General features: G+C 55.8%; 99 protein-coding genes, 2 CRISPR repeat arrays and 1 riboswitch (2 of these 102 cut by a window edge). Of the genes, 44 read left to right on the forward strand and 55 right to left on the reverse strand.

Going from position 1 to position 115,343, the window contains the following annotated elements:
- The 8 genes from sfsA to panD form a co-directional block, all read left to right on the forward strand.
- Positions 1 to 702: the 3' portion of a DNA/RNA nuclease SfsA gene (gene sfsA / locus WFK59_RS11335; RefSeq protein WP_336755817.1), read on the forward strand. Its footprint begins 3 nt before the window's first position; only the last 702 of its 705 coding nucleotides appear in the window; the start codon falls outside the window, past its left edge; its stop codon occupies positions 700 to 702.
- A gap of 248 nt (positions 703 to 950) precedes the next feature.
- A complete protein-coding gene (dksA, locus tag WFK59_RS11340) occupies positions 951 to 1,406 on the forward strand; it encodes an RNA polymerase-binding protein DksA (protein WP_031375735.1) in 456 nt (151 codons plus the stop codon).
- A gap of 73 nt (positions 1,407 to 1,479) precedes the next feature.
- On the forward strand, positions 1,480 to 2,406 hold the full coding sequence (gene gluQRS / locus WFK59_RS11345) for a tRNA glutamyl-Q(34) synthetase GluQRS (RefSeq protein WP_336755818.1): 927 nt from the start codon (positions 1,480 to 1,482) through the stop codon (positions 2,404 to 2,406).
- Positions 2,407 to 2,445: 39 nt separating this feature from the next.
- Positions 2,446 to 3,864: a polynucleotide adenylyltransferase PcnB gene (gene pcnB / locus WFK59_RS11350; RefSeq protein ID WP_233988221.1), complete on the forward strand. Its 1,419-nt coding sequence runs from the start codon at positions 2,446 to 2,448 to the stop codon at positions 3,862 to 3,864.
- Entirely contained in the window at positions 3,861 to 4,346 is a 486-nt protein-coding gene (folK, locus tag WFK59_RS11355) for a 2-amino-4-hydroxy-6-hydroxymethyldihydropteridine diphosphokinase (RefSeq protein ID WP_336755819.1), read from the forward strand. The genes pcnB and folK overlap by 4 nt, the downstream gene beginning before the upstream one ends.
- Before the next feature lie 83 nt (positions 4,347 to 4,429).
- A complete protein-coding gene (panB, locus tag WFK59_RS11360) occupies positions 4,430 to 5,224 on the forward strand; it encodes a 3-methyl-2-oxobutanoate hydroxymethyltransferase (protein ID WP_336755820.1) in 795 nt (264 codons plus the stop codon).
- Between the two features lie 15 nt (positions 5,225 to 5,239).
- Positions 5,240 to 6,094 (forward strand): pantoate--beta-alanine ligase, encoded by an 855-nt coding sequence (gene panC, locus WFK59_RS11365; protein ID WP_233985267.1) that lies wholly within the window; start codon positions 5,240 to 5,242, stop codon positions 6,092 to 6,094.
- 42 nt (positions 6,095 to 6,136) lie between these two features.
- The gene (gene panD, locus WFK59_RS11370; protein WP_031375740.1) at positions 6,137 to 6,517 is read left to right on the forward strand and encodes an aspartate 1-decarboxylase; all 381 of its coding nucleotides are present in this window, start codon (positions 6,137 to 6,139) and stop codon (positions 6,515 to 6,517) included.
- A 57-nt stretch (positions 6,518 to 6,574) separates the two neighbouring features.
- Here the strand turns inward: panD and WFK59_RS11375 are convergent, their stop codons facing one another.
- From WFK59_RS11375 to WFK59_RS11385, 3 genes are all read right to left on the reverse strand, one after another.
- Positions 6,575 to 7,588 carry an acyltransferase family protein gene (locus WFK59_RS11375; protein ID WP_336755821.1) on the reverse strand — a complete coding sequence of 338 codons (1,014 nt, stop codon included), beginning with the start codon at positions 7,586 to 7,588 and terminating at the stop codon, positions 6,575 to 6,577.
- A gap of 418 nt (positions 7,589 to 8,006) precedes the next feature.
- The gene (locus WFK59_RS11380; protein ID WP_089561393.1) at positions 8,007 to 8,777 is read right to left on the reverse strand and encodes an ABC transporter permease; all 771 of its coding nucleotides are present in this window, start codon (positions 8,775 to 8,777) and stop codon (positions 8,007 to 8,009) included.
- Entirely contained in the window at positions 8,774 to 9,700 is a 927-nt protein-coding gene (locus WFK59_RS11385; RefSeq protein WP_031375742.1) for an ABC transporter ATP-binding protein, read from the reverse strand. Before WFK59_RS11385 ends, WFK59_RS11380 begins: the two co-directional genes overlap by 4 nt.
- Before the next feature lie 108 nt (positions 9,701 to 9,808).
- Here WFK59_RS11385 and can point away from each other — a divergent pair, with 108 nt between their 5' ends.
- Positions 9,809 to 10,462, forward strand: a complete 654-nt coding sequence (gene can, locus WFK59_RS11390) for a carbonate dehydratase (protein ID WP_233985269.1) — start codon at positions 9,809 to 9,811, stop codon at positions 10,460 to 10,462.
- Positions 10,463 to 10,540: 78 nt separating this feature from the next.
- Here can and hpt read toward each other — a convergent pair whose 3' ends face one another.
- Entirely contained in the window at positions 10,541 to 11,077 is a 537-nt protein-coding gene (gene hpt, locus WFK59_RS11395; RefSeq protein WP_233985270.1) for a hypoxanthine phosphoribosyltransferase, read from the reverse strand.
- A 235-nt stretch (positions 11,078 to 11,312) separates the two neighbouring features.
- Between hpt and WFK59_RS11400 the strand changes: the two genes are divergently transcribed.
- Positions 11,313 to 12,593, forward strand: coding sequence for a cystathionine gamma-synthase family protein (locus tag WFK59_RS11400; RefSeq protein ID WP_336755822.1), 1,281 nt, complete (start codon positions 11,313 to 11,315; stop codon positions 12,591 to 12,593).
- A gap of 2 nt (positions 12,594 to 12,595) precedes the next feature.
- On the opposite strand, the gene cueO is transcribed toward WFK59_RS11400, so the two are convergent.
- Positions 12,596 to 14,191: a multicopper oxidase CueO gene (cueO, locus tag WFK59_RS11405; RefSeq protein WP_336755823.1), complete on the reverse strand. Its 1,596-nt coding sequence runs from the start codon at positions 14,189 to 14,191 to the stop codon at positions 12,596 to 12,598.
- A gap of 180 nt (positions 14,192 to 14,371) precedes the next feature.
- Here cueO and WFK59_RS11410 point away from each other — a divergent pair, with 180 nt between their 5' ends.
- The 4 genes from WFK59_RS11410 (at position 14,372) to WFK59_RS11425 (ending at position 17,992) form a co-directional block, all read left to right on the forward strand.
- The gene (locus tag WFK59_RS11410) at positions 14,372 to 14,719 is read left to right on the forward strand and encodes a YacC family pilotin-like protein (protein WP_094119295.1); all 348 of its coding nucleotides are present in this window, start codon (positions 14,372 to 14,374) and stop codon (positions 14,717 to 14,719) included.
- A gap of 105 nt (positions 14,720 to 14,824) precedes the next feature.
- A complete protein-coding gene (gene speE / locus WFK59_RS11415; protein WP_336755824.1) occupies positions 14,825 to 15,688 on the forward strand; it encodes a polyamine aminopropyltransferase in 864 nt (287 codons plus the stop codon).
- A gap of 28 nt (positions 15,689 to 15,716) precedes the next feature.
- Complete coding sequence (gene speD / locus WFK59_RS11420) at positions 15,717 to 16,526, forward strand: adenosylmethionine decarboxylase (protein ID WP_094119293.1); 810 nt, start codon at positions 15,717 to 15,719, stop codon at positions 16,524 to 16,526.
- A gap of 173 nt (positions 16,527 to 16,699) precedes the next feature.
- A complete protein-coding gene (locus WFK59_RS11425) occupies positions 16,700 to 17,992 on the forward strand; it encodes a glycoside hydrolase family 28 protein (RefSeq protein WP_336755825.1) in 1,293 nt (430 codons plus the stop codon).
- A 49-nt stretch (positions 17,993 to 18,041) separates the two neighbouring features.
- On the opposite strand, the gene WFK59_RS11430 is transcribed toward WFK59_RS11425, so the two are convergent.
- From WFK59_RS11430 to WFK59_RS11465, 8 genes are all read right to left on the reverse strand, one after another.
- Complete coding sequence (locus tag WFK59_RS11430; RefSeq protein ID WP_233985275.1) at positions 18,042 to 18,806, reverse strand: DeoR/GlpR family DNA-binding transcription regulator; 765 nt, start codon at positions 18,804 to 18,806, stop codon at positions 18,042 to 18,044.
- A 6-nt stretch (positions 18,807 to 18,812) separates the two neighbouring features.
- Entirely contained in the window at positions 18,813 to 19,826 is a 1,014-nt protein-coding gene (locus tag WFK59_RS11435; protein ID WP_336755826.1) for a D-threonate 4-phosphate dehydrogenase, read from the reverse strand.
- Positions 19,786 to 21,057, reverse strand: a complete 1,272-nt coding sequence (gene dtnK, locus WFK59_RS11440; protein WP_336755827.1) for a D-threonate kinase — start codon at positions 21,055 to 21,057, stop codon at positions 19,786 to 19,788. Before dtnK ends, WFK59_RS11435 begins: the two co-directional genes overlap by 41 nt.
- Positions 21,054 to 22,010, reverse strand: a complete 957-nt coding sequence (locus tag WFK59_RS11445; protein ID WP_336755828.1) for a 2-keto-3-deoxygluconate permease 1 — start codon at positions 22,008 to 22,010, stop codon at positions 21,054 to 21,056. The genes dtnK and WFK59_RS11445 overlap by 4 nt, the downstream gene beginning before the upstream one ends.
- A 279-nt stretch (positions 22,011 to 22,289) precedes the next feature.
- A complete protein-coding gene (gene yacL / locus WFK59_RS11450; RefSeq protein WP_336755829.1) occupies positions 22,290 to 22,670 on the reverse strand; it encodes a protein YacL in 381 nt (126 codons plus the stop codon).
- A gap of 189 nt (positions 22,671 to 22,859) precedes the next feature.
- Positions 22,860 to 25,457 carry a bifunctional aconitate hydratase 2/2-methylisocitrate dehydratase gene (acnB, locus tag WFK59_RS11455; protein ID WP_336755830.1) on the reverse strand — a complete coding sequence of 866 codons (2,598 nt, stop codon included), beginning with the start codon at positions 25,455 to 25,457 and terminating at the stop codon, positions 22,860 to 22,862.
- A gap of 425 nt (positions 25,458 to 25,882) precedes the next feature.
- Entirely contained in the window at positions 25,883 to 26,740 is an 858-nt protein-coding gene (locus WFK59_RS11460; protein ID WP_336755831.1) for an MBL fold metallo-hydrolase, read from the reverse strand.
- Between the two features lie 84 nt (positions 26,741 to 26,824).
- On the reverse strand, positions 26,825 to 27,334 hold the full coding sequence (locus tag WFK59_RS11465) for a phenolic acid decarboxylase (protein ID WP_039391324.1): 510 nt from the start codon (positions 27,332 to 27,334) through the stop codon (positions 26,825 to 26,827).
- Between the two features lie 105 nt (positions 27,335 to 27,439).
- Between WFK59_RS11465 and WFK59_RS11470 the strand changes: the two genes are divergently transcribed.
- Positions 27,440 to 28,336, forward strand: coding sequence for a LysR family transcriptional regulator (locus WFK59_RS11470; protein WP_336755832.1), 897 nt, complete (start codon positions 27,440 to 27,442; stop codon positions 28,334 to 28,336).
- Positions 28,337 to 28,441: 105 nt separating this feature from the next.
- A CRISPR array of direct repeats spans positions 28,442 to 30,910; the repeat unit is 29 nt; unit sequence CGGTTTATCCCCGCTGGCGCGGGGAACAC.
- 84 nt (positions 30,911 to 30,994) lie between these two features.
- Here WFK59_RS11470 and cas2e read toward each other — a convergent pair.
- The 10 genes from cas2e to parS all read right to left on the reverse strand — a co-directional run bounded on the left by cas2e (position 30,995) and on the right by parS (position 40,711).
- Positions 30,995 to 31,288 (reverse strand): type I-E CRISPR-associated endoribonuclease Cas2e, encoded by a 294-nt coding sequence (gene cas2e / locus WFK59_RS11475; protein ID WP_336755833.1) that lies wholly within the window; start codon positions 31,286 to 31,288, stop codon positions 30,995 to 30,997.
- Between the two features lie 2 nt (positions 31,289 to 31,290).
- Positions 31,291 to 32,208, reverse strand: coding sequence for a type I-E CRISPR-associated endonuclease Cas1e (cas1e, locus tag WFK59_RS11480; RefSeq protein ID WP_336755834.1), 918 nt, complete (start codon positions 32,206 to 32,208; stop codon positions 31,291 to 31,293).
- Between the two features lie 44 nt (positions 32,209 to 32,252).
- Complete coding sequence (gene cas6e, locus WFK59_RS11485; RefSeq protein ID WP_336755835.1) at positions 32,253 to 32,849, reverse strand: type I-E CRISPR-associated protein Cas6/Cse3/CasE; 597 nt, start codon at positions 32,847 to 32,849, stop codon at positions 32,253 to 32,255.
- On the reverse strand, positions 32,836 to 33,504 hold the full coding sequence (cas5e, locus tag WFK59_RS11490) for a type I-E CRISPR-associated protein Cas5/CasD (protein WP_336755836.1): 669 nt from the start codon (positions 33,502 to 33,504) through the stop codon (positions 32,836 to 32,838). Before cas5e ends, cas6e begins: the two co-directional genes overlap by 14 nt.
- Position 33,505: 1 nt before the next feature.
- On the reverse strand, positions 33,506 to 34,606 hold the full coding sequence (cas7e, locus tag WFK59_RS11495) for a type I-E CRISPR-associated protein Cas7/Cse4/CasC (protein ID WP_336755837.1): 1,101 nt from the start codon (positions 34,604 to 34,606) through the stop codon (positions 33,506 to 33,508).
- A gap of 17 nt (positions 34,607 to 34,623) precedes the next feature.
- Positions 34,624 to 35,076 (reverse strand): type I-E CRISPR-associated protein Cse2/CasB, encoded by a 453-nt coding sequence (casB, locus tag WFK59_RS11500; protein WP_336755838.1) that lies wholly within the window; start codon positions 35,074 to 35,076, stop codon positions 34,624 to 34,626.
- The gene (gene casA, locus WFK59_RS11505; RefSeq protein ID WP_336755839.1) at positions 35,060 to 36,583 is read right to left on the reverse strand and encodes a type I-E CRISPR-associated protein Cse1/CasA; all 1,524 of its coding nucleotides are present in this window, start codon (positions 36,581 to 36,583) and stop codon (positions 35,060 to 35,062) included. The genes casB and casA overlap by 17 nt, the downstream gene beginning before the upstream one ends.
- Positions 36,580 to 39,222, reverse strand: coding sequence for a CRISPR-associated helicase/endonuclease Cas3 (gene cas3 / locus WFK59_RS11510; protein ID WP_336755840.1), 2,643 nt, complete (start codon positions 39,220 to 39,222; stop codon positions 36,580 to 36,582). Before cas3 ends, casA begins: the two co-directional genes overlap by 4 nt.
- 578 nt (positions 39,223 to 39,800) lie before the next feature.
- The gene (locus tag WFK59_RS11515; RefSeq protein ID WP_336755841.1) at positions 39,801 to 40,271 is read right to left on the reverse strand and encodes an RES family NAD+ phosphorylase; all 471 of its coding nucleotides are present in this window, start codon (positions 40,269 to 40,271) and stop codon (positions 39,801 to 39,803) included.
- Positions 40,268 to 40,711, reverse strand: coding sequence for a type II RES/Xre toxin-antitoxin system antitoxin (parS, locus tag WFK59_RS11520; protein WP_336755984.1), 444 nt, complete (start codon positions 40,709 to 40,711; stop codon positions 40,268 to 40,270). Before parS ends, WFK59_RS11515 begins: the two co-directional genes overlap by 4 nt.
- 706 nt (positions 40,712 to 41,417) lie before the next feature.
- Between parS and WFK59_RS11525 the strand changes: the two genes are divergently transcribed.
- Entirely contained in the window at positions 41,418 to 41,747 is a 330-nt protein-coding gene (locus WFK59_RS11525; protein WP_336755842.1) for a type II toxin-antitoxin system RelE/ParE family toxin, read from the forward strand.
- Complete coding sequence (locus tag WFK59_RS11530; protein WP_336755843.1) at positions 41,728 to 42,006, forward strand: helix-turn-helix domain-containing protein; 279 nt, start codon at positions 41,728 to 41,730, stop codon at positions 42,004 to 42,006. The genes WFK59_RS11525 and WFK59_RS11530 overlap by 20 nt, the downstream gene beginning before the upstream one ends.
- 448 nt (positions 42,007 to 42,454) lie before the next feature.
- Positions 42,455 to 42,788: a CRISPR direct-repeat array (repeat unit 29 nt; unit sequence CGGTTTATCCCCGCTCACGCGGGGAACAC).
- 159 nt (positions 42,789 to 42,947) lie between these two features.
- On the opposite strand, the gene lpdA is transcribed toward WFK59_RS11530, so the two are convergent.
- The 4 genes from lpdA to pdhR form a co-directional block, all read right to left on the reverse strand.
- A complete protein-coding gene (lpdA, locus tag WFK59_RS11535) occupies positions 42,948 to 44,372 on the reverse strand; it encodes a dihydrolipoyl dehydrogenase (RefSeq protein ID WP_031376687.1) in 1,425 nt (474 codons plus the stop codon).
- A gap of 160 nt (positions 44,373 to 44,532) precedes the next feature.
- A complete protein-coding gene (gene aceF, locus WFK59_RS11540; RefSeq protein WP_336755844.1) occupies positions 44,533 to 46,434 on the reverse strand; it encodes a pyruvate dehydrogenase complex dihydrolipoyllysine-residue acetyltransferase in 1,902 nt (633 codons plus the stop codon).
- A gap of 14 nt (positions 46,435 to 46,448) precedes the next feature.
- Positions 46,449 to 49,115 (reverse strand): pyruvate dehydrogenase (acetyl-transferring), homodimeric type, encoded by a 2,667-nt coding sequence (aceE, locus tag WFK59_RS11545; protein WP_336755845.1) that lies wholly within the window; start codon positions 49,113 to 49,115, stop codon positions 46,449 to 46,451.
- Between the two features lie 103 nt (positions 49,116 to 49,218).
- Positions 49,219 to 49,983 carry a pyruvate dehydrogenase complex transcriptional repressor PdhR gene (gene pdhR, locus WFK59_RS11550; protein ID WP_233985286.1) on the reverse strand — a complete coding sequence of 255 codons (765 nt, stop codon included), beginning with the start codon at positions 49,981 to 49,983 and terminating at the stop codon, positions 49,219 to 49,221.
- Between the two features lie 514 nt (positions 49,984 to 50,497).
- Here pdhR and aroP point away from each other — a divergent pair.
- The 3 genes from aroP (at position 50,498) to WFK59_RS11565 (ending at position 54,420) form a co-directional block, all read left to right on the forward strand.
- Positions 50,498 to 51,853, forward strand: coding sequence for an aromatic amino acid transporter AroP (gene aroP / locus WFK59_RS11555; protein WP_233985287.1), 1,356 nt, complete (start codon positions 50,498 to 50,500; stop codon positions 51,851 to 51,853).
- Between the two features lie 198 nt (positions 51,854 to 52,051).
- Entirely contained in the window at positions 52,052 to 53,464 is a 1,413-nt protein-coding gene (locus tag WFK59_RS11560) for an MFS transporter (protein WP_336755846.1), read from the forward strand.
- Positions 53,461 to 54,420: a glycoside hydrolase family 43 protein gene (locus WFK59_RS11565; protein WP_233985289.1), complete on the forward strand. Its 960-nt coding sequence runs from the start codon at positions 53,461 to 53,463 to the stop codon at positions 54,418 to 54,420. Before WFK59_RS11560 ends, WFK59_RS11565 begins: the two co-directional genes overlap by 4 nt.
- Here the strand turns inward: WFK59_RS11565 and ampE are convergent.
- The gene (gene ampE / locus WFK59_RS11570; RefSeq protein ID WP_233985290.1) at positions 54,402 to 55,256 is read right to left on the reverse strand and encodes a beta-lactamase regulator AmpE; all 855 of its coding nucleotides are present in this window, start codon (positions 55,254 to 55,256) and stop codon (positions 54,402 to 54,404) included. The two genes, WFK59_RS11565 and ampE, sit on opposite strands and share 19 nt — an antisense overlap.
- Before the next feature lie 16 nt (positions 55,257 to 55,272).
- On the reverse strand, positions 55,273 to 55,824 hold the full coding sequence (ampD, locus tag WFK59_RS11575) for a 1,6-anhydro-N-acetylmuramyl-L-alanine amidase AmpD (RefSeq protein WP_336755847.1): 552 nt from the start codon (positions 55,822 to 55,824) through the stop codon (positions 55,273 to 55,275).
- Positions 55,825 to 56,022: 198 nt separating this feature from the next.
- Here ampD and nadC point away from each other — a divergent pair, with 198 nt between their 5' ends.
- From nadC to hofC, 4 genes are all read left to right on the forward strand, one after another.
- Complete coding sequence (gene nadC / locus WFK59_RS11580; protein WP_233985292.1) at positions 56,023 to 56,919, forward strand: carboxylating nicotinate-nucleotide diphosphorylase; 897 nt, start codon at positions 56,023 to 56,025, stop codon at positions 56,917 to 56,919.
- 176 nt (positions 56,920 to 57,095) lie between these two features.
- Positions 57,096 to 57,548 carry a prepilin peptidase-dependent pilin gene (gene ppdD / locus WFK59_RS11585; RefSeq protein WP_233985293.1) on the forward strand — a complete coding sequence of 151 codons (453 nt, stop codon included), beginning with the start codon at positions 57,096 to 57,098 and terminating at the stop codon, positions 57,546 to 57,548.
- Positions 57,538 to 58,920, forward strand: coding sequence for a type II secretion system protein GspE (gspE, locus tag WFK59_RS11590; protein ID WP_336755848.1), 1,383 nt, complete (start codon positions 57,538 to 57,540; stop codon positions 58,918 to 58,920). The genes ppdD and gspE overlap by 11 nt, the downstream gene beginning before the upstream one ends.
- Positions 58,913 to 60,112, forward strand: a complete 1,200-nt coding sequence (gene hofC, locus WFK59_RS11595; RefSeq protein ID WP_336755849.1) for a protein transport protein HofC — start codon at positions 58,913 to 58,915, stop codon at positions 60,110 to 60,112. Before gspE ends, hofC begins: the two co-directional genes overlap by 8 nt.
- Before the next feature lie 265 nt (positions 60,113 to 60,377).
- On the opposite strand, the gene WFK59_RS11600 is transcribed toward hofC, so the two are convergent.
- On the reverse strand, positions 60,378 to 61,418 hold the full coding sequence (locus tag WFK59_RS11600) for a GMP reductase (protein WP_233985296.1): 1,041 nt from the start codon (positions 61,416 to 61,418) through the stop codon (positions 60,378 to 60,380).
- Positions 61,419 to 61,643: 225 nt separating this feature from the next.
- Between WFK59_RS11600 and coaE the strand changes: the two genes are divergently transcribed.
- Genes coaE through yacG form a run of 3 tightly spaced genes read left to right on the forward strand, consistent with a single transcriptional unit; the run spans position 61,644 to position 63,215 of the window.
- Positions 61,644 to 62,261 (forward strand): dephospho-CoA kinase, encoded by a 618-nt coding sequence (coaE, locus tag WFK59_RS11605; protein ID WP_233985297.1) that lies wholly within the window; start codon positions 61,644 to 61,646, stop codon positions 62,259 to 62,261.
- A 4-nt stretch (positions 62,262 to 62,265) separates the two neighbouring features.
- Entirely contained in the window at positions 62,266 to 63,009 is a 744-nt protein-coding gene (gene zapD / locus WFK59_RS11610; RefSeq protein ID WP_336755850.1) for a cell division protein ZapD, read from the forward strand.
- A gap of 8 nt (positions 63,010 to 63,017) precedes the next feature.
- Complete coding sequence (yacG, locus tag WFK59_RS11615) at positions 63,018 to 63,215, forward strand: DNA gyrase inhibitor YacG (RefSeq protein WP_031376700.1); 198 nt, start codon at positions 63,018 to 63,020, stop codon at positions 63,213 to 63,215.
- A 30-nt stretch (positions 63,216 to 63,245) separates the two neighbouring features.
- Here the strand turns inward: yacG and mutT are convergent, their stop codons facing one another.
- From mutT to ilvI, 22 genes are all read right to left on the reverse strand, one after another.
- On the reverse strand, positions 63,246 to 63,641 hold the full coding sequence (gene mutT, locus WFK59_RS11620; protein WP_233985299.1) for an 8-oxo-dGTP diphosphatase MutT: 396 nt from the start codon (positions 63,639 to 63,641) through the stop codon (positions 63,246 to 63,248).
- A 385-nt stretch (positions 63,642 to 64,026) separates the two neighbouring features.
- Positions 64,027 to 66,732: a preprotein translocase subunit SecA gene (gene secA, locus WFK59_RS11625; RefSeq protein WP_233985300.1), complete on the reverse strand. Its 2,706-nt coding sequence runs from the start codon at positions 66,730 to 66,732 to the stop codon at positions 64,027 to 64,029.
- Between the two features lie 74 nt (positions 66,733 to 66,806).
- Positions 66,807 to 67,313: a secA translation cis-regulator SecM gene (gene secM, locus WFK59_RS11630; RefSeq protein ID WP_233985301.1), complete on the reverse strand. Its 507-nt coding sequence runs from the start codon at positions 67,311 to 67,313 to the stop codon at positions 66,807 to 66,809.
- A 301-nt stretch (positions 67,314 to 67,614) separates the two neighbouring features.
- Positions 67,615 to 68,532 (reverse strand): UDP-3-O-acyl-N-acetylglucosamine deacetylase, encoded by a 918-nt coding sequence (gene lpxC / locus WFK59_RS11635; protein ID WP_031376704.1) that lies wholly within the window; start codon positions 68,530 to 68,532, stop codon positions 67,615 to 67,617.
- A gap of 101 nt (positions 68,533 to 68,633) precedes the next feature.
- Positions 68,634 to 69,788: a cell division protein FtsZ gene (gene ftsZ / locus WFK59_RS11640; protein ID WP_009092127.1), complete on the reverse strand. Its 1,155-nt coding sequence runs from the start codon at positions 69,786 to 69,788 to the stop codon at positions 68,634 to 68,636.
- Between the two features lie 71 nt (positions 69,789 to 69,859).
- Positions 69,860 to 71,116 (reverse strand): cell division protein FtsA, encoded by a 1,257-nt coding sequence (gene ftsA, locus WFK59_RS11645; RefSeq protein WP_003854739.1) that lies wholly within the window; start codon positions 71,114 to 71,116, stop codon positions 69,860 to 69,862.
- A complete protein-coding gene (ftsQ, locus tag WFK59_RS11650) occupies positions 71,113 to 71,952 on the reverse strand; it encodes a cell division protein FtsQ (protein ID WP_336755851.1) in 840 nt (279 codons plus the stop codon). Before ftsQ ends, ftsA begins: the two co-directional genes overlap by 4 nt.
- 1 nt (position 71,953) lies before the next feature.
- Positions 71,954 to 72,874, reverse strand: coding sequence for a D-alanine--D-alanine ligase (locus tag WFK59_RS11655; RefSeq protein ID WP_336755852.1), 921 nt, complete (start codon positions 72,872 to 72,874; stop codon positions 71,954 to 71,956).
- The gene (gene murC / locus WFK59_RS11660) at positions 72,867 to 74,342 is read right to left on the reverse strand and encodes a UDP-N-acetylmuramate--L-alanine ligase (protein ID WP_336755853.1); all 1,476 of its coding nucleotides are present in this window, start codon (positions 74,340 to 74,342) and stop codon (positions 72,867 to 72,869) included. Before murC ends, WFK59_RS11655 begins: the two co-directional genes overlap by 8 nt.
- Before the next feature lie 70 nt (positions 74,343 to 74,412).
- Positions 74,413 to 75,471 carry an undecaprenyldiphospho-muramoylpentapeptide beta-N-acetylglucosaminyltransferase gene (murG, locus tag WFK59_RS11665; RefSeq protein WP_336755854.1) on the reverse strand — a complete coding sequence of 353 codons (1,059 nt, stop codon included), beginning with the start codon at positions 75,469 to 75,471 and terminating at the stop codon, positions 74,413 to 74,415.
- Entirely contained in the window at positions 75,468 to 76,682 is a 1,215-nt protein-coding gene (ftsW, locus tag WFK59_RS11670; RefSeq protein WP_233985306.1) for a cell division protein FtsW, read from the reverse strand. Before ftsW ends, murG begins: the two co-directional genes overlap by 4 nt.
- Positions 76,682 to 77,998, reverse strand: coding sequence for a UDP-N-acetylmuramoyl-L-alanine--D-glutamate ligase (gene murD, locus WFK59_RS11675; RefSeq protein WP_336755855.1), 1,317 nt, complete (start codon positions 77,996 to 77,998; stop codon positions 76,682 to 76,684). The genes ftsW and murD overlap by 1 nt, the downstream gene beginning before the upstream one ends.
- 2 nt (positions 77,999 to 78,000) lie before the next feature.
- Positions 78,001 to 79,083, reverse strand: coding sequence for a phospho-N-acetylmuramoyl-pentapeptide-transferase (gene mraY, locus WFK59_RS11680; protein WP_094119262.1), 1,083 nt, complete (start codon positions 79,081 to 79,083; stop codon positions 78,001 to 78,003).
- On the reverse strand, positions 79,077 to 80,435 hold the full coding sequence (gene murF / locus WFK59_RS11685) for a UDP-N-acetylmuramoyl-tripeptide--D-alanyl-D-alanine ligase (RefSeq protein ID WP_336755856.1): 1,359 nt from the start codon (positions 80,433 to 80,435) through the stop codon (positions 79,077 to 79,079). Before murF ends, mraY begins: the two co-directional genes overlap by 7 nt.
- The gene (gene murE, locus WFK59_RS11690) at positions 80,432 to 81,919 is read right to left on the reverse strand and encodes a UDP-N-acetylmuramoyl-L-alanyl-D-glutamate--2,6-diaminopimelate ligase (RefSeq protein ID WP_336755857.1); all 1,488 of its coding nucleotides are present in this window, start codon (positions 81,917 to 81,919) and stop codon (positions 80,432 to 80,434) included. Before murE ends, murF begins: the two co-directional genes overlap by 4 nt.
- Entirely contained in the window at positions 81,906 to 83,672 is a 1,767-nt protein-coding gene (locus tag WFK59_RS11695; RefSeq protein WP_094119259.1) for a peptidoglycan glycosyltransferase FtsI, read from the reverse strand. The genes murE and WFK59_RS11695 overlap by 14 nt, the downstream gene beginning before the upstream one ends.
- 16 nt (positions 83,673 to 83,688) lie before the next feature.
- Positions 83,689 to 84,009, reverse strand: coding sequence for a cell division protein FtsL (gene ftsL, locus WFK59_RS11700; RefSeq protein WP_094119258.1), 321 nt, complete (start codon positions 84,007 to 84,009; stop codon positions 83,689 to 83,691).
- A complete protein-coding gene (gene rsmH / locus WFK59_RS11705) occupies positions 84,006 to 84,947 on the reverse strand; it encodes a 16S rRNA (cytosine(1402)-N(4))-methyltransferase RsmH (protein ID WP_233985310.1) in 942 nt (313 codons plus the stop codon). Before rsmH ends, ftsL begins: the two co-directional genes overlap by 4 nt.
- A 2-nt stretch (positions 84,948 to 84,949) precedes the next feature.
- The gene (gene mraZ / locus WFK59_RS11710) at positions 84,950 to 85,408 is read right to left on the reverse strand and encodes a division/cell wall cluster transcriptional repressor MraZ (protein WP_094119257.1); all 459 of its coding nucleotides are present in this window, start codon (positions 85,406 to 85,408) and stop codon (positions 84,950 to 84,952) included.
- A 496-nt stretch (positions 85,409 to 85,904) separates the two neighbouring features.
- Positions 85,905 to 86,915, reverse strand: a complete 1,011-nt coding sequence (cra, locus tag WFK59_RS11715) for a catabolite repressor/activator (protein ID WP_233985311.1) — start codon at positions 86,913 to 86,915, stop codon at positions 85,905 to 85,907.
- Positions 86,916 to 87,111: 196 nt separating this feature from the next.
- Positions 87,112 to 87,603, reverse strand: a complete 492-nt coding sequence (ilvN, locus tag WFK59_RS11720; RefSeq protein WP_233985312.1) for an acetolactate synthase small subunit — start codon at positions 87,601 to 87,603, stop codon at positions 87,112 to 87,114.
- A 2-nt stretch (positions 87,604 to 87,605) separates the two neighbouring features.
- On the reverse strand, positions 87,606 to 89,330 hold the full coding sequence (gene ilvI / locus WFK59_RS11725) for an acetolactate synthase 3 large subunit (protein ID WP_233985313.1): 1,725 nt from the start codon (positions 89,328 to 89,330) through the stop codon (positions 87,606 to 87,608).
- A gap of 732 nt (positions 89,331 to 90,062) precedes the next feature.
- Between ilvI and leuL the strand changes: the two genes are divergently transcribed.
- The 5 genes from leuL to leuD all read left to right on the forward strand — a co-directional run bounded on the left by leuL (position 90,063) and on the right by leuD (position 94,910).
- A complete protein-coding gene (gene leuL / locus WFK59_RS22110; RefSeq protein ID WP_122983613.1) occupies positions 90,063 to 90,146 on the forward strand; it encodes a leu operon leader peptide in 84 nt (27 codons plus the stop codon).
- Positions 90,147 to 90,236: 90 nt separating this feature from the next.
- Positions 90,237 to 91,799 carry a 2-isopropylmalate synthase gene (gene leuA, locus WFK59_RS11730; RefSeq protein ID WP_233985314.1) on the forward strand — a complete coding sequence of 521 codons (1,563 nt, stop codon included), beginning with the start codon at positions 90,237 to 90,239 and terminating at the stop codon, positions 91,797 to 91,799.
- A gap of 2 nt (positions 91,800 to 91,801) precedes the next feature.
- Positions 91,802 to 92,893, forward strand: a complete 1,092-nt coding sequence (gene leuB, locus WFK59_RS11735) for a 3-isopropylmalate dehydrogenase (RefSeq protein WP_233985315.1) — start codon at positions 91,802 to 91,804, stop codon at positions 92,891 to 92,893.
- 4 nt (positions 92,894 to 92,897) lie between these two features.
- Complete coding sequence (gene leuC, locus WFK59_RS11740; RefSeq protein WP_094119251.1) at positions 92,898 to 94,301, forward strand: 3-isopropylmalate dehydratase large subunit; 1,404 nt, start codon at positions 92,898 to 92,900, stop codon at positions 94,299 to 94,301.
- Positions 94,302 to 94,304: 3 nt separating this feature from the next.
- On the forward strand, positions 94,305 to 94,910 hold the full coding sequence (gene leuD / locus WFK59_RS11745) for a 3-isopropylmalate dehydratase small subunit (RefSeq protein WP_094119250.1): 606 nt from the start codon (positions 94,305 to 94,307) through the stop codon (positions 94,908 to 94,910).
- A gap of 38 nt (positions 94,911 to 94,948) precedes the next feature.
- Here the strand turns inward: leuD and WFK59_RS11750 are convergent, their stop codons facing one another.
- Positions 94,949 to 96,127 (reverse strand): MFS transporter, encoded by a 1,179-nt coding sequence (locus WFK59_RS11750; protein ID WP_336755858.1) that lies wholly within the window; start codon positions 96,125 to 96,127, stop codon positions 94,949 to 94,951.
- Between the two features lie 253 nt (positions 96,128 to 96,380).
- Between WFK59_RS11750 and sgrR the strand changes: the two genes are divergently transcribed.
- The 4 genes from sgrR (at position 96,381) to thiQ (ending at position 101,472) form a co-directional block, all read left to right on the forward strand.
- Positions 96,381 to 98,042 (forward strand): HTH-type transcriptional regulator SgrR, encoded by a 1,662-nt coding sequence (sgrR, locus tag WFK59_RS11755; protein ID WP_336755859.1) that lies wholly within the window; start codon positions 96,381 to 96,383, stop codon positions 98,040 to 98,042.
- Between the two features lie 35 nt (positions 98,043 to 98,077).
- Positions 98,078 to 98,169: riboswitch (TPP riboswitch) on the forward strand.
- 45 nt (positions 98,170 to 98,214) lie between these two features.
- Positions 98,215 to 99,201: a thiamine ABC transporter substrate binding subunit gene (gene thiB, locus WFK59_RS11760; protein WP_336755860.1), complete on the forward strand. Its 987-nt coding sequence runs from the start codon at positions 98,215 to 98,217 to the stop codon at positions 99,199 to 99,201.
- On the forward strand, positions 99,177 to 100,787 hold the full coding sequence (gene thiP / locus WFK59_RS11765) for a thiamine/thiamine pyrophosphate ABC transporter permease ThiP (protein WP_233985320.1): 1,611 nt from the start codon (positions 99,177 to 99,179) through the stop codon (positions 100,785 to 100,787). The genes thiB and thiP overlap by 25 nt, the downstream gene beginning before the upstream one ends.
- A complete protein-coding gene (thiQ, locus tag WFK59_RS11770; RefSeq protein ID WP_233985321.1) occupies positions 100,771 to 101,472 on the forward strand; it encodes a thiamine ABC transporter ATP-binding protein ThiQ in 702 nt (233 codons plus the stop codon). The genes thiP and thiQ overlap by 17 nt, the downstream gene beginning before the upstream one ends.
- A 1-nt stretch (position 101,473) precedes the next feature.
- Here thiQ and WFK59_RS11775 read toward each other — a convergent pair whose 3' ends face one another.
- Positions 101,474 to 102,238 (reverse strand): DedA family protein, encoded by a 765-nt coding sequence (locus WFK59_RS11775; RefSeq protein WP_336755861.1) that lies wholly within the window; start codon positions 102,236 to 102,238, stop codon positions 101,474 to 101,476.
- Between the two features lie 170 nt (positions 102,239 to 102,408).
- On the opposite strand from WFK59_RS11775, the gene polB reads away from it, so the two are divergent.
- The 3 genes from polB to rluA all read left to right on the forward strand — a co-directional run bounded on the left by polB (position 102,409) and on the right by rluA (position 108,524).
- Positions 102,409 to 104,769, forward strand: a complete 2,361-nt coding sequence (polB, locus tag WFK59_RS11780) for a DNA polymerase II (protein WP_233985323.1) — start codon at positions 102,409 to 102,411, stop codon at positions 104,767 to 104,769.
- A gap of 155 nt (positions 104,770 to 104,924) precedes the next feature.
- A complete protein-coding gene (rapA, locus tag WFK59_RS11785) occupies positions 104,925 to 107,831 on the forward strand; it encodes an RNA polymerase-associated protein RapA (RefSeq protein ID WP_233985324.1) in 2,907 nt (968 codons plus the stop codon).
- A gap of 39 nt (positions 107,832 to 107,870) precedes the next feature.
- Positions 107,871 to 108,524 (forward strand): bifunctional tRNA pseudouridine(32) synthase/23S rRNA pseudouridine(746) synthase RluA, encoded by a 654-nt coding sequence (gene rluA, locus WFK59_RS11790; protein WP_233985325.1) that lies wholly within the window; start codon positions 107,871 to 107,873, stop codon positions 108,522 to 108,524.
- A gap of 53 nt (positions 108,525 to 108,577) precedes the next feature.
- Here the strand turns inward: rluA and djlA are convergent, their stop codons facing one another.
- On the reverse strand, positions 108,578 to 109,387 hold the full coding sequence (gene djlA, locus WFK59_RS11795; protein WP_336755862.1) for a co-chaperone DjlA: 810 nt from the start codon (positions 109,385 to 109,387) through the stop codon (positions 108,578 to 108,580).
- Between the two features lie 182 nt (positions 109,388 to 109,569).
- On the opposite strand from djlA, the gene lptD reads away from it, so the two are divergent.
- The 5 genes in view from lptD to apaG are tightly spaced (at most 54 nt apart) and all read left to right on the forward strand, a layout consistent with a single transcriptional unit that may run on beyond the window.
- The gene (gene lptD / locus WFK59_RS11800) at positions 109,570 to 111,942 is read left to right on the forward strand and encodes an LPS assembly protein LptD (protein ID WP_233985326.1); all 2,373 of its coding nucleotides are present in this window, start codon (positions 109,570 to 109,572) and stop codon (positions 111,940 to 111,942) included.
- 54 nt (positions 111,943 to 111,996) lie between these two features.
- On the forward strand, positions 111,997 to 113,292 hold the full coding sequence (surA, locus tag WFK59_RS11805; protein WP_233985327.1) for a peptidylprolyl isomerase SurA: 1,296 nt from the start codon (positions 111,997 to 111,999) through the stop codon (positions 113,290 to 113,292).
- Positions 113,282 to 114,274, forward strand: a complete 993-nt coding sequence (gene pdxA / locus WFK59_RS11810; RefSeq protein ID WP_233985328.1) for a 4-hydroxythreonine-4-phosphate dehydrogenase PdxA — start codon at positions 113,282 to 113,284, stop codon at positions 114,272 to 114,274. Before surA ends, pdxA begins: the two co-directional genes overlap by 11 nt.
- Complete coding sequence (rsmA, locus tag WFK59_RS11815; protein ID WP_094119241.1) at positions 114,267 to 115,088, forward strand: 16S rRNA (adenine(1518)-N(6)/adenine(1519)-N(6))-dimethyltransferase RsmA; 822 nt, start codon at positions 114,267 to 114,269, stop codon at positions 115,086 to 115,088. Before pdxA ends, rsmA begins: the two co-directional genes overlap by 8 nt.
- Before the next feature lie 3 nt (positions 115,089 to 115,091).
- Positions 115,092 to 115,343, forward strand: the 5' portion of a protein-coding gene (apaG, locus tag WFK59_RS11820) for a Co2+/Mg2+ efflux protein ApaG (RefSeq protein WP_094119240.1). 126 nt of this gene lie beyond the right edge of the window; only the first 252 of its 378 coding nucleotides appear in the window; its start codon is at positions 115,092 to 115,094; the stop codon falls past the right edge of the window.

Raw genomic sequence — 115,343 nt, forward strand, 5'->3', positions numbered from 1 at the left:
CACTTTTCTCCCCCCCTCAAACCTGCCCGTTTGATCGCCCGTTACAAACGCTTTCTGGCCGATGTTGAGACGTCGGAGGGTGAAATCCTGACCATCCACTGCGCCAATACCGGCGCCATGACCGGCTGTGCAACGCCTGGCGATCGGGTCTGGTACTCCACCTCAGACAGTCTGACGCGAAAATACCCGCACAGCTGGGAGCTGACCGAAACGCAACAGGGCCACTGGATCTGCGTCAATACGCTGCGCGCCAATCAACTGGTGGCTGAAGCGCTCGATCAGCAACGGCTGCCCGAACTGGCCGGTTATTCGCAGCGACAGGCCGAAGTGAGATATGGCAGTGAAAAAAGCAGAATTGATTTTCTGCTCAAGGCGCAGGACCGACGCAACTGCTATATTGAGGTGAAATCCGTAACCCTTTTACATGAAGGAAAAGGTTATTTTCCGGATGCGGTGACGGTTCGGGGACAGAAACATCTGCGCGAGCTGGCTATGGTCGCGGCAGAAGGTCATCGGGCCGTTTTGTTGTTTGCCGTTCTGCACTCGGGGATTGAGGACGTTTCCCCGGCGCGTCACATTGACGTGGCTTACGCAGAGCAACTGGTCCAGGCGCAGCGGGAAGGCGTGGAGGTTTTAGCGTATCGGGCGGACTTATCCGCAGCGGGCATGTTTCTTAAAACGCCGCTGAACGTAACCTTGTAATATCTTTTGCAATTTTATGTGGTAAGAATGTTCTGAGCTAAGGCCCAATTACGCTGTTCCTCACAGGCTTGTCAAGGTGTGTTCACGAATAATTGCCAACCCTGACTGCTTCTGTTATTTATAGCGGCCTGTTTTTTTCCCCAATGGGGGATCGATGTACCCCGTAGATGTCAAACAGCAGGCTAGCAGCAACGCACCTGCAAGACGAAAGTCGAAGGGTATAGTGCGTGTTATCCAGGAGAAACAACATGCAAGAAGGGCAAAACCGTAAAACATCGTCCCTGAGTATTCTCGCCATCGCTGGGGTGGAGCCTTATCAGGAGAAGCCGGGCGAAGAGTATATGAACGACGCGCAGCTGACCCATTTTCGCAAGATTCTGGAAGCCTGGCGTAATCAATTGCGGGACGAGGTCGATCGCACCGTATCGCACATGCAGGATGAAGCTGCTAACTTCCCCGACCCGGTTGACCGTGCCGCGCAGGAAGAGGAGTTCAGCCTGGAGCTGCGTAACCGCGATCGCGAACGTAAACTGATTAAAAAGATCGAGAAAACACTGAAGAAAGTTGAAGATGACGACTTCGGTTATTGCGATTCCTGTGGCGTTGAGATTGGTATTCGCCGTCTCGAAGCACGTCCTACTGCCGATCTTTGCATCGACTGTAAGACGTTAGCAGAAATTCGTGAGAAACAAATGGCCGGCTAATGCCGCGTCCAGCACGTTGCCACGCAGTGGAACAACAACCGTTTTTTCCGCTGCGTGGTCACGTTTACTGCCTATGACCACCTCCTGTATTGGCCGCTTCGCCCCTTCCCCGTCTGGTGAACTTCACTTTGGCTCGCTGATTGCTGCATTAGGCAGCTACCTGAGTGCGCGTGCGCAGCAGGGTCTCTGGCGAGTGCGAATTGAAGATATCGATCCGCCGCGTGAAGTCCCGGGCGCAGCAACCAGCATCCTGCATCAGCTGGAGCACTACGGTTTAACCTGGGATGGTGAGGTTCTGTGGCAGTCACAGCGCCACGATGCCTACCGCGAGGCGCTGGCCTGGCTACAGCAGCATCGACAGAGTTACTTCTGTACCTGCACCCGTCGCCGCATTCAGCAGATTGGCGGCTTTTATGATGGCTACTGCCGCGATCGGCAGCGCGGGCCGGAGAATGCGGCGCTGCGCCTGCGGCAGCACAACCCGGTACTGGCGTTTGACGATCGGTTACGCGGCAACGTGCAGGTGGACCCACGACTGGCGCAGGAAGATTTTATCATTCACCGCCGCGATGGGCTGTTTGCCTATAACCTGGCGGTGGTGGTTGACGATCATTTCCAGGGCATTACAGAAGTAGTGCGCGGCGCGGACCTGATTGAGCCCACGGTACGGCAGATTGCGCTTTATCAGCAGTTTGGCTGGCCGCAGCCCGATTATCTGCATCTGCCACTGGCGCTGAATCACGATGGCAATAAGTTATCGAAGCAGAACCATGCGCCGTCCTTGCCCGATGGCGATGCGCGACCGCTGTTGGTTGCGGCGTTACGCTTCCTCGGCCAACCTGTTTCCAGCGGCTGGCAGGACTTAACGCAGGACAAACTGCTGTCTGAGGCGGTGTCGCAGTGGAATATCGCTTTGATGCCCCATGACAACGCCCTGAAACCGGATGCAGAGACAACAGCATTCTCAAATCGTTCTCAACAGGCTATGATTAGCCGCTGATTTTACCTACACCCTTTTACGCCACTGTCGAGGTGTCCCATTTTTACCCGAGTAGCTAATTTTTGCCGGAAAGTCCTGAAGCGTGATGAAGAGGAAGCCCCTGCAGAGGTTGAACCAGAGCGTCTTATGACCATCATTCCTCGTGAAAGCCACACCATCTCACGCAAAGACATCAGCGAAAATGCCCTCAAAGTGCTCTATCGCCTGAATAAAGCCGGTTATGAAGCCTATCTGGTAGGCGGTGGCGTGCGCGATTTGCTGCTGGGGCAAAAACCCAAGGATTTCGATGTCACGACCAACGCCACGCCAGAGCAGATGCGCAAGCTGTTCCGCAACTGTCGCCTGGTGGGTCGCCGTTTTCGTCTGGCGCACGTGATGTTTGGTCCGGAAGTGATCGAAGTTGCGACCTTCCGCGGTCATCATCAGGTGGAAGAGAGCGAGGACGATCGCAACAATTCGCAGCGCGCCCAGAGCGGTATGCTGCTGCGCGATAACATCTTCGGTACTATCGAAGATGATGCCCAGCGCCGCGATCTCACCATCAACAGTCTTTACTACAGCGTCGCCGATTTCAGCGTGCGCGACTATGTCGGCGGCCTGAACGACCTGCAACAGGGCATCATTCGCCTGATTGGCGATCCGGAAACCCGCTATCGCGAAGATCCGGTGCGGATGCTGCGCGTAGCGCGCTTTGCCGCCAAGCTCAATATGAGCATTGCGCCGGAAACGGCCGAGCCGATCCCGCGTCTGGCGTCGCTGCTGCGTGATATTCCGCCTGCGCGCCTGTTCGAAGAGTCGCTGAAGCTGCTGCAGGCGGGTTACGGTTACAGTACCTACCTCAAGCTGTGTGAATATCAGCTGTTCCAGCCGCTGTTCCCGACGCTGGCGCGCAACTTCACCGAGCAGAGTGACAGCCTGATGGAGAAGATGCTGGCACAGGTGCTGAAAAACACCGATAACCGCATCCATAACGACATGCGCGTTAATCCGGCCTTCCTGTTCGCCGCCATGTTCTGGTATCCGCAGCTCGAAACCGCGGAGCGCATTGCGCAGGAGAGCGGCCTGACCTATTTCGAAGCCTTTGCGATGGCGATGAACGATACGCTGGATGAAGCCTGCCGCGCGCTGGCGATCCCGAAACGGATTACCTCGCTGATTCGTGATATCTGGCTGCTGCAGTTACGCATGTCGCGTCGCCACGGTAAACGCGCCTGGAAGCTGATGGAGCATCCTAAGTTCCGTGCCGCCTATGACCTGCTGGCCCTGCGCGCGGAAGTAGAGAACAACCCGGAACTGCTGCGCCTGAGCCAGTGGTGGGGAGAGTTTCAGGTGGCGGCTCCGCCCCATCAGAAAAACATGCTGAACAACCTGGGTGACGATCCGGCGCCGCGTCATAAATCGCGCCGTCCACGCCGTCGTCCATCAGCTCCGCGTCGCGACAATCAAAACGCCTCATGACCCGGGTTTACCTGGCATTAGGCAGTAATCTTGCCGATCCGCTGCATCAGGTTGATGCAGCGCTGACCGCACTGGATGCGTTGCCGCACACGCAACGCATTGCCACCTCCCCGTTCTACCGCACGCCACCTTACGGCCCACCCGATCAGCCTGATTTCCTCAACGCCGCCGTGGCGCTGGAGACCTCACTGAGTGCGGACGCGTTGCTGGATCATACCCAGCAGATTGAACGCGAACATGGCCGGGTCCGCAAGGCGGAACGCTGGGGCCCGCGCACGCTGGATATTGATGTGATGCTGTTTGGCGAAGCGGTGATTAACAGCGATCGGCTGATCGTCCCGCATTATGACCTGCTGAACCGCGCCTTTATGCTGGTGCCGCTGCTGGCGATTGCCCCTGACGCCACGCTGCCGGATGGCCGGGCGCTGAGCGCTATTCTGGCAACGCTCGATAGCCGCGATATCCGTCTCTGGCGCGCCTGAGCACACAATCTCACTTCTTCGATTCCGCTCCTGAACGCTATCCAGTAAACTGCGCCCATCAGAATTTCTGAGTAGAGAGCGCCATGAAACCCACCACAATGTCACATCTGCGTCAGTGGAAAGCCGACGGCAAAAAATTTGCCACGCTGACCGCCTACGATTTCAGTTTTGCCCGCCTGTTTGCCGATGAAGGCATTCAGGTGATGCTGGTTGGTGATTCCCTTGGCATGACGGTACAGGGTCACGATTCCACCCTGCCGGTCACGGTCAGCGATATCGCCTATCACACTGCCGCCGTACGGCGCGGCGCGCCTCAGGCGCTGCTGCTCGCCGATTTGCCGTTTATGAGTTACGCCACGCCACAGCAGACCTTCGACAACGCCGCTCAGCTGATGCGTGCCGGAGCCAACATGGTGAAGCTGGAAGGCGGAAGCTGGCTGGCAGAGACGGTGCGGATGCTGACCGAGCGTGCCGTGCCGGTTTGCGGTCACCTCGGGCTGACGCCGCAGTCGGTCAATATCTTTGGCGGTTATAAGGTGCAGGGCCGCGATGAAGAGGGCGCAGAGCAGCTGGTGAAAGATGCGCTGGCGCTGGAAGCGGCAGGTGCGCAGCTGATGGTGCTGGAGTGCGTACCGGTTTCACTGGCTCAGCGCGTGACCGCTGCGCTCTCTATTCCGGTGATCGGCATTGGTGCCGGTAACGTCACCGATGGACAGATCCTGGTGATGCACGATGCGCTGGGCGTGACCGGTGGCCATATTCCCAAATTTGCCAAAAACTTTCTGGCCGCGACCGGTGATATCCGCGCCGCGATTCGCCACTATATCGCCGACGTCGAAGCCGGAATCTATCCGGCGGCAGAGCACAGTTTCCAGTAATTCAGGAGAGTCACCGTGTTGATCATTGAAACGCTGCCCATGCTGCGCCGGGAAGTGCGTCGCTGGCGGCAGCAAGCTAAGCGCATTGCGCTGGTACCGACGATGGGCAACCTGCATGAAGGCCATTTAACGCTGGTGGATGAAGCGCGTGCGCGCGGCGATATCGTGATTGTTTCGATCTTCGTCAACCCGATGCAGTTTGATCGTCCTGACGATCTGGCGCGCTATCCACGTACTCTGCAGGAAGATTGTGAGAAGCTGAATCGTCATCAGGTTGATGTGGTGTTTGCCCCGTCGCCGGCTGAAGTCTACCCGCACGGCCTGAAGAATCAGACCTTTGTTGAAGTCCCGGTGCTCTCTTCGCTGCTGGAGGGCGAGACGCGTCCCGGCCATTTTCGCGGCGTGGCGACCATTGTCAGCAAGCTGTTTAACCTGGTGCAGCCGGACATTGCCTGTTTCGGTGAAAAGGATTTTCAGCAGCTGGCTATCATTCGCAAGATGGTGGCGGATATGGGCTTCGACATTGAGATTGTCGGCGTGCCAACGGTGCGCGCCAAAGATGGCCTGGCGCTGAGTTCGCGCAATGGCTACTTAACCGCTGACGAACGTAAGCTGGCACCTGCGCTGAGTCAGGTTATGAATCAGATGGCGGCGCGGCTGGCTGACGGCGAACGCCACATTGAAGAGATTATTGAACAGGCGAATCAGACGCTGCTGGAACGGGGATTGCGCCCGGATGGTTTGGCCATCTGCGACGCGGAAACGCTGCAACCCCTGACGGTTGATAGCCAGCGCGCCGTGGTGCTGATGGCGGCCTGGCTGGGTAATGCCCGTTTAATCGATAATCAAACTGTGGACCTGACGCAGTAAGCTGCAGGTCATTTTATTCCTCGTCTGACAAGGTTTCTGGCTATGATCCGTACCGTTCTACAAGGCAAATTGCACCGCGTGAAGGTGACACAGGCGGACCTCAACTATGAAGGTTCCTGTGCCATCGATCAGGACTTTCTCGATGCGTCCGGCATTCTGCAATATGAAGCGATTGATATTTATAACGTCACCAACGGCCAGCGCTTTTCCACCTACGCCATTGCCGCTGAACGGGGTTCAAAAATCATCTCGGTCAACGGGGCAGCAGCGCGTTGCGCCTGTGAAGGCGACATTCTGATCATCTGTTCTTACGTGCAGGTCGAGGATGCAGAAGCGCGCCAGTGGCAGCCTAAAGTGGCCTATTTTGAAGGCGATAACCAGATGAAGCGGCTGGCTAAAGCTGTCCCCGTCCAGGTTGCCTGACCTAAAAAGGGGCGCCGATCGACCATCGGTGCCCCTCTTTTCACTTCACCCGCCGTGTTACACCGGTTTAGTGGCAAGCGTTTTAGACGGTTTTTTCATGGTAAACAGGAAGTTGAACCAGCCACGTTTCCTGAGCAGACACAGCGTCCACGGCAGCGCCAGCGCCACCAGAAAGGCCGATATAAATTTCAGATCGTTGACCCAGGCTGACGGGCTTTCAAACTTCACCATCTTGCTGAAGAACTGAATCGCCAGATAGTGCGACAGGTAAAAGACGATAGAATTGACCCCGATATAGTAGACCAGCCCCGACTTTAACTTCAGCGCAATCCAGACAAAAAACGGTACTGACAACAGCGCCAGCGGCGACAGTAACGCCGGGGAGTGGGTTTCCAGCATAAAGATATTTAAGCAGGAGAGCAGCACAAAGCTCAGCAGTGAAAGAATGAGCGTCGGCCCATGCTGCACCTTATCAGCGATATCAACCTGTTTTCTGACGATGTAATCACCCAGGTAGAAGAAGACGAACAGATAGAACGCCTTATTGACGTGGGTATTATCAAAGCTGGCAAAGATGCTGTCAGGATCGATCGCTGGTAATCCCCAGCTCAGCCCCATGCAGACCGCGAATACCAGCAGGAACGGCAGGTGACGGGCAAAAATAATCACCACGAAGAAAATAAACAGCGACTGCAGGAACCAGGTCATATCTCCCCCGCCCGTCAGGTGGGAAAGAATAATATTCAGTGGTGATTGCGGGGTATTGGCCATTGAGCTGAAGACGATCTTTAACCCGCCATAAATAATCACCCAGACCACGAACGGATAGAGAATACTGCGGATCTTATTATTAAAAAAAGGACCCAGCCCTTTTCTGAGGCCCGCATCAACAAATAAGCCTGAAACGAAAAACATCAGTCCTAGTCGAACGGGTGCAAGCATTTCATTTAACAGGCTACTGAAGGCGGTAAAGTGTCCGGCATTATTATGTACGGCGATGGTGCTATGCAAAAAAATGATGGCGAGAATACTTAATCCCCGCAGATTATCGATCCACGTAATACGATTCATCTTTTCCTGCCTTGTATTTAATAGTGGCCCTGATTGCAGACCATTTTCTTATTGAATACTCAACATTCCCACTTTCTGTCCGTGAGCAGAGGAACAACGTTAATCTGGCGATATCCTGATCACTATTGTACAAATAAACAACAGCCAGCATTTAATCCAATTCCTAAAAAACTTTAAGTTTTTTAAAATCATGATGATATAAATAAAAAAGGAATTATTATCAGATAATACTCAAGTTTATCAGCCAGTAGCCGGAATCAGTTCTGCCGCAGCGGAAAGCTAATAATGAAGGGGGAATTTATGATGTCATTAAAACGTTAAACTTAATACTATCAACCAGATTAAGGCGGATGATTTCCAGGCGGACAAAAAAAAGCCACGCTGTTATCACCGCGTGGCTTTAATTTTATTTTATTGATCAGGTACGTAATCCGCGCCCGCGCTGAATCAGGGTATAGACCAGCCCGTAGAACACCACGATAAAGGCGATCAATACCGACAGCGTAAATACCAGCGGCACGTCGTTAATGCCGAGGAAGCCGAAACGGAAGCCGCTGATCATATAAACAATCGGATTCAGTTTTGAAACGGCCTGCCAGAATGGAGGCAGCAGCGTCAGGGAATAGAACACCCCACCGAGGTAGGTTAACGGCGTCAGCACAAACGTCGGGATCAGGCTGATATCATCAAAGGTTCGGGCAAACACCGCATTCAGCAGACCGGCCAGCGAAAACAGCACGGCGGTCAGCAGCAGCGTCACCGCCACCATCGTCCAGGAGTGGACATGGAACGGCACAAAGAACAGCGAAATGGCGGTGACCAGAATGCCGACGCAGACGCCACGAGCCACGCCGCCGCCCACGTAACCGGCAATGATAATGTGGGTTGGCACCGGCGCCACCAGCAGCTCTTCAATATTGCGCTGAAACTTGGCGCTGAAGAACGATGAGGCCACGTTCGCGTAGGCATTGGTGATCACCGCCATCATGATCAGACCCGGCACGATAAACTGCATATAGCTGAAACCGTGCATCTCACCAATCCGGGAGCCGATCAGGTTACCGAAGATGATGAAGTAAAGCGTCATGGTGATCACCGGCGGCACCAGCGTCTGGATCCAGATGCGGGCGAAACGGTTAATCTCTTTGGCCCAGATGCTCTTCAGCGCCACCCAGTACAAATGTGTCATGCTTTTGCTCCTGTTTTTCCCTGCGTCAGGCCGACGAACAACTCTTCCAGACGGTTGGCTTTGTTACGCATACTCAGCACCTGCACGCCCTGCGCACTGAGCTGGCTGAACACGCTGTTCAGGCCCTGCTCGCGCAACACTTCCACTTCCAGCGTCGAGGTATCCACCAGACGGTACTGAAACCCTTCCAGCGTCGGTAATGGGCTGCGCGGTGCCAGATCGAGAATAAAAGTTTCCGATTTGAGTTTGGAAAGCAGTTCTTTCATCGAGGTGTTCTCGACCAGCTCCCCGCTCTGGATAATGCCGATATTGCGGCACAGCATCTCGGCCTCTTCCAGATAGTGAGTGGTGAGAATAATGGTAGTGCCTTTGGCATTGAGATCTTTCAGGAATACCCACATTGAGCGGCGCAGTTCAATATCAACGCCAGCAGTCGGCTCATCGAGGATCAGCAGCTTAGGTTCGTGCATCAGCGCCCGGGCGATCATCAGACGGCGCTTCATGCCACCGGAGAGCATCCGCGCGCGTTCGCTGCGTTTGCCCCACAGATCGAGCTGTTTCAGGTACTTTTCTGCCCGTTCATTGGCTTCGCGGCGTTCAACACCGTAGTAACCCGCCTGGTTGACGACGATTTGCATCACCGTCTCAAACGGGTTGAAGTTAAATTCCTGCGGCACCAGGCCGAGCTGACGTTTGGCGTTGACCACATCTTTTTCCAGATCGTAGCCAAACACCCGGACGCTGCCGTCAGATTTGTTCACCAGCGAGCTGATAATGCCGATGGTGGTCGATTTACCGGCGCCGTTCGGTCCCAGCAGTGCATAAAAATCACCGGCTTCAACATTAAGATCGATACCCTTCAGCGCCTGCACGCCGCCGGGATAGGTCTTGGTCAGCCGGGAAAGTTCCAGTGCATATGTCATTCCGAATCCATACCCTGTATTGATGGCAATCTGATGCCGTTTAAATTTGTGAAGCCTTCGCCTATAGTACGCCCACGCACTCTGCGCAGTAACCGGTCGCTCAACGCCATGACAGATATCGATACCCTGATCAGTAATAACCGTGAATGGTCTAAATTACTGGTCGAAGAAGATCCCGGCTTTTTTGAGCGGCTCGCCCAGGCACAAAAACCGCGCTTCCTGTGGATTGGCTGTTCTGACAGCCGCGTCCCCGCCGAACGTCTGACCGGACTGGAACCGGGTGAACTCTTTGTCCACCGCAACGTTGCCAATCTGGTGATTCACACCGATCTCAACTGTCTTTCCGTGGTGCAGTACGCCATCGAAGTGCTGGAAGTTGAACACGTCATCGTGTGCGGTCACTACGGCTGCGGCGGCGTGCAGGCGGCGATGGATAACCCGGAACTGGGGTTGATCGACAACTGGCTGCTGCACATCCGCGACCTCTGGTACAAGCATAGCGTGTTGCTGGGGGAACTCCCGCCGGATAAACGTCTGGATAAACTGTGCGAAATCAACGTCGTTGAACAAGTCTATAACCTGGGACACTCAACCGTGCTGCAATCTGCCTGGAAACGCGGGCAAAATGTCTCACTGCATGGCTGGGTTTACGGCATTCATGACGGCTGTCTGCGTAACCTTGACGTTACGGCAAACAGCCGCGAAATCCTTGAACAACGTTACCGTCACGGCATCGCTAATCTGCTGTATAGCGAGAAATAAGCGGCATCAGGCGCGACACAGCCTACACGAAGCCGGCGCGGCTGGCCTTGGAAGAATGTGCGGTGCGGTGTGCGCGACTCAGGATTCGGTCGGCACCACTTTGCCGATATAGGGCAGATGACGATAGTGCTGCGCATAATCGATCCCGAACCCGACCACGAACTCGTCCGGAATCGCAAAGCCGACGTACTCCACGTTGACCTCCACTTCCCGGCGTTCCGGCTTGTCCAGCAGGGTACAGATGGCGAGTGACTTCGGCTGACGCAGCTGCAGAATTTCACGCACCTTGCTCAGGGTATTACCGGAGTCGATGATATCTTCGACAATCAGCACATCTTTGCCACGAATATCTTCATCCAGATCTTTCAGGATTTTCACATCGCGGCTGCTGGACATGCCGCTGCCGTAACTGGACGCGGTCATAAAATCGACTTCGTGCGGGACGTCAATGGCACGGCACAGATCGGCCATAAACATAAAAGAGCCGCGCAGCAGCCCCACCAGCACCATGTCACTGCCGCTGTCACGGTAGTGGTCATTAATCTCTTTGCCCAGTTCAGCGATGCGCGCGGCGATTGCCTGTTCAGGGATCATCACTTCAACAGTGTGTTTCATTGCTTTCAGCCCGGTTACGTCAGAAAAGCCACGAAGTCTATCATAGTCATCAGCGTGGCGGCTGCGATCGGCGCGAAGCAAACGATACCGTAGCGAAATTTATTGCCGCCCGCCGCGGGGTCGTTGCAATGCGCATTACCTTAGAACTTTCTGGCATTTACCAGCATGATTCGCTGCATGGTAGCCTTTATCCAACATATCATTACTCCACTCGCGCCGCAGGCCGGAGATCTCAATGACGTCATCAAGCAAGAAAACTCACATCGGCGATCGCCCGCTGCATCCTGAAACTCAGATGCTCAATTACGGCTACGATCCCCGTCTCTCTGAAGGTGCGGTCAAGCCACCGGTGTTCCTGACCTCAACCTTTGTCTTTGACAGCGCCGAAGAAGGACGGGATTTCTTCGATTACGTCTCAGGCCGGCGTGAACCGCCCGAAGGGAAAACGGGCGGGCTGGTCTATTCGCGCTTTAACCATCCCAACAGTGAAATCGTTGAGGATCGGCTGGCGGTCTATGAGCAGGCGGAGAGCTGTTCACTGTTCTCTTCCGGCATGGCGGCGATCGCCACGGCGCTGCTGACCTTTGCCCGACCAGGCGAGGTGATCCTGCATTCGCAGCCGCTGTATGGCGGCACCGAAACCCTGCTCAGCAAGACGATGCACAATCTGGAGATTAAGGCGGTCGGCTTTAGCGACGGGAATGACGAGAACCGGGTGCGTGAAGCGGCGCAGCAGGCGATGACGCTGGGCCGGGTCGCGATGATCCTGATCGAGACGCCAGCCAATCCGACTAACAGCCTGGTGAACATCCGCCTGATGGCGCGCATCGCCGATGAGATTGACCAGCAGCAGGGCTCTCGCCCGATTATCGCCTGCGACAATACGCTGCTCGGCCCGCTGTTTCAGCAGCCGCTGACGCTGGGTGCCGATCTGTCGCTCTACTCCCTGACCAAATATGTGGGCGGTCACTCCGACCTGATTGCCGGGGCAGCGATGGGCAGTAAAAAGTTAATGGCGCAGGTCCGCGCGCTGCGCAGCGCTATCGGCACGCAACTCGATCCGCACTCCAGCTGGATGCTCAGCCGCTCGCTGGAGACGCTGTCGCTGCGCATGGAGAAAGCGTTTCACAATGCCGAGGCGGTGGCCGCCTTCCTGCGCGATCATCCGAAGGTGGCCAAGCTGCACTGGCTGCCCTATCTGGATGCAGAGAGTGCCGAAGGCAAAACCTACCGCGAGCAGTGCAGCGGCGCCGGTTCGACCTTCTCGTTTGATATTGTCGGAGGTCAGCCCGCTGCATTTCTTTTTCTCAATGCGCTGGCGCTGTTCAAGCAGGCGGTGAGCCTCGGCGGCACCGAGTCGCTGGCCAGCCATCCCGGCAGCACCACCCACTCTGGCGTGCCGCAGGCGGTGCGTCAGCGTATCGGGATCACTGACGCCACGGTGCGGCTGTCGATCGGCATCGAGAACGCGGGCGACCTGATTGAAGATATCCGGCTGGCGCTGGATCAGGCCTGATTTCAGCTGACGGTGAACCCGAGCATCATGCCGGTATCTTCATGCTCCAGCAGATGACAGTGGGCCATGTAAGCATGTTCGGCGGCGGCGACGTAATTGAAGCGCACCAGGACTTCGCTGCGCCAGCCGTCGACATTCACCATATCTTTCCAGCCCTGACGATGCGGTGCCGGTGGCTTGCCGTTCTCTGACAGAATACGGAACTGGGTGCCGTGAATGTGGAACGGATGCAGCATCGCGTCGCCCTCGCCGGAAATCGTCCATTTCTCAAACTCGCCCAGCTTCACCGCAAAGGACGGTTTCGTCATGTTGAACGCCTGGCCGTTGATCTTATTGCCGTTTCGGAAATCATAACCGGCCGGTTGTGCCATGCCGTGCATACTGTGATCCATACCTTCCATCGGCGGCATCGGCTCTGCCGTCTTTTTCTCCTGCATCTGCGGCATCGCGTGGTGGCCGCCCTTGCCCATCGCCTTGTCACCGTAGCGCTGCATCAGCGCCTGCATACCCCGTTGATCCAGTTGCGGGTCCATCATCAGTTGCAGCCAGCGCGTGTTCAGCCCCTCGGTTTTCGGCACTGGCGGCAGCGTTGCCAGCTGATCCGGCAGCGTGGCGCTGGCCATCACCCGCAGCGGCAAAATCTGCACCAGCGGCAGCGGCTGGTCGAACGGTGCCAGCGTCATGCCCATCTGCCCGACCGGCAGCGTCACCAGATCAAAGGCTTTCCCATCCGAGGTATCGATCATCACTTCAAAACGTTCGCCCGGCAGCATCGGCAGTGACGCCAGCTTCACCGGCTCGGTCAGCAGCCCGCCGTCGCTGGCGATGACATAGAGCGGACGCTGGTCACTGGCGGCAACCTGCAGCGAACGGGCATTGCAGCCATTCAGCAACCGCAACCGCAGCCAGCCGCGCGGCACCGCATGTTGCGGGTACTGCACGCCATTGGTCAGCATCATGTCGCCAAACCAGCCAACTGCTGCGCGCATCACATCCAGCTGGTAATCAATCTGACTGCCATCTTTGGTCAGCTGTTTATCCTGAAAGATCAGCGGCACGTCATCCACGCCCCATTGGGTCGGCAGCCGCAATTTACCCATTTCATCATCTTCCAGCAGGATCAGCCCGGCCAGCCCCTGCGCCACCTGATGCCCGGTTTTCCCATGCAGATGCGGATGATACCAGCAGGTCGCGGCCGGTTGATCGGGAGTAAAAGAGACCTGTCGCGAGCCGCCAGCCGCGATGCTGGCCTGTGGACCGCCATCGACGGCGCCAGGGATCTCCAGTCCATGCCAGTGCAGCGTAGTGGCTTCGCTGAGCCGGTTATGTATGTTCACCGTGGCGGGCTTGCCACTTTGCAGCTTTATCGCCGGGCCGAGTAAGCTGCCGTTATAACCCCAGGTCGGCACCGCCTTACCGTTCCACTCCGTAGTGCCCTGCATAGCGGTCAGCGAGTACTGGCCCCTGGCATCCGGCAACAGCAGTGACGGAATCGGTAACAGCGGCCGGCTGGCGGCCATCAGCGAGCGGCTCCAGAGCGGCAGCGCCCCGGCCGCACTCAGGGCGGCCGTGAGTTTCAGGAATTGGCGACGTTGCATGGTAATCATCCTTGTAGCATGAGAGCAGACAGCCTAAACCCTGACCTTATGGGAAGGTCAAGCGTTACGCACCGGAATCAGCCGAAAAAAGGCGGAGAGCCGCACGGTACGGCAAATTAATCGAAAACCTGATAGTAACTGTGCTAACGTCATTAACAATATCCATTGAAGAGAACGATTATGAAGCAAAGCTTTAAGATCCTGCTGCTGACAGGACTCCTTGGCTTCTCCTCCACCAGTTTTGCCCTGAGCGAATCCGAAGCGGAAGATCTGGCCGATCTGACGGCGGTGTTCGTCTATCTGAAAAATGATTGCGGCTATCAGGATCTGCCGGATGCGCAGATCCGTAAGGCACTGGTGTTTTTTGCTCAGCAGAACCGCTGGGATTTAAGCAACTACAGCAATTACAACATGAAGGCGCTGGGCGAAGAGAGCTATCGTGACCTGAGCGGCATCGCCATCACCAACGATAAAAAATGTAAGTCGCTGGCGCGCGATTCGCTGAGCCTGCTGGCTTACGTCCGCTAATCCTCCTCTCTCTTCTGCTGGACATTTGACCGTGCAACCACGGTCAGAGTTAGCTATGATGTGCCGCCCATTTTCATGGCGATGTCATCAGAGGAGAGCCCCACCATGGCCCAAAATGAAATGTGGTATGAAACCCTTCATGCCGGTTTTGGTCAGTATTTCACCATCGATAAACAGCTCTATCGTGAGAAAACTGCGCATCAGGATTTAATCATTTTCGAAAATGCCGCGATGGGTCGCATCATGGCGCTGGACGGCGTGGTGCAGACCACCGAGCGCGACGAATTTATCTATCATGAAATGATGACCCACGTTCCTCTGCTGGCGCACGGCGCGGCGAAAAGCGTGCTGATCATTGGCGGCGGCGATGGTGCCATGCTGCGTGAAGTGTCGCGTCATCCGCAGATCGAAAAGATCACCATGGTGGAAATCGACGCTGGCGTGGTCACCTTCTGCCGCCAGTACCTGCCGAACCACAGCGCCGGTGCCTATGACGATCCGCGCTTTACCCTGGTGATCGACGACGGCGTTAACTTCGTCAATCAGACCACCGAAAAATTTGATGTCATCATCTCTGACTGCACCGATCCCATCGGTCCCGGTGAAAGTCTGTTTACCTCAGAATTTTATGCCGGCTGCAAAGCGGCCCTTAATGAAAATGGCATCTTTGTGGCGCAGAATGGCGTCTGCTTCCTGCAACAGGATGAAGCGGTCAACAGCCATCGCAAACTGGGCCACTATTTTTCCGATGTCAGCTTCTATCAGGCGGCAATTCCGACCTATTACGGCGGCATCATGACCTTTGCCTGGGCGAGTGACAATCCGGCCCTGCGCCAGATCGATAGCGCTACCCTGCAGGCGCGTTTTGAGGCCGCTGGCCTCACCTGCCGTTACTACACACCGGCAATCCATACCGGCAGTTTTGCCCTGCCGCAATATCTGTTGAATGCGTTATCCGCCACGCGCTGATGGCACATTTCTAAGGGGGTGAATAAAATTGCAAAAGCTAAAACTACATGGCTTCAACAACCTGACTAAGAGCCTGAGTTTTTGTATTTACGATATTTGCTATGCGAATACTGAAGCTGAACGCGATGGTTATATTGCCTACATTGATGAGCAATATAACGCTAATCGTCTGACCGAAATTCTGACCGAGACCTGCTCGATCATTGGTGCCAACGTGCTGAACATTGCGCGCCAGGATTATGAGCCGCAGGGCGCCAGCGTCACCATTCTGGTCAGCGAAGAACCGATCGATCCGAAAGATATCGATAACTCGGAACACCCTGGCCCGTTGCCAAATTCGGTGGTGGCCCATCTGGATAAGAGCCATATCTGCGTACACACCTATCCGGAAAGTCACCCGGAAGGCGGACTCTGTACCTTCCGCGCCGATATTGAAGTCTCAACCTGCGGCGTGATTTCACCGCTGAAAGCGCTGAATTACCTGATTCACCAGCTGGAATCTGACATCGTGACGGTCGATTACCGGGTGCGCGGTTTTACCCGTGACGTAAAAGGGATGAAGCACTTTATCGATCATGAAATTAATTCGATCCAGAACTTCATGTCGGATGATATGAAGGCGATGTATGACATGGTGGATGTGAACGTTTATCAGGAGAACATCTTCCATACCAAGATGTTGCTGAAAGAGTTCGATCTCAAGCACTACCTGTTCAACACCCAGCCTGAAGATCTCAGCCCGCAGGAACACAAGCGAATCACCGACCTGCTGTGGAAAGAGATGCGTGAAATTTATTACGGCAGAAATATCCCGTCAGTGGGCTTAAAGACGCTGTAATCGTAGGTGGCGGCGCGCTGACTGCAACAGCGGGCGCGCCTTCCCTCCCTGTCACTTCAACTTCCCCATCATCGCAACGTCTCCAATACCCGATCGCCAACAATAATTTTTCCGTCTGAGGATGATATTTTCAGCGCTGGACGCTTCTCTTTCATCCCACGACAGGCAAAAAAATGGCAAGAATTAACGTAATGGATTTCGATGCCGTACCGGACGCCACCTCTCTTTCTACCCAGGCGATTCAACGCGCCATCGACAGCGCAACCGACGGCGATACCGTACTGATTCCGGCAGGACGCTTTCTCAGCGGAGCACTTTTTTTAAAGAGCAACATGACGCTGGAGCTGGCTGACAATGCGGTGCTGCTTGGCAGTCAGCAGCTGGAAGATTATCCACAAATCGACAGCCGCGTGGCGGGGATTGATATGGTCTGGCCGTCGGCGCTTCTTAACATCAATCATTGCCGAAACGTCACGCTGTGCGGCAATGGCACAATTGATGGGCAAGGCACCGTCTGGTGGCATAAATTCTGGGGCGATGATGAAAACAGTGGGATGCTGGCGGAATACAGCCAGCGCGGCCTGCGCTGGGTGGTGGATTACGACTGCCAGCGGCCACGCAACCTGGTGGTGTATCACAGTGAGAACGTGACGCTGGCGGGCTTTACCTCACGGGATTCCGGCTTCTGGAATGTTCACATCTGTTATTCAACGCAGGTTATTTTGCAGGGTCTGCGGGTGCTGAACCAGACAGGCCCCAGTACCGACGGCATCGATATTGATTCCAGCCAGCAGGTTCGCGTCGAAGGCTGTACCGTTTCCTGCAATGACGACAATATCTGCGTGAAATCGGGACGCGGTGCCGAAGCGCAACAGCTGGGCAGAACGGCGCGCGATATTATTATTCGCGACTGTACGCTGCTGAAGGGCTCGGGCATTACGCTGGGGAGCGAAACCTCTGGCGGTATTGAAAATGTCATAATCGAGCACAATCGCTTTTCCGGTACCGGAGTCGGATTTCGCATTAAGTCAGCCCGCAACCGCGGAGGATGGATCAGCAATATTATTGTCCGCCACCTGACGCTTGAGGATGTTTGCTATCCCTTTATGCTCCAGCTGAACTGGTTCCCGCAGTACAGCTACAGCGCGCAGTCAGCCGACGCAGAACAGCCGCCGCACTGGCGAAAACTGGCATCGGGCGTAGAGGGGCTGGCCGGGCTGACGCGAGTGGAGAATATTACCATCAGCCACATTACCAGTAGCCTGAGCCAACCCGCCCTGTTTTCACGCGCGTTTTTCATTGAAGGCGCGGCGGAACAGCCGATTGATCAGTTACGTTTCAGTGATATCCGGCTACAGGCGCAGGAATTTGGCAAGATAGCCGGCGTCAGTAATCTGATCTTTGAACGGGTCAGCGTTGATGCACCCGCCGCAACGCTGACAGAGAATGATGCTTATCATCGTTAGCGATACCTCTGACGACAGATGGCTGCGGGACAAGCCCATTGAAACGTCTTCAGGTTGAAGTCAGTGCGAGCGTAATCCCGCGCTCGCGCAGGGCGAGGCCGACCTCTTCCTCTAACCGGCAGTCAGTGACCACATCGGTCAGGCTTTCCAGCGGCACGGCGCAAAACAGCGACCAGGAACCATATTTGCTGCTGTCTGCCAGCAATATCCGACGAGAAGCATTGGCCAGCAGATCGTGTTTCAGTCCGGCTTTTTCCTCCGTCGGCGTGGTAATACCGCGCTCCAGGCTCCACGAGTTACAACTGACAAAAGCGATATCGGGATTGATGCCGCGCAACAGCCGACGGCCGTGCTCGCCAATACAGGACTGGCTGGAATCATCAATGCGACCCCCGATAATCGTCACCTCAATCTGCCTGAATTCCGACAAAAACAGCGCAATGTGCAGATCGGCGGTAATCACCCGCAGCGGCAGATGGGTCAGCTGCCGTGCCAGCTCCAGCATGGTGGTACCGGCATCCAGCACCACCGAATCGCCCGCCTGAACAAAACGGGCAGCACAGGCCGCAATCGCCTGCTTTTCGGCCAGGTTACGCTGCATTTTCTCCAGCGTCGTCGGTTGCGTGGGAATAAAGCGGTTGAGAGTAACACCGCCATGACTGCGGCTGATGACTCCTTCTTTATCCAGCTTAATCAAATCACGTCGAATGGTAGCCGGTGAGGCGGAGATGGCACTGACCAGTTGCTCAACAGTCACCAGATTATGGCTTTTCAGGTAATCCATAATCTGGTCAAGACGGCTCTGTCCCTTCATATTTCCCTATGCGAGCTGCATCGCGAGTTTGATAGAGATCGCCATGCTGTCAGACTTCGCTTTACCTGTCCAGGCGATATCAAACGCGGTGCCGTGGTCCGCCGAGGTGCGGATAAACGGCAGGCCCGCCGTGATGTTAACCCCGTCGTAGAATCCCAGCAGTTTAAGCGGAATATGCCCCTGATCGTGGTACATCGCGACCACCATGTCATACCGTCCATCCTGGCACTGCAGGAACACCGTGTCCGGCGGACAAGGCCCGTAGACATCAATCCCCTGCGCTTTCATCGCCTCAATAGCGGGTGCCACGGTGGTGATCTCCTCATCGCCAAACAGCCCGTTTTCACCGGCGTGCGGATTCACGCCCGCCACGGCGATACGCGGGGCGCTGTAACCGACACGACGCAGGAAGGTGTCCGCCATCCCGATCACCGTCTCAATGCGTGAGCGGCTCAGGGTATCGAGGAATTTACGCAGCGCAATATGGGTCGTGACATGAATCACTTTCAGCTTATCGGTATAGAGGACCATGGCGTAATCACGACTGTTAGTCAGTTTTGCCAGTAACTCTGTGTGACCTGGATAAAGATGGCCCGCCGCATGCAGCGCCTCTTTATTCAACGGCGCGGTGGCAATGGCGTGTACTTCGCCCGCCAGCGCAAGTTCGGCGGCACGCTTTACGCAACGGTATGCCAGATCCCCTGCCTGAGCCTGCACTTTCCCTGGTGCTAGCGATGCGGGATCTTTTAACGGCTCATCAATAACATTGATTACCCCTGGCATAAAGCGTGCCTCCGAAACCCTGTTAATCAGGTTAAGTTCTGAGGGAGGTGTAATTGCTAAAGCCTGGATGCGCTTTAGCGTGAGCAGACAACCAATCACCACGACCTTCGCGCCAGAGAGCTCGCTACCGGCAAGGGACTTAATGATAATTTCAGGACCGATCCCTGCCGGATCGCCCATGGTGACTGCAACGATTTTACTTCCCACTGTACATCTCCTCGATAAAATAAAGTGCATCACGCAGCGTGGTTTGACAGCCAAAACCGCCCGCTTTGGTGATTACCGGCAAGTCATCAATTTCACTATTAATAAAGGTGCCGCAGGGTATGCAGGGAGCCACTTCCGCATTGATACGATAGCCTTCAGCCCCCAAGGCGCGGGCGACAGCAATAGCGATATCGCCACCCGTCAGAAACAGACCGCCAATCTGCGTATGCGTGATAATACGCAGCGTTATTTCGCCCAGCGCCTGGCTGATACGATCCCCCAGTTGCTGACGGCTGAGCTGCATCGTTTCGCAAAGTTGCTCAATACGGCGTCGTTCATCACTATCACGACAGGTACGCAATGCGCAGTGACGGCGGGTTTTCAGCATGTCGATAGCGCGTCCGGCAATCTGCTGGCAAGCGTGAGTCGCGTCTTCCAGCAACAGGGCTTCGACGTCGATATCAACAATCCCCAGCAGCTCTTCCTGTTGCGCAAAAGTAATCTGTTGCCGGGTCACTTCGCTCATTGAACCGGCAACCACCAGCACAGGCAGCCGCTGCCTGTCGCTAAGGTAACTTTCAGCGGGCAACGCATTAGCAAACCCTGCGGCACCGACTAGCAGTAATGAGGTGGTGAGGTGAGGAAGACACTGAGCCAGCAAAGCCAGATCACTTTCCTGCACGGCATCAATAACGACGATACCGCGCTCCTGATGACCCAGCGCCGCCAGCCTTTCGGCAAGTCTGCCACTGCGCACAACGGCCAAATCCACTTCATAAACAGGTATCCGGGTTTGCGCCTCAATAAGCGTCCGGATATGTGAAGAGAGGATCGGCGTTTTCGGATCGCTGGCATATTCCGTTTCAGCCAGTGGCACATCAAAAACCCGGCATTCTCCCTGCAACGTTGTTCGTCCCGCAGCCGGAATAGCCGCCGCGATAAGGGCAAGCTGCGCACCACTGGCCTGCATCGCAGCCTCGATCTCAGCGCCGACATTGCCACGAAAGGTTGAGTCAATTTTTTTATACACAACAGGCCGATCAGCGCTGCCGCAAAAAGGTTGTAATGCGGTCAACACTTTTTGGCGGGCATCGTCAGGTGTCAGCGCCCGGCTCTCCGTGTTGATAACCAGCACATCACACCCCCGCGCAGGCTTGTGCTGGTCGCTCAGCAGCACATCGATCCGCGCGCCTTTTTTAGCCAGCTGCACCCCGGTATCATTTGCACCAGTAAAATCATCGGCAATGACGACCATTTTCATGCAGCATTCTCCTCTCTGGCCGCTTTCGCAGAGACGCGTCTGGCGACCCATGAACTGAGGACAGGAGTCAGGATCGCCGTGGTGATAACTGAAGCTGCAATCAGGGGCGCCGCCGCCGCCGCCACCGCTGCCATCGAAGGATCAGCCTGGGCTATGGCCAGCGGTGTCGCCACGGCATTACCCGCCGTGCTGGAGGCCGCTGCACCCGCAATACCCGATCCACCCACCAGGCGATCGGCGCGAATATTAAAAAATCCGCCCACAAAGGTCGTGATGAACCCTAAGAGAATGCCGGCCAGTCCGCCCTGAAGAAGCATCTCCAGATTGATGCCAGCCCCTAAGGCAAAAGCGAAGAAAGGGATCAACAGCGGGCCGCCTTTGGTGAGAAATTCACGCATATTGTGATCAAGGTTTCCGAGTAGCATACCGACCAGTAAAGGCACCAGCACCGCGACCAGAGCCATCAGCGGAATATTGGCCATACCGGCCGCCCCCAACGCGATCAGGGTAAAGAAAGGACCATCGTTCAGCGATAATACCGAGATAGCACCGACATCCCGCTCATTGCCAAACTCGCCGACCAGCGCAGCATACAAGCCTCCGTTAGAGTTGCTCATTGCTGCAATAATGGCGATGCCAGTCAGGCCGAATATTCCCTCTGCCCCGAACAGATGTTCGACTCCCAGACCCAGTGCAACCGCAACCAGCAATTTAGTCAGCGTGATGGTTCCACCCTGTAGCAGCGCATGAGGCGCAGCTTTAAAACTGATGCCTGCGCCCATGCACAATAAAAATGCGCCAATCAGTGTCGCTGCGCCATTTTTAAACAATGCGGTCGTGAAACCGCCAATATTCAGCGCTGCAGGATAAAAGGTGTTGATCAACGCACCGATAACCAGCGGGACGACCATCATCCCTCCCGGGACTTTTTCTATTGCCGCCTTTAGTTTCATATTACACCCAGAATGATTTTAAATAGTCAAAATGATTGTAATAGATCAAATAAAAACAAATGTGAGGTCAGTCGCAGATAAATAATAATCAAAATGATTAATTTTGCTCATTTGGTCCTGCAGGTTACAACCAGCAGCCAGACCGGCGATCCTCAACAGAGCGGGTAGGAAGAGACAGAAAGACAGGAATGGAGGTAATGAAAACCGAATCAGCGGGAAGCGCACCCGGCGAAACTAAACAGGTGCACTCAAAGGGAGCGGGATTAACAGGCCGAAAAGTTACGTCCGGCTTTTATTACCATACTGATTGACGAACTGGCGATAGGCGGCGATCACCAGCAGGAAATCTTCAATGCCGCAGAATGAGAGGCTCTCTTCGTCGTAGTAGTTCATCCCCTCTTCCATGCCGTCATCTTCCAGCGCCAGCAGGTTGGCGCGGATCATCACCTCTTCCTCATCCAGCAGGATGGTGTACTCGCTGCCGACGCGCTGCCATTGCCGCACGCTGCCTTTCACATCTTCGATTGCGGCTTCGACTTCATCCAGCAGGCCAGGATCGTCTCTGACCTCTTCATTGAACCAGTGGCCGACCGCTTCGTGATCCATCGACATGCGCACCTTAATCTGGCCGGTCACATCGCGTAAAAATTCATATTCCATCGCCCGTTCCTCTCTACATCATCGCGTCACGTTATCAGTGTCAGCGCTGCCTCAACGGCAAAGTGTGACAAGTGGCGCATTATTGCAGGCTGTCCGGCGAAATGCAGCTTTTCATCGCGCCGGTTGCCGTCGCACAGACGAAAAAAAGGGGCGAATCATCGCCCCTTTTTACGGCTATCGGTCAGTGAATCAGACTGCAGTCTGGAAAATCACGCCGTCAGCTTTGTCGGTGTACTGCGTCAGCTGGTCGAAGTTGAGATAGCGATAAGTGTCGCTGGCGGTTTTATCCACCTGCGCCATAAATTGCTGATACTCATCCGGCGTTGGCAGACGGCCTAACAGTGAGGCCACTGCCGCCAGCTCGGCTGATGCCAGGTAGACGTTCGCGCCGGTACCCAGACGGTTCGGGAAGTTACGGGTTGAGGTGGAGACCACCGTCGCACCGTCCGCCACGCGTGCCTGGTTACCCATGCAGAGTGAACAGCCTGGGATCTCGATACGCGCCCCGCTCTTACCGAATACGCTGTAGTAGCCTTCTTCGGTCAGCTGCGCCGCATCCATCTTGGTTGGCGGTGCCACCCACAGACGAGTCGGTAACTGCCCTTTATGGCTATCCAGCAGCTTACCGGCTGCACGGAAGTGACCGATGTTGGTCATGCACGATCCGATGAAGACTTCATCGATCTTCTCGCCCTGCACATCAGAGAGCAGACGGGCATCATCCGGATCGTTTGGTGCGCAGAGGATCGGCTCTTTAATATCTGCCAGATCGATCTCAATCACCGCGGCATATTCCGCATCCGCATCCGCTTCCAGCAGCTGTGGATCCGCCAGCCATTTCTCCATCCCTTCAACACGACGCTCCAGCGTACGACGATCGCCATAGCCTTCAGCAATCATCCACTTCAGCAGAACGATGTTGGAGTTCAGGTATTCAATGATCGGGTCTTTATCCAGCTTGATGGTACAGCCCGCCGCTGAACGTTCCGCTGACGCATCTGACAGCTCAAACGCCTGCTCGACTTTCAGATCCGGCAGACCTTCAATCTCCAGGATGCGGCCAGAGAAGATGTTTTTCTTACCTTTCTTCTCAACGGTCAGCAGACCCTGTTTGATGGCATACAGCGGGATGGCGTGAACCAGATCGCGCAGCGTAATGCCTGGCTCCATTTTACCTTTGAAGCGCACCAGCACCGATTCCGGCATGTCGAGCGGCATCACGCCGGTCGCGGCGGCAAACGCCACCAGGCCTGAACCCGCCGGGAAAGAGATACCGATCGGGAAACGGGTATGTGAATCACCGCCGGTGCCGACGGTATCCGGCAGCAGCATACGGTTCAGCCAGCTGTGGATGATGCCGTCACCCGGACGCAGCGACACACCGCCACGGTTCATGATGAAGTCGGGCAGCGTATGGTGCGTATTCACATCCACTGGCTTAGGATAAGCCGCGGTGTGACAGAATGATTGCATCACCAGATCGGTTGAGAAACCGAGGCACGCCAGATCTTTCAGCTCATCACGGGTCATCGGACCGGTGGTATCCTGCGATCCTACTGAGGTCATTTTCGGTTCGCAATAGGCGCCCGGACGAACACCCTCAATGCCACAGGCGCGGCCGACCATCTTCTGTGCCAGCGAGAAACCGCGGGTGCTCTCCGCGACATCTTTCGCCTGACGGAATACGGTGCTGTGCGGCAGACCCAGCGACTCACGCGCTTTGGTGGTCAGGCCACGACCGATGATCAGCGGAATACGGCCACCGGCGCGCACTTCGTCAATCAGCACTTCAGTTTTCAGTTCGAAGCTGGCCAGCAGTTCGTTGGTCTGATGGTTGCGCACTTCGCCTTTGAATGGATAGATGTCGATGACATCGCCCATGTTCAGGTTGTTCACATCCACTTCGATCGGCAGTGCGCCCGCATCTTCCATGGTGTTGAAGAAGATTGGAGCAATTTTGCTGCCCAGCACCACGCCGCCGCCTTTTTTGTTCGGCACGTTCGGGATGTCGTCGCCCATAAACCACAGCACCGAGTTGGTGGCGGATTTACGTGAGGAACCGGTACCGACGACGTCACCGACGTACGCCAGCGGGAAGCCTTTAGCCTGCAGCGCCTGGATCTGTTTGATCGGGCCAACGTTGCCTGGCTCATCCGGCTCAATGCCTTCACGGGCATTTTTCAGCATCGCTAACGCGTGCAGTGGGATGTCAGGACGTGACCAGGCATCCGGAGCCGGAGAGAGATCATCGGTGTTGGTTTCGCCGGTGACTTTGAACACCGTAACGGTAATTTTTTCAGCCAGTTCAGGGCGTGACAGATACCATTCCGCATCGGCCCACGATTGCATCACCTGCTTCGCGTATTCATTGCCCGCTTTCGCTTTCTCTTCCACGTCATAGAAGCTGTCGAACATCAGCAGCGTGTGTGAAAGGGCTTTGGCCGCGATCGGTGCCAGTTTCTGGTCTTCCAGCGCATCGATCAGCGGATGAATATTATAACCGCCCTGCATGGTGCCGAGCAGTTCAACCGCTTTTTCAGGAGAGATCAGAGGAGAGGTGGCTTCGCCTTTGGCGACAGCGGCCAGGAAACCCGCTTTAACGTACGCCGCTTCATCGACGCCCGGTGGAACACGGTTGACCAACAGATCGGTCAGAAATTCTTCTTCACCCGCAGGTGGATTTTTTAGCAGTTCAACCAGCGCGGCCATTTGGGAAGCATCTAAAGGCTTAGGTACGATCCCTTCTGCGGCACGCTCGGCAACGTGCTTACGGTATTCTTCTAGCACGACGTTATCCTCGCTCTCATTATGTAGGGCTTTCCGACCACCTTGCTCACTTATGGAGAACAACCTTACCTTATGATGTCCAGGTTGAGGTGCCCGGTTTCGCGGAGGGCAGAATAGCAGGATTTCGGGTGTTTGTTAATCTGTTTACAAAAATACAACATTAAATGCATAACCGTTTCTGCCGGTTTCCTGCCTGCTGGCACCGGGCATCTGAACCACAAACAGGCCAGCAAAGCAGGCGATCGCGCGGCAGAAAAGCGTCACGACTGAATAACGCGCCGGTCAGGTTTAATCAGGCAGTGAATTGTCTGAAATGCATAACGCGCAGGAATAGAAGACGCGGCAGGATTAACGTTTTGGCGGGAATGGCCCGGATTGGGCCGTGGCCGTTAAGGCCAGCCTGAACCGGCCTGATAGCGTAACGGCTAGAGCGTGGTTTTCATTTCGCGCAGTGATTCAGGCCAGTCGCCAGGCCAGACATAGTGATCTTTCAGAATTCTGGCGCTGTAGTCGAGGCAGATTTTCACCGGCAGGTTGGGATAGATTCTCTCCATCTCCGCGATCAGCTCCTCGCTGTTGTTAACCCGATGCAGCGCATTAATAAAATCGTTGATATAGCGGCGGGTAAAGCCAATTGCTGACGGACTCAGCGTTGGCGTAGTGCAGGAGTGACCGGGGATCACCACTTTCGGTGCCAGCGCTTCCAGCGTATCCAGACTCTGCATCCACTTCGCCATCCGTTCCGGCGTGCGCATGTCGGCAATCCAGACGTGGGCATCGGCAAACACCACATCGGAGGCGATCAGCGTGCGGGTCGAAGGGATCCAGAGTGGTGTCACCCGGATACAATCGCCGCTGAGCAGTCCGAGGATGTTAATCGGCTGGCCTTCCAGATAGAGCGTCTCCTGCTCAATCTCGGTAATCGGATAGGTGGTGCGAGCCCCATTCGCTTTCAGAACCTGCCTGCCCCAGTAATCAATTTTGAAGTCAAAAGCGTCGTTAACGTCTTCCGCCACCTGCTTGTAAGAGAGGATTTCAGCACGCGGGAAAACAGACTTAATGACTTCAAGACCAAGAAAGTGATCGGGATGCAGGTGGGTAATGAATATCCGTTTTAGCTCAAGACCGGTTTCAATAATCTCTGCCACCAGTCGATGCGCATTTGCCAGGGTAAACTGCGCATCCACCATCATCACCTCTTTTTCGCCCATGATAAGAGTGGAGCTGACCCCGAATCCATCATGGGCATCACTGCTGATAAAAACCTTTGTCGATAATTCCATTTTTCGTCCTCGCAAAACAGATCAGAAGCTACAAGACAGAAACTGCTATTAAGAAGAGGTCGTCATGACCTCTTCTGTGCAGGCTTAATTTTTCAGATTGTCCGGAAAGTTCGCTGGCAACTGGTCAGGTGGGCAGTCGATCACGCTTTCGTTATTTTCACCCACATCGCGGATTACGGTCAGCGTTGCGAACTCATCAATCACTTCGGTTGGATAAGCCGGACCCGCTTCGCGGAATTTTGCCATCTCTTCCAGATGATCATTCTGGAAGCAGACGGTTTTTTCCGGGTTGTTCATGACCCAGCGTGGGAAGAAGATGGTGCCATGGAAAATTTTATCAGCCAGATTAACGGCCAGGCTGACATCGGTGCCGGTTGGTTCAGTCCAGGAAACTTTATAGACATCCTGCGCCAGACGAACAACATAGACATGCTGATTTTTAACCCAGCGATTACCGACCATACCGCTGTGAATGCGATAGTCGATGGTGCTGGCATTTTTGATGTAGAGCTCGTAATTCCAGCCGTTGTCATAGGTGTAAACCAGATGTTTGCCGACGATGCCTGACAGGTCATGTTTATCAAAAGTGCTCATGATTAATTCCTCATTTGTTTTCCTTGAGGAGATTATTGCGCGTTACAAAAACGATTAATAACGCTATTTTTAACGCTAATTCATTCAAATTTTCGATGAGTATCCATGCATAAAACGACACTCGAACAGTGGTTCCTGCTCGACTCGGTAGTAAAGGAAGGCAGTTTTGCGCTGGCGGCAGAAAAAAATAACCGTAGCCAGTCCTCAGTCAGCTATCAGATTGGCCTGTTGCAGCAGCGACTGGACATCGCGCTACTGCAACAAGAAGGACGACGCGCGGTACTGACGGCGGAGGGCGAGCAGTTGCTGGCGCAGGCGCGTCCGCTGCTGACCGGTTTTAGCAGCCTGGAAGCGCAGGCTGCCGCCTTGCAGCGCGGTGAACCCTCGCGTGTCGACCTGATGGTCGATGCCATCGCGCCCAAGCCACTGCTGTTTACGGTGCTGCATCAGTTTCAGCAGCGTTATCCGCACGTCCGCGTCTGGTTCAGCGAAATCGTCCGCAGCGAAACGTCCGCCAGACTGGCCGAGCAGCAGGCCGATCTCTGGCTGGTAGCGCGCAGTGATGACGAACCGTTAGCCGGGGAAAGTCTGATGAGCGTTGACTTTATTGCGGTCGCTCATCGCGACCATCCCCTGCACAGCGAACCGGCACCGCTCAGTGCCGCCACTCTGGCGCGCTGGCCCTGCATCACCATCCTCGATCGCCAGCAACAGCAGCAGTCAGAGGTCAGCGGTGAGCAGGCCGAGAACTGGTCGTTCACCACCCTGTCGGCAGCCATTGAGGCGGTGCAGCATCAGCTGGGCTATGGCTGGTTGCCGGAGAAGAACATTGCCGCGCTACTGGCCAGCGGCGAGCTGCGCCCGCTCCCGCTGCTGCAGGGCCGTAGACGCTCAACCTCGCTGATGCTGCGCATTAATGAAGAGAGATTGCCAGGCAATGCGGCGATCGCCGTACTGGCGCAGATGTTTATCGACCAGGTGGCGGTTGATCGGCAGAGTTGATGGGTTGTGGATGGTTTGCGCGAGAGGATGAGTAAGGGTTGAGGTGGTTTTTCCCGGTTGGTGTGGGGAACAATGGAATGCCTGCAGCGCCGCCATCCTGCGCAACGGTTTATCCCCGCTCGCGCGGGGAACACGGCAGGTGGTTTTCAACGTCAGTGATCGAGCGCGGTTTATCCTCGCTGGCGCGGGGAACACAGGGGCAGGATTTATTTGATGAACCCGCATTAGGGTTTATCCCCGCTGGCGCGGGGAACACTTCGACATGTTCTTGATCATCCTCATTGCCGCCGGTTTATCCCCGCTGGCGCGGGGAACACGTCAGTCAGGGAGCGTGAAACGCACTGAGTGCCGGTTTATCCCCGCTGGCGCGGGGAACACATTTTTTGGGAGAAGCGACAAAAGCGCTCGGCCGGTTTATCCCCGCTGGCGCGGGGAACACACCTTCCCCTCCGCACATGTTGAAGTTTTCGTCGGTTTATCCCCGCTGGCGCGGGGAACACCTTGGTCAAAAGTAAACATATATAGCGGTTCCCGGTTTATCCCCGCTGGCGCGGGGAACACATCTGGATCTGCAAACGATTCTAGCGGATTGGCGGTTTATCCCCGCTGGCGCGGGGAACACGCCCAGCCATTTCAGCCAGCCGTCACGGATCTCGGTTTATCCCCGCTGGCGCGGGGAACACAGATGGAGACGATCTCTCACACAGAGAACAATCGGTTTATCCCCGCTGGCGCGGGGAACACCGTTCCGCAATCTCTATAACAGCGATCGCCAGCGGTTTATCCCCGCTGGCGCGGGGAACACCCCCTGGTGAGCAACGCGTATTGCTGCGCCACCGGTTTATCCCCGCTGGCGCGGGGAACACATCTATATAATCTAAAAGATTCATATAATTATCGGTTTATCCCCGCTGGCGCGGGGAACACAGTGGAGGGAAATATAGTCACCAAGAGGAAACCGGTTTATCCCCGCTGGCGCGGGGAACACACATACAGCAGCGCGGTGTTGGGATAGCGAAACGGTTTATCCCCGCTGGCGCGGGGAACACCAAAGAGCTAAGGGTACAGAATAACGGAAGACCGGTTTATCCCCGCTGGCGCGGGGAACACAAAAAAGCAAGCCCGAGGATAAATTTTCCCATCGGTTTATCCCCGCTGGCGCGGGGAACACACCTTCCAGTGCGCTTGAGTGGGCTTGAATGGCGGTTTATCCCCGCTGGCGCGGGGAACACCTCGGCGGCGGCATTGCCGAGAATAAAAATCGCGGTTTATTCCCGCTGGCGCGGGGAACACATTCCACATCGCTCGATCGCCGAGAAATCTGGCGGTTTATCCCCGCTGGCGCGGGGAACACTTTTATTGATAAAAAACCCTGTCGGATTATTTCGGTTTATCCCCGCTGGCGCGGGGAACACAACTAAAACCGCATCCGTTGATCATGATGGTCCGGTTTATCCCCGCTGGCGCGGGGAACACGCGGGTGTGCCGTCAGGCGCAGAAAATACGCCCGGTTTATCCCCGCTGGCGCGGGGAACACCGGGACGCCCAGCGCGGCATGTGGGCGGATGGCGGTTTATCCCCGCTGGCGCGGGGAACACCATATCAGGCCAGTGACACGGCGGCACTTTCGCGGTTTATCCCCGCTGGCGCGGGGAACACATCGCCTTCTCGGGTTGTAGGATATTTATCAAGGGTTTATCCCCGCTGGCGCGGGGAACACCCGGATATCATCGCAGACTTCCGTTCTTTACCCGGTTTATCCCCGCTGGCGCGGGGAACACACAGTGCATATTTCGATGTGATCACTGAAGAGCGGTTTATCCCCGCTGGCGCGGGGAACACAAAGTATTTCAATAAATAGTGAGGCTGTATGACGGTTTATCCCCGCTGGCGCGGGGAATACTGAGTTAAGAATGAAGCGAATGATATGGACAACGGTTTATCCCCGCTGGCGCGGGGAACACAACGGTTTTGCGCTCTCGGCTACCCTGCGCGGCGGTTTATCCCCGCTGGCGCGGGGAACACAGATTTCACGTAGCGTTGCGGATTCAACGTTTCGGTTTATCCCCGCTGGCGCGGGGAACACAGGCCGCGGAGGGTCGCCATCGCGCCGGCTACCGGTTTATCCCCGCAGGCGCGGGGAACACCCGGCTGGAATGGGGCAGGACAATTTGTGTTGCGGTTTATCCCCGCAGGCGCGGGGAACACCATATCTGCGGCTGGCGGTGAATATTTGGCGGCGGTTTATCCCCGCAGGCGCGGGGAACACCCCCAAAAGCAACCGGCAGCGCAATCTGCGACCGGTTTATCCCCGCAGGCGCGGGGAACACGCCGCCTCGGTTCCGTTCATCCAGGTTTCAGCCGGTTTATCCCCGCAGGCGCGGGGAACACAGTGGATCAGATCGTCGCGCAGACCGAAAAGAGGTTTATCCCCGCAGGCGCGGGGAACACATCCGTAGAGCGGTTACCCCAGAACCGGAAACCGGTTTATCCCCGCAGGCGCGGGGAACACTCGCAGGGCGCCCACCGCCTGTTTTTTTTGGAGCGGTTTATCCCCGCAGGCGCGGGGAACACTCTTAACGTAGAGAACTGAATTATAAAGGTTTTTTCGCCACCACTAACTCTACCAAATTATCTGATTTTTTAAAGATCGCTAACTCATTGATTATCAACAGGTCGGAAAGAGACTAACCGGATACCGTCCATCTCCACCGGCAAACGCCGATTGTCACCTAAAGTCTGAAACTCAAAACCAGATTCATTATTACTCGCCCATGCCATTACGACATTGCCCGTTTCGAATAGCCTGCTAATCTGTTGCCAGATCATCTCTCTGCTACGACGAGATACATCACCAACATAAACCCCGGCGCGGACCTCAAGCAACCAGATAGCTAGCCGGCCCCTTAGCCTGGGGGGTACATTCTCAGTAACGACCATCAACATGCTCATGATCATGCACTCCGGTGTCCGGCATCACCAAAAGGAGCAGGTTCAGGGATTGCAATCGGCTGAGCATCCTTAGGTGGTGGTGGAGGTGAAATACCACCTGCAGAAAGCACATCCTCGATTAAAGGAATAAGCCTGGCGACAGTTTTACTGGTACGGAAGAGATCACGGCATGCCAACCTGACCTGTTTTTCCGCATCCTGCGGACGGCGGGCGGCAATTTCAAATGCGGCGGGTACGACTGTTTCAAATTTAATAATATCGGCAATATCATAGATAAATGAGAGTGGCTTGCCACTGTGTACAAATCCAATCGCTGGTGCATATCCAGCGGCGAGTACTGCAGCTTCAGTGATGCCATAAAGACAGACAGTTGCCGCGCTGATGCACTGATTAATTATGTCTCCTTTATCCCAGTCTTTGGGATCGTAACGGCGTCCTTGCCATCTGATGCCATACTGCTTCGCCAATAGCTGATAAATACCTTTAACACGAATGCCTTCAATACCCCTTAATTGCTCAACAGAACGCCGGGACGGGGCCTCTTCACCAAAACGCAGTTCAAACATTTTACGAACAACTTTAAGCCGCAGATTTTCATCAAGTGCCAGTCTGGCCTGATAAAGCAGCTTATCGGAGCGCGCTCCTCCTGGCTGTCCTGAAGCATATAGCCTCACACCAGCTTCGCCGACCCATACCAGCAGTGTACCGACCATTGCGGCCAGTTTTATCGCAGCATGTGATACCCGGGTTCCCGGCTCCAGCATAATGCAGGCTACATTGCCTACCGGGATATGTGTACGCACACCAGAGGCATCAACCAGAACAAAGGCACCATCAAGGACATCAACCTGACCATATTTCAGAAAAATCAGAGAGATGCGGTCTTTTAGAGGAAGTGGAGCTAAAGGAACATAAGTCATTATTACATCCTGTAAAAGCGGCATCACGCCGCTTTATCCCTGTTTCATGCCCGGCCAAGCGAGAGTAATCCGCACCCCATACTTTTTGCAGGGCCGATTCCAGAAAGAATCAGAGAAGCAAATGCTTCTGCGTCACTGATTGTCAGTACTCCATCAAAACAGACGGTCTGAATTTTGCCAGCCATCTCTTTTTTATGGAACAACATCACAGGCTCTTTCACCATTCGAGCGGATTCCAACTGTGCGACAGGGGCCAGTTTGCGCACCAGCCATTTCATGCACTCCTCATCACCGAGCAACGGAACCCGACAGGTTTTTATTTCTCCACGGGAATTTAAGCGAGCCTGCTCATCTTTAATGCTTTTAACCGGATTGGCCCGTAGCCGGAAGCAATATCGACCATGCGGCAAAACCGGACTAAACGACTTCGTTGCCAGCACCGTAGCTACTTTTGCCTGCTGCGGTGGGTGAACCGATTGCAGCAATACGTTAAGACCTTGTCTGGCCTCCCCGCTTCCAACTCTGAACAGAAAGTCGCGCTGATCCTGTGGGCGATCAGGAAACAGCTGCCAGAGCGCACGATGAAGCTGATAGGGATCTTTAGCCCAGCGCCAGTCGACAAGTACTTTACTCAGGAACATTTTCGTCTCCCTGAATCACAAACCACGATCGTCTGGCGAACTGTCGAGGCAGATCGATGATGGGCTCATCACGCACCGACAAACAACGCTCATCTCCGGTTAATGGCTCCTCACTGTAAATAGCACCACCTCCAGGTGCCCCTGTAGCTAAAGCTGCAACAGGATTTATAGCCTGCTGAACAGCGCCAAACAGTGGGCGGGAAAGTGGACAGCACCGTCTTCCAAGATAGGGGGTGTAACGGGGACGCTGAACCGCGTCGATAAGCGCTGACAATGTATAGCCGTGCTCCTGTGAACCCGGGGTCCATATCGCAACCGTAAAGCTGGCGTCATACAGATATTCACGCCGGGTGATAATGGTATCGTTCATCTTCAGGCTTCCCGGTTTTTCTCTGGCGTCCTTGACGGTATGAAAATCGGACATGTTCACGCACTGATAGCCGGTCTGGTTATCACAACGAACGGCAAACCGTGTGCCTGCTGCAAGCTTTCGCAGTGATGCGCGATCGTTGCGTTTAATACCCAGGCAGGCACCGAGTAATCCCAACAAGCCACTGCGGCCGGGGAAAGGGGCACTCGGTCGGATGCCTTCAAAAGTCGGTAATCCCCACGATTGCATCGGCCCGCTTAGCTGCAAAATCAAATAATCCTGCATCTCAGACCTCGCCGTTATTACCTATCCAATGCTTAAGCGCGTTCAGATCGGGCATCTGCATCACCTTTTCTGCAGGCGCAACGTCATCCAGCACGAACTGGGCCGCTGGCCCATCCAGACCATAACCACGGGATACTTTCGTCCAGTAGGTGTTAAATTCTTCAATAGAAGGACGCAGGAATCCCTCTTTGCTGGCGGGCACCGGTTTTTCAAAGGCATTTGCCATCGACACAGGCAAATCAGAAAAATTAACCATCACCATATCCGCTGGGTTGAAAGCCGCAAAGCTATGCTGCTTGCCACCCGGTATTTCTGTTGCCAGCATGTGGGCCAGATGGGCAGCAATCTCCAGCGCCTGCTGACGTGTGGCACCGCCAAGGTTCTCCTGAAGCTGGGCCAGGTTCAGACTGGCATAACGATAGAAAACACCTGATGAGAACTCCTGAGTGCCCAGATGAGCCGCACCAGTACTTTCATGCAGATCATCAACGGCAGTGAACCAGTCAATGTCAGAATCAACAACATGCGTAGTTATGGCGTGTGCCAGTGACATTGCACCATCAACTTTACCCAGTTCGCTCATCAGGCCACTGGTCGCCATCCGGCCACTCAGCGCGATGTCCACCGCGCTGCTGAGCGTGGCACGCAGCCCCGTAACCTGATCTTTTAACGCTTTTGCCCATTTTTTCTCATCGGTACCCAGCGCACTGTTTTCCGGGGTGTTGATTTGCTGACAAAACCAGTCAATCTCATCCATTACCCACGGCGAAACAGCGCCCCCATCGATTGTCTCTTCCTGAGCAACACTTTTGCCACTGAGCAGACTCAGCGTGGTGTTAATGACTTCCGCAGGATATTTTTCTGACAGTTTCTGATGGACGAGATCCCGCAGCAGTTCCAGATGAATTGTCCGGATACTGGACCCACCAATATGGCGTTGATAATAGTCGCTTTTGCGAATTGCCCTTTTCAGGCTTTGGCTCGAGATGCGTACGCGACGTTTGCCGCCAAATACCGCATCCTTTTGCATATTCATATCATCGCGGTTAAGGCAGGATGGGCTATGAGAAATCAAAATATGAAAGTTAACAAAATTATTCATCGGGTATCCTTACTCGGTTATTTTTTGGAAGAAGAGAGAACAAAATTTTCAATTAGCATGCGGCGTTCGCGTTTGCCCCACCATTGCAGTTGTGCAGCCAGCGAAGGCCAATGCAATACAGGCTCTGCATGAATTAACATGCGTCTTAGCTGTACCATATCGTTGGGATATTCCTGCCGGACAAGTTGCATTACGCGCATTAGTGATATTTTTTTACTTAGTGCCAGCGCCTTACCCAGGGTAAGTGATTCATCATCGCTGTTTTTAATCGCCCCGGTAGCCAGGCAATAGATCATTCTTTGCAATGCGTAACGCTTTTCTGGCCAGCCAAACTTGCCAGCTAACACATAGAAAACAGGAATTTCCAGTAGCTTATCTGGTGATTCAGCACGTCTTAATTTCGCCTGACTACCTTTGTCCAGGTCGGACCAGGCGTCATAAAGCGCCTTAGCGTCAATGGGTGGGTTCATCAGCTTGCTCTCCTTGCATTTTTAAAGCAGATAACTGTGTGAATAACACGCGACGGGAAATTGCCAAGGCCTGAATCAGTTTCACGTGGTGGGCATAGGGGTTAGTAGCGGTTTCAAACAACGTTTTACATAAAGCAGAAAGGTAATGATGCAGCGATTCCAGCTCTTTTAAAGGCTGTTCATAATTTATCGTCGCCAGCAGCCGGGTAATATAGATGTCGCTTTCGCGATAAAAACGACGTTCGGTCACATCATGCACCGGAATACCAGAACCGATAATTTCGCTATCCTTCATCCCCTCAACAAAAAGATAAAGTGCTTTACGCAGTGCAAGCCGATACCCCTGACCGATGTTAATAATCTCATTAATAATATCCTGATGACGATCCCAGCCTTGGCTGAATACCATCACCTCATGTCGCCGCTCCACAATTGCTGCCTGATTATTACGATAACCACCAATACTCATATACAGCGGTTTACCGTTGGCGAGTTGTCGCGCCTGTTCAATCACCAAAGCCGGACGACGACCTTCCTGATTCTTTTCTAACTGCTGAGAGATCAACAACCGGCCAACCTGCGTCCAGCAAGGGATCGGTAATGTGAAACCAATATGACGTTTTTCAGATATACCCTTTTTAGTCTGTTCCACGCTGGGAGAGTGAGGGTGCAACCAGAAGCCTTCGACGGTGTAGTTAAATTTGGCTTTGAGAAAACTCTGGTAACGTTTATCTACCAGCGATCCGCAGGTACTGCACTGACCACCCGATGAGGGAGATGAGAGTTCAATATGTGCGGGCTGCCAGAACAGACCCCGTGCCAGCCCGATGCTGTGCGCCGGGATTTTTTCATTACTGCCAATCGGTTTCTGCCAGGTAAAAGCCTGATGGCGCTGTTTTTGCCAGTCAGGATAGTTTCTTTCCAGGCTCTCAGCGTTGAGTACGTTGGCCCATATTGTGGAGCGCAGGCACCTCTGTTGGATCAGCGTGGTTATAGGCGCTCCGCCCCGTAAACCACTTTTAAATCCACCGCCAAATCCAGGGGCATTCCCAGCCTGATTGAACAGAGCAATAGCGGCACATCCGCCACAAAGCGCCTCACCCTGCCCTGGCTGATTCACAAATGCACAGCTGGTGGAACCGGTCAGGCCAACCATGAGCTTATCCATGCCGGTGACCTCTTTGGCGACGACGCCCTGGACTTGCATAAAGGGATGCTCAGGATGGTTCAAATCAAAACTCTCTTCCCAGCCAATAAGACCTGCTGAAAATTCCTCTCTTGTCAGCGGCTTTTGTATGCGCTGGATACTGTGCGCCATCTTCTCAGGTGGCCAGAGTAACTGCACGATGCAAATCAGGAGCTGGCAGGCTGCCATTTCCATATCGTCCCGTGGGAGAGAGAGTGATCGTAGCTGTGGTCCACATAGCAACGTTTCCAGGCTTATCTGCTCAACTCCGCTGCCAGCAACCGGTCTGACCGGGATCCATCGATCCGTGAGTAAATTCATTGAGTTCCTCTCTGATAGTTAAACTGAATAATATTCATCCCCACTTCCTTTGAATAAACCAGACGGTAATCAGTCGTCTCAGCGATCCACTCACCTCCCTGTATTGTTCCGGCAACCCATACAACCCCTTCTTCATCTGGCTCAAGTCTGAATCTCCGTTGCCATCCTCCCGGGACATTAACCCGGTTAAGTGCCAGCGCCTCTGGCAGGGAAAATTCAGATAGCTGGCTAAGATATTGCCCGTCGGAGAGTTGTCTTCCACTTTCTGTTTCTACAAAAGGGATCAGTGGCAAGCTCATTTCACCATCACGGGTTACCGCGCGAATATGGACATCGTCATCGGCAAAAGGAATAGCCCTTGCTGCCTGGTTCAATGAGAGTCTTGCGTTGTAACGTTTTGATTGTTCTTCAGATTCAAAACGTGCCAGCCCATCGGCAACCCACTCAGGTTCCGACTCGTCCGTTTCATCCCGATAGACATCGTCAATCCAGAGCCGGTAGGCCTGCGGAAAGCAGAGAGCTGACTGACCCAGTTGTTCCAGCCGCTGTTGAGTGCGCCACATAGCACGAGTGTTGGTGTAGACGTAATTACTGTTGCCATAATCAGTGGTGGAGGGAAGCAGTACTGTCATTTTCGGCTGCTGATAACCTTTAGGTCTGCACTGACGGGAATGACGATGCAGCCGTCCAGCACGCTGGAATAGTAAATCTACCGGGCAAAGCTGCGTTATCAGCCAGTCGAAATCGACATCCAGAGACTGTTCCACCACCTGAGTAGCTACCAGAATGCGCCCGACGCTGCGGTCGCCTGACACGCCAAAATAGCGCAGCGTCAAATCCTCTTTATTAGCCCGGTCAGTTAAGGTAAAGCGGGAGTGGAACAAAATGATCTCCAGTGACGTGCTGGCACACAACTTTTGATAAACCTGCTGGGCGACATCCACCAGATTGCAGATCAGACAGACCTGTGCCCCCTCCTGAGCGGCAGTAATCATCTTCTCAAGCAGCCCCGCATCCGGTTGCATTTCATTGAGGTAACAGCGCTCAATACTGAGCTGAAAGATGGGCGGTAAATACTGTGGGGTAGCGCTGAGATCGAAGTAAAGTTGCCGATTCTGCTGTTGCCAGATGGCCAGAGGATATTCATCCGTCGGGGATGAGGAGTCTGGATTACCGTAAGTTCTGAGTAAGCGCTGTTTCAAGGATGCCGGCAAAGTAGCAGATAACAGTAATGCACTTTGCCCGGCCAGCGCCTGCTGTCGCAGTACCTCCTCCAGCAGGCTGTGCATATAGGTGTCGTAAGCATGTACCTCATCAATCAGCAACACACTGCGGGCAATGCCAAACCCCCGAATAAAACGATGCTTAACCGGCAACACAGAAATAAGCACCTGATCAATAGTGCAGACACCAATCTGCCCCAGAAAAGCGCGCTTATTACTTCGGCACAGCCACTCGCAGCATTGAGCCCAGGCTTCCTGTTCCTGCACGCTTTTGCCACGAGATTTGATAGTGTCAAAATCAGTGCTGAACCGGGAGTTACCATGGGCAAGGATCAGATTAGGCTGTTCAAACAATTTTGAGGCCAGCTTATCCAGTCGGTTCAACATGGCGTTGGCAGTTGCCTGGGTCGGAAGTGCAAAAATAATGCTGTCGGCATAACCACCGTCTAACAGCCGCCATGCATAAGCCAGCGCCGTTTCAGTTTTTCCCGACCCTGTTGGGGCTTCGATGATGGTCAGGCCGGGTTGATGCGGTAATTTATTAACCAGCGTCTGGAGTTGACGTGGCTGATGACCCATATCAAGTAACGCTTCTGTCCCGCCCCAGGGTTTAACAACACTCAATAATCCGCTGCGCTTCAGAACCAGCGGCGCATCAACAGCATAACGGCGGGAAAAATAGTCATGCAGAGGTTCTGGTTCTGACTGGTAAGGAAAAGTGTCTTTAGTGCTCCAGGAACCCAGCCAGTCTGATATAGAGCAGAAACCAGCCAGCAACGGTGAACAGGATGGCGGGTTATCATTTAAGGATAGCCCAACCGGTTGCAGGAACAGGGCTGCCAGCGCGTCGAGCCATGACAGGCGGGCCTGCTTATCTCTCTCTCCCAGCGGCTTTAATTGAAAGCTGAGTGCTAAATCTGATGCTGGAAGGTCGATATGCTGATGAATATAACCATGATGCCCTGCGACAGCTTCCATCCAGGGAAACCATTGCTCTTTGGGATGTGTATTGAACGTAATAAAAGCGCTGTCATAATCATTATCTGCATCAAAATCCTGCTTAAACCAGTAGAGACCGCCCTGCCCGTGATCCCACCTTTTACCAATAGCATTTTTGCCTGAGGGAACGGCATTTAATGCCTCCCAGGCACTCCAGCACTTAACCTGGAATCGTATATCCCATTTACCTAAATCATGCAGTGCGATAAAAAAAAGCAGCCAGCCGCGATATTCTGCCTCGTTCGCTCCCTGAGAAAACTGTTTTCTTAATGCAGGAGCGTGATCCCACCAGTAGGCGGCTACGGCAGCGACATCAAGGCAGTGATAAGGCAATAGGTGAGACTCGGCTGGAGCATTATCCTTACTACGATTCGCCTTTCCCCAGTAACGATAAAGATCATACCTTTCCTGGCACATAGCTCTCCCTAAAAATGTAAATTGACAATGAATTTTCTTATATTCATATCGACCATTTACAGATGCGGCACTGATAAGCCTTTAAACCGCCCAGGTTTAATCTCATATCTGACTCAACCCACAATATTGGCAACTGGCAATATATACGCGCCACTGAGAAACATCTGTGTGATCAAAGTCAAACTTATCACTAAGAGGAGGTGAGCAACGGCTAAAGATGCCATTTTAGGATTTTTTATTAGTTGTATAGTTTAGTGATACAGGCATCTAAAAAAGTAGATTACTAACAATAAAAATAGTGAAAGAAAGGGAATTTATTTAATAAACGGCTATGTAGCCATAGCGAATGTCATTATATAATATATCAAACTATCGGAGATCAAGACTTCTATCCGGTTACAGGAATATGTAGTAATTCCTGCCTGAGGTCTCCATGTTCTGAATACCCCACGCTGCCGAATGGCTTCTTCAACCAGTACGAAAACTTTTTTATCCCCTGGTGTCATAACTTTTTTTAAACACAAATAAACTCTGTTCCGCAACCAGTCAATATACCTTCATACGCCAATCGCGATAGTTTATTTACCACCCGGTTTTAACCGACTATCAAAACGGAACGGAATAGCCTCAGCCTTCTGAACAATGGTGTAGAAATCAGGGTGTTCAGGGTTTAACAGGTAGTTATATTCCACGGGCGACAGAGCGCTGGGGACGCGCAACGCTATTGAACCTCTGGTAAAACACCAGGCATCTCCATATTCGGCCAGCTCCGGCGGCGCATCTTCGCTGGCCCAGTTATCCGGCAATTCATCCATATCGGCTGTCTGAATCTGGTCATCAGGTACATCAATGCGCAATAGCGTAAAATAATCCATGATGTGCGCCGAATGCAGATGCACCAGGGTTTCCAGCATGGTCAGTGACGCTGTTTCTGACAGATAAACCATGGAGACCCCAACGCTGTTCCAGCGGCCTCCAGCCTCTTTTGCGCCAAATCCTGTCCAGGCTGTGGAGAGGTATTTTGTTTTTGTCAGCCGGTAGAGAATCAAGAGTAAACCCCATGTTCCAGGCGAGTGATCAATTTCATCACCTCGTAAGCCCCGGTTTCGGATGCCATCAGTTCAGCTGGCACTTTCCAGCTCAGCGCCCTGTTTGGCTCATTCAGCCATTTTTGCGCCTCTTCCTTATCACCTTCAAACAGTTCTACCGCCCGATCGATAACGCGAATGATGCGCACCAGCCGTTCACTTTGTTCGGCGCTGAATCGCGCTTTCAGGCCGCGACTAAATGTTGTTGACGGAATGCCGGACATTTTGCGCAGATCGTTTTGCGTTATGTTTGCCCAGTCAGCGATCAGGTTAGCAACCTTGCCATCAAGGCCTTCACTAATCTGTCCCAACAGTGCCACACCATCAGAATGGTTCAGGCCGGCCGCCTGCCATAAGCGAGGCTGCCGGATCTGTGTTGCAGAAAAGCTAAATGTTTTCATGAGAAACCTCCATTTGGTCATTTGATTATAACCATATGGTTGGGCAGGCGCAAATATCAGGTGCCTGGAAGAAATGCCTGGGGACCGGGTAAAGCAGCGGACCCAGCTGGCGAGGGGAATACTTGCTGCCAGAATGGGGATCGCACCATCCACGCATTCCCGAATAAAAAAAACATCACATCGGCCAGCGTCGAAACCCTGTCCAGGTAAGCGCGCGGCGTGAATGCGATGACACTCTTTTCGGTTAAATCTGGAGTTACAGTGCCGAAAAAGAGGGCTTTACTGCCTGGAAGGTAGCTCTGCGGTCAAAAATAACGCATGTATTAGCATGGGCCACTTTCCTGATCTATCGGTTTGTTGCCTGTTTCCCCATTAACGGGCTAAGAGTAAACGATGCATCCGTTTACCGTTATTCAGAAAGTAAGCGCCGAAATCCGTACTTAATGTCAACGTCTGCGCGAAACCGAACGCCATTGTCACCTTCACATAGCCATGCAGCCGCACCGAAATCATCAGGGCCGTTCTTTCACGATATCGACGGAGAAGGAAACCGCTCGCCGCAGAATAGCGCTAAGGCACTTTCCGTTAGGGCAGCCAAATGGAATAGGGTATAGAGTTCCATTTTTGTAAAACAAAGCTGACAAGGATATTAGCCCTTGAGCTAAGTTAGCCTATAAGCTAATATAATTTCAGGGAGGATCGAACATTGTTTGAGGTCATTTATCACGACAAGGCCGAAGCCGAGTTAAAAAGCCTCCCGATAGCCGTCCGGGTAAAGTTTGACAGGCTGGTGACAAAACTCGAAGCCGACCCCCGACTGTTACGCGAGCCGCACACAAAAGCGCTGGGCGATGGCCTGTACGAAGTCAGAACGATGGGCGGGGACATTTCGCGGGGGCTTTGGGTTTATCAGGCAGGGCAAAAAATCTACATGCTGAGAATTTTTATCAAGAAATCACAGAAAACGCCGCCCGCTGAAATAGAAATAGCCTGGCAGCGACTGGAGGAAATGAAGCGTGAAATACAAAACTCATAAAGAGATTCATTCTGAAATGATGCGCGATGATGAATATCGCGCCGCTTACGAAGCCGAAGAACGGAAAGAGCGCCTCCAGGCACTTTTGCTGGAATGGCGGAAACATGCCGGACTGACAAGTGCACAGGTCGCTGAGCGCATGGGCGTTAAGCCGCCGACAGTGTCCCGAATGGAAAAAAACATTACGTCGGCCAGTGTCGAGACAATCGCCCGCTACGCTAAAGCGTGTGGAGTTGAGTCTGCAACGCTCTATTTTTGAGCCAACAAAGCCTGCTTATCTGCGTCATGCTTGTCAGTTAATAAAATAAGGCCCGGCAATTCGGGCCTCTGATGAAGTTCAACCGGGCTGAAATCCTGATCCCTTCTTTCCCCCGCTAAACTTTCCTGTAAATTTATATTCATTGATAGGCTTAACTGCCTGAAATCAGGCTTAAACGCGGGCTTTTTAGAAAGGTGGCTTTTCGCTCTATTTAGAGTTAGCCGTAACGGGTGTGTTATCTATTCATTCATTGAAATCATTTACCTCTATTTTCCTGATTGCAGTGGTATGTTTTTTTCTTCATTAATGTCACCAGATCGCGATAGCAATTTATATTAAGTTTTTAATATCACAGTCATGACGATGAATCACCACAGCCGGGCAACACTGCAGTCGCGTCCAGCCTATCCACGCTGGACCAGACAGGCCCCTCAAAACGACACTGCCTCGGTTTACCCCCGCTGGCGCGGGGAACACATCGCCTTCTCGGGTTGTAGGATATTTATCAAGGGTTTATCCCCGCTGGCGCGGGGAACACCAAAGAGCTAAGGGTACAGAATAACGGAAGACCGGTTTATCCCCGCTCACGCGGGGAACACCTGCGCGAGGGCATCATCGGACGTATTGAGGGCGGTTTATCCCCGCTCACGCGGGGAACACGCCGCGTACCACTCGCCGGACTCGTAAACAGGCGGTTTATCCCCGCTCACGCGGGGAACACAAAGAGCCGCCATAATTGGCGGCCCTTACTCACGGTTTATCCCCGCTCACGCGGGGAACACTCTAAAATTATCCGTTTGATTACTAACTACTTTTTAGCCACCACTAATTCTACCGAATTTTACACCCAGACTTAACCCAAATGCACACTTAATCGCCAGCACAAAATTCAGGCAAAAAAAAGCTCCCGTAAAGGGAGCTTTTCTATCGGGCAATCAGGCTTATTTCTTTTTCGCTTTCGCGTTAGGCAGATCGGTGATGCTGCCTTCAAAGATTTCTGCCGCCAGACCCACAGACTCGTGCAGCGTCGGGTGAGCATGGATGGTCAGCGCAATATCTTCCGCATCACAACCCATCTCGATCGCCAGACCGATTTCACCCAGCAGCTCGCCGCCGTTGGTGCCGACAATCGCGCCACCGATCACCCGGTGCGTCTCTTTGTCGAAAATCAGTTTGGTGATGCCGTCTGCACAGTCAGAAGCGATAGCACGACCTGAGGCTGCCCATGGGAAGGTGGCGGTCTCGTAGCTGATGCCTTTCTCTTTCGCTTCTTTCTCGGTCAGACCAACCCAGGCAACTTCTGGCTCGGTATAGGCGATGGATGGGATCACTTTCGGATCGAAGTAGTGCTTCAGACCGGAGATCACTTCCGCCGCGACGTGGCCTTCATGCACGCCTTTGTGTGCCAGCATTGGCTGACCGACGATGTCGCCGATAGCGTAGATGTGCGGCACATTGGTACGCATCTGCTTGTCGACGCGAATGAAGCCGCGATCGTCCACTTCCACGCCCGCTTTGCCGGCATCCAGACCTTTGCCGTTCGGTACACGACCGATAGCCACCAGCACCGCATCGTAACGCTGTGCTTCGCCTGGTGCTTTTTTACCTTCCATGGAAACGTAAATGCCATCGTCTTTTGCTTCAACGGCGGTCACTTTGGTTTCCAGCATCAGGTTAAATTTCTTGCTGATTTTTTTGGTGAAGACTTTCACCACATCTTTATCCGCAGCCGGGATGACCTGATCGAACATCTCGACCACATCGATCTCTGAACCCAGCGCATGATAGACCGTCGCCATTTCCAGACCGATGATACCGCCACCCATAACCAGCAGGCGCTTCGGTACTTCTTTCAGCTCCAGCGCATCGGTTGAGTCCCAGACGCGTGGATCTTCATGTGGAATGAACGGCAGTTCGATTGGGCGTGAACCCGCAGCGATGATGGCGTTATCGAAGTTGATGGTGGTCGCGCCGCCTTCTCCTTCAACCACCAGGGTGTTAGCACCGGTGAATTTGCCCAGACCATTAACCACTTTCACTTTACGACCTTTTGCCATACCTGACAGGCCGCCAGTTAACTGGTTAATTACCTTTTCTTTCCAGCTGCGAATTTTGTTGATATCAGTCGATGGCTGACCAAACACAATGCCGTGCTCTTCAAGGGCTTTCGCCTCTTCAATCACTTTAGCAACGTGCAGCAGCGCTTTAGATGGGATACAACCGACGTTCAGACAAACACCGCCAAGGGTGCTGTAACGCTCTACCAGTACGGTTTCCAGACCTAAATCCGCGCAACGGAAGGCTGCAGAGTAACCTGCAGGACCCGCCCCAAGTACTACGACCTGGGTTTTAATCTCTGTACTCATCATGACCTCTTATTTGATATCCGGCGGGTCAGACGTTCTTATGATGCCCTTGTTCCACCGGGACTTTCACCGCAAGAGTTTACAGAATTGTTAACAAACTGCCAACCGCGGTGCGACGAATCGTTACAGGAAGGCCGGCTTTCGCCGGCCTTCTTCACATTTACATAACTAAACGACGAATGTCGGACAGCATATTGCCGATGAGAGTGATGAAACGCGCACCATCAGCACCGTCGATAACACGGTGATCGAAGGAAAGAGAAATTGGCATCATCAGACGCGGCGCAAACTCTTTACCATTCCAGACTGGCTCCATCGCCGACTTCGAGACGCCAAGGATAGCCACTTCCGGCGCGTTGACGATCGGCGCGAAGTGTGTGGTACCCAAACCGCCAAGGCTGGAGATAGTGAAGCATCCGCCCTGCATGTCGCCTGCCGTCAGCTTACCGTCACGCGCTTTCTTCGAAATCGCCATCAGTTCACGCGACAGCTCGGTAATGCCCTTTTTGTTCACGTCTTTGAAGACCGGAACCACCAGGCCATTTGGCGTATCAACCGCCACACCGATGTTGATATATTTTTTCAGCGTCAGCTTCTGCGCATCTTCTGACAGCGAGCTGTTGAAGCGTGGCATCTGCTCAAGTGCCGCAGCGACCGCTTTCATGATGAACACCACCGGGGTGTACTTCACGTCCATCTTACGCTTCTCGGCTTCCGCATTCTGCTGCTTACGGAACGCTTCCAGATCGGTGATATCGGTTTTGTCGAAATGCGTAACGTGCGGGATCATCACCCAGTTACGGCTCAGGTTCGCGCCAGAAATTTTCTGGATGCGTCCCAGTTCGACTTCTTCGATTTCGCCAAACTTACTGAAGTCCACTTTCGGCCATGGCAGCATGCCAGGCAGACCGCCGCCGCTGGCAGCAGCCGGTGCTGCTTCAGCGCGTTTCACGGCCTCTTTAACGTAGCTCTGCACGTCTTCTTTCAGGATGCGACCTTTGCGGCCGGTGCCTTTGACTTTCGCCAGGTTAACACCGAACTCACGCGCCAGACGACGGATCACCGGGGTCGCGTGAACATAGGCATCGTTCTCTGCGAACTCGCCTTTGCTCTCCGCTTTGGCGGCGGCTGGTGCCGCGGCTTTAGCTTCGGCCTTCTCTGCCGGTGCCGGGGCATCCTGTTTCGCTGCTGCAGGAGCGGCGGCTGGCGCAGCACCTTCAACTTCAAACACCATGATCAGCGAGCCGGTGCTGACTTTGTCGCCAGTCGCCACTTTCAGCTCTTTCACGGTGCCCGCGAACGGTGCCGGGACCTCCATCGAGGCTTTGTCGCCTTCCACCACAATCAGTGACTGCTCAGCTTCAACTTTGTCGCCGACTTTCACCAGCACTTCAGTGACTTCAACTTCGTCACCGCCGATGTCCGGAACGTTAACCTCTTTTGCGCCCGCTGCCGCAGCCGGAGCCGTTGCCGCTTCTTCTTTAACTTCAGGTTTCACGTCAGCGGCCGGCGCTGCGCCTTCCGCTTCAAACACCATGATGTGTGAACCGGTGCTGACTTTGTCGCCGGTCGTGATTTTGATCTCTTTCACGGTACCCGCGAACGGGGCCGGGACTTCCATCGAGGCTTTGTCGCCTTCCACCACGATCAGGGACTGTTCGGCTTCAACTTTGTCGCCAACCTTCACCAGAATCTCAGTGACTTCGACTTCGTCACCGCCGATATCCGGAACATTGACATCTTTGCTGGCGGTAGCAGCGGCAGCCGCTGGCGCCGGGGCCGCGTCTGCTTTTTTCTCTGCGGCCGGTGCCGGTGCGGCTTCTGCCGCACCTTCCGCGTCAAACATCATGATCAGCGAGCCGGTTTCTACTTTGTCACCGGTGGCGATTTTGATCTCTTTGACCACGCCAGCCTGCGGCGAAGGCACTTCCATTGAGGCTTTGTCGCCTTCCACGGTGATCAGCGACTGTTCGGCTTCCACCTTGTCGCCAACTTTCACCAGAATCTCGGTGACTTCAACTTCGTCAGACCCGATATCCGGTACCTTAATTTCGATAGCCATTACTCTATTACCTCTTAAGCCAGACGCGGGTTAACTTTATCGGCATCGATACTGAATTTGGTGATCGCGTCGGCCACCACTTTCTTCTCGATCTCGCCGCGTTTAGCCAGCTCACCCAGCGCGGCAACCACCACATAAGATGCATCCACTTCGAAGTGATGACGCAGATTCTCACGGCTGTCAGAGCGACCAAAGCCATCGGTACCCAGTACACGATAATCGCTGGCTGGGACATAGCTACGAACCTGCTCAGCGAACAGCTTCATGTAGTCGGTTGAAGCGACGGCCGGTGCATCGTTCATCACCTGCGCGATGTAAGGCACGCGCGGTTCTTCGGTCGGATGCAGCATGTTCCAGCGCTCACAATCCTGGCCATCACGAGCCAGTTCGGTGAACGAGGTGACGCTGTAGACGTCAGAGCCGATACCGTAGTCTTTCGCCAGGATCTGCGCAGCTTCACGTACGTGACGCAGGATAGAGCCTGAACCCAGCAGCTGGACTTTGCCTTTGCTGCCCTCGACCGTTTCCAGCTTGTAGATACCCTTACGGATACCCTCTTCCGCACCCTGCGGCATCGCTGGCATGTGGTAGTTTTCGTTCAGCGTGGTGATGTAGTAGTAGACGTTTTCCTGCGCTTCGCCATACATCCGCACCAGACCGTCATGCATGATCACCGCGACTTCATACGCGTATGAAGGATCGTAGGAGATACAGTTCGGGATGGTCAGCGACTGAATGTGGCTGTGACCATCTTCATGCTGCAAACCTTCGCCGTTCAGCGTGGTACGACCGGAGGTGCCGCCGACCAGGAAGCCGCGCGCCTGTTGGTCGCCCGCCAGCCACATCAGATCGCCGATACGCTGGAAGCCGAACATCGAGTAATAGATGTAGAACGGGATCATTGGCAGGTTGTTGGTGCTGTAAGAGGTCGCCGCCGCCAGCCAGGATGAACCTGCGCCCAGCTCGTTGATCCCTTCCTGCAGAATCTGGCCTTTCTCGTCTTCTTTGTAGTAAGCCACCTGCTCGCGGTCCTGCGGGGTGTACTGCTGACCGTTCGGGCTGTAGATACCGATCTGACGGAACAGACCTTCCATACCAAAGGTACGCGCTTCATCGGCGAGGATCGGAACCAGACGATCTTTGATCGACTTGTTCTTCAGCATCACGTTCAGAGCACGCACAAAGGCGATGGTGGTTGAGATCTCTTTGTTCTGCTCTTCCAGCAGCGCACTGAACTCTTCCAGCGCTGGCATCTCCAGCTTTTCGGTGAACTTCGGCTGACGCGTCGGCAGGTAGCCGCCCAACTTCTCACGCTGACCGTGCAGATAGTTGTACTCTTCAGAGCCTTTGTCGAAGGTCACGTATGGCAGAGATTCAATCTTGTCATCCGCTACCGGCACGTTGAAGCGATCACGGATATAGCGCACGCCATCCATGTTCATCTTCTTCACCTGGTGAGCAATGTTTTTGCCTTCCGCGGTGTCGCCCATACCATAACCTTTGATGGTATGCGCCAGGATCAGCACCGGTTTGCCTTTGGTGTCCTGCGCTTTTTTCAGTGCCGCGTAGATTTTCTTCGGATCGTGGCCGCCACGGTTCAGTGCCCAGATTTCATCATCGGACATATCTTTAACCAGCGCGGCGGTTTCCGGATATTTACCAAAGAAGTGCTCGCGCACATAGGCACCATCACGGGATTTAAAAGTCTGGTAATCGCCGTCAACGGTTTCGTTCATCAGCTGAATCAGCTTGCCGCTGGTATCTTTGCGCAGCAGCTCATCCCAGCGACCGCCCCAGATGACTTTGATCACTTCCCAGCCAGCACCGGCAAAGATGCCTTCCAGCTCGTTGATGATCTTACCGTTACCGGTGACCGGGCCATCCAGACGCTGCAGGTTGCAGTTGATGATGAAGACCAGGTTATCCAGTTTTTCACGGGTGGCGATGGTGATTGCGCCTTTTGATTCCGGCTCATCCATCTCGCCATCACCCAGGAAGGCATAGACGGTCTGTGCAGAGGTATCTTTCAGGCCACGGTGTTCCAGATATTTCAGGAACTTCGCCTGATAGATAGCCGACAGCGGACCCAGACCCATGGAAACGGTCGGGAACTGCCAGAATTCCGGCATCAGTTTCGGGTGCGGATAAGATGAGAGGCCTTTACCAGCCACTTCCTGACGGAAGTTGTTCATCTGCTCTTCGGTCAGACGACCTTCAAGGAACGCACGGGCGTAGATGCCTGGGGAAATGTGGCCCTGGAAGTAAACCAGGTCGCCGCCATCCTTCTCACTGCGCGCGCGGAAGAAGTGGTTAAAGCACACTTCATAAATGGTGGCAGAAGACTGGAAGGAGGACATATGGCCACCCAGTTCCAGATCTTTCTTCGATGCGCGCAGCACCGACATGATGGCGTTCCAGCGGATCGCGGAACGGATACGACGTTCAAGAGAGGTGTTGCCCGGATAGTCCGGTTCATCTTCAACGGCAATAGAGTTGATATAGTTGCTGATTGCAGAAGATCCTGCAGCAACGTTCACGCCGCCTTTGCGGGCTGCACCCAGTACCTGATCAATCAGATACTGCGCACGTTCAACACCTTCTTCACGGATGACCGATTCGATCGCCTGTAGCCAGTCACGAGTTTCAATCGGATCCACGTCATTGTGTAAACGTTCTGACATGGGTGTGTTCCTTATCTGTGTCTAATACGTTGAATAATCGGGAGCCTGTTACAGCACATGCAGGCAGGCTCGTCGCACATGTCCGTACGATCTTTGTCGCACGTTATTCCTTACGTTGCTGTAAACGACGCAGGGAGCGTTCTCGACGGCTCTGCTCCCGACTTCTGTCCAGCAAGATTTCCTCAATGAACGCCAGGTGACGGTGTGAAGCCTCGCGCGCTTTTTCCGGCTCACGAGCCACAATCGCCTCAAAGATTCTGGCGCGGTGACCGCTCACTTTCGCCAGCATTTCCCGGCGCGAGTAGAGCAATTCGAAATTCTGACGGACGTTTTGTTCCAGCATAGGGCCCATAGAGCGTAGCAAATGCAAAAGCACGACATTATGGGCTGCTTCTGTGACAGCGATCTGATACTGCATCACTGCGTCCGCTTCGGCGTCTAAGTCGCCGCTGTCCTGTGCCTGCTGGATCTGCAGATGGCAATCACGAATCCGCAGCAGATCCTCTTCGGTACCGCGCAGTGCCGCATAATAAGCGGCGATGCCTTCTAAGGCGTGGCGCGTTTCCAGCAGATCAAATTGTGATTCCGGATGGTCGGCGAGAAGCTCTACGAGTGGATCGCTCATGCTTTGCCAGAGATGCTCCTGTACGAACGTTCCGCCACCCTGACGGCGTAGCAGTAATCCTTTGGCTTCTAAGCGCTGGATTGCTTCGCGGAGGGACGGACGTGAGACATCGAATTGTTTGGCGAGTTCGCGCTCGGGGAGCAGCTTCTCTCCCGGACGCAGCGTCCCTTCCATGATCAGGGATTCGAGCTGTTGCTCGATGGCGTCGGAGAGCTTGGGTTGGCGAATCTTACTGTAAGCCATCTTCCCTTCTTATTAGCCAATCGTCCGGAGTAAATTGGTAATACCAATTGTCAAAAGGTGCCGGTAAAGTAACAAAGTATTCACCTTGTGTCTATATGGTCCCGGTCACATTCCGCAACGGTGAAAGCCAGTGGTGACGCTAACTTGCGGTTAAAAAAATGAAAAATCACCCTGGAAGTAAATGTTAAATAACTTCACTTTTACCAAACCTTACACCCGTTTAGCCGCTAACCGCAGCGGCTACCATAAGCGAAACCTATTCGTCATCGGCATCATTTCATGGCAGAAATTTGCCTGTCACAGACGTGAGCTGGCGCTGTTTTTTCAGTCAATGCCCAGCACGAAAAGCGAAAGCAGGTGCAAAGCGATTCGCTTATCACTATTCTTGTCGCCAGGGTAGCGCCTGGCAGCAGACAGCACGCCGGATACCGTAAAATAATCAATACGTTAATGTAACCACTTCCTTACAGCGGACTGCGCTGCGAACGAAGAATAAAAACATCACGAGGTTTGTATGGAACAACAGCAAGGCGAAGCGCTGAAACGCGGTCTGAAGAACCGCCATATTCAGCTCATCGCGCTGGGTGGTGCGGTGGGGACCGGCCTGTTTCTCGGCAGTGCGTCGGTCATTGAATCCGCCGGACCGGCAGTCATTCTGGGGTATGCCATTGCCGGTTTTATTGCCTTTTTAATCATGCGTCAGTTGGGCGAAATGGTCGTAGAGGAGCCGGTTGCCGGCAGCTTCAGCCACTTCGCCTATAAATACTGGGGCAACTTTGCTGGCTTCGCATCGGGCTGGAACTACTGGGTGCTCTATGTGCTGGTAGCGATGGCAGAGCTGACCGCTGTCGGTAAATATATCCAGTTCTGGTGGCCTGACTTCCCGACCTGGGCCTCGGCCGCCATCTTCTTTGTGATGATCAACGCCATTAACCTGACCAACGTGAAAGTGTTTGGTGAGATGGAGTTCTGGTTCGCCATTATTAAAGTGGTCGCGGTGATTGGCATGATCCTGTTCGGCGGCTGGCTGCTGTTCAGCGGCCACGGCGGCCCGCAGGCCACCGTACGTAACCTGTGGGAACAGGGCGGATTCTTCCCGCATGGCCTCGGCGGGCTGGTGATGGTGATGGCGATCATCATGTTCTCGTTTGGTGGTCTGGAGCTGGTGGGGATCACCGCGGCAGAAGCGGATAATCCGGAAACCAGCATTCCTAAAGCGACCAATCAGGTGCTGTGGCGCATCCTGATTTTCTATATCGGTTCGCTGGCGGTGCTGCTGTCACTGATGCCGTGGACCCGCGTTACCGCAGACGTCAGCCCGTTCGTCTTCATCTTCCACGAACTGGGTGATGCGATGGTGGCTAATGCGCTGAACGTGGTGATCCTGACGGCGGCGCTGTCGGTCTATAACAGCTGCGTGTACTGCAACAGCCGTATGCTGTTTGGTCTGGCGCAGCAGGGCAACGCGCCGAAAGCGCTGCTGAAAGTGGACCGCCGCGGCGTGCCGGTGCTGACCATTCTGGTGTCAGCCGTCGCCACTGCGCTCTGCGTGTTAATCAACTACCTGATGCCGGGCGAGGCTTTTGGCCTGCTGATGTCACTGGTGGTTTCGGCGCTGGTGATCAACTGGGCGATGATCAGCCTGGCGCACCTCAAGTTCCGTCGTAAGAAAGATCAGCAAGGGGTGACTACCCGCTTCAAAGCGCTGCTCTATCCGGTAGGTAACTGGATTTGCCTGATCTTCCTGGCGGCGATTCTGGTGCTGATGGCAACCACGCCGGGCATGGCGATCTCCGTCTGGCTGATTCCGGTCTGGCTGGTGATTCTGGGGATTGGTTACTTCATTAAGAATCAGGCCCAGAAAGCCTGATAAGCCCTGACCTGCTGCAGCGCCGGGCGTGCTGCAGCAGGCATTCCGCCTCATCCGCCGCCTGGCGCTAAAGCCCGATCCAGTTCACACTTCTCCCCGCGCACCTGTTTTGTCCATCTTCATGGCGATTTACTCCCAGTCATCTCTCTGATTTAGCGACAATAATTCCTGTTCACACCGGATGCGCAGGAGAGAACCATGAAAGGTGCAGCCCTCTCGTTTCGAGAAAAACTGGGTTATGGCATGGGCGATGCCGGATGCAACATGATTGGCGGTGCCATCATGCTGTTCCTCAACTACTTCTATACCGATGTTTTTGGTTTAGCCCCGGCGCTGGTCGGCACACTGCTGCTGTCGGTGCGGGTGCTGGACGCGGTGACCGATCCGATTATGGGCGCGGTTGCCGATCGCACCCAGAGCCGCTGGGGCCGCTTCCGCCCGTGGCTGCTGTGGGTCTCGGTTCCCTATGTGCTGTTCAGCGTGCTGATGTTTACCACGCCGGACTGGACCTACCATAACAAGGTCATCTGGGCGTTCGTCACCTACTTCCTGATGTCGCTGACCTATACCGCCATCAACATTCCTTACTGCTCGCTGGGCGGCGTGATTACCAACGATCCCGGCGAACGCGTCTCCTGTCAGTCTTACCGCTTCGTGATGGTCGGCATCGCTACGCTGATCCTGTCGATGTCGCTGCTGCCGATGGCGGAATGGTTTGGCGGCGAAGACAAGGCGCGCGGCTATCAGATGGCGATGACCGTGCTGGCGACTATCGGTCTGGCGATGTTCCTGTTCTGCTTTGCCACGGTGCGTGAGCGTATTCACCCCGCCGTTCCCAGCAATGACGACCTGAAGAAAGATCTGCGTGACGTCTGGAAAAACGATCAGTGGGTGCGCATTCTGTTGCTGACCTTCTGCAACGTCTGTCCCGGCTTTATCCGTATGGCCGCCACCATGTATTACGTCACCTGGGTGATGGGGCAATCGACCCATTTCGCCACGCTGTTTATCAGCCTCGGCGTGATTGGCATGATGTTCGGCAGTACGCTGGCAAAAGTGCTGACCGATCGCTGGTGTAAGCTCAAGGTCTTCTTCTGGACCAACATTGCGCTGGCGCTGTTCTCCAGTGCGTTTTACTGGATCGATCCGCACGCCACGCTGATGGTGGTGATCGCTTACTTTGTGCTGAATATCCTGCATCAGATCCCGTCGCCGCTGCACTGGTCGCTGATGGCCGATGTTGATGACTATGGCGAATGGAAAACCGGCAAGCGCATCACCGGTATCAGCTTCTCCGGTAACCTGTTCTTTCTCAAAGTGGGACTGGCGGTCGCCGGGGCGATGGTCGGCTTCCTGCTGTCGATCTACGGCTACAATGCCGGGGCTAAACAGCAGTCGCCGGAGGCCATTAACGGCATCATGCTGCTGTTTACCGTGATCCCGGGCATTGGCTATCTGATTACGGCAGGTGTGGTACGGCTGATGAAGGTCGACCGTAAAATGATGCTCACTATTCAGCAGGATCTCGCGCTGCGTCGCGAAAATTTCCGTGATTTACAGACTGTTCGCACACGCGACGGCGTTGTCCCGCAAACCGGAGAATTAAAATGACCGCTATCCTGCCTAACCCTTTTATCGAGCAGCGCGCCGACCCGTTTATTCTGCGTCATGATCAACACTACTACTTTATCGCCTCAGTGCCGGAATATGACCGGCTGGAGATCCGTCGTGCCGATACGCTGGCCGGTCTGCGCACTGCCGAACCGGTAGTGGTATGGCGCAAGCCGGACAGCGGTCCCTGCAGCGAGCTGATCTGGGCGCCGGAACTGCACTTTATCGACGGCCAGTGGGTGATCTACTTCGCGGCTGCGCCGACACGCGACATCAAAGATGGCCTGTTTCAGCACCGGATGTATGCGCTGGTGTGTGATGCGGCCGATCCGCTGCAGGGTGAATGGCAGCCGTGTCGTCGGGTATTCAGCCAGTTCGACAGTTTCTCGCTGGATGCCACCCACTTCGTGCATCAGGGCAAGAACTGGTATCTGTGGGCGCAGAAAGATCCGTCGATTCCCGGCAATTCCAACCTCTATCTGGCCGAGCTGCTCAACCCCTGGACGCTGAAAGGGACGCCGGTGATGCTGAGCCGGCCTGAATATGAGTGGGAATGTGCCGGGTTTAGCGTTAACGAAGGCGCGGCGGTGATCCGCCACGGTGACCGGCTGTTTGTCACCTACTCGGCCAGCGCCACCGATGAGAATTACTGTCTGGGCCTGTTGTCGATTGCGATGGATGCCGATCCGCTCGACGTCACGGCATGGCAGAAATCTGCCCGGCCGGTGTTTGTGTCGAGCTGGGATAATCATCAGTATGGGCCGGGCCACAACAGTTTTACCCAGGATGAGGCGGGACGCGACGTGCTGGTTTACCACGCGCGCAACTACACCGAAATTGAGGGCGACCCGTTATGGGACCCGAACCGCCATACCCGGCTGAAGTATTTTGACTGGCGGGCAGATGGCACACCCGATTTTGGCGTCCCGCCCGCCGATCACACCAGCGTGCCGTAGATCGTCAGCAACGCCACGGCCACGACCAGCACCAGTGAAGTTCGTTTTGCTAACGCCACGGCAACCCGTGGCGTTTCGACTTTATCGGTGTGCGGATCGCGCGACAGCGAGAACTGCGCCAGGCTGGTCAGCACCTGATACTGCGAACGATGACGGTCGGTGAGCGAGGCAAACCACGCCGGCAACGCTTTCTCGCCGTGCCCCAGCAAGGCGTAGGCCACACCGGCCAGTCGCACCGGGATCCAGTCGAGCACATGCAGTATGCCATCGACGCCAGACTGCGCACGCGCCATCGGCGTGCCCTGTTTTGCCAGCCAGCCCTGCCAGGCACGCAGGAAGGCGTATCCCACCAGCAGCACCGGACCCCAGGCCCCGCCGACCACCAGCCAGAACATCGGCGCGAGGTAGAAGCGGAAGTTAATCCAGATCAGCGCATTCTGCAGTTCGCGCAGAAATTCGCGCTCGCTGCACTCTACCGGCACACCATGTATCAGAGTCAGCTCGGCCGCCATCGCCTGATGCGCAGCCGCATCATCATGACTGGCCGCTTTCAGGTAGGTGTGATAATGCTGTCGCACCGACCCCGCGCCGATACACAGCAGCCCGACGACGATCCAGAACAGCAGTTGCAGTACGCCAAACAGCAGGCCTTTCAGGCTCCAGACCACCAGCGCCGTCACGGCCATCACCAGTAGCGTCATCAGCAGGGTACGCACCATTGAGACATGCTGGCGGCGACGAAAAAATGGCTCCAGCCGGTGTTCCAGCTGCCAGTGCTCGCCCAGCTTAAACAGGCGTTCCCAGCCTAAAACCAACAACAAGGTAAACAACGTCATACTGACTCCGCAAAAATCAGGATTTTTGCTGCGTTAACAGCTGCTTATAGTAGCCCCAGTCAAAAGCAGGTCCGGGATCGGTTTTGCGCGCCGGTGCGATATCACTGTGTCCGGTAATGCGCGCAGGCGTCAGCGGGTAGTGCTTCAACAGCAGTTGCGTGACCCGTTGCAGCGACTGGTATTGCGCTTCGGTATAGGGATCGCTATCCGTACCTTCCAGTTCAATACCGATGGAGAAGTCGTTGCAGTTCTCACGGCCTTCAAACTGCGACACGCCAGCATGCCAGGCACGTTTATCAAAGGAAACGTACTGTACGATCTCGCCATCACGACGAATCAGGCAGTGCGCCGCCACGCGCAGTGCGGCAATGTCTGCGAAATAAGGATGCGCATCCGGCGGCAACGTGCCGGTAAACAATTTATCGATCCACGGGCCACCAAATTCGCCTGGTGGTAAGCTGATATTGTGGATCACCAGCAGCGAAGGCGCCTCATCGTCGGGTCGCTCATTACAATGCGGCGAGGGGACCTGACGTACCCCGGTCAGCCAGCCATGTTCAATTTTCATGCTGCATTTCCTTATTCAATCAGGCTGAGAATAGCATGAATAGTAAGGGATTATTGCCTCTAAATGCGTCGCTGAGCCGCCAGACGAGCGGCGCGTGTTAAGGATACTAAACAAAATTACGTCCATCGCTGGTACGCGATTACGGTTCAGGCTATTGTGGACACCTTACTCACCATCCCATTTTGGAGTTCAACGCTTATGTCTTCGCGTGGTTATGATCCAGACAGCCGCCGTCAGGCTTTGATTAGACGCATCGAAGGTGATATTCCCGAGGCGGTTGCGCGTGCGTTGCAGGAAGATCTTGGCGGCGAAATTGATGCCGATCGTGATATCACCGCTCAGCTGTTACCGGCTGAAACGCAGGCCCATGCTCAGGTGATTACCCGTGAAGCGGGTGTTTTCTGTGGTAAACGCTGGGTCGAGGAGGTGTTTATTCAGCTCGGCTCACACGCAACCCTGACCTGGCATGTCGCAGATGGTGATCGGATCGAAGCTGACCAGCCGCTGTTCGATATCAAGGGTCCGGCACGATTGCTGTTGACCGCTGAACGTACCGCGCTCAATTTTGTTCAGACCCTCTCGGGCGTTGCCACCGAAGTCAGCCGCTATGTGGCGCTGCTGGCGGGCAGTCAGACGCAACTGCTGGACACGCGAAAAACCCTGCCCGGCCTGCGCACCGCACTGAAATATGCCGTCCTGTGCGGCGGCGGCAGTAACCATCGCCTGGGCCTCTCCGATGCCTATCTGATTAAAGAGAATCACATTATTGCCAGCGGATCGATCCGTCAGGCGGTGGAAAAGGCGCAATGGCTGCAGCCGGATGTGCCGGTAGAGGTAGAAGTGGAATCGCTGGATGAGCTGAGTCAGGCGCTGGAGGCAGCAGCAGATATTGTGATGCTGGATAACTTCAGCCTGGAGCAGATGCGTGCGGCGGTAGCGCTGAATCAGGGGCGCGCGCTGCTGGAAGTCTCGGGCAACGTCACGGAAACCACGCTCCCCCAGATTGCGCAGACCGGCGTCGATTATGTCTCGGTGGGTGCGCTGACCAAACATGTGCGTGCACTCGATTTATCGATGCGTTTTCAGCAGCAGTAAGCTCTCGCGCCGTGCCGCCAGCACGGCGCTTTATGCGATCCCGCTTCCATAACGATTTCGGCTGCACTGCAAGCCATGACTCTCTTCTCGTCTTCTTTTCCATTGTTTCACTCTGCGTCTGTGATTCCTCAAGCCCCTTTTTTAGTCTGTCGGCTTCTTAAACTGGAGAAGACGAAATGGATTATCAACGTGGATTTACCCTGGTCGAACTGATGATTGTGGTGGGCATTGTGGCGATCCTCAGCGCCATTGGCCTGCCTGCTTACCAAAACTATCTGCAGCGCGCGGCGCTCACCGACATGCTGCAAACGATGGTGCCGTATAAAACCGCAGTGGAGCTCTGTGCGCTGGAGCGCGGCGGCCCGACGCCCTGTCAGGCTGGCGAACACGGCATTCCTGCTGCCAGAAGCTCGCGCTATGTTTCTGCCCTGAGCGTCACCAATGGCGTCATCACCCTGACCGGCCAGGAGAGCCTGAATGGGTTAAGCGTCGAGATGTTGCCGGTATGGGACAGCACCGAAGGCGGCATCAGCTGGCAACGTAGCTGCACCAGCAGCAACAGCAGCCTGCGTGACAATTGCCTTGAGCAGTTCCGCTTTGCCGATAAAGGAGCCGCCGATGAAGCCTGATGCGGCGATTGCGGCATTATGCCAGCGCTATCGCGCCCTGGTGCTGCACCAGGATGCCGGCCAGCTACGGGTTGCCGTGGCGGAAACGGTGCCGCCGGGGCTGGCTGAGGCTCTGCATTTTGCCAGCCAGTGCCAGATTGAGATTGAGTGCTGGCCCCAGGCGCGTCTCGACCAGTTGCAGCACAGTGAAAAACCGCTGTCAGCACGCGAAGATGCTCCTTCAGAGTCAGCCATTGAGGCAACGCAGCAGATACTGCAGCAGGCGCTGGAGCGTCGCGCATCAGACATTCACATTGAACCCTGGCGGGATGGGCTAAGAGTCAGGCTGCGGATTGATGGTGTCCTGCATCCGCTCTCTGCACTGCCAGCCATCCCGCCCGCCGCATTGCTGGCTCGTCTTAAAATCCTTGGCGGCCTGGATATTGCCGAACGCCGGTTACCGCAGGATGGTCAGTTCAGCCTGGAGATTGCCGGCAAACCGGCCTCGTTTCGCCTTGCCACGCTACCGATTCACGGCGGGGAAAAAGCCGTGGTCCGGCTGTTGCAGAGTGAAAGCGCCGCACTATCGCTGGATAAGCTGGGGCTTCCCGCCGCCCAGTTACGCCTGCTCTGCTCGGCGCTGGCGCAGCCACAAGGGCTGATCCTGGTGACCGGACCGACCGGCAGCGGCAAAACCTTCACGCTCTATAGCGGGCTCAGTGCGCTGAATACGCCCGACAAAAACCTCTGTAGTGTTGAAGATCCGATAGAGATACCGTTACCCGGCATCAATCAGACGCAGATTCACAGTAAAAACGGGCTCGACTTCCATCGCGTGCTGCGTGCGCTGCTGCGTCAGGATCCGGATGTGATTATGGTCGGCGAGATCCGCGATGCAGAAACCGCCGAGATTGCGGTTAAGGCCGCACAGACCGGGCATCTGGTGCTCTCGACTCTGCATACCAACTCAACCGCCGAAACCCTGACGCGCCTTCGACAGATGGGTATTCCCGGTTACCTGCTGGGGTCGGCGCTACGGCTGATCGTGGCGCAGCGCCTGGTACGGCGTCTCTGCCCGCACTGTCGTCAGCCGGCTCAGGCGGTAGCGCACTACCCTGCCGAACTCTGGCCCGGGACCTTACAGACCTGGCGCGCGCCCGGCTGCGATCACTGCTTCTCCGGCTACTTTGGCCGGCTGGCGCTGTTTGAACTGCTGCCGGTGAACGCCAGGCTGCAAAACGCCATTGCGGCAGAGATGCCGCTTGAGAATCTGCTTGCTCTGGCAAAGCAGCAGGGGCTGCGTACCCTGCTTGCCTCCGGGCTGGAGGCGGTGAGCCGGGGCGATACCTCGCTGGAAGAGATGCAGCGGGTTATCGGACTGGAAGATGGCTAATCCGGCGCTGTTTCGCTGGCAGGCCGTCGATAGCCAGGGCGAGCTGCAAAGCGGTCAGCTGCTGGCTATCGACAGTGAAAACCTGTTGCTGATGCTGGCACAGCGCGATCTGCTGCCGGTCAGCTGGAAACGTGACAAGGTCTGGCGCCAGGCGGACTGGAAATGGCAGCACAAAACCGATCTGATTCGCCAGCTGGCTACCCTGCTTAAAGCCGGTTTGCCGCTGGCCGAGAGTCTCGCCCTGCTGGCTGAAGGCCATCCCCATGCTGGCTGGCGTGCATTGATGATGGCGCTGCATCATCGGGTCATCAGCGGTCAGCCCTTTTCACAGGCGCTGCGTGAGTGGCCGCAGATCTTTCCGGCCCTTTACCCGGCTTTGATGGAGGTCGGTGAACTGACCGGACAGCTGGATGTTTGCTGCAATGAACTGGCCCGGCAGCAGACCCGCCAGCATCAGTTATGGCGTCAGGTCGTAAAGGCGCTTCGCTATCCTCTGTTCATTCTGCTGGTGGCGCTGGCCGTCAGCTGCGGCATGCTGCTGTTCGTTCTGCCGGAGTTTGTCGCGGTCTACGCCTCGTTTGACGCGCCCTTACCAGCCTTTACCGCCGCAGTGATGCAGCTTTCTGCCGCGTTGCAGCAGTGGGGGTTGCTGATAGCCAGCGTACTGTTGCTGACGCTGGTGAGCTGGCAGCAACTGCGGCGGCGCTCAGCAGACTGGCAGCGACGGGAACAGCGACTGTTTTTACGTCTCCCGCTGCTCTCCGGGCTCTGGCGCGGTTCACAGTTAACCCAGATTTACACCATTCTGCATCTGACGCAGCATGCCGGATTAACCCTGTTACAGGGACTTGCCGCCGTCGAGGTGACACTCTCTTCACTGTTATGGCGGGAAGCGATTGCCGGTTTGCAGCAGCATATCGCCGAAGGGAAACCGCTGCATCAGGCGCTGGCGCAGCATCCACTGTTTACCGCGCTCTGTGGTCAGTTGATTCGCGTCGGTGAAGAGGCGGGTGCATTGGATTTGATGCTGGCACGGCTGGCTGAATGGCATGAGGGGCAAACCCGTGAACGGGCTGACACGCTGGCCGCCTCGCTGGAACCCATGATGATGGTAGTGATTGGCGGCATTGTCGGCACGCTGGTGATCGCGATGTATCTGCCGGTATTCGGATTAGGTGATGCGATGCATTAAGGCGCGCATTTTGCGCGCCTTAATGTGAAGTCAGATAAGTAAGATGTGACACCCGCTGAGGAGCCTCAGATGGAGGTCGATCGATGGATGAGCAACCCTAAACCACGCCTGGTGCGTCGGTATCGGAACTGACGGTCAAAGCCTGACCGCCGGTAACCGATCAACCATCATTAACTCGCCATCATCAGCCATCTGCCATCTGCCACTGACCATCTATCACTGATCATCTGTCACTGACTATTAATCACTGACTCTCGCTGGATCATTAACGATTAAAAACGCGGTTTTCCTGCTCGGCTACCCGAATAAAGGTCGTGCGTTTCGTCAGCTCTTTCAGACGCTCGGCACCTACATAGGTGCAGGCTGAACGCAGGCCGCCCAGAATATCACGCGCGGTTTCAGCCACCGGGCCGCGCAACGGCAACTTCACGGTTTTCCCTTCCGCTGCACGATACTCTGCCACACCACCGACATGACGCTTCATTGCCGACTCTGAACTCATGCCATAAAACAGCATGAAACTTTCGCCATTTTCTTCGACGACTCGCCCTTCGCATTCATCGTGTGCGGCCAGCATTCCGCCCAGCATCACGAAATCAGCGCCGCCACCAAAGGCTTTGGCAATATCGCCCGGCACCGAACAACCGCCGTCGCTGACAATCTGACCGCTCAGGCCGTGCGCCGCATCAGCACACTCAATCACCGCTGAGAGCTGCGGATAACCCACGCCGGTCTTCACCCGTGTGGTACAGACCGATCCGGGTCCTATGCCCACTTTGACAATATCGGCACCTGACAGAATCAGCTCTTCTACCATTTCTCCGGTCACCACATTTCCGGCACAGATCGTTTTGCCAGGAAAGGCTTCGCGGGCACGCTGCAGAAAATCGACAAAATGCTGGGAATAGCCGTTGGCAACGTCAATGCAGATAAACTGCAGTTTCTCTGACAGCGCCATAATGGCGTTCAGCTTAGTGAAATCAGCTTCAGAGGTACCGGTAGAGACCATTACCGAGTTCAAAACCGTCTCGGGCACGCGCTGAATGAAGGCACGCCAGTCATCTACGCTGTAATGCTTATGTACCGCCGTCAGAATATTAAAGCTGGCCAGCGCTTCCGCCATCAGAAAGGTGCCGACGGTATCCATGTTAGCGGCAATCACCGGCACGCCGCTCCAGCTCAGGCCGGAGTGCTTAAAGGTAAAACTGCGCTCCAGCTCAACCTGTGAGCGGCTTTTCAACGTAGAACGTTTTGGCCGGATTAAGACGTCTTTAAAGCCCAGTTTCAAATCTTCTTCAATACGCATCTGTTATGTCCTGGTGAGTGGCAACGAACCGCGGTCCGCGAAGCCAGCACGGCTCCAGTGACCTTATGATACGCGCGTATCGTCCGGCGACAAGACTGCGAATTTCACTTTATTTACGCTACAATCCGTTAAATTTAGCTGAGTGTTATCGTTGTGATCTGGCGCGCATTTTTGCCTTTGTGAACCAGACCTTTAACATGAACCTGTGTCCAAAAGAGAAGTCAGATGGGAAATAGGCCCTATACCATAGCGCTGACAGGGGGAATCGGTAGCGGTAAAAGCTCGATTGCCCGGCAGTTTGCTGCGTTCGGGGTCAACATTATCGATGCTGACCTGATTGCACGGGAAGTCGTTGAGCCCGGAACGCCCGCGTTACAGGCGATAGAAGCGCGTTATGGCGCCGCTATCCTGACCGAACAGGGCAGCCTGGATCGTGCGCGGTTACGCGATATTATTTTTCAGACGCCGGAAGAGAAAAACTGGTTAAACGCCCTGCTGCATCCGCTGATTAACGCCCGCACCCAACAGCTGATCGCCGAAGCCACTTCGCCTTATGTGCTGTGGGTAGTGCCATTACTGGTAGAAAATCAGCTACAGCACCAGGCTGATCGGGTACTGGTGATTGATGTCGACGAAGCGACGCAGATCGCCCGCACCCGGCAGCGCGACCAGATTTCACTTGCTCAGGCGCAACGTATTCTTGCGGCACAGGCCACGCGGCAGCAACGCCTCGCCTGTGCCGATGATATTATTGATAACAGTGGCGAGCCTGAAGACGCATTGCCACAGGTTGCCGAACTTCATCAGCGCTATCTCAGGCTGGCGGCAACGAAACAGGATTAACACCATGAGCACACCCGTTCTGTTTGAACATCCCCTGAATGAAAAAATGCGCACCTGGCTACGGGTTGAGTTTCTGATTAATCAGTTAGATGAGACCATCCCGCTGGATAAAACCGTCAACGCCCTGACCTTTTTTCGTCTGATCGGCGAACTGCTCGATATTTTTGAGCGCGGCGATATGCGCACCGAGTTACTGAAAGAGCTGGAGCGCCAGCAGCAGAAGCTCCGCGCCTGGGCGGATGTGCCCGGCGTGGATATGACGCTGGTCGATGCCCTGCGTGACAAGTTAAAAATGCAGGCAACCCAGCTGATGAATGCGCCACGGATGGGGCAGCAACTGCGTGAGGATCGCCTGATTGCGCTGGTGCGCCAGCGTCTGAGTATCCCAGGCGGCTGCTGTAGTTTTGATTTGCCTGGCCTGCACATCTGGCTGCACCTGCCGCAGGAAGCGCGCAATGCTCAGGTCGAGGCCTGGATGCAGACGCTGGTGCCGCTGCATCATGCGCTGGCGATGATCCTCGATCTGATCCGTCAGTCAGGCACATTTCGTACCCAGACCAGCCTGAATGGCTTTTATCAGGACAATGCTGAAGGTGCGGACCTGCTGCGCCTGCAGCTGTCGCTGGAGGATGCGCTCTATCCACAGGTCTCCGGACATAAAAGCCGTTATGCCATTCGTTTTATGCCGCTTGATAGTGAGCGTGGCGAGGTTCCGGCCCGACTCAATTTTCAACTGGCCTGTTGTTAGAGGTGAATATGCAGCAAGAAGTGATGACCGTCGCCTGTCCACAGTGCGGCAAAGATGTGATTTGGGATGAGCTCAGCCCGTGGCGGCCGTTTTGCAGCAAGCGCTGCCAGCTGATCGATTTAGGGGAATGGGCCGCTGAAGAGAAACGTATTCCCAGCAGCGGCGACCTGAATGACAGCGATAACTGGAGTGAAGAGGACCATTAATCGTCAGGTGGAGCCCACGGCTCCGCCCTGTCAGAGCTCGCCGGCGACCAGGCGAGCAATCAGTGGGTGATTGGCCGGCGGAAACTCCTCGGCGACCAACGCCTGCTGATCAACCCAACGTTGCGGCTGCCCCTCTTTGCCCCACGGCTCGCCCTTCCAGCCTTCGACCAGGAAGAAGTGCAGCGTTACCCGTAAATCCTCATAACTGTGGTCAGCCTGTCCAATCGGATGCGCCTCGGTAACCTCGATGCCGGTCTCTTCATGCAACTCGCGAATCAGCCCCTGTTCAGCGCTCTCACCCGCTTCGATCTTGCCGCCGGGAAATTCCCATTTATTGGCCATATAGGAGGTTGCTGCGCGCTGAGCAAGGAAAATCTGTTTATCGGCATTGCGGATAATACCAACCGCGACCTGCAGGTGCTTCATGAAGAATATCCTGGTAATGTTGGATGAATGAAGGATGAGTGTAAAACAGGGTGTGACGGATGTTAATCGCTTTGGCCTGCCGCCCTCATCCGGCTCAACGCTGCGGCAATAAAAAAGGAGCCAGAGGCTAATGCTCGTCAGTTAAGCGACAGGTGATAACGCAGTCTGGTGCCGGGCCGGGGCTGGCGCGGTCCTCGCGCCGCTGCGCGGTGCCTTCACTTCATTTCTCTGCCTCACAGCCCGGCAGCAGCAGAGGTGCGCAGGCCCGCACTCCGGCACGCCTGCCCAAAAAAAAGCTGCCACGTTTAACCGTGACAGCCTTTGCAAATCTAACCTTAACTGATCAGCATTGAGCCAGAGGCTCCTTTTTCATCAGTGCTTAATCTCAGGCCAGACGACCGTGGCACTGCTTATACTTTTTACCTGAACCACATGGGCAGGGATCGTTGCGGCCGACTTTGCGTTCGCCACTCTGCTGCGCCAGCGCTTCTGCCGCCAGCGTCTCTTCTTCAACGTGACTCAGTTGCTGCTGCTGGGCCAGACGTTCAGCCTCTTCGCGACGTTGCTGCTCCATCGCTTCAACCTCTTCCGGCATCCGCACCTGCACTTTGCTCAGCGTACTGATCACTTCATATTTCAGTGACTCCAGCATGGCGGCAAACATGGCGAACGACTCACGTTTGTACTCCTGCTTCGGATCTTTCTGCGCGTAACCACGCAGATGGATACCCTGACGCAGGTAGTCCATCGCTGCCAGATGCTCTTTCCACAGCGAATCCAGCGTCTGCAACATTACGCCTTTTTCGAAGTTACGCATCATCTCAGCGCCAACCACCTCTTCTTTGGCGGCATAGTTTTCCATCGCATGCGTCATGATGCGCTCACGCAGCACCTCTTCATGCAGATCCGGCTCTTTATCCAGCCATTCCGCAATCGGCAGGTTAAGATCGAAATCGGTACGCAGACGCTCTTCCAGACCCGGCACATCCCACATCTCTTCCAGTGACTGCGGCGGAATATAGGTATCGATGGTCGCTTTATAGACGTCATGGCGAATGCTGTTGATGGTTTCGCTCACATCCGACACATCCAGCAGTTCGTTACGCTGGCTGTAGATGGCGCGACGCTGATCGTTGGCTACATCATCATATTCCAGCAGCTGCTTACGAATATCGAAGTTACGGCTTTCCACTTTACGCTGCGCGTTGGCAATGGCTTTGGTGACCCACGGGTGCTCAATCGCTTCACCTGGCTTCATCCCCAGTTTACGCATCATGTTTGAGACGCGATCCGAGGCAAAAATACGCATCAGCGCATCTTCCATTGACAGGTAGAAGCGTGAAGAACCGGCATCTCCCTGACGACCAGCACGACCACGCAGCTGGTTATCGATACGACGCGATTCGTGACGCTCGGTACCGACAATGTGCAAACCACCGGACGCCAGTACTGCATCATGGCGAATCTGCCATGCGGCTTTGATCTCTTCGATTTGTGCTTCGGTCGGGTTTTCCAGTTCAGCGACTTCAGCGTGCCAGCTGCCGCCGAGCATAATGTCGGTACCACGACCGGCCATGTTGGTGGCGATGGTGACCGCACCAGGCTGACCCGCCTGGGCCACGATCTCCGCTTCGCGGGCGTGGAATTTGGCGTTCAGAACGTTGTGTTTGATACCGGCACGCGTCAGTTCGTTCGAGACCACTTCCGATTTTTCAATCGAAATAGTCCCGACCAGTACCGGCTGGCCGTTGGCGGTCCGCTCACGGATATCTTCGATGATCGCATCGATCTTCTCTTTCTCGGTCATATAGACCAGATCGGCCAGATCTTTACGCACCATCGGGCGGTTGGTCGGCACCACAATGGTGTCGAGCTTGTAGATAGAGCTGAATTCGAACGCTTCGGTGTCTGCCGTACCGGTCATACCGGCCAGTTTTTCGTAAATACGGAAGTAGTTCTGGAAAGTGATAGAGGCCAGCGTCTGGTTCTCGTTCTGGATCTCAACGCCTTCTTTGGCTTCAATCGCCTGATGCAGACCGTCAGACCAGCGACGACCCTGCATGGTACGACCGGTGTGTTCATCCACGATCACCACTTCGCCATCTTTCACGATGTAATCGACATCGCGGGTAAACAGTGCATGGGCGCGCAGTGCCGCAGTAACGTGGTGCATCAGCATGATGTTGGTCGGCGAATAGAGGGATTCGCCCGCTTCCATGATGCCCTGGCTGACCAGCAGCTCTTCCACTTTGACCAGACCGCGTTCAGACATATGCGCCTGACGCGCTTTTTCATCGACCCAGAAGTCGCCTTCACCCTGATAGGTTTCCGTATCTTCTTTATCCTGGCGAACCAGATGCGGGATGATCTTGTTCACTTTGGTGTAGAGCTCAGAACTGTCTTCCGCGGGTCCTGAAATGATCAGTGGCGTACGCGCTTCATCGATCAGGATGGAGTCAACTTCATCCACCAGCGCGTAATGCAGTTTACGCTGCACGCGCTCTTCCGGGCTGAAAGCCATGTTGTCGCGCAGGTAATCGAAGCCATATTCGTTGTTGGTGCCGTAAGTGATGTCAGCTGCGTACGCTTCGCGCTTCGCCACCGCAGGCAGGCCCGACATGTTGATGCCGACGGTCAGGCCGAGGAATTCAAACAGTGGGCGGTTATTCTCGGCATCACGCTGTGCCAGATAGTCATTGACGGTAACGACGTGTACGCCTTTACCCGAGAGCGCATTCAGATAGGCTGGCAGCGTTGCGGTCAGGGTTTTACCTTCACCGGTACGCATCTCCGCGATGCAGCGGTCGTTCAGCACCATACCGCCAATCAGCTGGACGTCGAAGTGACGCATACCGAACACACGCTTACTCGCTTCACGCACGGTAGCAAACGCTTCCGGAATCAGGCTTTCCAGCGTCTCGCCTTTTTTCAGACGTTCGCGGAACAGTTCGGTTTTGCCTTTCAGTTCATCATCAGAGAGCTTTTCAAAATCCGGCTCCATCTTGTTGATGACGTCTACCACTTTACGCATGCGACGCAGAGTACGATCGTTACTGCTACCAAAAACCTTGGTTAACATTTTGATTAACATAGTAAATATATTCTCAATTCAGCCGGAGCATTCCGGCCTGCAAAATCTAAACAGAGTGAATAAAACCAAAAATATTAGCAGAACAATCGGGCGGGTCCGGCGCGAATACCATGCACGCGGGCATGCCATTCAACCCATGAGCGGGTTGGCGCGGTAAACAGAGGCGGCGTTGAGAGCGTCTGCGGCGCAGCGCGCAGCGCAGAGTGAGATGTCAGTAAATCATGCAGCGAATCGATCAACGCCAGCTTTTGAGCCGCCAGCGGCAACGTCTGCTGTTCCGCCTGCGCCTGGGGCGTGAGCGTGAAAGAGAGGTGGCGAATAACAGTGCGGATGGCGTGCTGGTGCCAGTAGTCGACATTGAAACTGGGACGGCGTGCCGCTTCCTGAAGGCGAATCAGGTGATCAAAGCGCGCGGCGTTACCCATAAACAGGCTACTGGCTGGCGATTCAGACGAGGTATTGAGTTCAGAACTTTGCGCGCAGGCAGGTAAGCCGAGACTGGCCGCGACCATCCCTAACAGGAGATGAGGCCAGAAATAGCGTCTACCTAATTGTCGCCAGCGCAGAAGAATTCCGATCACAACCTTTCCATCGCGCATGCTCTGTTGCGCTTCCGTTTTTGTTCGTCCGCCGCGAGCCGCAGCGGTATTCAGCCTGTAAAAGCGCCAGAGATAGTATCACTAATGTGGGGCATCCACACCTGGGATTAAAGTGGCGGTGCGAGAAATCGCGCGCGATTGTACATCAATTCAGCAAATAAAGCGGTGTGATGCGAGCCGTGTCGCAATAGCCGGGAACGGGAATGAAGGCAATAAAAAAACGGCTGGCGCCGCTGACCGGAGAGGGTGTCAGCATAACCAGCCGTTTCACGTTCTGAGGTAATTAAGCCAGAACCAGATTCGGTGCTTTGAATGCCAGCGGCAGTTCAGCTTCGTCTTCGAAGGTTGCCCATTCCCAGGCTTCCTGCTTAGCCAGAACCGCTTGCAGCAGCTTGTTGTTCAGTGCGTGGCCCGATTTGAACGCAGTAAATGCGCCAATGATGTTATGACCACACATAAACAGGTCGCCGATAGCGTCCAGCATTTTGTGACGGACAAACTCGTCTTCAAAACGCAGGCCTTCTTCATTCAGTACGCGGAAATCATCCAGACCTATCGCACAATCTAAGCTACCGCCCAGGCACAGGCCTTTAGACTGCAGATATTCGATTTCACGCATAAAGCCAAATGTACGCGCCCGGCTGATTTGACGAACAAAGGCGTCAGCAGAGAAGTTCATCGCATAACGCTGCGAGCTGGAATCGATCGCCGGGTGTTTGAAGTCGATGGTGAAGTCGAGCGAGAAACCGTTGTACGGTTTGATCTCGGCCCATTTGTCACCCTCTTCCACACGCACGGTCTGCTTAACGCGCACAAATTTCTTCGCGCTGTTGAGCTGCTCGATACCCGCATCCATCAGCAGATAGATAAACGGTGCTGCGCTGCCATCCATGATCGGGATTTCCGGTGCATCGACTTCAACAATAATGTTATCGATACCCAGACCCGCCAGGGCGGCATTAAGGTGTTCGACCGTTGAAATACGCACGCCTTCATCATTCACCAGGCAGGTACTCAGCATGGTGTCGCGCACGTATTTTGCATCAGCCGGAAAATCTACCGGTGGATTCAAGTCGGTGCGACGATAGATGACCCCGGTATTAGCCGACGCAGGGCGTAATGTCAGGGTGACTTTCTTGCCGGTATGCAAACCGACGCCAGTCGCCTGAACAATACGTTTTAGTGTCCTTTGTTTGATCATCGTATTATCTCGCAATATTACCTTTCCGACCGCCAGTATACTTTACCAGCGGGCAGACACTTTAGCACAAAGAGCGGAGAAACCCAATTATAGGGTTAATCCTAGTCGGCCTGCTTACGCAAAAATGCCGGAATATCAAGGTAGTCTGGCTCTTTGTTCGATTGCGCAGCCTGGTCGTTAACCACTTTGGCCGCCGGTTTCTGCTCCTGCGGCAGCGGTGACATACCGTGCTGCTGATAGCGATGATCCATCACTGGCTGGCTGGCAGGCTTGTTAGTCACCAGCGTAATTTCTGGACGTTTGTCCATGCCGATACCGGTTGCCACCACGGTGACGCGCAGTTCGTCGTTCATTTCCGGATCGAGTGAGGTACCGATTACAACGGTCGCGTTGTCAGAAGCGAAGGCGCGGATAGTGTTACCCACGGTTTCGAACTCATCCAGACGCAGGTCGAAACCAGCCGTAATGTTGACCAGCACACCGCGCGCGCCAGAGAGGTCGATATCTTCCAGCAGTGGGCTGGAGATCGCCATTTCAGCCGCTTCTTCCGCACGGTCTTCGCCACAGGCAACGCCTGAACCCATCATCGCGTAGCCCATTTCGGACATCACGGTGCGCACGTCAGCGAAGTCGACGTTCATCAGACCCGGACGGGTAATCAGTTCGGCAATACCCTGAACCGCACCTTTCAGCACGTCGTTAGCCGCGCCAAAAGCATCCAGCAGAGAGATACCACGACCCAGAACTTTCAGCAGCTTGTCGTTTGGAATAGTAATCAGTGAATCGACATGCTTAGAGAGTTCCGCGATCCCCTGCTCGGCAAACGCCATGCGCTTTTTGCCTTCGAAGTTGAACGGCTTGGTGACAACAGCAACGGTCAGGATACCGAGATCCTTCGCCACTTCCGCCACCACAGGTGCTGCACCGGTACCGGTACCGCCGCCCATGCCCGCTGCGATAAACACCATGTCTGCCCCTTCCAGCGCAGAACGCAGTGCTTCGCGATCTTCTTCTGCAGAGTTACGGCCGACTTCCGGGTTCGCACCCGCACCCAGACCTTTGGTAATGTTATTACCGATCTGAATCGTCTGGCCGACAGCTGTTTTACGCAGCGCTTGCGCGTCGGTATTCACAGCGAAGAATTCTACACCTTCGATACGCTCGCGTACCATGTGCTCTACGGCGTTACCGCCGCCACCGCCGACGCCGATGACTTTAATCACCGCGTCATTGGTTAATTCCATAGGTTCAAACATGATTTCTCTCCGTTATGTGCCTGTCGCCTGGAGATCACTAAAGAAAACAGCATGATCCCCTTTCACAAAAATTAAAACTCTTTTTTCAACCAACTATTGATGCGCTTGAACCAGTTGCCTACAGAGACCCGTTTTTCGGTCTCGGCATCGCCGTTCATGTGCGACTCTTTGCCGTAATGCAACAGTCCCACCGCGGTGGAGTAGTATGACTCCTGCGCATAGTCAGTTAAGCCGGTAATATTCAGCGGTTGTCCAATGCGCACCTGCGTATGGAATACGCGTTGCGCACAGGCCGCCAGTCCTTCAATTTGGGCCGCACCGCCGGTCAGGACTATGCCCGCGGCCAGGTGGTGCTTCACGCCCTGCTGACGCAGTTGTTCCTGTAACTGCAGAATCTCGTCATTGACCAGATTCAAAAGCTCGGTATAACGCGGCTCAATCACTTCAGCCAGCGTCTGACGTTGCAGGCTGCGCGGTGGACGTCCACCGACGCTCGGCACCTCAACGTTCTCATCTTTACCGACAATCGATCCCAGCGCGCAACCGTGACGCACTTTGATCGCTTCTGCATCGGTCGGCGGTGTGCCGAAGGCATAGGCGATGTCGCTGGTGACCACGTTGCCTGCATAAGGAATAACCTTAGTGTGCCGTAAAGCGCCGCCGGTATATACGGCAATGTCCATTGTACCGCCACCGATGTCGACAACACAGACACCCAGCTCACGTTCGTCTTCGGTCAGGACCGCAAAACTGGACGCCAGGCCGGCAAAAATCAGTTGGTCAACTTTCAGGCCACAACGTTCAACGGCTTTTACAATATTTTTCGCCATATCGTTGTGGCAGGTGATCAGGTGCACTTTTGCCTGCATGCGCACGCCGGACAGTCCGACCGGGTTTTTGATCCCTTCCTGATAATCGATGGCGTATTCCTGAGGAATAACATGCAGGATGCGATGCTCGTCACGCACACGCACCGACTTAGCGGTATGCACTACGTTCTCCACATCATCCTGAGTCACTTCCTCTTCGGAAATCGGAACCATCCCGATTTCGTTCTGACAACTAATATGTTTGCCCGATAACGCAAGGTAGACGGAGGAAATCTGGCAGTCCGCCATCAGCTCAGCCTGATCGATGGCGCGCTGAACGCATTTCACCACCGACTCAAGGTCATTCACGCCACCTTTATCCATACCGCGGGACGGGCAGCTGCCCACCCCAATAATGTTGACCATACCATCGGGCAGAATTTCCCCAACCAGGGCGGCAACCTTCGCGGTGCCAATTTCGAGTCCAACTACCAGTTTTCTGTCCGTTGCCTTGATCATTGTTGTTTAGCCTGTGCCTGGTTCTGTTGCTGATTACTGTCCTGTGGCTCCATCACGACCGGCGTCCAGCCAACAGAGGCGCCCGAGTCGTATCGTAAATCCACGTAGCTGATACGTTTGCTCTCGTTCTGACCTTGCTGTTGCAGCACCGGGTAGAGCTCAATAAAGCGGTTCAGGCGCTTCATGGTGTCGCTGCGCCCCAGTTCAATGCGTACATCGTCGCTGGTGACCAGCTGCCATGAACGCCGGGCCGTCATCGACGCGACCTTCAGGGTAAACTTTCTCGCCTTCAGGACATCGTCCATGCTGTGAAAACCCGCCAGCACCTCTTTCTCGCTGCCTTCCGGCCCATACAGCATCGGCAGAGTCTCCTTGCCGATATGGTTGGCCGGCACGCTGAAGGAGACGCCATCCGCGTCTACCATGTGCAGATCGTTCCAGCGCGCCACCGGCGTATACTCCACCAGATGTATCTTCAGTTCGTCCGGCCACTGTTTACGCACGCTGACCTGCTTGATCCACGGCAGCCGCTCAATCTGCTGCTGCAGAATATCCACATCCTGCGACATAAAGGTGCCCGGCGCGCCAAGTGACAAAATCGCCTGGCGGATGTCATCGTGGGTGGTGTAATGGGTTTGTCCCGTCACCACCAGTTTCGACAACGGCAGCCGCGATGCATCGTTCATCCACTTCAGCACCACCAGCCCGCCAGAAATCATAATCCCGATTACGATCAGCAAAAAAACGATGCCGAACAGTCGGGCTCCGTTACTGCGCCCGGAGCGTATACGCTCCTGCGGTTCACGGTTTCGAACTCTCATCGCCGCCTGTGACATATCAGTCGGCCAACTCCAGAATATGGGCAACCAGCTGCGCGAAGCTCATTCCGGCCTGTTTCGCTGCCATCGGCACCAGGCTGTGGCTGGTCATTCCCGGTGAGGTATTAGCTTCCAGCAACTGGAAGTTGCCTGCACCGTCGGCCATCACATCCACCCTGCCCCAGCCGCGACAACCCAGCGCATGCCAGGCTGCCAGCACCAGCTGCTGCAATTCCGCTTCACGCGCCGGGCTCAGATCGGCCGGACAGACGTACTGAGTATCGTCAGAAATATATTTTGCTTCATAGTCATAGAACTCGCTGGCGCTCTTTATTTCAATCGACGGCAGAATGCGATCGCCGACAATCGCCACCGTGTACTCCGCACCGCTGAGAAACGCTTCAACCAGCACGTTATCGTCGTGTTGAAACGCCGTCGCCAGCGCGTCAGGCAAATCACTCAGTGTGTTGACCCGGCTGATCCCGACGCTGGAGCCTTCACAGGCGGGCTTGACGAATAAGGGCAGACCCAGCGCCGCGATGGCGGTATCGGTCGCGGTATCCAGTCCGGCATCGAACTGCTTGCGCGTGAGCCAGACAAACTGACCCGACGGCAAGCCGCGTCCCTGCCACAGCAGTTTGGTGCGGAGCTTGTCCATGGTCACTGCGGATGCCATCACGCCGCTGCCGGTATAGGGCAGTTGCAGGAACTCCAGCACCGCCTGCAGCGTGCCATCTTCACCGCCGCGGCCATGCAGGGCGATAAAGGCTTTGGTAAAGCCCAGCTCTTTAAGTGTCAGCACTGACACGTCGCGGGTGTCGACGGCGTGCGCATCAATACCGCTTTCACGCAGTCCGGCCAGTACAGCCTGACCCGACATCAGTGAAACCTCGCGCTCGGCGGATGAACCGCCCATCAATACGGCGACTTTGTCAGCCATGACGGTCCTCCGCTTTGCGTTCCGGCTGCAGTTTGCAGTCCGCCAGCTTGCGGGCGACCTTGCCGACGTTGCCGGCACCCTGCACCAGAATCAGATCGTTGCCAGAGAGCAGTGGCGCCAGCATTTCCGGCAGTGCGTCATGTTCCGGCACCAGAATCGGATCCACTTTGCCGCGATTGCGAACCGCGCGGCACAGCGAGCGGCTGTCCGCGCCTGGAATCGCCGTTTCACCCGCCGAATAGACATCCAGCATCAGCAGCACATCGACCTGCGACAGCACGTTCGCGAAGTCATCAAACAGATCGCGGGTACGGGTGTAGCGATGTGGCTGAAACACCATCACCAGCTTTTTATCCGGCCAGCCGGCGCGCGCCGCTTTGATCGTTGCGTCCACTTCGGTCGGATGATGGCCATAGTCGTCAACCAGCATCGCACTGCCAGTCTGACCGTTAACCGGTTCTGTCGGAAATTCACCCAGCAGATCAAACCGGCGACCGGTGCCCTGGAAACTCTCCAGCGCAGCCAGAATTGCGTTGTCCTCAATGCCCTCTTCGCTGGCTACGGCCACTGCTGCCGCCGCGTTCAGCGCGTTATGACGACCCGGCGCATTCAGGGTTATCTGCAGCAGCGGTTTGTCCTGACGCACCAGGGTAAAGTGCCCCTGCGAGCCGCGCTGATGGTAATTTTCAATGCGGAAGTCGGCGTCATCGCTGAAACCGTAAGTGGTAATTTGACGCCCCACTCGCGGGATCAGGTCGCGGATCACCACATCATCCACACACATCACGGCACGGCCGTAAAACGGCAGGTTGTGCAGGAAGTTAATAAACGTCTGCTTCAGATTCTCGAAGTCACCCTGATAGGTATCCATATGGTCGGCTTCGATGTTGGTGACAATCGCCACCATCGGCTGCAGATGCAGGAACGACGCATCGCTCTCATCCGCTTCCGCAATCAGATAACGGCTGCTGCCCAGACGTGCATGAGTGCCTGCGGCTTTTACCAGGCCGCCGTTAACAAAGGTCGGATCGAGGCCGCCCTCTGCATAAATACTCGATACCATCGCCGTGGTAGTGGTTTTGCCGTGGGTGCCGGCAACGGCAATGCCATGACGGAAACGCATCAGCTCGGCCAGCATTTCGGCCCGGCGGATCACCGGGATACGCTGCTCGCGCGCCGCCACCAGCTCAGGGTTGTCCTGCGCAACGGCGCTGGAGACCACCACCACACTGGCGTCGGTGACATTTTCAGGGCGATGGTTGAAATAAATGGTGGCACCCAGCGCAATCAGGTTCTGGGTCACCGGGTTAGGGGCCAGATCTGAACCACTGATATGGTAGCCTTCATTTGCTAACACTTCGGCAATACCGCCCATGCCTGCACCGCCGATGCCGACAAAGTGGATGTGCCGGACGCGACGCATCTCGGGCACGATAGTTCGCAGTTTTGCCAATTGTTGTGTATTCATCGCTCTCAATTACCTGCTCTTTCAGTTTGTGCTCAACCCGAGCACGGGTCAGACGCGCTGACCGGAATGATTACTTTGCGGCGCGAGCCACTTCCTGCGCGACCCGATCGGTCGCATCGGGAATCGCAACCTGACGGGCCTGTTCAGCCATCGTCAGTAACGTCGGGCGATCCCAGTGGCGCAGCAGATCCGCAACCGCCTCCGCCGTAAACTGCGGCTGCTCAAAAATTCGGGCCGCGCCGGCTTTTTCCAGCGGCAGCGCGTTCCAGTACTGCTGGCGATCTTTGTGCTGAAACGGCACGAAAATCGCGGGTAATCCTGCGGCGGCGACTTCGCTCACCGTTAAGGCACCGGAGCGACAGACCACCACATCAGCCCAGGCATAGGCGGCGGCCATATCATCAATAAACTCGGTGACCTTGTGCTGGGGCTGACCCGCCTGCTGATAGGCTTTTTCCACCACCTGCAAGCCGCCCTTACCGGTCTGGTGCCACAGCGTGATCGCCTCGCCCAGCTCCGCAGCAACCTGCGGCAGTGTCTGGTTGAGTACCCGCGCGCCCTGACTGCCGCCAATCACCAGTACCCGGATCGGACCCGTGCGACCGGCCAGACGCTCAGCCGGCAGCGGCAGAGCCAGCACATCGGTACGCACCGGATTGCCGACCACATCAGCTCGGGGAAAGGCACCGGGAAACGCCTGCAGCACTTTGGTGGCGATCTTCGCCAGCCACTTGTTGGTCAGGCCGGCAATGCCGTTCTGCTCATGCAGCACCACCGGGATGCCACAGCTCCAGGCCGCTAAACCGCCGGGTCCGGAAACATAGCCGCCCATTCCTAACACCACATCCGGTTGCCAGGCTTTCATGATGCGTCGCGCCTGACGCCAGGCGTTAAAGATGCGCAGCGGGGCCAGCAGTAACGCCTTAAAGCCTTTGCCACGCAGTCCGCTGATGCGGATAAAATCGATGTCGATGCCGTGCTTTGGCACTAAATCCGCTTCCATACGGTCGGCGGTGCCTAACCAGCGGACCTGCCAGCCCTGTTCCATCAGATGATGGGCGACAGCCAGACCGGGAAAGACATGCCCACCGGTTCCGCCCGCCATCACCATCAATCGCTTACTGCTCATCGACCACCTCGGGTAAACGCCTGTGCTTTTGCCAGTCGCGTTTCATAATCTATGCGTAACAAAAAGACGATGGCGGTCGACATGATAATCAGACTCGACCCGCCATAACTGATCAGTGGCAGCGTCAGACCTTTGGTCGGTAACATACCGGCTGCCGCGCCGACGTTGACCAGCGCCTGGAAGCTAAACCAGACACCGATTGAACAGGCCAGAAAGCCGGAAAAACGCTGATCAAGCTCCAGGGCACGGCGGCCAATCGACATCGCACGAAAAGCGACGAAGAATACCATTAACAGCGCCATAACCACACCGATGTAGCCGAGTTCTTCACCGATAATCGAGAAAATAAAGTCGGTGTGTGCCTCCGGCAGATATTCCAGTTTCTGCACCGAGTTACCCAGCCCCTGGCCCCAGAATTCACCGCGACCAAACGCCATCAGCGACTGAGTCAGCTGGTAGCCGCTGCCAAACGGATCTTCCCACGGGTTCCAGAAGGAGGTGACGCGGCGCATACGGTACGGTTCCGCGATGATCAACAGCACCACAGCAAAGATGCCGGAGCCGATAATCGCCAGGAACTGCCACAGCTTGGCCCCCGCCAGGAACAGCATCGCCAGTGTGGTCACGAACAGCACCACCACGGTACCGAGGTCCGGCTGCGCCAGCAGCAGCACTGCCAGCACCACCATCACGCCCATCGGCTTACAGAAGCCCCAGAAGTTGTTACGCACCTCTTCCACTTTGCGCACCAGATAGCTGGCGAGATAGCAGAACAGGGTTAACTTGGAGAGTTCTGCTGGCTGAATACGCAGCGGTCCGAGCGCGATCCAGCGCGACGCGCCGTTAACCGAGCTACCCACTACCAGTACAATCAGCAGCATCGCCACCGAGGCCATCAGCATGACGTTGCTGTAGCGCTGCCAGAAATCCATCGGCACCCGCAGCGTCACCAGCGCCATGCCGATTGCCAGCGCGATATAAAACGCATCACGCTTAGCGAAGTAAAACGGATCGTCATTAAGACGCTGACCCACCGGCATTGAGGCGGAAGTCACCATCACAAAACCAATTACCGCCAGGCCGAGCGTCAGCCACAGCAGCGTGCGGTCATACAGTACCAGCGAGGTGTCATCGCTTTCGCGCGCCCCCATCACCCAATCCTGCAGGCGGCCTGAGAAGAAACGCGCCAGTCCGGCGCCAGGAATACGCATCAGCTCAGCTCCTTCACCAGTTGCGCGAACTGTTCGCCACGCTGCTCAAAATTACGGAACTGATCGAGACTGGCGCAGGCCGGTGACAACAGCACCATGTCGCCTGACTTCACCTGCGGGGCGATCTGCTCCATCGCCTCACGCAGCGTTTCGGTGCGTACGGCAATCTCCGGACGCAGCGCGGCCAGCGCATCGCCATCACGGCCAAAGCAGTAGATCCGCAGATTATCGCCCTGCAGATAAGGCGCCAGCGGGGAGAAATCGGCTGATTTGCCGTCGCCGCCCAGCAGCAGCCATAAGGTGCCGCTGACCTGCAGGCCATTCAGCGCGGCTTCAGTGCTGCCGACATTGGTGGCTTTGGAGTCATTGATCCAGCGCACGCCCTGATGTTCATGTACCAGCTGGAAGCGATGCGCCAGACCGTTGAAGCTGGTGAGCGCCGCCAGGCTGGAGGCGCGTGGCAGGCCGACCGCATCGGCCAGCGCCAGTGCAGCCAGCGCATTGGTATAGTTGTGTTGCCCCACCAGCTTCATTTCAGCGGTGTTCAGCACCTTCTCGCCCTTCACCCGCAGCCAGACGCTGCCCTGCTGCTTGTTGAGGTGATAGTCACCAAAGTCGATACCAAAGCTGATGCAGCGCGCATCCGCGCCACGAACCGGCATGGTCAGGGCATCATCGGCATTGACCACACAGACCTGCGCATTTTCATAGATGCGCAGCTTGGCGGCGCGATACTGCTGCATACCGAGCGGATAGCGATCCATGTGATCTTCGGTGACGTTAAGCACGGTCGCCGCCGCCGCTTTCAGGCTGTGGGTAGTCTCAAGCTGGAAGCTGGAGAGCTCCAGCACATAGAGTTGCGCCGGCGATTGCAGCAGGCTCAGCGCCGGCAGACCAATATTCCCGCCTACGCCCACCTGCCAGCCAGCGGCTTTCGCCATCTCGCCGACCAGCGTGGTGACGGTGCTTTTGCCGTTGGAGCCGGTAATCGCCACAATCGGTGCCTGCGCTTCACGGCAGAACAGCTCGATATCACCGACGATTTCAATCCCGGCGTCGACCGCCTCGCTGAGAATCGGATGCGCCAGCGCGACGCCCGGGCTGGCGACAATCAGGTCAGCATCCAGCAGCCAGTCAGCATTAATGCCGCCCAGATGGCGTTCCACCTGCGCTGGTAATTTCTCCAGCCCCGGCGGCGACACACGGGTGTCCATCACGCGAGGCGTTACGCCCTGCGCTAAAAAGAAATCAACACAGGAGAGACCGGTGAGGCCTAACCCGATGATGACGACTTTTCTACCCCGATAGTCAGCCATGATTAACGCACCTTCAGCGTGGCCAGGCCAATCAGCACCAGCATTAGCGAAATAATCCAGAAGCGCACAATGACGCGCGGTTCCGGCCAGCCCTTCAGTTCATAGTGGTGATGGATCGGCGCCATGCGGAAAATACGCTGGCCGCGCAACTTAAACGATCCCACCTGCAGGATCACCGACAGCGTTTCAACCACAAATACGCCGCCCATGATCACCAGTAAAAACTCCTGACGCAGCAACACCGCAATGGTGCCCAGCGCGCCGCCTAACGCCAGCGATCCCACATCGCCCATAAAGACCTGGGCTGGATAGGTGTTGAACCACAGGAACCCCAGCCCTGCCCCGACGATGGCGGTACAGACGATCACCAGCTCACCGGCATGACGCAGATAAGGAATGTGCAGGTACTCAGCAAACTTCACGTTACCGGTTGCCCAGGCGACCAGCGCGAAGCCCGCCGCGACAAATACCGTCGGCATAATCGCCAGCCCATCAAGGCCATCGGTGAGATTGACGGCGTTGCCGGTACCGACAATCACAAAGTAGGCCAGCACCACATAGAACAGACCAAGCTGCGGCATGATGTCTTTGAAAAACGGCACCACCAGCTGCGTGGCGGGCGTATCTTTTCCCGCCACATAAAGCGCAAACGCAACGCCCAGCGAAATCACCGACATCCAGAAATATTTCCAGCGGGCGATCAGGCCTTTGGTGTCTTTGCGCACCACCTTGCGGTAGTCGTCAACAAAACCGATGATGCCGAATCCGATCAGAACCACCAGCACGCACCAGACATACGGGTTAGACGGGTAAGCCCACATCAGCACCGAGATGGTAATAGAGGTGAGGATCATGATGCCGCCCATGGTCGGCGTACCGCGCTTACTGAAGTGCGATTCCGGGCCATCGTTACGCACCACCTGGCCAATCTGCAATTTTTGCAGCCAGGCAATCAGGCGCGGTCCCATCCACAGCGAGATAAATAACGCGGTCAGCAGGCTGACAATGGCGCGAAACGTCAGATAGGAAAAGACGTTAAAGCCGGAATAAAAAGCGACCAGATGCTCGGCCAGCCAAACTAACATGTTCCTTTCTCCTGTAAGCTCTGTACTACCTGCTCCATGGCGGCACTACGCGAACCCTTAATCAAGACAGTCATTTCTTTGTGTTCGGACAACAGCTGACGCAAACGTTCAGTCAGCGCAGTTTTATCGCTGAAATGTTCACCAGCACCACTGCTCTCGCTGATCAATTGACTCACGCTACCCACGCTCAGTACCCGATCGATACCCACGGCACGCGCCGCCAGTCCGACTTCACGGTGACACTGCTCGCTCTCATCACCCAGTTCCGCCATATCGCCGGTCACCATCACCCGGTAACCCGGCATTTCTGACAACACCTGGGCCGCGGCGGTCATCGATCCGACGTTGGCGTTATAGCTGTCATCCAGCAGCAGCTGGTGCGCATTTAAGCGTATCGGGAATAAACGCCCCGGTACCGACTGCAAGGTTTTCAGACCCTGCTGGACCGCGCTCAGCGGCGCATCAACCGACAGCGCCAGGGCCGCGGCGGCCAGCGCGTTGGCAATGTTATGCCGTCCCGGTAGCGGCAGCGTAATCGCCACTTCACCGCGCGGCGTGACCATCACAAAATGGGTGCCATCCTGCGCAATGGTGATGTCGCGGGCAGCGAAGTCACATCCCGCCGCGTCAGGCGAGAAGCGCCAGACCGTCTGGCCCTGCAGATGTGCCTGCCAGTTCGGCCAGTCGTTGCTATCCGCGTTGAGGATTGCCGTGCCGTTGGCGGGCAAGCCCATAAAAATCTCGCCTTTAGCTTTGGCGACACCGGCCAGCGAACCAAAGCCTTCCAGATGCGCCGCCGCCAGGTTATTCACCAGCGCACTTTCCGGCCGCACCAGATCGGTGGTGTAGGCGATTTCGCCCTGATGATTGGCACCCAGCTCAATCACCGCATACTCATGGTCTGTCGTCAGACGCAGCAGCGTCATCGGAACACCAAAATCGTTATTCAGGTTACCGGCGGTATAGAGCGTTTCACCACACTGACGCAGGATCGACGCGGTCATCTCTTTAACCGAGGTTTTACCGGATGAACCGGTCAGTGCCACCACGCGGGCGGTCGACTGCTGACGAACCCAGGCCGCCAGCTTGCCAAAACCGAGTCGGGTGTCGGCAACCACCACCTGAGGGACCGCGACGGGTAAATGCTTACTCACCAGCAATGCCTGCGCGCCGTTAGCAATCGCGTCGCCGACGAAGTCATGGGCATCGAAACGCTCACCCACAATCGCGATAAACAGGCTGCCCGCCGTCACCTTGCGGGTGTCGGTGGTGACGTCAGTTACGGTTAAATCACTGCCATACAGCGTGCCGCCGGTGATTTCCGCGAGCGTATGTAAGGAGACCGGAATCATGCCGCGCCTCCCAGCAGCGCCGCTACCGTGGCGCGATCGGAGTAGTCCAGCCGGCGATTGCCGATGATCTGGTAATCTTCGTGACCTTTACCCGCCACCAGCACAATATCTTCCGGCTTCGCCTGCATAATGGTGCTGGTGACCGCCTGCGCGCGGCCCGCAACGACGCGGGCACGGCCTGGGTCCAGCAAGCCGGTCAGAATGTCCTGCACAATTGCCTGCGGATCTTCACTGCGTGGATTGTCGTCGGTGATCACCACCCGATCGGCGAACTGCTCAGCGATGGCCCCCATCAATGGACGTTTGCCTTTGTCGCGATCGCCGCCGCAGCCAAACAGGCACCACAGCTGACCTTTGCAGTGCAGCCGTGCCGCTTCCAGCACTTTTTCCAGCGCATCCGGCGTATGGGCATAATCCACCACCACCGTTGGTTTGCCGGCAGCGCTGAACACTTCCATCCGGCCATTGACCGGCTGTAACTGCGGTGCGGTGTTGATCAGCGCATCAAGCGGATAGTCGAGCGCCAGCAGCGTCGCCAGCGCCAGCAGTAAATTGCTGACGTTGAACGCGCCCATCAGACGGCTGTCGATTTCGCCTTCGCCCCAGCTGGAGCTGAAACGGATATGCGCGCCGTTATCGTGATACTGCACCGCGTCGGCTTTCAGCCAGCGACCGTGACAGCCAGGCTGTAAATTATTTTCCATCGTTACGGCGACCGCATCAGGCAGATTTGCCAGCCAGCGACGGCCGACTTCATCATCGGCGTTCAGAATCGCCTGTCCGACCTGATGCTCAGAGAACAGCAGCCATTTAGCGGACTCATAACGCTGCATATCACCGTGGTAATCGAGGTGATCGCGGCTGAGATTGGTAAACACAGCGGCTGCAAACGGCAGCGCCGCCACACGATGCTGCACCAGCCCGTGCGACGAGACCTCCATCGCAGTCAGCGTAGCCCCCTGTTCTGCCAGATCGTGCAGCAGATGCTGCACATCGACCGCCGAGCCGGTGGTGTTTTCAGCCGGGATAAGCTGACCGATCAATCCGTTACCTACTGTTCCCATGACCGCACTGGTTTCGCCCAGCAGGCTGGCCCACTGCGCCAGCAGCTGGGTAGTAGTGGTTTTACCGTTGGTGCCGGTGACGCCAATCAGCGTCTGTTTTTCACCCGGCTGCTGGTAAAAACGGCCAGCCAGTGCCGAAAGACGCTGATGCAGCTGCGTCAGATAGATAACCGGTACGCCGTGCATTTCACGGATTTCGCCGTCGGCCGCCTCTCCTTCCGCTTCCGCGATCACGGCGGCTACGCCCTGTGCAATCGCCTGCGGAATGAAACGGCGTCCATCGGCCTGATGGCCTGCAACAGCGACAAACAGATCGCCGGATGCCGCAATACGGCTATCCAGTGTCATGTCACGCAGTGGACGCGCCGGCGCGCCTGGCACCCAGGGGCTGAGTAAGTCGCGCAGGTTACGATCTGTCACTTGATTCCTCACTTCTGTTAGTCACCAACTCGTTCTTGTCATTGGTCGGTAACGCATCCGGCTCGATGTTCATGGTGCGTAATACGCCGCCCATGATGGCACCAAACACCGGCGCAGAGACCGCACCACCGTAATACTTGCCGGCCTGGGGATCGTTGATCACCACCACCAGCGCGAATCGAGGATGACTGGCAGGCGCGACACCTGCGGTATAAGCAATGTATTTATTGACGTAGCGTCCATCCGGCCCGACCTTTTTCGCCGTACCGGTTTTGATCGCGATGCGATAGCCTTTAATCGCCGCTTTAACACCACCGCCACCGGGCAGCGCCACGCTTTCCATCATATGCATCACGGTTTTAACCAGTGACTCATCGAAAACGCGTTGTCCCGCGACCGGCGGATCGACTTTGGTAATCGACAGCGGGCGATTAATGCCATAGCTGCCAATGGTTGCGTAGACTCGCGCTAACTGTAACGGCGTTACCATTAGCCCGTAGCCGAAAGAGAAGGTGGCCCTCTCTATGTCAGACCACCGTTGTTTTTGAGGGTATAAGCCACTGCTTTCCCCGACCAGCCCCAAATTGGTCGGTTTGCCCAGTCCAAAGCGCGCGTAAGTATCTACCAGCGCTGAGGATGGCATCGCTAACGCCAGACGTGAAACCCCGACGTTACTCGACTTCTGTAAGACCCCTGTCAGGGTCAGTTCGCTGTAGCGCGCCACATCTTTGATCTCATGACCATTAATGCGGTACGGCACGGTATTCAGTACGCTGTTCTCTTTCACCACGCCGCGTTGCAGTGCGGTCATTACCACCATGGGCTTGACGGTAGAGCCAGGTTCAAAGATGTCGGTGATGGCGCGGTTACGCATCAGATCTTTTGGCGTGTTGCTGAGGTTGTTCGGGTTGTACGCCGGGCTGTTGGCCATCGCCAGCACTTCACCGGTATTCACATCGACCAGCACTGCCGTGCCCGATTCCGCTTTGTTAAAGGCCACCGCGTTGTTCAGTTCGCGATAGACCAGCGCCTGCAAGCGCTCATCAATACTCAGCGTCAGGTTATGCGCGGCGCGACTGTCGACCGAGGAGATATCTTCAATCACCCGGCCAAAACGATCTTTACGCACCGTACGTTCGCCCGGTGCGCCGGTCAGCCACTTATCGAAACTTTTCTCAACGCCTTCAATGCCCTGACCGTCGATGTTGGTAAAACCAATCAGATGGGACGTGACCTGTCCGGCCGGATAGTAGCGACGCGACTCTTCGCGCAGATGGATACCGGGCAGCTTGAGTTTTTTGACATATTCGCCAATAGCCGGATTGACCTGGCGCGCCAGATAGACAAAGCGGCCTTTCGGGTTAGCATTTACTCGAGCGGCCAGCTGGTCGAGAGGAATGGAGAGCGCATCTGACAGCGCCTTCCAGCGGCTGTCCAGCGTCACGCCACCCCCGGCATGAAGTTCTTTAGGATCGGCCCAGATGGCGTTAACCGGCACGCTCACCGCCAGCGGACGGCCAGCGCGATCGCTGATCATGCCGCGCGAGGTCGGCACCGCCTGCACGCGCAGCGAGCGCAGATCGCCCTCTTTCACCAGCTTGTCAGGGTTAATAACCTGCAGCCAGGCCACACGCGACAGTAAGCCTCCCAGCGCCAGCAAAATACAGCCGCACAGCAACGCAAAACGCCAGCTTACAAAGCTGGCTTTATCTTCCGGTTTCTTCAACTTCAGCGTTCTGCCTGCGCCGCTCATTCGCTATCTGAGGTCCTTATTTCTGCACCACAATATTTTCTTGTGAAGGATCAACGTGCTGCAATTGCAGCTTCTCGGTTGCGATTCGTTCAACACGGCTGTGATCGCCCAGCGCGTTCTCTTCCAGGATCAGGTTGCGCCACTCGATATCAAGCGCATCACGCTCCAGCACCAGTTGCTCACGCTGTGCGGTCAGCAACCGCGTTTTATGCGTGGTGGTGACCACCAGTACCGCAGAAACCAGCACGGCGATCAGCAGCAGAAACGGGATCTTGCCTTTTCGCAGTAGATCCCCGCCAATTACGGCGGGCAGGCTGTGGCGCTCATTACCGATCATGCGTCGGTCTTCTCCGCAATACGTAATACCGAACTGCGCGCGCGTGGGTTCTCAGCGACTTCCGCGTCGCCCGGCGACAGTTTGCCCAGCAACTTCAGTTCACGTCCGCCCAGCGCACGTAACTGCTGTTCGGTCATGGGTAATCCGGCTGGCACTTGCGGTCCGCGGCTCTGATCGCGCATAAAGCGCTTCACCAGCCGATCTTCCAGCGAGTGGAAGCTGATCACCGACAGCCGCCCCTGCGGCGCCAGTACCTCAACCGCGCCTTTCAGCGCAATGTCGATCTCTTCCAGTTCACTGTTGATCCAGATGCGAATCGCCTGGAAACTGCGCGTCGCCGGATGTTTGAACTTATCTTTGATCGGCGTAGCGGCGGCGATCACCTCTGCCAGTTCTCTGGTCCGGGTCATCGGCTGCTCGCGGTTGCGCTCGACAATGGCGCGGGCGATACGTTTAGCAAAACGTTCTTCACCGTAGGTCTTCAGCACGAAAGCGATGTCCGCTTCTTCGGCGTGGAGCAACCATTCCGCGGCAGAATGGCCGCGCGTCGGGTCCATCCGCATATCCAGCGGTCCATCGCGCATAAAGGAAAAGCCGCGTTCGGCATCATCCAGTTGCGGCGATGAGACGCCCAGATCGAGCAAAATGCCGTCAATTTTACCGACTAATTCACGCTCAGAAACGTACTCTGCCAGCGCGGAAAAAGGACCATGAATAATTGAGAAACGCGGGTCGGTGATCTCAGCGGCCGCGGCAATAGCTTGCGGGTCACGATCGATAGCGATCAGCTTCCCCTCCGCGCCAAGGTGCGAAAGAATTAAGCGCGAGTGACCGCCACGACCAAACGTGCCGTCGATGTAGATGCCGTCTTCCCTGATGTTGAGGCCGTTAACCGCCTCATCTAACAGCACGGTGGTATGTTTAAAATTTTCCTGCATAGCTATAGCGACAAGTCCTGCAACCGCTCAGATAAAGGTTCCTGAGCCGACTGTTCTGCGTCAATATCTTCCCTGACTTGTTGATACCAGGTCTGTTCATCCCACAGTTCAAACTTGTTGAACTGTCCAACCAGCATCACTTCTTTGGTTAATTTGGCGTGCTGACGAAGCGTATTCGCCAGCAACAAGCGGCCTGCATTGTCCATCTGACACTCACTGGCATGCCCCAACAACAGGCGCTGCACGCGGCGCTCAAGCGGGTTCATACTGGATAAGCGAGCAAGCTTTTTTTCAATGATTTCCCATTCGGGCAGGGTATAAAGCAACAGGCATGGCTGGTGGAGGTCGATGGTACAGACCATCTGCCCCTGCGACTCACCGTTCAGTAAATCGCGATATCGCATTGGTACAGCGAGCCGCCCTTTACTGTCGAGATTGACTAACGTTGCTCCACGGAACATGTCAGCCTTACCCCCTGGTTACCCATTTACGCCACTTTATCCCACTTTTTACCACGAAACGAGTTTAAGGACCCGATGAAATCCTTGTCAAGCCGGAGCGGCAGTTGAATATCACTCTTTACAGGCCGGAAAATTAGCCTCCGGTGTCGATATATTCAAAAAAGGGGGAAAAATAAAAATTAAACCGATGAATACCTGAATAAAAATAGCGGCGCGCAAAAAAATGGCTAAAAATGAAACAATGTAAAGCGCTAAATATTTATCGTGGTTTCTGAGACGGCGGCGGCATTTTAGGGGATTTCCGAAAGGAAGCCCAGCGGCTTCAGGCAAGACGGGGAAGAAGGTTTGTTGAAGATATAAACAAATAATATAAATAAAGCTTTTTGATTTGTTAGATTCAATGAGCAGAATTTACGCTTTTTTACCTCAAGTGATTTTTTTGTCGATGTCAGAACAGCAATTTAAAACGGTGGGCAGCAGTAATACTGCCCGTGACTCATTTAACTTTCCGGCTTAATTGTCCACGGCGGTATAAATTACGCCGGATGCGGGTTAAACCCGGTTTAGGTTTTCTCGGTTCGTCTAACGACGCTAAAACCAATTCCAGTACCCGCTCTGCCACATCCCGGTGACGCTGCCCGACCGCCAGTACCGGACACTCCAGAAAGTCCAGTAATTCGTGGTCGCCAAAAGTGGCAATAGCCAGCTCGGTGGGAAGCCGCCCGTCACGTTTCAGCGTGACATCCATTACGCCCTGCAGCAGACCAAACGAGGTGGTGAACAGCGCTTCAGGCATCGGGTGATCTTCAAGATACTGTTCGAACAGTGCGGCCGCTGCGCTGCGCTCAAAACTGTTGCAGTAGATGTAGTCAATCGGACGGGTATCCTCTTTCCACGCCTCGCGGAATCCCATCTCGCGCAGGAAACTGACCGAAAGCTCAGGCAATGCGCCGAGGAACAGCACATTCTTCACCTCAAGCTGCCGTAATTCCGCCGCCAGCATATAAGCGTCATCCTGATCGGCGCCCACCACGCTGGTGAAGTGCTCACGATCGAGCGCGCGGTCTAAGGCGATAATCGGTAGCGGATCGTTGATCCAGCGCTGGTAAAACGGATGCTCTGGCGGTAACGAAGTTGAGACGATAATCGCATCAACCTGCCGCTGGAGCAGATGTTCAATGCAGCGCATCTCATTATCAGGCTGGTCTTCCGAACAGGCGATCAGCAGCTGATAGCCACGCTGGCGTGCCTGACGTTCAAGATAATTTGCGATGCGGGTATAACTGGTATTCTCAAGATCGGGAATAACTAAGCCAATGGATCGCGTACGCCCGGCACGCAGGCCAGCCGCCACCGCGTTAGGGTGGTAATTGTGCTCACGCACCACCGCCATCACTTTCTCAACGGTTTTGTCGCTGACACGATACTGCCGCGCTTTGCCATTAATGACATAACTGGCCGTGGTGCGCGACACGCCTGCCAGGCGCGCAATTTCATCCAGTTTCACGATAACCCTCAATCAAGGCCGCTCGAACGACAAAAATAGCCGCAGTTAAGCTATGGACAACTCATGGTTATCATCTAACAGCAGAAAAGTGCGCGGAGCAACCGCTTTTCTGAATGTAACCCGCCTGGCGCATAAAAAATAAAAAAACCCGGCATTTCGCCGGGTTAGAGACATCCTGAGTGATGACGTAGCGTGATTAACGCATGATGCGATCGCCGCGTGACACGCCGACGATACCGGAGCGTGCGACTTCAACAATTTCCGCCACGTCACGCACCGTCGCCAGGAAAGCGTCCAGTTTGTCACTGGTGCCCGCCAGCTGAACCGTGTACAGCGTTGGCGTCACGTCGATGATCTGACCCCGGAAGATCTCCGCGTTGCGCTTTACCTCTTCCCGGCCGTAGCCACTGGCCTGAATCTTCACCAGCATGATCTCGCGTTCAACGTAAGCGCCCTGCCCCAGCTCGGTGACGCGCAGCACGTCTACCAGCTTGTGCAGTTGCTTCTCAATCTGCTCCAGCACCTTCTGATCGCCGACCGTCTGAATGGTCATCCGCGACAGGGTCGGATCGTCGGTTGGCGCAACGGTCAGACTTTCGATGTTATATCCGCGCTGTGAGAACAGGCCGACGACGCGGGATAATGCGCCGGATTCGTTCTCCAGCAGAACCGATAAAATGCGACGCATAGTTATGTCCTCTCCGTTTTGCTTAACCACATCTCATCCATGCTGCCACCGCGAATCTGCATCGGGTAAACGTGCTCGCTGCCGTCGACGGTGACATCCACAAACACCAGACGGCCCTGCGCCAGCGTTTCCAGCGCCAGCGCCAGCTTCTCTTCCAGCTCAGCCGGATGCTCAATGGCGATCCCCACATGGCCGTAGGCTTCAGCCAGACGGACAAAATCGGGCAGCGACTCCATATAAGACTGGGAGTGACGGCCAGAATAGATCATATCCTGCCACTGCTTCACCATGCCAAGGAAACGGTTGTTGAGGTTCAGCACCAGCACTGGCAGATTGTACTGCAGCGCGGTGGAGAGCTCCTGAATGTTCATCTGGATACTGCCGTCACCGGTGACACAAATAACGGTTTCATCCGGCAATGCCATTTTCACACCCAGCGCCGCCGGCAGGCCAAAGCCCATGGTGCCGAGGCCACCGGAGTTGATCCAGCGGCGTGGCTTATCAAACTGGTAGTAGAGCGCTGCGAACATCTGATGCTGACCAACGTCAGAGGTGACATAGGCGTCCCCTTTGGTCAGGCGGCAGATGGTTTCGATGACCGCCTGCGGCTTGATTTTCGCGCTGGTGCGATCAAACTCCAGGCAGTGACGACTGCGCCAGCCCTCTATCGACTGCCACCAGTCGCGCAGGCTATCGAGCGGCTGTTTGCTGTCGGTTTGAGCCAGTAACTCCAGCATCTGCTGCAGCACCTGGCGGGCATCACCCACGATGGGAATATCGGCCGCCACCGTTTTCGAAATGGAGGTCGGATCGATATCGATGTGCATCACCGTGGCATCCGGGCAATATTTTGCCAGGTTATTGGTGGTACGGTCATCAAAGCGCACCCCGACGCCAAAAATCAGGTCAGCGTTGTGCATCGTCATGTTGGCTTCGTAAGTGCCGTGCATCCCCAGCATCCCCACGCACTGACGATGAGTGCCAGGAAACGCACCCAGCCCCATCAGCGAGGTGGTCACCGGAATATTCAGGCTCTCCGCCAGCTGCAGCAGCTCCGCCTCACAGCCTGCGGTAATGGCACCCCCGCCGACATACATCACCGGTTTGTGCGCGGCCAGCAGCGTATTCAGTGCGCGCTTGATCTGCCCTTTATGCCCCTGAATCGTCGGGTTATAAGAGCGCATGCTTACTTCTTCCGGCCAGTGATAAGGCAGTTTGTTGGCCGGATTCAGAATGTCCTTCGGCAGATCGATCACCACCGGTCCCGGACGTCCCGTGGAGGCCAGCCAGAATGCTTTTTTCAGCACCGTCGGGATCTCTTCGGTGTTTTTCACCAGGAAACTGTGTTTCACCACCGGACGGGAGATGCCGACCATATCGCACTCCTGAAAGGCGTCATAGCCGATCAGCGACGACGGCACCTGGCCCGACAGAATCACCAGCGGGATTGAATCCATATAGGCGGTTGCGATACCGGTAATCGCATTGGTGGCGCCGGGTCCGGACGTCACCAGCACCACGCCGACTTCGCCGGTCGCGCGCGCCAGGCCATCAGCCATGTGCACCGCGCCCTGTTCATGGCGCACCAGAACGTGGTCGATACCTCCGACGGTTTGCAGCGCGTCGTAAATATCTAATACCGCGCCACCCGGATAACCGAATACCTGCTTAACGCCCTGATCGATTAACGAACGGACGACCATTTCGGCTCCTGACAACATCTCCATCTTCTGCCTCCAGGCGTGAGGACCGGGCTGCGCTAACGTGCCTTGCGCGTTACGTCACCCCGATACCTGCTTTGCCAATGTAAGATCAAAACCTTATGTTTATGCCCGCACGACGGAAACGCATTCCGCTGTCCGGATACAGAGAATTCTGTTGAGTTCATTGTTTTGAGAGTAGGTCGATTACCATAACCGCAGTTAACCTGGCAGGCAAACCGCAAACTCGCGCAAATTAAACCGTGCGAACGTAAAGGCTCTGCGCGATAAGAAAGGGCTACGCCGATTAAACTAATTACGCCGCAGAACCGCAGAGGAAAATGCTGGCGATGAAATTATTTTCAGCGCGATCTAAGAAATAGCGAAAAGTTATTGCCGCCTGACACAGCCCACAATTTCCTGTCTCATTTCTTTTCTGGCGTAATTAACCTTAAAACCATAAAAGTTCATACGATTATGCTGAACAGGCGAAAATAATTGTCACCAGGCTGCGTGACAGAGAAACCAAATAACCTTTTAATTTCAATAAATTAAAAAACAACAGGCGTCATCACACCGCCCACAGCAACCCGTTTTAACCCGCACCGCGTAGGCTGCTGTGCATTACGCTGCTTCACCGATATCTGACAGAATATTTTCCTTCATCGCCGCAAAAAATAGCCCTTCATTCAAGGTTGACATCGCTGGGGGATTCCAGTACCAATATGTGCAGCACAAAATTTTATGAGGTTTGAATCCATGTTTCGTTCTTCTCGCCTACTCGGTCTACTACTAAACGCATTCAGTTTGCGCGGTAGACTTGTGGGCGGAATCAAACACTGATTCAAACCTGCTGAAAGTTAAAAACCCGCGCCTGTCGCGGGTTTTTTTATGCTCGTTGCAAGGCAAGAGAAATGCATAAGGATGATTACGATGAGCCAGCAAGTCATTATTTTCGATACCACTCTGCGCGACGGTGAGCAGGCATTACAGGCCAGCCTGAGTGTGAAAGAAAAATTGCAGATCGCATTAGCGCTGGAGCGCATGGGCGTTGACGTTATGGAGGTTGGTTTTCCGGTCTCTTCTCCCGGTGATTTTGAATCCGTACAGACTATCGCTCGCACCATTAAAAACAGCCGGGTCTGCGGTCTGGCGCGCTGTGTAGAGAAAGATATTGACGCCGCTTACGAATCACTGCGCGTTGCCGAAGCCTTCCGTATTCATACTTTCATCGCGACGTCGCCGATGCACATCGCCACTAAACTGCGCAGTACGCTGCCAGAGGTGATTGAGCGTGCGGTGAAGATGGTGAAACGCGCCCGCAATTATACCGATGACGTCGAGTTCTCCTGTGAAGATGGCGGCCGGACCCCGATTGATGATCTGTGCCGGATGGTTGAAGCGGCGATTAACGCCGGTGCCCGCACCATCAACATCCCCGACACCGTTGGCTATACCCTGCCAGGCGAATATGCGCACATCATCAGCCAGTTAATTCAGCGCGTGCCAAACATCGATAAAGCGATTCTCTCTGTGCATACCCATGATGACCTGGGCATGGCGACCGGTAACGCCCTCGCCGCCGTGCAGGCAGGCGCGCGTCAGGTTGAAGGAACGCTGAACGGCCTGGGCGAACGTGCCGGTAACTGTGCGCTGGAAGAGGTGATCATGGCGATCAAAACCCGCCAGCAGATCATGAACGTCCACACCAATATCAATCATCAGGAAATCTACCGCACCAGCCAGATGGTCAGCCAGATCTGCAATATGCCGATCCCGGCGAACAAAGCGGTGGTCGGCTCTAACGCTTTCGCCCACTCCTCCGGTATTCACCAGGATGGCGTGCTGAAGAACCGCGAAAACTATGAAATCCTGACGCCTGAATCGATTGGCCTGCACAAAATTCAGCTCAACCTGACCTCGCGCTCAGGCCGTGCGGCGGTCAAACACCGCATGGAAGAGATGGGCTACGCAGAACGTGATTACAACCTGGATACCCTGTACGACGCCTTCCTGAAGCTGGCGGATAAGAAAGGTCAGGTATTTGATTACGACCTGGAAGCGCTGGCCTTTATCAATAAACAGAATGAAGAACCGGAACACTTCCAGCTGCACGAATTTAATGTCCAGACCGGCTCCAGCATTACCGCCACTGCCTCGGTCAATCTGGGCTGTGGCGACGAGAATAAATCGGATGCCGCAACCGGCAATGGCCCGGTGGATGCCGTCTACCAGGCGATCAATCGCATCACCCAGCTGGATGCAGAGCTGGTGAACTACAAACTGACCGCCAAAGGCCACGGCGAAAATGCGCTGGGTCAGGTGGATATCGTCGTGAGCTACAACGGCCGTAAGTTCCACGGCGTCGGTCTGGCGACCGATATCGTCGAATCCTCCGCCAAAGCGATGGTGAACGCCCTGAACAACATCTGGCGCGCCAGACAGGTTGAGCAAGAATTGCAGCGCAAATTTAAAGATCAGAAGGAAACGGTATAACTATGTCCAGTTCTTCCCATATCGCAGTGTTACCGGGTGACGGTATCGGCCCTGAAGTGATGGCGCAGGCAATGAAAGTGTTAGACGCGATTCGTCAGCGCTTCGACATGCGCATCACCACCAGCGAATACGCCGTCGGCGGCATCGCCATCGACCAGCATGGCGAACCGTTACCGCCAGCCACCGTTGCTGGCTGTGAGCAGGCGGACGCCATTCTGTTCGGTTCGGTTGGCGGACCTAAGTGGGAACACCTGCCGCCCGCCTCGCAGCCTGAGCGTGGTGCGCTGCTGCCGTTGCGTAAACATTTCCGTCTGTTCAGCAACCTGCGTCCGGCAGCGCTCTACAGCGGGCTGGAAGCCTTTTGTCCGCTGCGCAGCGACATCGCCGCTAAAGGTTTCGACATTCTGTGCGTGCGCGAACTGACCGGCGGCATCTACTTCGGCCAGCCGAAAGGCCGTGAAGGCAGCGGTCCGCACGAGCGGGCCTTTGATACCGAGGTTTACCACCGTTTCGAAATTGAACGCATCGCCCGCATCGCCTTTGAGTCAGCGCGCAAGCGTCGTCATAAAGTGACCTCCATCGACAAAGCCAACGTGCTGCAGACCTCAGTGATGTGGCGTGAGATCGTCAATGAGATCGCTAAAGAGTATCCGGATGTCGAGCTGAGCCACATGTACATCGACAATGCCACCATGCAGCTGATCAAAGACCCGTCGCAGTTTGATGTACTGCTCTGCTCTAACCTGTTCGGTGACATTCTCTCTGATGAGTGCGCCATGATCACCGGCTCAATGGGCATGCTGCCTTCCGCCAGCCTGAACGAAGAAGGTTTTGGTCTGTTTGAACCGGCGGGCGGCTCTGCGCCTGATATCGCCGGTCAGAACATCGCTAACCCGGTGGCGCAGATCCTGTCACTGGCGCTGCTGTTACGTTACAGCCTGAATGCCGATGACGCCGCCGACAGCATTGAGCGCGCCATCAGCCGGGCGCTGGAAGAGGGCTACCGCACCAAAGATTTAGCCGGTGACGGCCCAGCGATCAGCACAGATGAGATGGGCAGCATCATCGCCCGCTTTATCGCCGAGGAAAAATAAAATAATGAAAACGTTATACCAGAAGTTATTTGATGCACATGTCGTCCACGAAGCGCCGAACGAAACGCCGTTACTCTACATCGATCGCCACCTGATCCATGAAGTGACGTCACCTCAGGCGTTCGACGGTCTGCGCGCGCACGGGCGTAAAGTCCGTCAGCCCGAAAAGACCTTCGCCACCATGGATCACAACGTCTCTACCCAGACCAAAGACATCAACGCCTCGGGTGAGATGGCCCGTATTCAGATGCAGGAGCTGATGAAAAACTGCGCCGAGTTTGGCGTCCAGCTCTATGACCTGAACCACCCGTTCCAGGGCATCGTCCACGTTATCGGTCCTGAGCAGGGTATGACGCTGCCGGGCATGACCATCGTCTGCGGCGACTCACACACCGCCACGCACGGCGCCTTTGGCTCGCTGGCCTTTGGTATCGGCACCTCAGAAGTGGAACATGTGTTCGCGACCCAGACGCTGAAACAGGGTCGGGCGAAAACCATGAAAATTGAAGTGCTGGGCGAAGCCGCAACCGGCATTACCGCCAAAGATATCGTGCTGGCGATCATCGGTAAAACCGGCAGCGCGGGCGGCACCGGTCATGTGGTGGAGTTCTGCGGTCCGGCGATTGAAGCGCTGAGTATGGAAGGCCGCATGACCCTGTGTAATATGGCGATTGAGATGGGTGCCAAAGCGGGTCTGGTTGCGCCGGATGACACTACCTTCAACTACCTGAAGGGCCGTCAGTTCTCGCCGAAAGATGAGAAATGGGAACAGGCTGTCGCGTACTGGCGCACGCTGAAGTCCGATGAAGGCGCGAAATTTGATGCAGTCGTCACTCTGCATGCAGAAGAGATCGCTCCTCAGGTCACCTGGGGTACCAATCCGGGTCAGGTAATTGCCGTCGATCAGGTGATCCCGAATCCCGCCTCGTTCGCCGATCCGGTCGAGCGTGCTTCAGCGGAGAAAGCGCTGGCCTACATGAATCTGCAGCCGGGCATTAAGCTGACCGATGTGGCGATTGATAAAGTCTTTATCGGCTCCTGCACCAACTCACGCATTGAAGATCTGCGTGCCGCGGCCGCCATCGCCAAAGGTCGTAAAGTTGCGCCAGGCGTGATCGCCATGGTGGTGCCGGGTTCCGGCCCGGTCAAAGCCCAGGCCGAAGCGGAAGGTCTGGATAAAATCTTCCTGGAAGCGGGTTTTGAATGGCGTCTGCCAGGTTGCTCAATGTGTCTGGCGATGAACAACGACCGCCTGAATCCGGGCGAGCGCTGCGCCTCAACCAGCAACCGCAATTTTGAAGGTCGTCAGGGCCGCGGTGGCCGGACGCATCTGGTCAGCCCGGCAATGGCTGCGGCAGCTGCCGTCACCGGCCATTTTGCTGACATCCGTCAACTGACAGGAGCCTGAGTCATGGCGAATAAATTTACCCAACACACCGGCATTGTTGCGCCACTGGATGCGGCTAACGTTGATACTGACGCCATCATTCCTAAGCAGTTTTTACAGAAAGTGACCCGTACCGGTTTCGGCCAGCATCTGTTCCACGACTGGCGCTTTGAAGATGATGCCGGTACGGTGCCGACACCCGGTTTTGTACTCAACAAGCCGGAGTTCAAAGGCACCAGCATTCTGCTGGCGCGCGAAAACTTCGGCTGCGGCTCTTCTCGTGAGCATGCGCCGTGGGCGCTGACCGATTTCGGTTTTCACGTGGTGATTGCGCCGAGCTTCGCTGACATTTTTTACGGCAACAGCTTCAATAACCAGCTGCTTCCGGTGAAATTAAGCGAACAGGAAGTGGATGAGATGTTTAAACTGGTGGCGGCCCAGCCCGGCATTCGCTTTACGGTCGATCTGGAAGCGCAGACGGTCACTGCGGGAGATAAAGTCTATCCGTTTGAGCTCGACAGCTTCCGCCGTCACTGCATGATTAACGGCCTCGACAGCATCGGCCTGACGCTGCAGCATGAAGCGTCAATCTCGCAGTATGAGCAGAATCAACCAGCCTACCTGCGCTGATCATCATGACAGGGCGACGCTGACGTCGCCCTGCTTCTTTATACGTCGCGCACCCGCGCCGACATCACCAAAGCCACTATCGCCAGCCCAAACGCCAGCCAGTAAACCGCCTCATGTCCCAGCCGCTCACTCAGGGTTCCCTGAATCACTCCCGCCAGAATCATGCCGGTTGAAATGGAGTTAGTGAACATCGTTGTCGCCGCACCTGGCCGCCCCGGCATTAAATCCTGAAACCACAACATGCCGATCCCGGCGATAATCCCGACAAAGACCGCATTAAACAGCTGTAACACCATCAAAGAGGTACGCGAATTAAACAGCACCAGCCCGAGGTAGAACAGCACACCGGCCGCCACGGCCAGCAACATCAGCCGCCGTTTGCCCACTTTACGGGCGTAATGTCCGGCCAGCAGCATCACCGGGATCTCCAGCCCGGCGGCGGTGCCCATCAGCAGGCCGGCCAGCTTTTCCGGCAATCCCAGCGTGGTACTGATGTAGAGCGGCATATCGATGATATACATGGTATTGCAGGTCCACATGGTCACCGAGGCGATGAACAGTAAACGCACATCCCGGTCGCGCCAGCCGCTCAGCGGCAGGCCGCCGCTTTGCAGCAGCGGTGTGGCACGCGGTACCGACGGCAGAGTAAACCACACCAGCAGAATGCAGATCAGAAACAGTGCTGCCGCCACCATAAACAGCGTTACGAAGCCGTAGTTTAGCGCCAGCGCGAATGACAGCGGCGGTCCGATTACCCACGCCAGCGACAGCTGCGCACGCATCACTGAACTGAACATCACCGCTTCCCGCGCCGACTGATCGGCATATTCACGCGCCAGCGCGAACAGTTGCGGCATCGACACGCTGGCCAGCGCCGACAGTAGCACCCCAAGGGTAATCAGCGTCAGATAATGGCGGGTAAAAGCAAACAGCAGCGCATTGACCAGCGCCATCAGGCAGCAAAACAGAATGATGTTACGGCGATCGCCGACGCTGTCCGATCGCTTCGCCACCAGCATACTCACCACGATACCGGCCACCGCGTTGATGGTGAAAAACAGCCCGACCCAGAATGGGCGAGCCTGCACCTCGCGGGTTAAAAACAGGCTGAGCGTCGGTGCCTGCAGCGCACCGGCCACGCCCAGCATGAACGAGGCGACCATAAAAGCGAGGTAGACCGGATTGATGCGGCGCTGCCGCGTTAACAGCGATTTCATACCGAAATCCCTTACAGGATGAACAGGGGAAGAGAAGAAGGGTAGACGATACCGTGCAGCATGAAAAAAGCCAGCAGAGATCATCTGCTGGCGGTGTAAATGCACCCTACTCAGAAAAGCATCCCGCTGAACAGCGGCATGAGGGTCGAACGCCATTCATTGCTGAATGCCTCCCGCTCTTCCCATAAGGGAAAGTTTGCTCTTAAAATAGGGCAAGAAAAACAGAGCGCTTTTCAGCAGGAGTTCCTCTTTTATGTCCTCATCTCGTCTGAAGCAGCAGTTTATTCGCCTGTGGCAAAGCTGTCAGGGTCAGACGCAGGAGATCACCCTCAGTGAACTGGCTGACCTGCTGCACTGCTCGCGTCGTCATATGCGTAATTTACTCAACCGGATGCAGGCTGCCGGCTGGTTGATCTGGCAGGCTGAGGCCGGACGCGGTAAGCGCTCGCAGCTCACTTTTTGCTACACCGGCCTGGCGCTACAGCAGCAGCGGGCGGAGGATCTGCTGGAGCAGGATCGCATCGATCAGCTGGTGCAGCTGGTCGGCGATAAAAATCAGGTCAGGCAGATGATTGGCGCCCACCTTGGCCGCAGCTTCCGCCAGGGCAAACACATTCTGCGGGTGCTTTACTACCGTCCGCTGCTTAATCTTCAACCCGGCTCCGCCCTGCGCCGCTCCGAAACCCATATTGCCCGCCAGATTTTCAACGGCCTGACGCGCATAAATGAGGAAAACGGGGAAATCGAGGCTGATATCGCCCACCACTGGCAGCAAACCTCCCCGCTACACTGGCGCTTCTTTCTGCGTCCGGCGATTCGCTTTCATCATGGTCGCGAGCTGGAGATGGCCGACGTGATCGATTCGCTGGAACGTCAGCGCCAGCAGCCGCTGTTTTCCCACATTCAGCAGATCGACTCGCCCGCGCCCTGGACGCTGGATATCACCTTAAACCAGCCCGACGACTGGTTACCCTGGTTGCTGGCCAGCGTCAGCGCCATGATCCTGCCGCGCGAGTGGCCGACGCTGCGCGACTTTGCCCGCCAGCCGATTGGCACCGGCCCGTACAGCGTGATCCGCAATCAGGAAAGCCAGCTGAAGATTGAAGCCTTTGATGATTACTTCGGCTTTCGCGCCCTGATTGATGACGTCTCTATCTGGGTCTTGCCGGATATCAGCGACGAACTGGTCTATGCGGGCGTACGTCTGCAGGGCGACGGCGCAGATGAGGTGCAGGAAGAGAGCCGCCTCGAAGAGGGTTGCTACTATTTGCTGTTCGATCAGCGCTCAGAGAAGGGCCGCGACGAGGCGATACGGCGCTGGGTCAGCTATCTGTTTAACCCTATCGCCCTGCTCAATCATGCTGGCGTGGGTTATCAGCGCTACTGGTTTCCAGCCTATGGCCTGCTGCCGCGCTGGCATCACCGGCGCGATCTGACGCCGGTAGAAAAGCCGCCCGGCCTGACCCATCTGACGCTGACCTGGTATAGCCAGCACGTCGAGCACGAAGGGATCGCCAATGCATTGCGTCCGCTGCTGGCGCAGCACGGCGTCACGCTGGAGACCCGCGAGATCAGCTACGAAAGCTGGTATCAGGGTGAAGCGGAAAGTGACATCTGGCTCGGCAGCGTGAACTTTACCCTGCCGCTGAATTATTCACTGTTTGCGCAGCTGTATGAGATCCCGCTGCTGCATCACTGCCTGCCGATTGACTGGCAGGCTGATGCCGCCCGCTGGCGCGAAAAGGCGCTGCCGCTGGCGGAATGGAGTAAGCGGTTAGTGGAAGACGCCGGGCTGCATCCACTGTTTCATCACTGGCTGCTGCTGGAAGGTCAGCGCAGTATGCGCGGCGTACGGATGAATACGCTGGGCTGGTTCGATTTTAAATCGGCCTGGTTTGCGCCGCCCGCGCTGTAACGCTTTCGCGCTACGGCTGAAATGACTAGAATGTGACGTTCTCAACGGGGTGCCGCGTGCGGCTGAGAAAGACCCGTCGAACCTGATTCGGTTAATACCGACGTAGGGATTTGAGAGACCTGCTGCTCAGATCCTTTGCGACTCATCCCCTATTCTCCCGAAGGAGCGCAAAGTGTTAAACAAAGTTCTGCCACTGCTGCTGTTACTCTCCACGCCGGTCCTGGCGGCTAAACCGGTGCTCACGGTCTACACCTACGACTCCTTCTCCGCTGACTGGGGCCCAGGCCCGGCGATTAAAAAAGCCTTTGAAGCGCAGTGCGACTGCGAACTGAAATTTGTCACGCTGGAAGATGGCGTATCGCTGCTGAATCGCGTGCGGATGGAAGGCAAAAACAGCAAAGCCGATGTGGTACTGGGACTGGATAACAACCTGCTGCAGGCGGCGCAAAAAACCGGCCTGTTCGCCGCCAGTCAGGTCGATACCGCGCAACTAACGCTACCGGGCGGCTGGCACGACAGCACCTTTATCCCGTTTGACTACGGCTATTTCGCCTTCGTCTATGACAAAACCCGCCTGAAAAATCCGCCGAAAAGCCTGAAAGAGCTGGTAGAGAGCCCGGAAAAATGGCGGGTGATCTACGAAGATCCGCGCACCAGTACACCGGGGTTAGGTCTGCTGCTGTGGATGCAAAAAGTCTATGGCGATCAGGCACCGCAGGCGTGGCAAAAGCTGGCGCAGAAAACCGTGACCGTCACCAAGGGCTGGAGTGAAGCCTACGGCCTGTTCCTGAAAGGGGAAGGCGATCTGGTGCTGAGCTATACCACCTCGCCGGCTTACCACCTCATCGAAGAGAAAAAAGAGAACTACGCCGCCGCGCCGTTTGCCGAAGGTCACTATCTGCAGGTTGAGGTCGCCGCACAGTTAGCCAGCAGCAAACAGCCGAAACTGGCGCAGCAGTTCATGCAATTTATGGTGTCGCCTGCGTTCCAGAACACCATCCCGACCGGCAACTGGATGTATCCGGTGATCAACACCACCCTGCCGGCCGGATTTTCGACACTGAAGGTGCCCACCACCGCGCTGCAATACTCGCCGGAAGAGGTTGCCAGCCAGCGTTCAGGCTGGATTAGCCAGTGGCAACGCGCCGTCAGCCGCTGATGCCGCGCTGGCTGATTCCTGGTTCGCTCGCCACGCTGCTGTTAATCAGCGTGGCGCTGTTCGCCTTTGGCTCACTGTGGAATGCCGCGCCGGTCACCGACTGGCGCAGCGTGCTGCAGGACGCGTATCTGCATCACGTTATCGCCTTCTCCTTTGGTCAGGCGCTGCTCTCTGCCCTGCTGTCGCTGCTGCCCGCCCTGCCGCTGGCCCGCGCCCTTTATCGACGCCGCTTTCCCGGCCGCCAGTTATTGCTGCGCCTGTGCGCCATGACGCTGGTGCTGCCGGTGCTGGTGGCGGTGTTCGGCTTGCTGACGGTCTATGGTCGCGTCGGCTGGCTGGCGCAGATTTGTCAGCTGATCGGCATCGATTATCGCTTCTCGCCCTATGGGTTGCAGGGCATTTTGCTGGCACACGTCTTTTTTAACCTGCCGCTGGCGACGCGCCTGATGCTGCAGGCGCTGGAAAGTATTCCGGCGGAACAGCGCCAGCTGGCGGCGCAGCTTGATCTGCGCGGCTGGCACCACTTTCGCTTGCTGGAGTGGCCGTGGCTGCGTCGTCAGCTGCTGCCGACCGGCGCGCTGATCTTTATGCTCTGCTTCGCCAGCTTCGCCACCGTGCTTTCGCTGGGCGGCGGGCCGCAGGCCACCACCATTGAACTGGCGATCTTCCAGGCGCTCAGTTACGACTACGATCCCGGACGGGCCGCCCTGCTGGCGCTGATCCAGCTCGGCTGCTGTCTGACGCTGGTGCTGCTTAGCCAGCGTTTCAGCAAGGCGATTCCCGTCGGCACCAGCCAGCTGCACGGCTGGCGCGATCCGCAGGATTCGCGCCTGGCGCAGCTGACCGATGGCCTGCTGATTGTGCTGGCGTTACTGCTGCTGTTGCCGCCGCTGGCGGCAGTGGTGGTGGATGGTTTGCACGGCGGGTTGCGCGGCGCGCTGGCCCAGCCAGCACTGTGGCAGGCGACGCTGACCTCGTTGCGTATTGCGCTGGGTGCCGGTCTGCTCTGTGTCACACTGACGCTGATGCTGCTGTGGAGCAGTCGCGAGTTGCGCCTGCGCCAGCATCCGGTCGCGGCGCAGCTGATCGACACCAGCGGTATGCTGATTCTGGCCATGCCCGGGATCGTGCTGGCGACCGGTTTCTTTTTGCTGTTTAACGCCACCGTCGGCCTGCCGGACTCGGCGGATGGGCTGGTGATCTTCACCAATGCGCTGATCGCCATTCCCTATGCGCTGAAAGTGCTGGAAAACCCGATGCGTGACGTCGCCGGGCGCTACGGCAGACTCTGCGAATCACTGGATATCCACGGCTGGAATCGGCTGCGACTGATTGAACTGCGGGCGCTGAAGCGTCCGCTGGCGCAGGCGCTGGCGTTTGCCTGCGTGCTGTCGATTGGTGATTTTGGTGTCGTGGCGCTGTTTGGTAACGCCGACTTCCGCACGCTGCCGTTCTACCTTTATCAACAGATCGGTGCCTATCGCGGTGCCGATGGCGCAGTGACCGCCCTGCTGCTGCTGTTACTCTGTTTGTTACTGTTCACCCTGATGGAAAAATTACCGGGCCGCCATGCTGACTCTGAATAACCTTACCTACCTTTATCAGCATCTGCCGATGCGCTTCAGCCTGCACGCCGGGCGCGGCGAGCGTCTGGCGATCCTCGGCCCAAGCGGGGCGGGAAAAAGCACGTTGCTCAGTCTGATCGCCGGATTTCTGCCGATTCGTCAGGGCACGCTGCTGATTGATGGTCAGGACCACAGCCACAGCGTACCGGCCAGGCGGCCGGTTTCGATGCTGTTTCAGGAGAACAACCTGTTTCCGCACCTCAGCGTGCAGCAGAACATGGCGCTGGGATTGCATCCGGGATTGAAACTGAACGCCGATCAGCGTCAGCAGCTGGCTGCGCTGGCCGAACAGGTGGGGCTGGGCGATCTGCTGGCGCGGCTGCCGGGCGAGCTGTCGGGTGGACAACGTCAGCGCGTGGCGCTGGCGCGCTGCCTGCTGCGTGACCGGCCAGTGCTGCTGCTGGATGAGCCGTTTTCGGCGCTCGACCCGGCGCTGCGCAGCGAAATGCTGCAGCTGGTGCGCTCGGTGTGTGAAGCGCGCAGCATCACGCTGCTGATGGTGTCGCACAGTCTGGAAGATGCGCAGCAAATCGCGCCGCGCAGCGTAGTGATTGTTGATGGTCGGGTTTACTGGGATGGCGCGACCCGACAGTTGCTGTCGGGCGAGACGCGGGAAGCCGAGGTGCTGGGCATCCCGCGCCGCTGAATTACTCGAAGAAGACCTGCCACAGCAGATGGCGGAAAATCGGCATCATCGGATGGAACTGAATGCCGACGAAGGCGGCGATGGCGATCGCCAGCCCCAGCGGTCCCAGCCAGCGCAGCCGTTCCGGCGGCAGATACGCGGTCGCCCAGTCCTGACTCCTGCCACTGCGCCACCAGCGCCAGCCCAGCCAGCCACCCAGCCACACCACAATCGCGGCCGCCAGCAGCAGCCACTTAAAGTTGCCGCCCTGCGCCGCCTCGGGAACATCCACCGCCACGCCCGCCAGGATGCCGGGCATCAGATAGAGCGGTGGCCACAGCAGGCAGCCAATCAGATTAGGCGGCAGGAATTTACGTACCGGCAGCTCCAGCATCCCCGCGGCCAGCGGGATCAGCGGACGCGTCGGCCCGACAAAGCGCCCGACCAGAATGGTAAACATGCTGTGCTGATGCAGCGCATGTTCGGTTTTATCCAGCAGACCTTTGTACTTTTGCAGATACTTCCAGCGATGTAGCGGCCCCTGAAATTTCCAGCCGATCCCGTAGGAAACCCAGTCGCCAATCAGGCAACCGACAAAACCCGCCGCCCAGGCCGGATAAAGACCAATCTGTCCGCTCCCCACCAGCGCGCCCAGACTCGCCATCAGCACGGTACCCGGCAGCAACAGCCCGACCAGCGCCAGCGATTCCAGAAAGGTGACCAGCGCCACCGCAAACAGCGCCCACTCCAGCGACTGCGTAAACAGGTGTTGAACCCAGGCTTCCATAAACTTCCTTAGAAAAAGCAGAAGGCTGGATTGTCCAGAGCCAGCTACACAGCGTCAAGGCAAGAATTGTAGGACAATGTTGACAAAACCCAGCGGCGGAACTGTATAAATATCCATGTTATACTGAGCGGGTTTTCTCACCGATCAAAAATCCTGAGTCTGGAGACGATGTGAATAGGCCCCGCGCAGGTTTTCTGCTTACCCGCCACTGGCGCGATACGCCGCAAGGCAGCGAAATTATCCTCTGGCTCGCTACCGATCAGGGTGCGCAGCGCGTGGTGCTGCCGGTTCAGGAGTCAGTAGCGTTTATTCCGCGTGAGTTTCAGTCTCAGGTCAGCGAGCTGCTGAAGGATGAGCGTCAGCTGCGCATCCAGCCGCTCGAACTGAAAGATTTTCGCCAGCGCCCGGTGTTCGGGCTCTATTGCCGACAGAATCGCCAGCTGCAGCAGATCGAAAAGCGGCTGCGCGAACAGGGGATTCCGGTCTATGAAGCGGATATCCGCCCGCCGGAACGCTATCTGATGGAGCGTTTTATTACCGCACCGGTCTGGTTTGATGGCGAAGCCCGGGGCGACAGCGTGGTGAACGCCCGGCTGAAGCCGCATCCTGACTATCGGCCCCCGCTCAAATGGGTCTCACTGGATATTGAAACCACCCAGCACGGTGAGCTTTATTGCATCGGGCTGGAGGGTTGCGGCCAGCGCCAGGTCTACATGCTCGGTCCGGCAAACGGCGATGCCAGCGCACTCGATTTTGAACTGATCTACCTTGATACCCGACCGCAACTGATTGAAGCACTCAACCAGTGGTTCGCTGAGCACGATCCCGACGTGATTATCGGCTGGAACGTGGTGCAGTTTGACCTGCGGGTATTGCAGAAACACGCCGATCGCTACGCGATTCCGCTGCGGCTGGGTCGTCAGAACAGCGCGCTGGAGTGGCGTGAGCACGGCTTCAAGCCCGGCGTGTTTTTCGCCCAGGCCAGCGGCCGGCTGATCATTGACGGTATTGACGCGCTGAAATCCGCTTTCTGGGATTTCCCGTCATTCAGCCTGGAATCGGTGTCGCAGCAGTTACTGGGCGAAGGCAAAGCGATCGATAACCCGTGGCAGCGCATGGAGGAGATCAACTGGCGCTTCGCCAACGATAAACCAGCGCTGGCGCGCTATAACCTGAAAGATTGTGAACTGGTGACGCGCATTTTCCACAAAACGGCGATCATGCCGTTTTTGCTGGAACGGGCAGCGGTGAACGGCCTGGCGGTGGATCGCCACGGTGGTTCGGTCGCCGCGTTCGGTCATCTTTATATTCCGCGTATGCATCGGGTCGGCTTTGTCGCGCCGAACCTCGGCGATGTGGCGCCGGAAGCCAGCCCTGGCGGCTACGTAATGGATTCGCGGCCAGGCCTCTACGACTCGGTGCTGGTGCTGGATTACAAAAGCCTCTATCCGTCGATTATCCGTACCTTCCTGATCGATCCGGTTGGGCTGGTGGAAGGGCTGGCGCACCCTGATGATGCTGATTCGGTGGAAGGCTTTCGCGAGGCGCGCTTTTCACGTCATACCCACTGCCTGCCCGCTATCGTCGAACAGATCTGGCTGGGCCGCGAAGCCGCCAAAAAGCAGGGCAACCAGCCGCTGTCGCAGGCGCTGAAGATTATCATGAACGCCTTTTATGGCGTGCTCGGCACCAGCGCCTGTCGCTTTTTCGATCCGCGCCTCGCCTCCTCGATTACGATGCGTGGTCACGCCATTATGCAGCAGACCCGCACGCTGATTGAGGCGGAAGGCTACGATGTGATTTATGGCGATACCGATTCGACCTTTGTCTGGCTGAAATCGGCCCACAATGAACAGGATGCGGCCGCGATTGGTCAGCAGCTGACACAAAAAGTGAACGCCTGGTGGCGTGACCATCTGCAGCAGACCCAGGGCCTGACCAGCGCGCTGGAGCTGGAGTATGAAAATCACTTCTGCCGTTTTCTGATGCCCACCATTCGTGGCGCTGAACAGGGCAGTAAAAAACGCTATGCCGGCCTGATCCGTGAAGCGGCGGGCGAACGCATGGTGTTTAAAGGGCTGGAGTCGGTACGCACCGACTGGACGCCGCTGGCACAGCAGTTTCAGCAGCAGCTCTACAGCCGGATTTTCCATCGTGAGCCGTGGCAGGACTATATCCGTGCTACCGTGGCGCAGTTGCTGGCCGGTGAACTCGACGATCAGCTGATTTATAAAAAACGTCTGCGCCGTCCGCTGAAAGAGTATGAAAAAAATGTGCCGCCGCACGTCCGCGCCGCCCGGCTGGCGGATGAGCAGAATCGCAAATTAAACCGGCCGTTGCAGTACCAGAATGGCGGCCGGATTCGTTACGTGATGGCGACGGCCGGCCCGGAGCCACTGGAGGCGCGTACCACGCCACTGGATTACGATCACTACGTCAGTAAGCAGTTACAACCGGTCGCCGACGGGATTTTACCTTTCGTCGGAGGGGACTTTGCTACACTGATTACCGGGCAGTTGGGTCTTTTTTGACAGGTGACGAATGCCCTGCCATCCAGTACCATAGCGCCCTTCCTGATACTCACCGCGCTAAGAGAGACTCTCCAGACCTGTTCGTTTGGATGAAATCCTATTGCCTGTGTATCCGGGAACACCTCTAAAAACGTTAAAATTCGAGCTAAAAATATATGGTTTTTACATTAGGTCAGCGCTGGATTAGTGATACGGAAAGTGAACTGGGACTGGGCACGGTGGTGGCGGTTGATACCCGCATGATCACCCTGCTGTTCCCGGCCACCGGGGAAAACCGCCTCTACGCCCGCAACGATTCGCCTGTTACCCGCGTCATCTTCAATCCGGGTGACACCATCACCAGCCATGAAGGCTGGCAGATGCGAGTCGATGAAGTACGCAACGAAAATGACCTGATGACCTATATCGGCACCCGTCTTGATACCGACGAAAGCGACGTGATGCTGCGCGAAGTGATGCTCGACAGTAAGCTGGTCTTCAGCAAGCCGCAGGATCGTCTGTTCGCCGGCCAGCTCGACCGGATGGACCGCTTCGCCCTGCGCTTCCGCGCCCGCAAATATCAGAGTGAGCAATACCGTCTGCCGATCAGCGGTTTGCGTGGCATGCGCACCAACCTGATTCCGCATCAGCTGCATATCGCCCACGATGTGGGCCGTCGCCACGCGCCACGCGTGCTGCTGGCGGATGAAGTCGGACTGGGGAAAACCATTGAAGCCGGGATGATCATCCAGCAGCAGCTGCTGGCCGGACGTGCCGACCGGGTGTTAATCGTGGTGCCGGAAACGCTGCAGCATCAGTGGCTGGTTGAGATGCTGCGCCGTTTCAACCTGCGCTTTGCACTGTTTGATGACGATCGCTATACCGAAGCCCAGCACGACAGCGATAATCCGTTTGAAACCGAACAGTTAATTATCTGTTCGCTCGACTTTGTGCGCCGCAACAAGCAGCGTCTTGAACTGCTGGCCGATGCCGAATGGGATCTGCTGGTGGTCGATGAAGCGCACCATCTGGCGTGGTCGGAAGGCGCACCGAGCCGCGAATATCAGGTGATTGAGCAGCTGGCGGAAAAAACCGCTGGCGTCCTGCTGTTAACCGCCACGCCGGAACAGCTGGGCATGGAGAGCCACTTTGCCCGTCTGCGTCTGCTTGACCCCAATCGCTTTCACGACTTTGCCGCTTTCGTTGAAGAGCAGCAGCATTTCCGGCCGATTGCCGATGCGGTGACCGCGCTGCTGGCGGATCAGCCGGTCTCGCAGCAGGAGATGAACCGGATCAACGATCTGGTCGGCGAGCAGGATATTGAGCCGCTGCTGCAGGTCGCCAACAGCGATCGTGACGGCAAGCAGGAGGCGCGCCAGGAGCTGATCTCGATGCTGATGGATCGCCACGGCACCAGCCGCGTGCTGTTCCGTAACACCCGTAACGGCGTCAAAGGGTTCCCGAAACGCGAACTGCACCAGATTCGTCTGCCGCTGCCAGCGCAGTATCAGACCGCGATTAAAGTCTCCGGCATTATGGGCGCCCGTAAAAGCGCAGAAGAACGCGCGCGTGACCTGCTCTATCCGGAACAGATTTATCAGGAATTTGAAGGCGACAGCGGCACCTGGTGGAACTTCGATCCGCGCGTGGAGTGGCTGATGGGTTACCTCACCAGCAACCGTAAAGAGAAAGTGCTGGTGATCTGCGCCAAGGCCGCCACGGCGCTGCAACTGGAGCAGGTATTGCGTGAGCGCGAAGGTATCCGGGCGGCGGTGTTCCATGAGGGTCTGTCGATCATCGAACGTGACCGTGCTGCGGCGTGGTTTGCTTCGGAAGAGAACGGCGCGCAGGTGCTGCTCTGCTCAGAAATCGGTTCAGAAGGCCGTAACTTCCAGTTCGCCAGCCGTCTGGTAATGTTCGATCTGCCGTTTAACCCGGATCTGCTTGAGCAGCGTATCGGTCGTCTCGATCGTATTGGTCAGGCGCACGATATCCAGATCCTGGTGCCGTGGCTGGAGAAGACCGCACAGGCGGTGTTACTGCGCTGGTATCACGAAGGGCTGGATGCGTTTGAACATACCTGCCCGACCGGCCGCACCATTTATGACAGCGTGCATTCGCAGCTGATCGACTATCTGGCGGCACCGGAAAACAGTGACGGCTTCGATGCCTTTATCACTGACTGCCGTAAGCAGCATGATGCGCTGAAACTGCAGCTGGAACAGGGACGCGATCGCCTGCTGGAGCTGAACTCCAACGGCGGCGACGCGGCTCAGGCGCTGGCGAATGCGATCGCTGATCAGGACGATGATACCGGCCTGGTGAACTTCGCGCTTAACCTGTTTGATATCGTTGGTATCAATCAGGAAGATCGCAGCGATAACCTGATCGTGCTGACGCCATCCGATCATATGCTGGTGCCCGACTTCCCTGGCCTGCCGGAAGATGGCTGTACCATCACCTTTAACCGCGAACAGGCGCTGTCACGCGAAGATACCCAGTTCATTACCTGGGAACATCCGCTGATCCGCAATGGTCTGGATCTGATCCTGTCGGGTGATACCGGCAGCAGCGCCATCTCGCTGCTGAAGAACAAGGCGCTGCCGGTCGGTACGCTGCTGGTCGAGCTGATCTACGTGGTCGAAGCGCAGGCACCGAAGCATCTGCAGCTGACCCGCTTCCTGCCGCCGACGCCAATCCGTCTGCTGCTGGATCGTAACGGTACCAACCTGGCGGGCAAGGTGGAGTTTGAAAGCTTCAACCGTCAGCTGAATGCCGTTAACCGCCATACCGGCAGTAAGCTGGTCAACGCGGTACAGCAGGATGTCCACGCCATTCTGACCCAGGGCGAAGAGAAGGTGGTCAGCGAAGCGCGTGCGGTGATTGATGCTGCCCGCGCAGAAGCGAACGAGAAGCTGGGTGCGGAACTCTCCCGCCTGGAAGCGCTGAAAGCGGTCAACCCGAACATTCGTGAAGATGAAATCGAGGCGCTGGAAAGTAACCGTCAGCAGGTGCTGGAAAGCCTCGATGAGGCTAACTGGCGTCTCGACGCGCTGCGCCTGATTGTGGTGACTCACCAGTAAGCTCAGGGGCCGCATGGCCCCTTATTTTTGGAAAGATGCATGGAACCCTACAATCCACCGCGTGAACCCTGGCTGCACATCCTCTATCAGGATGCGCACATCATGGTGGTGAACAAGCCCAGCGGCCTGCTCTCAGTGCCGGGCCGGCTGGACGAACATAAAGATAGCGTGATGACGCGGATCCAGCGTGATTACCCGCAGGCAGAGTCGGTACACCGGCTGGATATGGCCACCAGCGGCGTGATTGTGGTGGCGCTGACCAAAGCGGCAGAGCGCGAGCTGAAACGGCAGTTTCGGGAGCGTGAGCCGGCTAAGCGCTATGTCGCCTGCGTCTGGGGCCATCCGGCAGAGGAGAAGGGGCTGATTGATCTGCCGCTGATTTGCGACTGGCCCAACCGACCGAAGCAGAAAGTCTGCTTTGAGACCGGCAAAGCCGCACAGACTGAATATCAGGTGCTGGAGTATCGCGCCGATAACAGCGCACGCGTGTCGCTGAAACCCATTACCGGCCGGTCACATCAGCTGCGGGTACACTTGCTGGCGCTGGGACATCCGATTCTGGGCGATAACTTTTATGCGCATCCGGAGGCCAAAGCGATGGCACCCCGTCTGTTGCTGCATGCGGAGTCCCTGACCATTACCCATCCCGCTTTCGGTAACCTCATGACCTTCCGACAGCCCGCCGACTTTTAATCACCGGCCGGGCAGCCCGTGACGTCGGGAAAGACGTCACGGCAACAGCGCGATTATTTAAACCCTTTCTCTTTGCGGATCAGGTCGTAAGCTGCCTGAATTTCCTGCGCTTTCTGCTTCGCCATCTCCATCATCTCTGGCGGCAGCCCTTTGGCCACCAGCTTATCGGGATGGTGCTCCGTCATCAGCTTGCGGTAGGCGCGTTTGATGGTGGTGGCATCATCGCTGCTCTTTACGCCCAGCACGCTACAGGCATCTTCCAGCGTCGGTCCGCGTTGCGCCTGCTGGAAGCCACCGGATGAACGCTGACCGCCGCCGAATTGCTGACCGCCTTCCATCATCCGCAGGAACTGATCGAACTGACCGCGCGATATTCCCAGCTCTTCCGCAATCACGTAGAGCACCTGACGCTCATTAGGATGCAGTGAACCGTCCGCGAAGGCGGCCTGAATCTGAATCTCAAGAAACATCCGAATCAGGTCAAAGCGTCCGAAACAGGCGCTGCGCAGTTCGCGTAGCTTGCTGCGTAATGGATAATCGGCCTGCTTGCCTTCGCGGAACGCGCGCTGTGCCGCCGTACGCGATTCGCCGTGCAGTTGCATCCGCTCCATTAATAGCGAAGCAATCTGGATATCCGCTTCGGTGACGCGCCCTTTTGACTTGGTCAGATGGCCCATCACCTGAAAGGTGGTGCTGAAAAACAGCGTCTGTCGGGTTTGATTATTCGAGAAGTAAGCCTTGCCTTGTGCGCCGCGAACTTTGTCAATCATATGGCCAATGATCAAACCGATCACAATACCCCAAAAGCCTGCACCGGAAAGTAATCCCACCGCCAGACCCACAACTTTTCCCCAGTAGCGCATAAACTCCTCAATTCGCCATGCTTGCGGCTGAAAATTGCATTATCATACCTGTCATTTATCTCAGCGCCTAACGGCAACGCGGACAGAAAAGGATTAACGCTGGCACAACGCCGGGCAGTAAGTTAGTCTCTGACCCGATTGTCGGCATGATGCCAGTTTTCATGGAATTCTCGATACCGCGTATGAAAAAACATATACCTACCCTGCTGGCCACTCTGATCGGCTCAGCCATTAGCCAGCAAGCCTTTGCCGACGATTTGATGTCGCAGTGTATGTTAGGCGTGCCGAGTTATAACCGCCCGCTGGTAAGTGGCGACACTAACCAGCTGCCGGTGACCATTCACTCCGACGCCGCAAAGGGGAATTACCCCAATGATGCGGTCTTCACCGGCAATGTGAATATTGAACAGGGCAACAGCCGGATGCAGGCGGATGAAGTACAACTTCATCAGCGTCAGCAGGAGGGCCAGACCACGCCGGTTCGTACCGTCGATGCCCTCGGTAATGTGCACTACGACGACAATCAGGTCATCCTGAAAGGTCCGAAAGCCTGGTCAAACCTCAACAGCAAAGACACCAACGTCTGGAATGGCGACTACCAGATGGTGGATCGTCAGGGGCGCGGCACCGCTGACCAGATGAAGCTGCGCGGCAATAACCGCTATACCATTCTGGAAAACGGCAGCTTCACCTCCTGTCTGCCAGGTTCCAACAGCTGGAGCGTGGTGGGTTCGGAAGTCATTCAGGACCGTGAGGAGGAAGTGGCGGAGATCTGGAACGCCCGCTTTAAGCTCGGCTCGGTACCGGTGTTCTACAGTCCCTATCTGCAGTTACCGATCGGCGATCGCCGCCGCTCCGGTTTCCTGATCCCAAATGCAAAATATGGCAGCAACAACGGCTTTGAATTTGTGCTGCCCTATTACTGGAACATCGCGCCGCAGGCCGATGCCACCATCACGCCGCACTACATGAGTAAGCGCGGCATGCAGTTTGAAAACGAATTTCGTTATCTGACTGTGGCTGGTGCAGGTCTGGTGGAGTTCGACTATCTGGGCTCGGACAAACAGTACGATAACGACAAAGCGGTGCGCGGCATCGCCGAGGACGACAGTTCTGACCGCTGGTTATTCTACTGGCGTCACGCCGGTGTCTACGACAAGAACTGGCGTTTCAGCGCCGACTACACCAAGGTCAGCGACCAGTACTACTTCAACGATCTCGACTCGAAGTACTACAGCTCGACCGACAACTACGCTACGCAGAAATTCAGTATCGGCTACGCTGACACCAACTGGGATGCCACGCTCTCGACCAAAGACTTCCAGGTCTTTGGCGACACCAGCAGCAGCAATGTCTACCGTGCGATGCCGCAGCTGGACCTCAATTTCTATCAGAACGATATCGGTCCGTTTGATGGCCGTATCTACGCCCAGGCGGTGAAGTTCACTAACGTCAGCGATCGCTATCCTGAAGCGACCCGTTTACACATTGAACCAACCCTGAACCTGCCGCTCTCTAACGGCTGGGCCAGTCTGGATACCGAAGCGAAGCTGCTGGCGACCCACTATCAGCAAACGGATGTCGATTTCTACAACAACAATTACGCCAACGTAAATGGTAAGAGCGGCACGCTCGATGAGTCCGTCAACCGTACCCTGCCGCAGTTTAAAGTAGATGGCCGGATGGTGTTTGACCGCGACATGAGCTCGGCGGCAGGCTATACCCAGACGCTGGAACCGCGGGTGCAGTATCTCTATATCCCGTATCGCGACCAGAGCAATATCTATCCTTACGACTCGACCCAGCTGCAAACCGACTATACCGGTCTGTTCCGCGACCGTACCTATAGCGGCCTGGATCGCATCGCGTCGGCCAACGAAGTGGCGACCGGCGTCACCTCACGTATTTATGATAACGATCTGGTTGAACGTTTTAACGTTTCCGTGGGTCAAATCTACTCGTTTACCCCTTCACGCACTGGCGTTAATCAGACCAGTGAAGAAGATGATACCGGCAGCCTGATCTGGGCTGGCGATACATACTGGAAAGTAAGCGATCGTTGGGGCGTTCGGGGTGGGATTCAGTATGATACCAAACTCGATAACGTCTCCCAGGGAAATGCGGTGCTGGAATACCGTCGTGATGCCGATCGTATGGTGCAGCTGAGCTACCGCTACAGCAGCCCGGAATACGTGGCGACCGCACTGAATGACAGTACGCTGGTGAATAACCCGATCTACAAAAACGGGATTTCTCAGGTCGGCACCACGGCCAGCTGGCCGATTGCGGATGCATGGTCTGTCGTAGGCGCTTACTACTACGATACCCGCAACACGCGTCCGGCATCGCAACTGGTTGGCCTGCAATACAGCTCATGCTGTTACGCCATTCGCCTGGGCTACGAGCGCAAAATTAACGGTTGGGAAAATGACGACAGTAAGTATGACAACCAAATCTCATTCAACATTGAGTTGCGTGGTCTGAGTTCCAACTATGGCTTAGGCACCAACCAAATGCTGCGTCAGGGCATCATTCCTTACCAGCGCGCTTTCTGATGTTGTGATGTTTGACAGGCAATCCCGCAGTGCGGAACCAACAATGGATAAAGTATGAAGAACTGGAGAATGCTGATTCTTGGTGTGGCGATCAGTGCCAACACCGCGTTCGCAGCACCACAAGTGGTTGATAAAGTTGCAGCCGTGGTCAATAACGGCGTGGTGCTTGAGAGCGACGTTGACGGGATGATGAGCACCGTCAAATCTCAGGCCCAGCAGGCAGGTCAGCAGTTGCCAGATGACAAAACGTTGCGCCACCAGATTCTGGAACGTCAGATCATGGACAACATTATTCTGCAGATGGGCGAAAAAGCGGGCGTTGAGATCAGCGACCAGCAGCTGGATCAGGCGATTCAGAACATCGCTGCGCAGAACCGCATGAGCCTCGATCAGCTGCGTAGCCGCCTGGCTTACGACGGCATGAATTACGGCACTTACCGTTCGCAGATCCGTAAAGAGATGTTGATTGCGGAAGTGCGTAATAACGAAGTGCGCCGTCGCGTCACCATTCTGCCGCAGGAAGTGGATACGCTTGCCACCCAGATCGGCTCTCAGAACAGCCAGGGCACCGAGCTGAACGTCAGCCACATCCTGCTGCCGCTGCCAGAAAACCCGACCCAACAGCAGGTCGATGAGCAGGAAACCCTGGCGAAACAGCTGGTGGGTGAACTGAAAAACGGCGCTGACTTCGGCAAAATGGCGGTCACTTACTCAGCTGACTCGCAGGCGCTGAAAGGCGGCAACATGGGCTGGGGCAAAATTGAAGAGTTACCAACGCTGTTTGCACAGGCGCTGGCAACCGCGAAAAAAGGCGATATCGTCGGTCCGGTTCGTTCCGGTGTCGGTTTCCACATTCTGAAGGTGAACGATCTGCGCGGTGAGAGCAAAAATGTCTCGGTGACCGAAGTGCATTCGCGTCACATTCTGCTGAAGCCGTCGCCGATTCTCACTGACGATCAGGCGCGTGCTCAGTTAGAGCAGATTGCCGCCGATATCCGCAGCGGAAAAACCACCTTCGCGGCCGCCGCTAAAAAGTTCTCTGACGATCCCGGCTCGGCCAACCAGGGCGGCGATCTCGGCTGGACCTCACCGGAAGCCTTTGATCCGGCGTTCCGTGATGCGCTGCTGCGCCTGCAAAAAGGCCAGACCAGCCAGCCGGTTCACTCCTCTTTCGGCTGGCATTTAATCCAGCTGCTGGATACCCGTCAGGTGGATAAAACCGATGCGGCCCAGAAAGAGCGTGCTTACCGCATGCTGTTCAACCGCAAGTTTGCAGAAGAAGCACAGACCTGGATGCAGGAACAACGCGCCAGTGCCTACGTGAAGATTCTGGATGGCAATGCGCAGTAATGCCCGTGTGGTGATCACGCCCGGCGAACCTGCCGGGATTGGTCCCGATTTGACGGTGCAACTGGCCCAGCAAAACTGGCCGGTTGAACTGGTGGTGTGCGCCTCACCGGCTTTATTGCAACAGCGCGCCGCGCAGCTCGGTCTGCCGCTGACGCTGCGGAATTACCAGCCTGGCGTGGCGGCACAGCCACAGCAGGCGGGTACGCTGACCATTCTGCCGATTGAAACCGCACAGCCAGTATCGCCTGGTGAGCTTTGCGTGGCCAACAGCGACTATGTGTTGTCCACGCTGGCGCGCGCCTGTGACGGTTGTCTGAGCGGTGAATTTGCCGCTCTGATCACCGGCCCGGTACACAAAGGCGTGATCAACGATGCCGGTATCGCCTTCACCGGTCATACCGAGTTCTTTGCCGATCGCGCCGGTGGCCATCGGGTAGTGATGATGCTGGCAACAGAAGAGTTACGCGTTGCGCTGGCCACCACCCATCTGCCGCTGAAAGCGGTCTCCGACGCGGTAACGCGGGAGTGCCTGCACGAAGTCATTACCATTCTGCATCACGACCTGCAGCAGAAATTCGCCATCGCCGAGCCGCACATTTACGTCTGCGGCCTTAACCCGCATGCGGGTGAAAGCGGCCACATGGGTCGCGAAGAGATCGACGTTATAATCCCGGCATTGAACGAACTGCGTCAGCAGGGCATTCAGCTCACCGGCCCGCTGCCGGCGGATACGCTGTTCCAGCCCAAATATCTGCAATATGCCGATGCGGTGCTGGCGATGTATCACGACCAGGGCCTGCCGGTGCTAAAATTTCAGGGGTTTGGCCGGGCGGTAAATATTACCCTTGGCCTGCCCTTTATCCGGACTTCAGTTGACCACGGTACCGCGCTTGAACTTGCCGGGCTGGGCCAGGCTGAACCGGGCAGCTTCATCACGGCGCTTAACCTCGCCATCACTATGATCAAGAGCAGTAATGAATAATCGCGTCCATCAGGGGCACTACGCCCGTAAACGTTTCGGGCAGAACTTCCTGAACGATCAGTACATTATCGACAGCATTGTCTCCGCTATCCATCCGCAGCGCGATGAAGCGCTGGTGGAGATCGGTCCTGGCCTGGGTGCCTTAACCGAGCCGGTGGGCGAACGCCTCGACAGCTTAACGGTGGTGGAACTGGACCGCGATCTCGCTGCGCGCCTGCAAACCCATCCGTTCCTCGGACCGAAGCTGACCATTTTCCAGCAGGATGCCATGACCTTCGACTTCGCCGCGCTGGCGCAGGAAAGAGGCCAGCCGCTGCGTGTGTTTGGTAACCTGCCGTACAATATTTCGACCCCGCTGATGTTTCACCTTTTCAGCTATACTGGTTCGATCAAAGACATGCACTTCATGCTGCAGAAAGAGGTGGTCAACCGTCTGGTGGCCGGTCCGGGCAGCAAAGCGTATGGCCGTCTGACGGTGATGGCGCAATATTACTGCCAGGTGATCCCGGTGCTGGAAGTGCCACCGCACTCCTTCACCCCGCCGCCGAAAGTAGACTCTGCCGTGGTACGTCTGGTGCCGTTTGCCGAGCCGCCGCATCCGGTCAGCGACGTGCGTATCCTGAGCCGCGTGACCACCGAAGCCTTTGGTCAGCGTCGTAAAACCCTGCGCAACAGCCTGAGCCATATGGTCGCGGCCGGAGCGCTGGAAGCGTTGTCGATTGATCCAACCCTGCGGGCCGAGAACGTCTCGGTTGCGCAATATTGTCAGCTGGCAAACTGGCTGGCGGACCATCAGGGAAAATCGCAGGAGTAAGTGATGAGTGAAACGGCCCGCGTCTCGGTTCATGTGCAAAGCCAGTACGTTGCTTCGCAATCCTCACCGGATGACGAACGTTACGTCTTCGCCTATACCATTACCATTCGCAACCTCGGCCGTTCATCGGTGCAACTGCTGGGACGTTACTGGCTGATTACCAACGGTAACGGCCGGGAAACTGAAGTTCAGGGCGAAGGCGTGGTGGGTGAACAGCCGCACATCGCCGCCGGTAATGAATTTCAATACACCAGT

This window comes from Pantoea sp. USHLN298 (assembly GCF_037149395.1).
Lineage (GTDB): Bacteria > Pseudomonadota > Gammaproteobacteria > Enterobacterales > Enterobacteriaceae > Pantoea > Pantoea astica.

Coding starts and splice junctions, on each gene's coding strand:
- dksA (WP_031375735.1), top strand. CDS start 951: ATGCAAGAAGGGCAAAACCGTAAAACATCGTCCCTGAGTATTCTCGCC.
- gluQRS (WP_336755818.1), top strand. CDS start 1,480: ATGACCACCTCCTGTATTGGCCGCTTCGCCCCTTCCCCGTCTGGTGAA.
- folK (WP_336755819.1), top strand. CDS start 3,861: ATGACCCGGGTTTACCTGGCATTAGGCAGTAATCTTGCCGATCCGCTG.
- panB (WP_336755820.1), top strand. CDS start 4,430: ATGAAACCCACCACAATGTCACATCTGCGTCAGTGGAAAGCCGACGGC.
- panD (WP_031375740.1), top strand. CDS start 6,137: ATGATCCGTACCGTTCTACAAGGCAAATTGCACCGCGTGAAGGTGACA.
- WFK59_RS11375 (WP_336755821.1), bottom strand. CDS start 7,588: ATGAATCGTATTACGTGGATCGATAATCTGCGGGGATTAAGTATTCTC.
- WFK59_RS11380 (WP_089561393.1), bottom strand. CDS start 8,777: ATGACACATTTGTACTGGGTGGCGCTGAAGAGCATCTGGGCCAAAGAG.
- WFK59_RS11385 (WP_031375742.1), bottom strand. CDS start 9,700: ATGACATATGCACTGGAACTTTCCCGGCTGACCAAGACCTATCCCGGC.
- can (WP_233985269.1), top strand. CDS start 9,809: ATGACAGATATCGATACCCTGATCAGTAATAACCGTGAATGGTCTAAA.
- hpt (WP_233985270.1), bottom strand. CDS start 11,077: ATGAAACACACTGTTGAAGTGATGATCCCTGAACAGGCAATCGCCGCG.
- WFK59_RS11400 (WP_336755822.1), top strand. CDS start 11,313: ATGACGTCATCAAGCAAGAAAACTCACATCGGCGATCGCCCGCTGCAT.
- cueO (WP_336755823.1), bottom strand. CDS start 14,191: ATGCAACGTCGCCAATTCCTGAAACTCACGGCCGCCCTGAGTGCGGCC.
- WFK59_RS11410 (WP_094119295.1), top strand. CDS start 14,372: ATGAAGCAAAGCTTTAAGATCCTGCTGCTGACAGGACTCCTTGGCTTC.
- speE (WP_336755824.1), top strand. CDS start 14,825: ATGGCCCAAAATGAAATGTGGTATGAAACCCTTCATGCCGGTTTTGGT.
- WFK59_RS11425 (WP_336755825.1), top strand. CDS start 16,700: ATGGCAAGAATTAACGTAATGGATTTCGATGCCGTACCGGACGCCACC.
- WFK59_RS11430 (WP_233985275.1), bottom strand. CDS start 18,806: ATGAAGGGACAGAGCCGTCTTGACCAGATTATGGATTACCTGAAAAGC.
- WFK59_RS11435 (WP_336755826.1), bottom strand. CDS start 19,826: ATGCACTTTATTTTATCGAGGAGATGTACAGTGGGAAGTAAAATCGTT.
- dtnK (WP_336755827.1), bottom strand. CDS start 21,057: ATGAAAATGGTCGTCATTGCCGATGATTTTACTGGTGCAAATGATACC.
- WFK59_RS11445 (WP_336755828.1), bottom strand. CDS start 22,010: ATGAAACTAAAGGCGGCAATAGAAAAAGTCCCGGGAGGGATGATGGTC.
- yacL (WP_336755829.1), bottom strand. CDS start 22,670: ATGGAATATGAATTTTTACGCGATGTGACCGGCCAGATTAAGGTGCGC.
- WFK59_RS11460 (WP_336755831.1), bottom strand. CDS start 26,740: ATGGAATTATCGACAAAGGTTTTTATCAGCAGTGATGCCCATGATGGA.
- WFK59_RS11465 (WP_039391324.1), bottom strand. CDS start 27,334: ATGAGCACTTTTGATAAACATGACCTGTCAGGCATCGTCGGCAAACAT.
- WFK59_RS11470 (WP_336755832.1), top strand. CDS start 27,440: ATGCATAAAACGACACTCGAACAGTGGTTCCTGCTCGACTCGGTAGTA.
- cas2e (WP_336755833.1), bottom strand. CDS start 31,288: ATGAGCATGTTGATGGTCGTTACTGAGAATGTACCCCCCAGGCTAAGG.
- cas1e (WP_336755834.1), bottom strand. CDS start 32,208: ATGACTTATGTTCCTTTAGCTCCACTTCCTCTAAAAGACCGCATCTCT.
- cas6e (WP_336755835.1), bottom strand. CDS start 32,849: ATGTTCCTGAGTAAAGTACTTGTCGACTGGCGCTGGGCTAAAGATCCC.
- cas5e (WP_336755836.1), bottom strand. CDS start 33,504: ATGCAGGATTATTTGATTTTGCAGCTAAGCGGGCCGATGCAATCGTGG.
- cas7e (WP_336755837.1), bottom strand. CDS start 34,606: ATGAATAATTTTGTTAACTTTCATATTTTGATTTCTCATAGCCCATCC.
- casB (WP_336755838.1), bottom strand. CDS start 35,076: ATGAACCCACCCATTGACGCTAAGGCGCTTTATGACGCCTGGTCCGAC.
- casA (WP_336755839.1), bottom strand. CDS start 36,583: ATGAATTTACTCACGGATCGATGGATCCCGGTCAGACCGGTTGCTGGC.
- cas3 (WP_336755840.1), bottom strand. CDS start 39,222: ATGTGCCAGGAAAGGTATGATCTTTATCGTTACTGGGGAAAGGCGAAT.
- parS (WP_336755984.1), bottom strand. CDS start 40,711: ATGAAAACATTTAGCTTTTCTGCAACACAGATCCGGCAGCCTCGCTTA.
- lpdA (WP_031376687.1), bottom strand. CDS start 44,372: ATGAGTACAGAGATTAAAACCCAGGTCGTAGTACTTGGGGCGGGTCCT.
- aceF (WP_336755844.1), bottom strand. CDS start 46,434: ATGGCTATCGAAATTAAGGTACCGGATATCGGGTCTGACGAAGTTGAA.
- aceE (WP_336755845.1), bottom strand. CDS start 49,115: ATGTCAGAACGTTTACACAATGACGTGGATCCGATTGAAACTCGTGAC.
- pdhR (WP_233985286.1), bottom strand. CDS start 49,983: ATGGCTTACAGTAAGATTCGCCAACCCAAGCTCTCCGACGCCATCGAG.
- aroP (WP_233985287.1), top strand. CDS start 50,498: ATGGAACAACAGCAAGGCGAAGCGCTGAAACGCGGTCTGAAGAACCGC.
- WFK59_RS11560 (WP_336755846.1), top strand. CDS start 52,052: ATGAAAGGTGCAGCCCTCTCGTTTCGAGAAAAACTGGGTTATGGCATG.
- WFK59_RS11565 (WP_233985289.1), top strand. CDS start 53,461: ATGACCGCTATCCTGCCTAACCCTTTTATCGAGCAGCGCGCCGACCCG.
- ampE (WP_233985290.1), bottom strand. CDS start 55,256: ATGACGTTGTTTACCTTGTTGTTGGTTTTAGGCTGGGAACGCCTGTTT.
- ampD (WP_336755847.1), bottom strand. CDS start 55,824: ATGAAAATTGAACATGGCTGGCTGACCGGGGTACGTCAGGTCCCCTCG.
- nadC (WP_233985292.1), top strand. CDS start 56,023: ATGTCTTCGCGTGGTTATGATCCAGACAGCCGCCGTCAGGCTTTGATT.
- ppdD (WP_233985293.1), top strand. CDS start 57,096: ATGGATTATCAACGTGGATTTACCCTGGTCGAACTGATGATTGTGGTG.
- gspE (WP_336755848.1), top strand. CDS start 57,538: ATGAAGCCTGATGCGGCGATTGCGGCATTATGCCAGCGCTATCGCGCC.
- hofC (WP_336755849.1), top strand. CDS start 58,913: ATGGCTAATCCGGCGCTGTTTCGCTGGCAGGCCGTCGATAGCCAGGGC.
- WFK59_RS11600 (WP_233985296.1), bottom strand. CDS start 61,418: ATGCGTATTGAAGAAGATTTGAAACTGGGCTTTAAAGACGTCTTAATC.
- coaE (WP_233985297.1), top strand. CDS start 61,644: ATGGGAAATAGGCCCTATACCATAGCGCTGACAGGGGGAATCGGTAGC.
- zapD (WP_336755850.1), top strand. CDS start 62,266: ATGAGCACACCCGTTCTGTTTGAACATCCCCTGAATGAAAAAATGCGC.
- yacG (WP_031376700.1), top strand. CDS start 63,018: ATGCAGCAAGAAGTGATGACCGTCGCCTGTCCACAGTGCGGCAAAGAT.
- mutT (WP_233985299.1), bottom strand. CDS start 63,641: ATGAAGCACCTGCAGGTCGCGGTTGGTATTATCCGCAATGCCGATAAA.
- secA (WP_233985300.1), bottom strand. CDS start 66,732: ATGTTAATCAAAATGTTAACCAAGGTTTTTGGTAGCAGTAACGATCGT.
- lpxC (WP_031376704.1), bottom strand. CDS start 68,532: ATGATCAAACAAAGGACACTAAAACGTATTGTTCAGGCGACTGGCGTC.
- ftsZ (WP_009092127.1), bottom strand. CDS start 69,788: ATGTTTGAACCTATGGAATTAACCAATGACGCGGTGATTAAAGTCATC.
- ftsA (WP_003854739.1), bottom strand. CDS start 71,116: ATGATCAAGGCAACGGACAGAAAACTGGTAGTTGGACTCGAAATTGGC.
- ftsQ (WP_336755851.1), bottom strand. CDS start 71,952: ATGTCACAGGCGGCGATGAGAGTTCGAAACCGTGAACCGCAGGAGCGT.
- WFK59_RS11655 (WP_336755852.1), bottom strand. CDS start 72,874: ATGGCTGACAAAGTCGCCGTATTGATGGGCGGTTCATCCGCCGAGCGC.
- murC (WP_336755853.1), bottom strand. CDS start 74,342: ATGAATACACAACAATTGGCAAAACTGCGAACTATCGTGCCCGAGATG.
- murG (WP_336755854.1), bottom strand. CDS start 75,471: ATGAGCAGTAAGCGATTGATGGTGATGGCGGGCGGAACCGGTGGGCAT.
- ftsW (WP_233985306.1), bottom strand. CDS start 76,682: ATGCGTATTCCTGGCGCCGGACTGGCGCGTTTCTTCTCAGGCCGCCTG.
- murD (WP_336755855.1), bottom strand. CDS start 77,998: ATGGCTGACTATCGGGGTAGAAAAGTCGTCATCATCGGGTTAGGCCTC.
- mraY (WP_094119262.1), bottom strand. CDS start 79,083: ATGTTAGTTTGGCTGGCCGAGCATCTGGTCGCTTTTTATTCCGGCTTT.
- murF (WP_336755856.1), bottom strand. CDS start 80,435: ATGATTCCGGTCTCCTTACATACGCTCGCGGAAATCACCGGCGGCACG.
- WFK59_RS11695 (WP_094119259.1), bottom strand. CDS start 83,672: ATGAGCGGCGCAGGCAGAACGCTGAAGTTGAAGAAACCGGAAGATAAA.
- ftsL (WP_094119258.1), bottom strand. CDS start 84,009: ATGATCGGTAATGAGCGCCACAGCCTGCCCGCCGTAATTGGCGGGGAT.
- rsmH (WP_233985310.1), bottom strand. CDS start 84,947: ATGCAGGAAAATTTTAAACATACCACCGTGCTGTTAGATGAGGCGGTT.
- mraZ (WP_094119257.1), bottom strand. CDS start 85,408: ATGTTCCGTGGAGCAACGTTAGTCAATCTCGACAGTAAAGGGCGGCTC.
- ilvN (WP_233985312.1), bottom strand. CDS start 87,603: ATGCGTCGCATTTTATCGGTTCTGCTGGAGAACGAATCCGGCGCATTA.
- ilvI (WP_233985313.1), bottom strand. CDS start 89,330: ATGGAGATGTTGTCAGGAGCCGAAATGGTCGTCCGTTCGTTAATCGAT.
- leuL (WP_122983613.1), top strand. CDS start 90,063: ATGTTTCGTTCTTCTCGCCTACTCGGTCTACTACTAAACGCATTCAGT.
- leuA (WP_233985314.1), top strand. CDS start 90,237: ATGAGCCAGCAAGTCATTATTTTCGATACCACTCTGCGCGACGGTGAG.
- leuB (WP_233985315.1), top strand. CDS start 91,802: ATGTCCAGTTCTTCCCATATCGCAGTGTTACCGGGTGACGGTATCGGC.
- leuC (WP_094119251.1), top strand. CDS start 92,898: ATGAAAACGTTATACCAGAAGTTATTTGATGCACATGTCGTCCACGAA.
- leuD (WP_094119250.1), top strand. CDS start 94,305: ATGGCGAATAAATTTACCCAACACACCGGCATTGTTGCGCCACTGGAT.
- WFK59_RS11750 (WP_336755858.1), bottom strand. CDS start 96,127: ATGAAATCGCTGTTAACGCGGCAGCGCCGCATCAATCCGGTCTACCTC.
- sgrR (WP_336755859.1), top strand. CDS start 96,381: ATGTCCTCATCTCGTCTGAAGCAGCAGTTTATTCGCCTGTGGCAAAGC.
- thiQ (WP_233985321.1), top strand. CDS start 100,771: ATGCTGACTCTGAATAACCTTACCTACCTTTATCAGCATCTGCCGATG.
- WFK59_RS11775 (WP_336755861.1), bottom strand. CDS start 102,238: ATGGAAGCCTGGGTTCAACACCTGTTTACGCAGTCGCTGGAGTGGGCG.
- rapA (WP_233985324.1), top strand. CDS start 104,925: ATGGTTTTTACATTAGGTCAGCGCTGGATTAGTGATACGGAAAGTGAA.
- rluA (WP_233985325.1), top strand. CDS start 107,871: ATGGAACCCTACAATCCACCGCGTGAACCCTGGCTGCACATCCTCTAT.
- djlA (WP_336755862.1), bottom strand. CDS start 109,387: ATGCGCTACTGGGGAAAAGTTGTGGGTCTGGCGGTGGGATTACTTTCC.
- lptD (WP_233985326.1), top strand. CDS start 109,570: ATGAAAAAACATATACCTACCCTGCTGGCCACTCTGATCGGCTCAGCC.
- surA (WP_233985327.1), top strand. CDS start 111,997: ATGAAGAACTGGAGAATGCTGATTCTTGGTGTGGCGATCAGTGCCAAC.
- pdxA (WP_233985328.1), top strand. CDS start 113,282: ATGCGCAGTAATGCCCGTGTGGTGATCACGCCCGGCGAACCTGCCGGG.
- rsmA (WP_094119241.1), top strand. CDS start 114,267: ATGAATAATCGCGTCCATCAGGGGCACTACGCCCGTAAACGTTTCGGG.